The organism is Hydrogenophaga defluvii (assembly GCF_042665235.1).
Classification (GTDB): Bacteria; Pseudomonadota; Gammaproteobacteria; order Burkholderiales; family Burkholderiaceae_C; genus Hydrogenophaga; species Hydrogenophaga defluvii_A.
This window is the reverse complement of the sequence record NZ_JBHTBZ010000016.1, coordinates 57672-168165: the sequence shown is the minus strand read 5'-3', so window position 1 is coordinate 168165 and position 110494 is coordinate 57672. Positions and strand designations below refer to the sequence as shown.

Annotated in this window: 114 protein-coding genes and 1 pseudogene (2 of these 115 only partly in view); 58 read left to right on the top strand and 57 right to left on the bottom strand. The window is 66.0% G+C overall.

What is annotated here, in order from left to right:
• The 11 genes from ACFQU0_RS08005 to ACFQU0_RS07955 form a co-directional block, all read left to right on the top strand.
• Positions 1–150: the final stretch of an SDR family oxidoreductase gene (locus tag ACFQU0_RS08005; RefSeq protein WP_382199646.1), read on the top strand. It extends 597 nt beyond the left edge of the window; only the last 150 of its 747 coding nucleotides appear in the window; the start codon falls outside the window, past its left edge; its stop codon occupies positions 148–150.
• A gap of 122 nt (positions 151–272) precedes the next feature.
• Positions 273–770, top strand: coding sequence for a cupin domain-containing protein (locus ACFQU0_RS08000; RefSeq protein WP_382199665.1), 498 nt, complete (start codon positions 273–275; stop codon positions 768–770).
• Between the two features lie 29 nt (positions 771–799).
• Entirely contained in the window at positions 800–1630 is an 831-nt protein-coding gene (locus ACFQU0_RS07995; protein ID WP_382199645.1) for an alpha/beta fold hydrolase, read from the top strand.
• Between the two features lie 25 nt (positions 1631–1655).
• Entirely contained in the window at positions 1656–2507 is an 852-nt protein-coding gene (locus ACFQU0_RS07990; RefSeq protein ID WP_382199644.1) for an IclR family transcriptional regulator, read from the top strand.
• An 8-nt stretch (positions 2508–2515) separates the two neighbouring features.
• Entirely contained in the window at positions 2516–4195 is a 1680-nt protein-coding gene (locus tag ACFQU0_RS07985) for a thiamine pyrophosphate-binding protein (RefSeq protein ID WP_382199643.1), read from the top strand.
• Between the two features lie 2 nt (positions 4196–4197).
• The gene (locus tag ACFQU0_RS07980) at positions 4198–4983 is read left to right on the top strand and encodes an aspartate dehydrogenase (RefSeq protein WP_382199642.1); all 786 of its coding nucleotides are present in this window, start codon (positions 4198–4200) and stop codon (positions 4981–4983) included.
• Positions 4984–5118: 135 nt separating this feature from the next.
• Positions 5119–6591, top strand: coding sequence for an aldehyde dehydrogenase (locus tag ACFQU0_RS07975; RefSeq protein WP_382199641.1), 1473 nt, complete (start codon positions 5119–5121; stop codon positions 6589–6591).
• 11 nt (positions 6592–6602) lie between these two features.
• Entirely contained in the window at positions 6603–7583 is a 981-nt protein-coding gene (locus ACFQU0_RS07970; protein ID WP_382199640.1) for a tripartite tricarboxylate transporter substrate binding protein, read from the top strand.
• Between the two features lie 4 nt (positions 7584–7587).
• Complete coding sequence (locus ACFQU0_RS07965) at positions 7588–8367, top strand: SDR family oxidoreductase (protein ID WP_382199639.1); 780 nt, start codon at positions 7588–7590, stop codon at positions 8365–8367.
• A gap of 55 nt (positions 8368–8422) precedes the next feature.
• Positions 8423–9406, top strand: a complete 984-nt coding sequence (locus ACFQU0_RS07960) for a Bug family tripartite tricarboxylate transporter substrate binding protein (protein ID WP_382199638.1) — start codon at positions 8423–8425, stop codon at positions 9404–9406.
• A 128-nt stretch (positions 9407–9534) separates the two neighbouring features.
• Entirely contained in the window at positions 9535–10425 is an 891-nt protein-coding gene (locus ACFQU0_RS07955) for an alpha/beta hydrolase (RefSeq protein ID WP_382199637.1), read from the top strand.
• 3 nt (positions 10426–10428) lie between these two features.
• Here the strand turns inward: ACFQU0_RS07955 and ACFQU0_RS07950 are convergent, their stop codons facing one another.
• Positions 10429–11415 (bottom strand): AraC family transcriptional regulator, encoded by a 987-nt coding sequence (locus tag ACFQU0_RS07950; protein WP_382199636.1) that lies wholly within the window; start codon positions 11413–11415, stop codon positions 10429–10431.
• Positions 11416–11540: 125 nt separating this feature from the next.
• Between ACFQU0_RS07950 and ACFQU0_RS07945 the strand changes: the two genes are divergently transcribed.
• The 4 genes from ACFQU0_RS07945 (at position 11541) to ACFQU0_RS07930 (ending at position 16322) form a co-directional block, all read left to right on the top strand.
• Positions 11541–12671: an FAD-dependent monooxygenase gene (locus ACFQU0_RS07945; protein WP_382199635.1), complete on the top strand. Its 1131-nt coding sequence runs from the start codon at positions 11541–11543 to the stop codon at positions 12669–12671.
• Between the two features lie 38 nt (positions 12672–12709).
• The gene (locus tag ACFQU0_RS07940) at positions 12710–13690 is read left to right on the top strand and encodes a Bug family tripartite tricarboxylate transporter substrate binding protein (protein WP_382199634.1); all 981 of its coding nucleotides are present in this window, start codon (positions 12710–12712) and stop codon (positions 13688–13690) included.
• A gap of 97 nt (positions 13691–13787) precedes the next feature.
• Positions 13788–14183 carry a porin gene (locus ACFQU0_RS07935; protein ID WP_382199633.1) on the top strand — a complete coding sequence of 132 codons (396 nt, stop codon included), beginning with the start codon at positions 13788–13790 and terminating at the stop codon, positions 14181–14183.
• Positions 14184–14336: 153 nt separating this feature from the next.
• On the top strand, positions 14337–16322 hold the full coding sequence (locus ACFQU0_RS07930; RefSeq protein WP_382199632.1) for an EAL domain-containing protein: 1986 nt from the start codon (positions 14337–14339) through the stop codon (positions 16320–16322).
• Here ACFQU0_RS07930 and ACFQU0_RS07925 read toward each other — a convergent pair.
• From ACFQU0_RS07925 to ACFQU0_RS07890, 8 genes are all read right to left on the bottom strand, one after another.
• A complete protein-coding gene (locus tag ACFQU0_RS07925; protein WP_382199631.1) occupies positions 16295–17338 on the bottom strand; it encodes a Rieske 2Fe-2S domain-containing protein in 1044 nt (347 codons plus the stop codon). The two genes, ACFQU0_RS07930 and ACFQU0_RS07925, sit on opposite strands and share 28 nt — an antisense overlap.
• 16 nt (positions 17339–17354) lie before the next feature.
• On the bottom strand, positions 17355–17573 hold the full coding sequence (locus tag ACFQU0_RS07920) for a recombinase-like helix-turn-helix domain-containing protein (RefSeq protein ID WP_382199630.1): 219 nt from the start codon (positions 17571–17573) through the stop codon (positions 17355–17357).
• A gap of 11 nt (positions 17574–17584) precedes the next feature.
• Positions 17585–18097 (bottom strand): cupin domain-containing protein, encoded by a 513-nt coding sequence (locus tag ACFQU0_RS07915; RefSeq protein WP_382199629.1) that lies wholly within the window; start codon positions 18095–18097, stop codon positions 17585–17587.
• 379 nt (positions 18098–18476) lie between these two features.
• The gene (locus tag ACFQU0_RS07910) at positions 18477–19229 is read right to left on the bottom strand and encodes a CoxG family protein (RefSeq protein ID WP_382199628.1); all 753 of its coding nucleotides are present in this window, start codon (positions 19227–19229) and stop codon (positions 18477–18479) included.
• A complete protein-coding gene (locus ACFQU0_RS07905; protein ID WP_382199627.1) occupies positions 19219–19695 on the bottom strand; it encodes a (2Fe-2S)-binding protein in 477 nt (158 codons plus the stop codon). The genes ACFQU0_RS07910 and ACFQU0_RS07905 overlap by 11 nt, the downstream gene beginning before the upstream one ends.
• On the bottom strand, positions 19692–20564 hold the full coding sequence (locus tag ACFQU0_RS07900) for an FAD binding domain-containing protein (RefSeq protein ID WP_382199626.1): 873 nt from the start codon (positions 20562–20564) through the stop codon (positions 19692–19694). The genes ACFQU0_RS07905 and ACFQU0_RS07900 overlap by 4 nt, the downstream gene beginning before the upstream one ends.
• Entirely contained in the window at positions 20557–22860 is a 2304-nt protein-coding gene (locus ACFQU0_RS07895; RefSeq protein ID WP_382199625.1) for a xanthine dehydrogenase family protein molybdopterin-binding subunit, read from the bottom strand. The genes ACFQU0_RS07900 and ACFQU0_RS07895 overlap by 8 nt, the downstream gene beginning before the upstream one ends.
• Positions 22857–23837 carry a Bug family tripartite tricarboxylate transporter substrate binding protein gene (locus ACFQU0_RS07890; protein WP_382199624.1) on the bottom strand — a complete coding sequence of 327 codons (981 nt, stop codon included), beginning with the start codon at positions 23835–23837 and terminating at the stop codon, positions 22857–22859. Before ACFQU0_RS07890 ends, ACFQU0_RS07895 begins: the two co-directional genes overlap by 4 nt.
• 175 nt (positions 23838–24012) lie before the next feature.
• Here ACFQU0_RS07890 and ACFQU0_RS07885 point away from each other — a divergent pair, with 175 nt between their 5' ends.
• Positions 24013–24549 (top strand): MarR family winged helix-turn-helix transcriptional regulator, encoded by a 537-nt coding sequence (locus ACFQU0_RS07885; protein ID WP_382199623.1) that lies wholly within the window; start codon positions 24013–24015, stop codon positions 24547–24549.
• Positions 24550–24576: 27 nt separating this feature from the next.
• On the opposite strand, the gene ACFQU0_RS07880 is transcribed toward ACFQU0_RS07885, so the two are convergent.
• The 6 genes from ACFQU0_RS07880 to recA form a co-directional block, all read right to left on the bottom strand.
• Positions 24577–25536 (bottom strand): PDR/VanB family oxidoreductase, encoded by a 960-nt coding sequence (locus tag ACFQU0_RS07880; RefSeq protein WP_382199622.1) that lies wholly within the window; start codon positions 25534–25536, stop codon positions 24577–24579.
• Between the two features lie 10 nt (positions 25537–25546).
• Positions 25547–26584, bottom strand: a complete 1038-nt coding sequence (locus ACFQU0_RS07875) for a Rieske 2Fe-2S domain-containing protein (protein ID WP_382199621.1) — start codon at positions 26582–26584, stop codon at positions 25547–25549.
• 17 nt (positions 26585–26601) lie between these two features.
• A complete protein-coding gene (locus tag ACFQU0_RS07870) occupies positions 26602–26826 on the bottom strand; it encodes a recombinase-like helix-turn-helix domain-containing protein (protein WP_382199620.1) in 225 nt (74 codons plus the stop codon).
• 11 nt (positions 26827–26837) lie between these two features.
• Positions 26838–27803 (bottom strand): VOC family protein, encoded by a 966-nt coding sequence (locus ACFQU0_RS07865; RefSeq protein WP_382199619.1) that lies wholly within the window; start codon positions 27801–27803, stop codon positions 26838–26840.
• Between the two features lie 157 nt (positions 27804–27960).
• Positions 27961–28425: a recombination regulator RecX gene (recX, locus tag ACFQU0_RS07860; RefSeq protein WP_382199618.1), complete on the bottom strand. Its 465-nt coding sequence runs from the start codon at positions 28423–28425 to the stop codon at positions 27961–27963.
• Between the two features lie 2 nt (positions 28426–28427).
• On the bottom strand, positions 28428–29498 hold the full coding sequence (gene recA / locus ACFQU0_RS07855; protein ID WP_382199617.1) for a recombinase RecA: 1071 nt from the start codon (positions 29496–29498) through the stop codon (positions 28428–28430).
• Between the two features lie 140 nt (positions 29499–29638).
• On the opposite strand from recA, the gene ACFQU0_RS07850 reads away from it, so the two are divergent.
• From ACFQU0_RS07850 to ACFQU0_RS07840, 3 genes are all read left to right on the top strand, one after another.
• Positions 29639–30127 carry a MarR family transcriptional regulator gene (locus ACFQU0_RS07850; RefSeq protein ID WP_382199616.1) on the top strand — a complete coding sequence of 163 codons (489 nt, stop codon included), beginning with the start codon at positions 29639–29641 and terminating at the stop codon, positions 30125–30127.
• Between the two features lie 63 nt (positions 30128–30190).
• Positions 30191–30865 carry a response regulator gene (locus tag ACFQU0_RS07845; RefSeq protein WP_382199615.1) on the top strand — a complete coding sequence of 225 codons (675 nt, stop codon included), beginning with the start codon at positions 30191–30193 and terminating at the stop codon, positions 30863–30865.
• A 91-nt stretch (positions 30866–30956) separates the two neighbouring features.
• A complete protein-coding gene (locus ACFQU0_RS07840) occupies positions 30957–32336 on the top strand; it encodes a sensor histidine kinase (protein WP_382199664.1) in 1380 nt (459 codons plus the stop codon).
• A gap of 126 nt (positions 32337–32462) precedes the next feature.
• On the opposite strand, the gene ACFQU0_RS07835 is transcribed toward ACFQU0_RS07840, so the two are convergent.
• A complete protein-coding gene (locus ACFQU0_RS07835; protein WP_382199614.1) occupies positions 32463–35378 on the bottom strand; it encodes a DNA topoisomerase III in 2916 nt (971 codons plus the stop codon).
• A gap of 98 nt (positions 35379–35476) precedes the next feature.
• Here ACFQU0_RS07835 and ACFQU0_RS07830 point away from each other — a divergent pair, with 98 nt between their 5' ends.
• Genes ACFQU0_RS07830 through ACFQU0_RS07820 form a run of 3 tightly spaced genes read left to right on the top strand, consistent with a single transcriptional unit; the run spans position 35477 to position 37447 of the window.
• Entirely contained in the window at positions 35477–35971 is a 495-nt protein-coding gene (locus ACFQU0_RS07830) for an SET domain-containing protein (protein WP_382199613.1), read from the top strand.
• A gap of 10 nt (positions 35972–35981) precedes the next feature.
• Complete coding sequence (locus ACFQU0_RS07825) at positions 35982–36779, top strand: biotin--[acetyl-CoA-carboxylase] ligase (protein ID WP_382199612.1); 798 nt, start codon at positions 35982–35984, stop codon at positions 36777–36779.
• Positions 36773–37447 (top strand): SPOR domain-containing protein, encoded by a 675-nt coding sequence (locus ACFQU0_RS07820; RefSeq protein ID WP_382199611.1) that lies wholly within the window; start codon positions 36773–36775, stop codon positions 37445–37447. The genes ACFQU0_RS07825 and ACFQU0_RS07820 overlap by 7 nt, the downstream gene beginning before the upstream one ends.
• A 78-nt stretch (positions 37448–37525) precedes the next feature.
• Here ACFQU0_RS07820 and gap read toward each other — a convergent pair whose 3' ends face one another.
• Entirely contained in the window at positions 37526–38524 is a 999-nt protein-coding gene (gap, locus tag ACFQU0_RS07815; protein ID WP_382199610.1) for a type I glyceraldehyde-3-phosphate dehydrogenase, read from the bottom strand.
• A gap of 30 nt (positions 38525–38554) precedes the next feature.
• Complete coding sequence (tkt, locus tag ACFQU0_RS07810) at positions 38555–40612, bottom strand: transketolase (RefSeq protein ID WP_382199609.1); 2058 nt, start codon at positions 40610–40612, stop codon at positions 38555–38557.
• A 134-nt stretch (positions 40613–40746) separates the two neighbouring features.
• Here tkt and ACFQU0_RS07805 point away from each other — a divergent pair, with 134 nt between their 5' ends.
• From ACFQU0_RS07805 to ACFQU0_RS07780, 6 genes are all read left to right on the top strand, one after another.
• Complete coding sequence (locus tag ACFQU0_RS07805) at positions 40747–41514, top strand: nucleotidyltransferase family protein (RefSeq protein ID WP_382199608.1); 768 nt, start codon at positions 40747–40749, stop codon at positions 41512–41514.
• 9 nt (positions 41515–41523) lie between these two features.
• Positions 41524–42690 (top strand): ATP-binding protein, encoded by a 1167-nt coding sequence (locus ACFQU0_RS07800; RefSeq protein ID WP_382199607.1) that lies wholly within the window; start codon positions 41524–41526, stop codon positions 42688–42690.
• A 4-nt stretch (positions 42691–42694) separates the two neighbouring features.
• Positions 42695–44080: an aminopeptidase P N-terminal domain-containing protein gene (locus tag ACFQU0_RS07795; protein WP_382199606.1), complete on the top strand. Its 1386-nt coding sequence runs from the start codon at positions 42695–42697 to the stop codon at positions 44078–44080.
• 82 nt (positions 44081–44162) lie between these two features.
• On the top strand, positions 44163–45218 hold the full coding sequence (locus ACFQU0_RS07790) for an extracellular solute-binding protein (RefSeq protein WP_382199605.1): 1056 nt from the start codon (positions 44163–44165) through the stop codon (positions 45216–45218).
• Positions 45215–46939 carry a sensor domain-containing diguanylate cyclase gene (locus tag ACFQU0_RS07785; protein WP_382199604.1) on the top strand — a complete coding sequence of 575 codons (1725 nt, stop codon included), beginning with the start codon at positions 45215–45217 and terminating at the stop codon, positions 46937–46939. The genes ACFQU0_RS07790 and ACFQU0_RS07785 overlap by 4 nt, the downstream gene beginning before the upstream one ends.
• Positions 46940–47002: 63 nt before the next feature.
• Positions 47003–48079, top strand: a complete 1077-nt coding sequence (locus ACFQU0_RS07780) for a hypothetical protein (protein WP_382199603.1) — start codon at positions 47003–47005, stop codon at positions 48077–48079.
• 2 nt (positions 48080–48081) lie between these two features.
• Here the strand turns inward: ACFQU0_RS07780 and ACFQU0_RS07775 are convergent, their stop codons facing one another.
• Genes ACFQU0_RS07775 through ACFQU0_RS07765 form a run of 3 tightly spaced genes read right to left on the bottom strand, consistent with a single transcriptional unit; the run spans position 48082 to position 50230 of the window.
• Positions 48082–48360 (bottom strand): type II toxin-antitoxin system RelE/ParE family toxin, encoded by a 279-nt coding sequence (locus ACFQU0_RS07775; RefSeq protein ID WP_382199602.1) that lies wholly within the window; start codon positions 48358–48360, stop codon positions 48082–48084.
• Positions 48338–48550, bottom strand: coding sequence for a type II toxin-antitoxin system RelB family antitoxin (gene relB, locus ACFQU0_RS07770; RefSeq protein ID WP_382199601.1), 213 nt, complete (start codon positions 48548–48550; stop codon positions 48338–48340). Before relB ends, ACFQU0_RS07775 begins: the two co-directional genes overlap by 23 nt.
• Positions 48551–48601: 51 nt before the next feature.
• A complete protein-coding gene (locus ACFQU0_RS07765) occupies positions 48602–50230 on the bottom strand; it encodes an FMN-binding glutamate synthase family protein (protein WP_382199663.1) in 1629 nt (542 codons plus the stop codon).
• An 84-nt stretch (positions 50231–50314) separates the two neighbouring features.
• On the opposite strand from ACFQU0_RS07765, the gene ACFQU0_RS07760 reads away from it, so the two are divergent.
• The 4 genes from ACFQU0_RS07760 to ACFQU0_RS07745 all read left to right on the top strand — a co-directional run bounded on the left by ACFQU0_RS07760 (position 50315) and on the right by ACFQU0_RS07745 (position 54376).
• Entirely contained in the window at positions 50315–51127 is an 813-nt protein-coding gene (locus ACFQU0_RS07760; RefSeq protein WP_382199600.1) for a UPF0149 family protein, read from the top strand.
• A 56-nt stretch (positions 51128–51183) separates the two neighbouring features.
• Positions 51184–51858 (top strand): Crp/Fnr family transcriptional regulator, encoded by a 675-nt coding sequence (locus ACFQU0_RS07755; RefSeq protein WP_382199599.1) that lies wholly within the window; start codon positions 51184–51186, stop codon positions 51856–51858.
• 65 nt (positions 51859–51923) lie between these two features.
• The gene (locus tag ACFQU0_RS07750) at positions 51924–53372 is read left to right on the top strand and encodes a sulfatase-like hydrolase/transferase (RefSeq protein WP_382199598.1); all 1449 of its coding nucleotides are present in this window, start codon (positions 51924–51926) and stop codon (positions 53370–53372) included.
• A gap of 32 nt (positions 53373–53404) precedes the next feature.
• Positions 53405–54376: a tripartite tricarboxylate transporter substrate-binding protein gene (locus ACFQU0_RS07745; protein WP_382199597.1), complete on the top strand. Its 972-nt coding sequence runs from the start codon at positions 53405–53407 to the stop codon at positions 54374–54376.
• Between the two features lie 15 nt (positions 54377–54391).
• Here the strand turns inward: ACFQU0_RS07745 and ACFQU0_RS07740 are convergent, their stop codons facing one another.
• The 4 genes and pseudogenes from ACFQU0_RS07740 to ACFQU0_RS07725 all read right to left on the bottom strand — a co-directional run bounded on the left by ACFQU0_RS07740 (position 54392) and on the right by ACFQU0_RS07725 (position 57417).
• Positions 54392–55303, bottom strand: coding sequence for a bifunctional GNAT family N-acetyltransferase/nucleoside diphosphate kinase regulator (locus ACFQU0_RS07740; protein WP_382199596.1), 912 nt, complete (start codon positions 55301–55303; stop codon positions 54392–54394).
• Positions 55304–55423: 120 nt separating this feature from the next.
• Positions 55424–56584 carry a HipA domain-containing protein gene (locus tag ACFQU0_RS07735; protein WP_382199595.1) on the bottom strand — a complete coding sequence of 387 codons (1161 nt, stop codon included), beginning with the start codon at positions 56582–56584 and terminating at the stop codon, positions 55424–55426.
• A gap of 439 nt (positions 56585–57023) precedes the next feature.
• Positions 57024–57194: pseudogene (locus tag ACFQU0_RS07730) on the bottom strand (tyrosine-type recombinase/integrase); the annotation flags it as partial.
• Positions 57195–57219: 25 nt separating this feature from the next.
• Positions 57220–57417, bottom strand: a complete 198-nt coding sequence (locus ACFQU0_RS07725) for a phage integrase N-terminal SAM-like domain-containing protein (RefSeq protein WP_465262188.1) — start codon at positions 57415–57417, stop codon at positions 57220–57222.
• A 194-nt stretch (positions 57418–57611) separates the two neighbouring features.
• Between ACFQU0_RS07725 and ACFQU0_RS07720 the strand changes: the two genes are divergently transcribed.
• Together ACFQU0_RS07720 and ACFQU0_RS07715 are read left to right on the top strand one after the other, a co-directional pair.
• Positions 57612–58598: a hypothetical protein gene (locus ACFQU0_RS07720; protein WP_382199594.1), complete on the top strand. Its 987-nt coding sequence runs from the start codon at positions 57612–57614 to the stop codon at positions 58596–58598.
• A 139-nt stretch (positions 58599–58737) separates the two neighbouring features.
• On the top strand, positions 58738–59280 hold the full coding sequence (locus tag ACFQU0_RS07715) for a hypothetical protein (protein ID WP_382199593.1): 543 nt from the start codon (positions 58738–58740) through the stop codon (positions 59278–59280).
• 280 nt (positions 59281–59560) lie between these two features.
• Here ACFQU0_RS07715 and ACFQU0_RS07710 read toward each other — a convergent pair whose 3' ends face one another.
• The 3 genes from ACFQU0_RS07710 to ACFQU0_RS07700 all read right to left on the bottom strand — a co-directional run bounded on the left by ACFQU0_RS07710 (position 59561) and on the right by ACFQU0_RS07700 (position 61924).
• Positions 59561–59845, bottom strand: a complete 285-nt coding sequence (locus ACFQU0_RS07710; protein ID WP_417451745.1) for a hypothetical protein — start codon at positions 59843–59845, stop codon at positions 59561–59563.
• 33 nt (positions 59846–59878) lie between these two features.
• Positions 59879–61378, bottom strand: coding sequence for an IS5 family transposase (locus ACFQU0_RS07705; protein WP_382199592.1), 1500 nt, complete (start codon positions 61376–61378; stop codon positions 59879–59881).
• 81 nt (positions 61379–61459) lie between these two features.
• Positions 61460–61924 (bottom strand): transposase, encoded by a 465-nt coding sequence (locus ACFQU0_RS07700; protein WP_382199591.1) that lies wholly within the window; start codon positions 61922–61924, stop codon positions 61460–61462.
• 95 nt (positions 61925–62019) lie between these two features.
• Here ACFQU0_RS07700 and ACFQU0_RS07695 point away from each other — a divergent pair, with 95 nt between their 5' ends.
• Complete coding sequence (locus ACFQU0_RS07695) at positions 62020–62331, top strand: type II toxin-antitoxin system RelE/ParE family toxin (protein WP_382199590.1); 312 nt, start codon at positions 62020–62022, stop codon at positions 62329–62331.
• Positions 62332–62410: 79 nt separating this feature from the next.
• Positions 62411–62629 carry a helix-turn-helix domain-containing protein gene (locus ACFQU0_RS07690; RefSeq protein WP_382199662.1) on the top strand — a complete coding sequence of 73 codons (219 nt, stop codon included), beginning with the start codon at positions 62411–62413 and terminating at the stop codon, positions 62627–62629.
• 136 nt (positions 62630–62765) lie between these two features.
• Here the strand turns inward: ACFQU0_RS07690 and ACFQU0_RS07685 are convergent, their stop codons facing one another.
• Genes ACFQU0_RS07685 through ACFQU0_RS07665 form a run of 5 tightly spaced genes read right to left on the bottom strand, consistent with a single transcriptional unit; the run spans position 62766 to position 65888 of the window.
• A complete protein-coding gene (locus ACFQU0_RS07685; RefSeq protein WP_382199589.1) occupies positions 62766–63437 on the bottom strand; it encodes a glutathione S-transferase family protein in 672 nt (223 codons plus the stop codon).
• Entirely contained in the window at positions 63434–64351 is a 918-nt protein-coding gene (locus ACFQU0_RS07680) for an alpha/beta fold hydrolase (RefSeq protein ID WP_382199588.1), read from the bottom strand. Before ACFQU0_RS07680 ends, ACFQU0_RS07685 begins: the two co-directional genes overlap by 4 nt.
• 2 nt (positions 64352–64353) lie before the next feature.
• Entirely contained in the window at positions 64354–64842 is a 489-nt protein-coding gene (locus tag ACFQU0_RS07675) for a nuclear transport factor 2 family protein (protein ID WP_382199587.1), read from the bottom strand.
• 22 nt (positions 64843–64864) lie between these two features.
• Entirely contained in the window at positions 64865–65344 is a 480-nt protein-coding gene (locus tag ACFQU0_RS07670) for a CinA family protein (protein ID WP_382199586.1), read from the bottom strand.
• Positions 65345–65369: 25 nt separating this feature from the next.
• A complete protein-coding gene (locus ACFQU0_RS07665) occupies positions 65370–65888 on the bottom strand; it encodes a phosphatidylglycerophosphatase A family protein (RefSeq protein WP_382199585.1) in 519 nt (172 codons plus the stop codon).
• A 149-nt stretch (positions 65889–66037) separates the two neighbouring features.
• On the opposite strand from ACFQU0_RS07665, the gene dctP reads away from it, so the two are divergent.
• Genes dctP through ACFQU0_RS07640 form a run of 5 tightly spaced genes read left to right on the top strand, consistent with a single transcriptional unit; the run spans position 66038 to position 70182 of the window.
• Entirely contained in the window at positions 66038–67183 is a 1146-nt protein-coding gene (gene dctP / locus ACFQU0_RS07660) for a TRAP transporter substrate-binding protein DctP (protein WP_382199584.1), read from the top strand.
• A 13-nt stretch (positions 67184–67196) separates the two neighbouring features.
• A complete protein-coding gene (locus ACFQU0_RS07655) occupies positions 67197–67655 on the top strand; it encodes a TRAP transporter small permease (protein WP_382199583.1) in 459 nt (152 codons plus the stop codon).
• Complete coding sequence (locus ACFQU0_RS07650; RefSeq protein ID WP_382199582.1) at positions 67655–68959, top strand: TRAP transporter large permease; 1305 nt, start codon at positions 67655–67657, stop codon at positions 68957–68959. The genes ACFQU0_RS07655 and ACFQU0_RS07650 overlap by 1 nt, the downstream gene beginning before the upstream one ends.
• Before the next feature lie 60 nt (positions 68960–69019).
• Positions 69020–69697 (top strand): transglutaminase-like domain-containing protein, encoded by a 678-nt coding sequence (locus tag ACFQU0_RS07645; protein WP_382199581.1) that lies wholly within the window; start codon positions 69020–69022, stop codon positions 69695–69697.
• A complete protein-coding gene (locus ACFQU0_RS07640; RefSeq protein WP_382199580.1) occupies positions 69694–70182 on the top strand; it encodes a PaaI family thioesterase in 489 nt (162 codons plus the stop codon). The genes ACFQU0_RS07645 and ACFQU0_RS07640 overlap by 4 nt, the downstream gene beginning before the upstream one ends.
• Here the strand turns inward: ACFQU0_RS07640 and rpe are convergent.
• Complete coding sequence (rpe, locus tag ACFQU0_RS07635) at positions 70148–70825, bottom strand: ribulose-phosphate 3-epimerase (protein ID WP_382199579.1); 678 nt, start codon at positions 70823–70825, stop codon at positions 70148–70150. The genes ACFQU0_RS07640 and rpe overlap by 35 nt on opposite strands.
• A gap of 91 nt (positions 70826–70916) precedes the next feature.
• Between rpe and apaG the strand changes: the two genes are divergently transcribed.
• From apaG to ACFQU0_RS07600, 7 genes are all read left to right on the top strand, one after another.
• On the top strand, positions 70917–71309 hold the full coding sequence (apaG, locus tag ACFQU0_RS07630; RefSeq protein WP_382199578.1) for a Co2+/Mg2+ efflux protein ApaG: 393 nt from the start codon (positions 70917–70919) through the stop codon (positions 71307–71309).
• 94 nt (positions 71310–71403) lie between these two features.
• Positions 71404–73410, top strand: coding sequence for a site-specific recombinase (locus tag ACFQU0_RS07625; protein ID WP_382199577.1), 2007 nt, complete (start codon positions 71404–71406; stop codon positions 73408–73410).
• Positions 73403–74368 (top strand): thiamine-phosphate kinase, encoded by a 966-nt coding sequence (gene thiL, locus ACFQU0_RS07620; RefSeq protein WP_382199576.1) that lies wholly within the window; start codon positions 73403–73405, stop codon positions 74366–74368. Before ACFQU0_RS07625 ends, thiL begins: the two co-directional genes overlap by 8 nt.
• An 85-nt stretch (positions 74369–74453) precedes the next feature.
• Entirely contained in the window at positions 74454–75707 is a 1254-nt protein-coding gene (locus ACFQU0_RS07615; protein WP_382199575.1) for a YbfB/YjiJ family MFS transporter, read from the top strand.
• The gene (locus ACFQU0_RS07610) at positions 75676–76776 is read left to right on the top strand and encodes an NAD(P)H-dependent flavin oxidoreductase (RefSeq protein WP_382199574.1); all 1101 of its coding nucleotides are present in this window, start codon (positions 75676–75678) and stop codon (positions 76774–76776) included. The genes ACFQU0_RS07615 and ACFQU0_RS07610 overlap by 32 nt, the downstream gene beginning before the upstream one ends.
• Before the next feature lie 4 nt (positions 76777–76780).
• Positions 76781–77257, top strand: coding sequence for a MarR family winged helix-turn-helix transcriptional regulator (locus tag ACFQU0_RS07605; RefSeq protein ID WP_382199573.1), 477 nt, complete (start codon positions 76781–76783; stop codon positions 77255–77257).
• Between the two features lie 5 nt (positions 77258–77262).
• Positions 77263–78258 carry a LysR family transcriptional regulator gene (locus ACFQU0_RS07600; protein WP_382199572.1) on the top strand — a complete coding sequence of 332 codons (996 nt, stop codon included), beginning with the start codon at positions 77263–77265 and terminating at the stop codon, positions 78256–78258.
• Here ACFQU0_RS07600 and ACFQU0_RS07595 read toward each other — a convergent pair.
• From ACFQU0_RS07595 to ACFQU0_RS07535, 13 genes are all read right to left on the bottom strand, one after another.
• A complete protein-coding gene (locus tag ACFQU0_RS07595; RefSeq protein WP_382199571.1) occupies positions 78221–79090 on the bottom strand; it encodes an alpha/beta hydrolase in 870 nt (289 codons plus the stop codon). The two genes, ACFQU0_RS07600 and ACFQU0_RS07595, sit on opposite strands and share 38 nt — an antisense overlap.
• Before the next feature lies 1 nt (position 79091).
• Positions 79092–79802 (bottom strand): ABC transporter ATP-binding protein, encoded by a 711-nt coding sequence (locus ACFQU0_RS07590; RefSeq protein WP_382199661.1) that lies wholly within the window; start codon positions 79800–79802, stop codon positions 79092–79094.
• A 1-nt stretch (position 79803) separates the two neighbouring features.
• Positions 79804–80562: an ABC transporter ATP-binding protein gene (locus ACFQU0_RS07585; protein WP_382199570.1), complete on the bottom strand. Its 759-nt coding sequence runs from the start codon at positions 80560–80562 to the stop codon at positions 79804–79806.
• Positions 80559–81536 carry a branched-chain amino acid ABC transporter permease gene (locus ACFQU0_RS07580; protein ID WP_382199569.1) on the bottom strand — a complete coding sequence of 326 codons (978 nt, stop codon included), beginning with the start codon at positions 81534–81536 and terminating at the stop codon, positions 80559–80561. Before ACFQU0_RS07580 ends, ACFQU0_RS07585 begins: the two co-directional genes overlap by 4 nt.
• Positions 81533–82453, bottom strand: coding sequence for a branched-chain amino acid ABC transporter permease (locus tag ACFQU0_RS07575; protein WP_382199568.1), 921 nt, complete (start codon positions 82451–82453; stop codon positions 81533–81535). The genes ACFQU0_RS07580 and ACFQU0_RS07575 overlap by 4 nt, the downstream gene beginning before the upstream one ends.
• Positions 82454–82561: 108 nt before the next feature.
• Positions 82562–83728 carry an ABC transporter substrate-binding protein gene (locus ACFQU0_RS07570; protein WP_382199567.1) on the bottom strand — a complete coding sequence of 389 codons (1167 nt, stop codon included), beginning with the start codon at positions 83726–83728 and terminating at the stop codon, positions 82562–82564.
• 93 nt (positions 83729–83821) lie between these two features.
• Positions 83822–84382, bottom strand: coding sequence for a 3-hydroxyanthranilate 3,4-dioxygenase (locus ACFQU0_RS07565; protein WP_382199566.1), 561 nt, complete (start codon positions 84380–84382; stop codon positions 83822–83824).
• 27 nt (positions 84383–84409) lie between these two features.
• Entirely contained in the window at positions 84410–85237 is an 828-nt protein-coding gene (locus ACFQU0_RS07560; protein WP_382199565.1) for an aspartate dehydrogenase, read from the bottom strand.
• Positions 85237–85818, bottom strand: coding sequence for a CoxG family protein (locus tag ACFQU0_RS07555; protein WP_382199564.1), 582 nt, complete (start codon positions 85816–85818; stop codon positions 85237–85239). The genes ACFQU0_RS07560 and ACFQU0_RS07555 overlap by 1 nt, the downstream gene beginning before the upstream one ends.
• Positions 85815–86621: an FAD binding domain-containing protein gene (locus tag ACFQU0_RS07550; protein WP_382199563.1), complete on the bottom strand. Its 807-nt coding sequence runs from the start codon at positions 86619–86621 to the stop codon at positions 85815–85817. Before ACFQU0_RS07550 ends, ACFQU0_RS07555 begins: the two co-directional genes overlap by 4 nt.
• Positions 86618–87094: a (2Fe-2S)-binding protein gene (locus ACFQU0_RS07545; RefSeq protein WP_382199562.1), complete on the bottom strand. Its 477-nt coding sequence runs from the start codon at positions 87092–87094 to the stop codon at positions 86618–86620. The genes ACFQU0_RS07550 and ACFQU0_RS07545 overlap by 4 nt, the downstream gene beginning before the upstream one ends.
• A gap of 3 nt (positions 87095–87097) precedes the next feature.
• Positions 87098–88060, bottom strand: coding sequence for a dihydrodipicolinate synthase family protein (locus ACFQU0_RS07540; protein WP_382199561.1), 963 nt, complete (start codon positions 88058–88060; stop codon positions 87098–87100).
• A complete protein-coding gene (locus ACFQU0_RS07535; protein WP_382199560.1) occupies positions 88057–90201 on the bottom strand; it encodes a xanthine dehydrogenase family protein molybdopterin-binding subunit in 2145 nt (714 codons plus the stop codon). Before ACFQU0_RS07535 ends, ACFQU0_RS07540 begins: the two co-directional genes overlap by 4 nt.
• Before the next feature lie 88 nt (positions 90202–90289).
• Here ACFQU0_RS07535 and gph point away from each other — a divergent pair, with 88 nt between their 5' ends.
• Both gph and ACFQU0_RS07525 read left to right on the top strand, forming a co-directional pair.
• On the top strand, positions 90290–90994 hold the full coding sequence (gene gph, locus ACFQU0_RS07530; RefSeq protein ID WP_382199559.1) for a phosphoglycolate phosphatase: 705 nt from the start codon (positions 90290–90292) through the stop codon (positions 90992–90994).
• A gap of 112 nt (positions 90995–91106) precedes the next feature.
• Positions 91107–92297 (top strand): MFS transporter, encoded by a 1191-nt coding sequence (locus ACFQU0_RS07525; RefSeq protein WP_382199660.1) that lies wholly within the window; start codon positions 91107–91109, stop codon positions 92295–92297.
• Here the strand turns inward: ACFQU0_RS07525 and ACFQU0_RS07520 are convergent.
• Positions 92280–93653 carry a chloride channel protein gene (locus ACFQU0_RS07520; protein ID WP_382199558.1) on the bottom strand — a complete coding sequence of 458 codons (1374 nt, stop codon included), beginning with the start codon at positions 93651–93653 and terminating at the stop codon, positions 92280–92282. The genes ACFQU0_RS07525 and ACFQU0_RS07520 overlap by 18 nt on opposite strands.
• An 86-nt stretch (positions 93654–93739) precedes the next feature.
• On the opposite strand from ACFQU0_RS07520, the gene ACFQU0_RS07515 reads away from it, so the two are divergent.
• The 4 genes from ACFQU0_RS07515 to ACFQU0_RS07500 all read left to right on the top strand — a co-directional run bounded on the left by ACFQU0_RS07515 (position 93740) and on the right by ACFQU0_RS07500 (position 96160).
• Positions 93740–94054: a FitA-like ribbon-helix-helix domain-containing protein gene (locus ACFQU0_RS07515; protein ID WP_382199557.1), complete on the top strand. Its 315-nt coding sequence runs from the start codon at positions 93740–93742 to the stop codon at positions 94052–94054.
• Entirely contained in the window at positions 94051–94485 is a 435-nt protein-coding gene (locus ACFQU0_RS07510; RefSeq protein WP_382199556.1) for a type II toxin-antitoxin system VapC family toxin, read from the top strand. The genes ACFQU0_RS07515 and ACFQU0_RS07510 overlap by 4 nt, the downstream gene beginning before the upstream one ends.
• A gap of 68 nt (positions 94486–94553) precedes the next feature.
• Entirely contained in the window at positions 94554–95057 is a 504-nt protein-coding gene (gene ssb / locus ACFQU0_RS07505; RefSeq protein WP_382199555.1) for a single-stranded DNA-binding protein, read from the top strand.
• An 80-nt stretch (positions 95058–95137) separates the two neighbouring features.
• A complete protein-coding gene (locus ACFQU0_RS07500; RefSeq protein ID WP_382199554.1) occupies positions 95138–96160 on the top strand; it encodes a GGDEF domain-containing protein in 1023 nt (340 codons plus the stop codon).
• Between the two features lie 12 nt (positions 96161–96172).
• Here ACFQU0_RS07500 and mnmA read toward each other — a convergent pair whose 3' ends face one another.
• The 4 genes from mnmA to ACFQU0_RS07480 form a co-directional block, all read right to left on the bottom strand.
• Positions 96173–97291 (bottom strand): tRNA 2-thiouridine(34) synthase MnmA, encoded by a 1119-nt coding sequence (gene mnmA, locus ACFQU0_RS07495; RefSeq protein WP_382199553.1) that lies wholly within the window; start codon positions 97289–97291, stop codon positions 96173–96175.
• Between the two features lie 301 nt (positions 97292–97592).
• The gene (locus ACFQU0_RS07490; RefSeq protein WP_382199552.1) at positions 97593–98306 is read right to left on the bottom strand and encodes a Crp/Fnr family transcriptional regulator; all 714 of its coding nucleotides are present in this window, start codon (positions 98304–98306) and stop codon (positions 97593–97595) included.
• A 6-nt stretch (positions 98307–98312) separates the two neighbouring features.
• Positions 98313–99023: a Crp/Fnr family transcriptional regulator gene (locus tag ACFQU0_RS07485; RefSeq protein WP_382199551.1), complete on the bottom strand. Its 711-nt coding sequence runs from the start codon at positions 99021–99023 to the stop codon at positions 98313–98315.
• Between the two features lie 667 nt (positions 99024–99690).
• Positions 99691–100971, bottom strand: a complete 1281-nt coding sequence (locus ACFQU0_RS07480) for a glutamate-5-semialdehyde dehydrogenase (protein WP_382199550.1) — start codon at positions 100969–100971, stop codon at positions 99691–99693.
• A 161-nt stretch (positions 100972–101132) separates the two neighbouring features.
• Between ACFQU0_RS07480 and ACFQU0_RS07475 the strand changes: the two genes are divergently transcribed.
• Complete coding sequence (locus tag ACFQU0_RS07475) at positions 101133–101795, top strand: Asp/Glu/hydantoin racemase (protein WP_382199549.1); 663 nt, start codon at positions 101133–101135, stop codon at positions 101793–101795.
• 18 nt (positions 101796–101813) lie between these two features.
• Positions 101814–102743, top strand: a complete 930-nt coding sequence (locus ACFQU0_RS07470; protein WP_382199548.1) for an alpha/beta hydrolase — start codon at positions 101814–101816, stop codon at positions 102741–102743.
• On the opposite strand, the gene holA is transcribed toward ACFQU0_RS07470, so the two are convergent.
• From holA to ACFQU0_RS07455, 3 genes are all read right to left on the bottom strand, one after another.
• Positions 102740–103792, bottom strand: a complete 1053-nt coding sequence (holA, locus tag ACFQU0_RS07465; protein ID WP_382199547.1) for a DNA polymerase III subunit delta — start codon at positions 103790–103792, stop codon at positions 102740–102742. The two genes, ACFQU0_RS07470 and holA, sit on opposite strands and share 4 nt — an antisense overlap.
• Positions 103793–103854: 62 nt before the next feature.
• Positions 103855–104574, bottom strand: a complete 720-nt coding sequence (locus ACFQU0_RS07460; protein WP_382199546.1) for a response regulator — start codon at positions 104572–104574, stop codon at positions 103855–103857.
• A complete protein-coding gene (locus ACFQU0_RS07455) occupies positions 104571–106067 on the bottom strand; it encodes a DUF4118 domain-containing protein (RefSeq protein WP_382199545.1) in 1497 nt (498 codons plus the stop codon). Before ACFQU0_RS07455 ends, ACFQU0_RS07460 begins: the two co-directional genes overlap by 4 nt.
• Positions 106068–106271: 204 nt before the next feature.
• On the opposite strand from ACFQU0_RS07455, the gene ACFQU0_RS07450 reads away from it, so the two are divergent.
• A complete protein-coding gene (locus tag ACFQU0_RS07450) occupies positions 106272–107606 on the top strand; it encodes a TrkH family potassium uptake protein (RefSeq protein ID WP_382199544.1) in 1335 nt (444 codons plus the stop codon).
• A complete protein-coding gene (locus tag ACFQU0_RS07445; protein ID WP_382199543.1) occupies positions 107596–108288 on the top strand; it encodes a potassium channel family protein in 693 nt (230 codons plus the stop codon). Before ACFQU0_RS07450 ends, ACFQU0_RS07445 begins: the two co-directional genes overlap by 11 nt.
• A gap of 2 nt (positions 108289–108290) precedes the next feature.
• On the opposite strand, the gene ACFQU0_RS07440 is transcribed toward ACFQU0_RS07445, so the two are convergent.
• Together ACFQU0_RS07440 and ACFQU0_RS07435 are read right to left on the bottom strand one after the other, a co-directional pair.
• Positions 108291–109994: an ABC1 kinase family protein gene (locus ACFQU0_RS07440; protein ID WP_382199542.1), complete on the bottom strand. Its 1704-nt coding sequence runs from the start codon at positions 109992–109994 to the stop codon at positions 108291–108293.
• Positions 109995–110129: 135 nt separating this feature from the next.
• On the bottom strand, positions 110130–110494 hold the final stretch of the coding sequence (locus ACFQU0_RS07435) for a GspE/PulE family protein (protein ID WP_382199541.1). The gene runs 1522 nt beyond the window's last position; 365 of the gene's 1887 nt are visible here — the last part of the coding sequence; its start codon lies off the right edge, out of view — the gene reads right to left on this strand; its stop codon occupies positions 110130–110132.

Genomic DNA, 110494 nt, shown 5'->3' with positions numbered 1-110494 from the left:
CGCCATGAGTACTACGCCCAGGGCCGCGCCATCAGCCGCGCGCAGGTGCCTGACGACCTGAACGCCACAGCCTTGTTTCTGCTCTCGCGCGGGGCAGGCTACATCACCGGCCAACTGCTGCCCGTCAACGGCGGCTTTGTCATGAACTGAAGGAGAAACCCACCATGAACGCACCCATCAAGAACGACGTGTTGGCCGCCAACGCGCCCCAATTCAACGAACGTGGCCTGCTGGACGCCAACATCCCGCCGGAAGCCGAAATCCAGGCCGGCATGATGCAGAAGAGCGGCCAGAGCTTTGAGCAGTGGATGGAAAGCCGCGTGGCCCGCCGCGCCAGCCGCCGCTACGACTGGGACGCCTTGAAGTTCCAGGCCGACTACGACCCCAAGTACCGCCGCGCCCAGATGCGCTACGTGGGCACCGGTGGCACCGGCGTCAACAGCGACGTCAACACCGTGCCCGCCGGCCACTTCACGTTCTCCACCATGGTCATCCCGGCCGGCAACATCGGCCCTTCGCACATCCACCACGACGTGGAAGAAATCTTCTTCGTGTTGCGCGGCCAGATGAAGGTCATCTGCGAAAAGGACGGCCAGAAGTGGGAAGCCACCCTGGGCGAACGTGACCTGATCTCGGTGCCGCCCGGCGTGTACCGCGAAGAGCACAACACCGGCGAGGAAGACGCGCTGATGTGCGTGATGCTGGGCTCGCCCAAGCCCATCACCCCGGTCTACCCGCCCGATTCGCCCCTGGCCAAGATCAAGCGCTGAGCCACTGCACCCGTCGCACGAGACCGACCATGGCCCATCTGTCGCCCCACGCCGCGCTGCAGCACTTCCCCACCGCCCTGGCGCTGCGCCCAGACGAGGTGGTGCAGTACCGCCAGGCGGGGCGCGCCGCCCGCGTGACCCACCTGCTGCTGCACGGCATCGGCTCCGGCTCGGGCAGCTGGGTGCGCCAGTTGCAGGCCGCCGAACCCCGCACCGATGTGCGGGTGCTGGCCTGGGACGCGCCCGGTTATGGCCGCAGCGCACCGCTCTCGGCCATCCACCCCCACGCAACCGACTACGCACGCCGCCTGTGGCAATGGATGGACGCGATGGACCAGCACCAACCCATCACCCTGGTGGGCCATTCGCTGGGCGCGCTGATGGCCGCCGCCGCCGCCGTGCAACAGCCACAGCGTGTGGCCGAGCTGGTGCTGCTGGCGCCCGCACGCGGCTACGGCGATGCCGATGAGGTCGAACGCGAAGCCAAGCTCAGCGGTCGCCTGGCCACGCTGCAGAAGCTGGGTCCACAAGGCATGGCCAACGCGCGTGCCGCTGCCATGCTCTCGCCCGACGCCACACCCGAGATGGTGGACCTGGTGCGCGACACCATGGCCCAGATCGACCCGGCCGGCTACACCCAGGCTTCGCGCATGTTGTCCACCGGCCGGCTCGACGCCGACCTGGCCCGCGTGTCGGTGCCCCTCATCGTGGCCAGCGGCAGTGCCGACACCATCACCCCGCCCGCCGCCTGCGCCGACGTGGCGCACCGCAAGAACCTGGCCTGGGTTGACCTCGGGCCGGTGGGCCATGTGTGTGCCCTGGAAGCGGCCGAGCGCGTGAACCAGTTGCTGGGCCTTTGAACGCCAACGCCGCAGGAGACACCCCATGAGCGACCCCAAAAACGAAGACACCACCGACGGCAAGGGCGAAGACCGCTACACCGTGCCCGCGCTGGCACGTGGCCTGCAGTTGCTGATGAGCTTCAACCGCGACGAGCGCGAACTCACGGGCGCCGAACTCTCGCGCCGGCTCGACCTGCCCCGCGCCTCGGTGTTCCGCATGCTGCAAACCCTGGAGCAGGGCGGCTTTGTGGAGCGTGTGGGCGACGGCGCCAGCTACAAGCTGGGCCTGTCGGTGCTGCGCCTGGGTTTTGAATACCTCGCCTCGATGGAGCTGACCGAACACGGCCGACCCGTCATCGAAGACCTGCGCGACCTGTGCGGCTACTCGGCCCACGTGGTGGTGCGCGACAACCGCGACGTGGTGTTCGTGGCCAAGGCCGCCGGCCGCAGCGCGATGTTCCACTCGATCCAGGTCGGCGCGCGCCTGCCCGCCCACGCCACGGTGCTGGGCCGCCTGCTGCTGTCCGATCTCGACCTCAACAGCCTGCGCCACCTCTACCCCGAGGAGCCGCTGCCCGCCTACACCGCCCGCACGCCCACCACGCTGGCCCAGCTCAAGGGCTTGATCGACGAAGACCGCGCGCGCGGCTACGCCGTCAGCCAGGGTGGGTTTGAAACCGGGATTTCCACCATCGCCGCGCCTGTGTTCAACGACCGCAATGAAGTGGTCGCCTGCGTCAGCATTACCGTGCCGGCACAACGCGTGCAGGAAGGCGAACTGGATGTGCTGATCAACCAGGTCCGCGACGCCGCCGCCCAACTCACCGAACGCATCAGCCACACCCCGCACCGCGGCCAGTGGCTGAACAAACCCCACGACAAAAAAGCCGCCTGAGCCCGAGCATGAGCCCCACCACCCAAACCACCGCCACCACCCGCATCACCGTGGGTGAACTCGCCGTCCGCTTCCTGGAGCAATGTGGCGTGCGCGCCGCCTTCGGCGTGATCTCCATCCACAACATGCCCATCCTGGACGCGTTCCACGTGCGCCAAAAGATCCGCTTCGTGTCGGCGCGGGGCGAAGCCGGCGCCTGCAACATGGCCGACAGCTACGCCCGCGTCAGCGGCACGCTGGGCGTGTGCGTGACCAGCACCGGCACCGGCTGTGGCAACGCCGCTGGCGCCATGGTCGAGGCGATCACCGCCGGCACCCCCATGCTGCACCTGACGGGCCAGATCGAGTCGCCCTTCTTGGACCGCGACCTGGGCTACATCCACGAGCACCCGGCGCAGCTGGCCATGCTCAAGGCCGTCGGCAAGGACGCCTTCCGCATCCGCAACCCCGAGACCGCCCTGGCCACGCTGCGCGAAGCCGTGCGCCTGGCACAAACGCCCCCTTGTGGCCCGGTCAGCATCGAGATCCCCATCGACGTGCAAAAGATGACGCTGGACTTGCCGGCCGACATCTCGCCCGTCGCCGTGGCGCCCGTTCAGCCCAACCTGGCGGCGGTGGACCTGCTGGCCGAGCGCCTGGCCCAGGCCAAGCGCCCGCTGCTGTGGCTGGGCGGTGGCGCACGCGGCGCCACCGAAGCCGTGGCCCGTTTCGTGAAGCTGGGTTTTGCGGTGGTGACCTCGGTGCAAGGCCGTGGCATCGTGAATGAGGACCACCCGCAGACCCTGGGCAGCTACAACCTGCAAAAGCCGGCCGAGCAGTTCTACGAAACGGTGGATGCCATGCTGGCCGTGGGCACCCGCCTGCGCAGCAACGAGACGCTGAACTACAAGCTCAAGCTGCCCACGCGCCGTTTCCGCATCGACGCCAACACCTTGGTGGAAAACCGGGGCTACGAGACCGAGCTGTTCGTGCATGGCGACGCCACGCTGACCCTGAACGCGCTGGCAGATCGCCTGGAAGGCCGTATGTCCATCGACCCCCAGCTCGCCGCCGACGTGCAAGCCGCACGCCAAGCCGCAGCCGCCTTGGTGGACAGCACGCTGGGCGCCTACGTCAAGCTCAAGAACACCATCGGCGAAGTGGCCGGCCAGAACATCTGGTGGGTGCGCGACATCACGCTCTCGAACAGCATGTGGGGCAACCGCGCGCCGGTGCTCAACCACCCCCGCGCCGGCGTGCACGCCCTGGGCGGTGGCATCGGCCAGGGCCTGGCCATGGGCGTGGGCGTGGCGGTGGCGAACGCCGAACACCAGCTGGGCCGCAAGACGCTGTCGCTGTGTGGCGACGGTGGCTTCATGCTCAACGTGGGTGAACTCGCCTGCGCCGCACAAGAGAAGGCCGACGTGTTGTTCATCGTCATGAACGACAGCCGCTACGGTGTGATCAAGAACATCCAGGACGACATCTACGGCAGCCGCCACGCCTACGTGGAGCTGCACACGCCCAACTTCGCCCAGTTCTGCGCCAGCCTGCAGGTGCCGCACTTCAAGGTGAGCGATCCGGCCAACACCGCTGACACGCTGCGCGAGGCCCTGGCCATCAAGGGCCCGGCCGTGCTGGAAATCGACATGGACGCGTGGGGCCCGTTTGCCGTGAAGTTTGCCGGCCCGCCCAAGAAGAAAGACTGACCATGCAGAACGTCACCCTGATCGGCTTCGGTGCCATCGGCCGCACGCTGTTCCAGCGGATGGCCGGTGTGCCAGGCCTGCGCATCACCCACATCGTGGTGCCCCCCGAACACGCGGCCGCCGCACGCGAACACGCGGGCGACGCCCAGGTGGTCTCGGCCGTGCCTGTGGACACCGACCTCGTCGTGGAATGCGCGGGCCACCAGGCCCTGACCGAACACGTGCTGCCGGCCCTGGCCCGTGGCACCGAATGCGCGGTGTTGTCCATCGGCGCTTTGAGCGAACCCGGCCTGCCCGAGCAACTGGCCGAAGCGGCGGCGCAAGGGAGCACGCAGGTGCACCTGCTGTCGGGCGCCATCGGCGGTGTGGACGCCATCGCGGCCGCCCGCATCGCCGGCCTGGACAGCGTCACCTACACCGGCCGCAAGCCGCCCACTGGCTGGCGTGGCACGCCGGCTGAAGACGTCGTGAACCTCGACACCCTCAGCGAGCCCACGGTGATCCTGGAAAACACGGCGCGCGAAGCTGCTCGCCTGTACCCCAAAAACGCCAACGTGGCCGCCACCGTGTCGCTGGCCGGCCTGGGCCTGGACCACACCCAGGTGCGACTGATCGCCGACCCGACCGTGACCGAAAACATCCACCACATCGATGTGCGCGGCGCCTTTGGCGAAATGCAGATCACCATGCGTGGCAAGCCCCTGCCCGACAACCCCAAGACCTCGGCGCTCACCGTTCTGTCGGCGCTGCGTTTCCTGCACAACCGCGTGGGCGCGGTGACGATATGAAGCCCACCCCTGCGCCGCTTCGCGTCACCCCCTCAAGGGGGCGGCACTGGCAGACCGGCAAAGCCGGATCTGCGGTGCCCCCGGCTATGACATTGGCGCACGGCCGTGTCTCCATCTGAGAAAGGCACCCTCTCCATGACCGAACAACTCAAAAGCTTCATCGCCGGCCAGTGGCGCGACGCCTCTGGCCCCGAGTACACCACCGAATACCCACACGACGGCAGCACCGTCGCGCGCCTGAACGCCGCCAACGCCGCCGATGTGGACGAGGCCGTTCAAGCCGCTGAAAAGGCACGCCACCAACCGGCCTGGGCCAAGCTCAAGCACCACGAACGCGCTGGCATCCTCTACCGCATCGCCACCGGCATCCGCGAGCGCGCCGAAGAACTGGCGCAACTGCAGCGCCTGGACAACGGCAAACCCATCAAGGAATGCCGTGCCTTGGTGGCCAGCGCCGCCGGCACTTTCCAGTTCTTCGGCGCCGCCGCCGAAACTTGGGAAGACACCATCACGCCCTCGCGCGGTGACTTCGTGAGCATGAGCATCAACGAGCCGCTGGGCGTCGTCGGTGCCATCACGCCCTGGAACAGCCCCATCGCCAGCGAAGCGCAGAAACTTGCCCCTGCCCTGGCCGCCGGCTGCGCCATGGTGTTCAAGCCGGCCGAGATCACGCCGCGCATGGCGCTGGAACTGGCCAAGATCTGCCAGCAGGCCGGCGTGCCCGACGGCATCGTCAGCGTGTTGCCCGGCAAGGGCTCCATCGTCGGTGACGCGCTGGTCAAACACCCGCTGATCAAACGCATCGCTTTCACCGGCGGCACCACCGTGGGCATGGGCATCCAGCGCCTGGCGGCCGAGAAGCTGATGCCGACCTCGCTGGAGTTGGGCGGCAAGTCGCCCACCATCGTGATGCCCGATGCCGACCTCGACCACGCCGTGGCCGGTGTGTTGTACGGCATCTTCAGCTCCTCGGGCGAATCGTGCATCGCCGGCTCGCGCGCCTTTGTGCACGAAAGCCTGTACGACGAGTTCAAGCGCCGCCTGCTCGAAGGCGTGAAGAAGCTGCGCGTGGGCGACCCCTCGCGCGAAGACACACAAATGGGCCCGCTGGTCAACCTGGGCCACCGCGCCTCGGTCGAGAAGTACGTGCAACTGGGCCGCGACGAAGGCGGCACCGTGTTGTGTGGCGGCGAGCGACCCACCGGCGGCTACTTCGATGGCGGCAGCTACTACCTGCCCACCATTTTTGAAGGCCTGCCCAACAGCGCCCGCATGTGCCAGGAAGAGATTTTTGGCCCGGTGCTGGCCCTGCTGCCCTGGAAGGACGAGGACGACCTGATCGCCCAGTGCAACGACAACATGTTCGGCTTGGCCTCGGGCATCTGGACACGCGACTTCAAGAACGCCTGGCGCATCGGCCGCGCGCTGCAGACCGGCACCGTGTGGGTCAACACCTACAAGGTGTTCTCCATCAGCACACCCTTCAGCGGCGTGAAGATGAGCGGCTACGGCCAGGAGAAGGGCCGACTGGGCATTCTGGAATACACCAGCCAGAAGAGCTTTTACTTCGGCCTCAACGAGCAGCCCAATCCCTGGGCATTTTCCTGAGGACCTGAACCATGCAACGCCGTCATTTGCTGACCCTGGCCGCGACACTGGCCCTGAGCGCACCCGCGTTCGCACAGACCGCCGCCGAAAAAGCCCTGGCCGCCGACAAGTTCACCCTGGTCGCGCCCTTCCCGCCCGGTGGCCCCATCGACACGCTGGCGCGCATCCTGGCCGATGGCCTGGGCAAACGTTACGCCCAGGTGGCGCTGGTGGACAACGCACCGGGTGCGGCCGGCAACATCGGCATGGACAAGGTGAAAAAGGCCAAGCCCGATGGCCACACCCTGCTGGTCATCCCCGCCGGCAACCTGACCATCAACCCCACGCTGATGCCAAAGTTCCCGTTCAACGTGGACAAGGACTTTGTGCCGGTGGCCATGCTGGCCAAGACGCCCAACGTGCTGGTGACACACCCCGGCACCGGCCTCAAGACCGTGGCCGATCTGATCAAGGCGGCCAAGGCGAAGCCCGACAGCCTGTCCTACGCGTCGCCCGGTATCGGCAGTGGCCTGCACCTCGCGGGCGAACTGTTCAAGGACCAGGCCAAGGTCGAGATGCTGCACGTGGCCTACAAGGGCACACCGCCCGCGCTCAACGACGTGTTGGGTGGCACGGTGCCGCTGATGTTCAGCAACCTGCCCACCGTGTTGCCCCACCTCAAGAGCGGCAAGCTGGTGGCGCTGGCCGTGACCGACAGCACACGCACGCCCAGCGCACCCGACATCCCCACCATGGCCGAGGCCGGTGTGCCCGGCATCGTTGTGCCCTCGTGGTACGGGCTGCTGGCACCGGCCGGCACACCCGCCGACGTGGCCGAGCAACTCGCCCGCGACGCGCAGGACATCCTGGCGCAGCCCGCCGTGCGCGAGCAGTTCAAGGCCCAGGGCATGGCTGAGTGGAACCTGCAAACCGGCGCTTTTGGTGCCCACATCCGCGACGAGACCGCGCGCTGGGCCAAGGTCATCAAGGCCCGCAACATCACGATGGAATAACGCAATGGATCTCGGCATTCAAGGCAAAAGAGCCCTGGTCTGCGGCGCCAGCGCCGGGCTGGGTTTCGCATGCGCCCAGGCGCTGGTGCAGGCGGGTGCGCACGTGGTCATCGTGGCGCGCACGGAAGGGCCCTTGGTGGACGCGGCGGAACGCCTCAACGCCACCGGCCCAGGCCGCGCAGACTGGGTAACCGCCGATGTGACCACCGACGTCGGCCGTGCGCGCATTTTCACGCAGCACCCGGACTTCGACATCGTCGTCACCAACGCCGGCGGCCCACCGCCGGGCGATTTCCGCCAATGGAACCGCGACACCTGGCATGCCGCCATCGACGCCAACATGCTCGCGCCCATCGAACTCATCAAAGCCACCGTGGACGGCATGATGGCGCGCGGCTGGGGCCGCATCGTCAACATCACCTCCAGCGCGGTCAAGTCGCCGGTCGATGGCCTGGGCCTGTCCACCGGCGCGCGCAGCGGCCTGACCGGTTTTGTCTCGGGCCTGGCGCGCACCACAGTGGCCAAGGGCGTGACCATCAACAACATCCTGCCCGGCACCTTCGACACCGCGCGCCTGGCCGGCAACTTTGTGGCCCAGGCCCAGCGCGAAGGCAAAAGTGTGGAAGACGTCAAGGCCGCGCGCCTGGCCAAACACCCGGCCCACCGTTTTGGTCAACCCAGCGAGCTGGGCCACACCTGCGCCTTTTTGTGCAGCGCCCACGCCGGCTACATCAACGGGCAGAACCTGCTGCTCGACGGTGGCTCGTTCACCGGCGTTTTCTGAAGCCAGAACGCCCCATTTTTTTCACCCCGCCCTCAACCCTTCGTAGGAGCTTTCCATGAACGTCCGTCGCAAACTGCTCGTGGCTGCCGCCGCAGCCACCACCCTGGCCCTGGGTTCGGGGGCCGCGCTGGCCCAGGCCTACCCCAGCAAGCCCATCAGCATCATCGTGTCCTTCCCGCCAGGCGGCGACACCGACGCCCTGGCCCGCGTGTTTGCCGAGAAGCTCTCGACCCGCGTCGGCCAGCCCGTGGTGGTGGAAAACAAAACCGGCGCCAGCGGCACCATCGGCAACGCCTTTGTGGCCAAGGCCAACCCCGATGGCTACACCTTGCTGTTCACGCCCAACACCATGGCGACCGCACCCCTGGTGCTCAAGCCGGGCACCGGCGCCGTGTACGACCCGGTCAACGACTTCACCCCCATCATCCTGGCCGGCACGCAGTCGCTGTTCCTGGTGGTCAATTCGAGCACCGGTCTCACCAACCTGAAGGACTTTGTGGCCGCGGCCAAGTCGGGCAAGGTGCAGGCCTACGCCAGCCCCGGCAGCGGTTCGCCCATGCACATCCTGGGCGAAATGTTCAACAAGGCCGCAGGCGTGAAGCTGCAACAGATTCCCTACCGTGGCAGCGGCCCGGCCGTGATCGACCTGGTGTCGGGTCAGGTGCCGGCCTTCTACACCACGCTGGGTCCGGTGCAGCAGTACATCAGCAACGGCCGCCTGACCAACATCGGTGTGGCCGACCCCAAGCGCTCGCCGCTGCAACCCAACGTGCCCACCTTTGCCGAAGGTGGCGTGAAAGACGCCGAAGTGGGTGCCTGGCAAGGTTTTGTCGGCCCCAAAGGTCTGCCCGCCGACATCGTGCGCACCCTCAACGGCCACTTCAATGAAATCCTGAAGATGCCCGATGTGCTGGACCGCATGAAGACCCTGGCCCTGATCCCGGCCGGTGGCGCACCCGATGCGCTGGCCAAGGTGGTGGTGGAGCACAACACCCGCTATGGCAAGGTCATCAAGGAAACGGGGATCATGGCGGATTGACGGGCCCACCCCCGTTTCTCGCTCACTTCGTGTAACTCGAATCCCCCCTCGAGGGGGCGCACCCAGTGGACCGGCAGAGCCGGCTCCACGGGTGCACTGGGATCAGACACCTCGCTTGTTGCGCCTCCATGACTGAACTCACGCTATCGCTCGCGGACGATCCCGATTCGCAGATGCCTTTGCCGTTTCCGGCGGCGGTGGACTACGCACGCACCGTGATGGCGTGGTCGCGCGAGCCGCTGCCGGCAAGGGTGGTGGCCACGCTGGACCAGGCCTATGGGTCACACCGTCTGCAGCGTTTTGACGTGTACGCACCTGCCGGTGCACAGGCCGCACCGGTGCTGGTGTTCTGGCACGGCGGTGGCTGGACCAACGGCTACCGCGATTGGGTGCGTTTCATGGCGCCCCATGTGACGGCGCTGGGGCTGGTGCTGGTGGCACCGAGCTACCGCCTGGTCACCGAATGCCCTTTCCCCGCCGCACCTGACGACGCCCTGGCCCTGTTGCCCCACCTGCAACACACGCTGCCCACCTGGGGCGGTGCCCCGCGCCGGCTGCTGTTGGGTGGCCACTCAGCGGGCGGACACCTCGCGGCGCTCACCGCATTGCGCCACACGCTTTGGCCGCGCTGGGGCATCGCACCCGATCTGGTGGGTGGCTGCCTGCCCATCAGCGGCATCATGGACCTGCACGACCCACAACCCGCGCCTGGCAGCCTGGAAGAGCGGGTCTACACCACCGTGCTGCGTGGGCTGGACCCGCAGCAGGATGGCGTCTTCAGCCCCCTGTGCTGGGGCAGCGGCAACCGCGTGTCGTTTGACCTGGGCTTTGGCCAACACGACAGCCCCCGGGTGCAGCGTGGCAACCGCCGCATCTTGCCCCTGTTGCAAACCCAGGCGGCACCGGCCTCCTTAACCGAGTGGCCCGGCCTGGACCACTTTCAAACCCACACGCAACTGCGCGACCCGGACAACGCCTGGTACGGCCGCCTGCGGCAGATGGCTGATCGCCTGGCCTGAGCCTCAGGCGTCGGCTGGCACGGAGGTCGGGTTCCCCATGGCCGCGCGCCGCGCCAGCTCGCGTTTGGCATAGGCCGTGGGCGACAGGCCGGCCCAGCGCCGGAAAGCACGCGCGAACACCTTGTCGGAATCGTAACCCGCGTCCTGCACCACCTGCGCCAGCGGCAGGCGCCCAGCCTCCAGCTGTTCGGCCGCCAGCGCCATGCGGTGCGCCCCCAGGTAGCCCATGGGGGTGTCACCCACCAGGGCCTTGAAACGCTCGCTGAACCGCGAGCGCGACATGGCTGCCTCGCGCGCAAGTGCCTCCACCGTCCAGGCGCGCGCGGGGTCACGGTGCATGTGGGTGATGGCGCGTGCGATGGCGGGGTCGGACAGCGCACGCCACCAGCCGGCATCGCTGGAACCCACGGCGCGCAGCAGGTGCTCGCGCAGGATGTTGACCAGCAGCAGCTCGCCCATTCGGCTGGCCGATAGCCGCCAGCCCGGGCGCTGGGCCAGGGTTTCGGTGACCAGCGCCTCCATGGTGCCGGCCAGGCTGCCGGCCATGGGCAACTCGCTGGCGCGCACATGGATGAGCGGGGGCAGGATGCGCAGCACCGAATGCCGGCAGTAGGCGGAGAACCACAACAGTGCACTGAACATCTCGCAGGCTTCGCCACCACCGCCGTGGCGCAGGGTGAGCGGCGCCTCGTCGCGGGCGCCGGGTGTGCGCTGCGCCAGCAGTTCCGCAAATGGCACGGCCGGCACGTCGGGGGCCGAACCCATGCGGTGCGGCGCGCCCAGCGGCAGCATCACCAGGTCACCCGGTGCCACACACACAGGCGCCCGGCCTGCCACCTCTATCCACCAAGGCGCACCACGGGCCATGCGAATGATGGCGCTGCCCGCCACACCGTCGGAGCGCAGGCCCCAGGGCGCGAACAAATGGAAGCGCGCCGTCACCGCGCGTTCGGCGCGGCAGATGGCCAGGATTTCGCTCAAAACATCCATTCAGGAATCGGGCGTCTAGTGGGTGAAACGGGCTGGACGAATCGTGCCCAATCACGGCGTTGCGGCGGTTGAGCGCAGCGGGCCACGCTTGAACAATCACCCCCATCGTAAAGCCAGGAGGCCACATGGGCACATTGAAAATCGGAATCGCCGGAGGCGGTGTGGGTGGATTGGCCGCCGCCATCGCGCTGCGCCAGCAAGGCCACGACGTCACCGTCTTTGAGCAAGCCAAGGGCTTCTCGAAGGTGGGGGCCGACATCAACCTCACGCCCAACGTGGTGCGCGCCATCGACGGCCTGGGCGCCGGGGCTGCCATCCGCGAGCGCGGTGCCCGCCCCACCTTCCGCATCAGCCGCGACTGGGACACGGGCCGGGAAACCTCGCGCCTGGGCATGAGCGACGTGGCCGAGCAGCAGTACGGCGCGCCGCAGGTCACCATCCACCGTTCGGACATCATCAACGCGCTGGCCGAGCAGTTTCCGATGGCCCAGATCCAATTCGGCAAGCGCATCCGCAGCCTGACGCACAACAGCGATGGCGTGACACTGCAATTCGAAGACGGCGACCAGGCCAGCTTCGATGTGGTGGTGGGCGCCGACGGCATCCACTCCCGTGTGCGCACCGCGCTGTTTGGCGAAGAACACCCACGCTTCACCGGCGTGGTGTCCTTCCGCTCGGTGGTGCCCACCGAACGCGTCAAACAAGTGCCGGAAATCGAGGCCTTCACCAAGTGGTGGGGGCCCAACCCACAGAGCCAGATCGTCACCTTCCCGCTCAACCAGGGCAAAGACACCTTCATCTTCGCCACCACCGGCCAGGAGAGCTGGACCGAGGAATCGTGGACCAGCGAAGGCGACGTGAACGAGCTGCGCGGTTTCTACAAAAACTTCCACCCCGATGCGCGCGCCTTGCTCGACGCCTGCGACAGCACGCTCAAGAGCGCGCTGTACGAACGCGAGCCACTGCCGCAGTGGTCGGTGGGCACGGTCACGCTGCTCGGCGATGCCTGCCACCCCATGCTGCCCTTCATGGCGCAGGGTGCGGGCATGGCGATTGAGGACGCCGTGGTGCTGGGCAGGGCGCTGGCCGGCGTGGCGACCCGCGCCGAGGCCCAGCAAGCGCTGCAACGCTACGAGAGCGCGCGCAAGGAGCGGACCGCCAAGATCCAGATCGGCTCGCGCGGCAACCAGTGGATGAAAGGCCCCGGCAACGCCGACTGGGTCTACGGCTACGACGCCTGGCGCACACCCTTGTGAGCACACCACACCCCACATCAACAACCTTTGGAGACCCAATGAAACACCCCCACAAACGCGCGCTGATCGCGGCCACGCTGGCCGCCTGTGTCTGGCCCACCCTGGGCATGGCCCAGAGTTTTCCCAGCAAAACGCTCACCATCGTCGTGCCCTTCCCGGCCGGTGGTGGCCCCGATGTGGCGGCGCGCGTGCTGGCCGAAAAGCTGGCCCCCAAACTCGGTCAGGCCGTGGTGGTGGAGAACAAGCCCGGTGCTGGCGCGCTGTTGGGTGCCGGCACGGTGGCGCGCGCCACCCCCGATGGCCACACCCTGCTGCTCACGCCCAACACGCTGGCCATTTCACCCCACGTGTTGGCGGCGAGTGCGGTCGGCAACCTCGATGTGCAGAAAGACCTGGTGCCCGTGGTCGCGCCGGCCACCACCCCGCTTGCACTGGTTGCGCACCCGACACTGAGCGTCAAGAACCTGGCCGAACTCAGCGCCCTGGCCCGCACGAAGGTGGACATGACCTACGGCAGCCCAGGCAACGGTTCGCCCATGCACTTTGCGGGCGAGATGTTCAAGAAGTCGACCAGCCTGAACCTGCTGCACGTGCCCTACCGTGGTGTGGCGCCGTCGTTGAACGCGGCGCTGGCCGGCGAGGTGCAACTGCTGTTCGTGGCCCTGGGCGGCGCATTGCCCCACATCAAGGCCGGCAAGCTGGTGCCGCTGGCGGTGGTGGAAGACGAACGCTCCGCCCTGCTGCCCCAGGTGCCCACCGCCACCGAACAAGGCGTCAAGGGCGTGGAAGTGGCCGCCTGGTACGGCGTGTTCGCGCCCGCTGGCACACCCGCTGCGGCCATCACCCGCCTGAACATGGAAATCAACGAAGCCCTCAAGCTGCCCGACGTGCGCGAGCGCTTCACCGGCGCCGGCCTCGAAGTGCTGGGCGGCACGCCCGCACGCCTGGCCGACTTCGTGAAGGCTGACCACCAGCGCTACGGTAGCCTGGCCCGCGAACTCAAGATCCGCGCGGACTGAATTCCCCCAACCACTGGAGACTCCCCGCCACGAAACCACAACTGATCGCCTGTGCCGCCGCGCTGCCCTGCAACCAAGCGGCCCTGGCGCAAGAACTTTGGCAACGGCTTTCAGGCGGGGCGCCACCTACAGCTTCGGGCGCGACAGCGTGAACGCCGGCCCCAGCCCGACCGGCACCAACTGCCCCGGACAAACCACCCCCGACAGCGACCTGTGGCACCTGGGTGCGTCCATGCCGGTGTCGCCCACGCTGACGCTGTCGGGCCAGGTGGTCACGCTGCGCTACAAAAACGCCAGCGACTACAACGCCACCCTGATGGCCTTGCGCGCCACCTACGCCTTCTCCAAGCGCACCAACGTGTTTGCGCAAGTGGGCCACATCAAGAACAACAAGGCCTCGGCCGTGGCGCTCAGCGGTGGTTCACCGGGCAGCAGCCCCGTGGCCGGTGCGTCACAAACCGGCCTGAACATCGGCTTCCAGACCGCGTTCTGATCCCGTTTCTCCAAGGTCATTGCCCCGGGCTCGCGTCCGGGGCTTTTTTTGTTTCACGGGTGAAAGTCAATTTCGCGGCAAATTGATATCACAATAATCACTTTAAAATGATTCACAGAAACCGGCCATCCTGCGCCAGTCAAGGGGGAAGATGTGTGGACACTGTGGGTCAATGCCGGCGCCAAAGAGCTGGCCAATATGCCGTTGGTGCTGCTGCAGTACACGGCCATTCTGGGTATCGTCGGCTTGGTGCTTATTGCCTACCGCGCTGCGCCCGCCCCGGCCCAGCGCACCCAGTACGTGTACGGCGCGGTCCTGGGCGTCGCCGGCTACCTGCTCACCCTGCTGGTGGCTGAGTTCATCCAGTCGCCTTCCAAACCCTACATCCGCAACGACCTGTTGTTTCTGGCCTGCCTGCTGGGGGGCTGGCGCGGTGGTGGCATCGCGTTTGTGCCGTTGGTGCTGGCGCGGTGGCAATTTGGTGGCAGCGCCCAGATGCCCGCCGCGACCCTGGACCTGACGCTGTTTTTTGCCAGTGGCCTGATGGCCCACTGGGTGGTGCGAAACCGTTCGGTGCTGGAACTCCGATGGCACCATCTGCTGCTGGTGTGGCTGGTGCGTGTGGCCACGGGCTTGTTGTCGGTGGGGGTCATTGCCCTGCTGGGCTGGCTGCCCACGTCGCTCGTCTACCAGGTAACCGCGCTGCGCGTGTTCGGTGCCTTGCCTGCGTTGGCGTTGCTTGCCGGGCTCTACACCCTGTTCCGGCTTGATGCCCAGCACCACATACTGTTGCAACGCGAGCGCGACCGAGGCCAATTGCACCCGCTCACCGGCCTGCCCAACCGCCGCGCCATGCTCGACCACCTGCAAGCGCTGTTTGCCGAAACACCCGCACGGCCCCACACCCTGGTGCTGCTGGAGTCGGCCAACTACGTGGAGATGCTGCTCGCGCAGGGCCACAGTTGGGCCGACAGCATGTGGCGCGAGGTGGCCGCCCACATGAACGGCGCCGCGTTGCCACACACCTTGTCGACCTGCCGGCCCCGGGTGTTCCAGTTCACCGACACCGCGCTGGCCGTGGTGTTGCATGGCGTGTCCAGCCAGGAGGTGGAGCACAAGGAGCTGGCCCAGGCGCTGCACCACAACCTGCATCTGATCTGGCGCGGGGCGGGCAACCAGCCGCACCAGCCGCAGCTGCGGCTGACCGTGACGCCGCTGCACAGCACCGACCACACCACCGCCGCCGAAGCCATGCGCGACGCCAGTCTGCTGCTGCAACAGCGCATCGACCTGGGCGAGCCGGTGCACTTTTTCCACCGGGGTTTTGCGCAGCAGGCGGCGCTGGATTCGGTGGTGCTGTCACAGGTGCTGCAATGGATAGACACCGGCCAGCCGCCCATGGCCTACCAACCCAAATGCCACCTCGCCACGCTGCAGGTCAAAGGCGCCGAAGCCTTGTTGCGCCCTGCGCCGATTGACGGCACCCCCATCTCGCCCTCGCACGTGCTGGCCGTGGCGGCCCGCCATCGCCTGTTGCCCGCGCTGGAGTGGAGCACCGTGGTGGCCGTGGTGCGCGATGCCCAGCGTTGCTGGCAGGAATCACCCGGGCTGAGCCTGTCGGTCAACATCTCGGGCGCGTCCTTGTCCACCCCGGGTTTTGCCGAGCGGGTGCAGGCCCTGCTGCACGACGCGCACCTGCCGCCCAGCACACTCACCATGGAGCTGACCGAATCGAGCCCGCTGCCCGATGTGGCGTCGGTCAAAACCAACCTGCGCACCCTCCACGCCTGTGGCATCGCCATGTCGCTGGACGATTTTGGATCGGGCTACTCGGGCCTGAGCGTGTTGGCCCACCACCCGTTTGCCGAGGTCAAGATCGACCAGCACATGGTGGCCATGATCGACGTGCCGCGCATGAAGTCGGCCATACAGATCGCGCTGGACACCGCCCGCCACTACGACGCCCGTTTTGTGGCCGAAGGCGTGGAAACCGAAGCACAGCGCGACACCCTGGCCGGCATGGGGGTGGACACCGGCCAGGGTTATCTGTTTGCCGCGGCCCTGCCCATCCAGGACTTTCTGGCGTTCGTTCGGCAGTCGCTGTTGCCCCGTCAGAGCGCTTTGCCGCTGCCGGCCTGAAGCTGCGCCTGGGCCAGGCTTTTGAGCCGGCGGCGCAGGCGCACGATGCCGGTGTCGTGCGCGTACAGGAACTCGCGGTGGTTGGCGTCGGGCTCCATGGCCTCCACGGCCACGCGGTCCTGCTCCAGCACGTTCCAATGGCGTTGCTCCAGCCGGTTTTTGTAGAGGAAACGCCAGGTGTCGCGCTGCCAGCCCTGCACCTTGCGGCAGCGCCAGAAGAAGACCTCGCTCACGTTTTTCTCAGCCGGGGCAAAGGCGCCCACGATGGCGAAGTTGCCGCCCGGGCCACCTGTCTTGGGGTAGGGAATTTCCAGGTGCATGGTGTGGATGTGGCCACTCTCGCGCCACTCGGTCCAGTCGAAGTTGACGTCGCGCTGGCCCTTCTTCTCGAAGATGAAACCCGTGGGCACATCGCGCACCTGGAACTCGGCGCTGATCTCGCCCTCGCTCATGGTGTGCGACTGCTTGTGCAGGTAAGCCCCGTGCATGGGGTCCATCACGTTGTCGATGACGTAGCGGTAGTCGCAACCCCATTCCACGTAGCACAGGAAACTGGACCACTCCGGCGACGTCAGTTCTTCCGGCAACACCAGCGGCGGTGGCGAGGGCAGGTGCGGGTCGGTGGCGTTGAACAGGAAGATGGCACCGTTGGACTCGGTGACGTGGAAACGCCGCGTGGCCTTGGAGCCTTCCAGCTTGCAGCCGGGGCTGCCCGGCACGCGGGTGACGGTGCCGTCTTCGCGAACCTCCACACCGTGGTAGGGGCAGGCAATGCGGTCGCCCAGGATGACGCCCATGGACAGCGGCGCACCCCGGTGTGGGCAGTGGTCTTCCAGCGCGTGCAGTGTGCCGGCCTGGTCGCGCCACAGGGCGATTTTGTAGCCCAGGCGGCGGATGGACACGGGGTTCTCTTTCACGTGCGCTGAAGGCAGCACCGGGAACCACAGGTCTTTCAAGCCCCGCTCCAAGGCATGGTCCACAGGGTCGAGTTGGGCGTTGATGGCGATGGTGTTCATGTGTGTGTCTCCCGGTTCAGGCGCCCAGACGGGCCATTTCATCGCAGTAGGTCGCGGCCGTCCACGGTTGACCGTTGGGGCCGGACGGGCCGCCTTCGTTCAGGAAGGCCACCAGGCGTTCGAGGTCGTGGATACCTGCGGCGAAGGCGCGTTCGATGCTGTCGCCCAGCAGGCTCTCATAGGCCGTGGGCGGTGCGCTGCGGTTCTGGAAGGTTTCGTTGGACAAGGTGCGCATGGGTGCCTCCATCAGCGTTTGATCTGGGCCAGCGGGTGGCTGGGCGGGTAGGTGGGGGTGACCGGTTTGGCGTTGCCCACGATCACACACATCAGCGCTTCTTCGTCGCCGATGTTGATGACACCCCGGTACACGCCCACCGGCCAGGAGATGAGGTCGCGTTCACCGGCCTCCATTTCCCAGGTTTCGCCATTGAGCTCGGCGATCAGCTTGACGCGGCCGCGCAGCACGAAGAACACCTCTTCCACGTCGGTGTGGATGTGCAGCGGGCCTTCGGCGCCGGCCGGCAGGATCATGGTGGAGAAGGTGAAGTGCTCGGCCGGCACGGTGTTCTCGTCGCTGGCCACACCGGTGGCGCCGGTGCCCACATAGCGCATCTGGGCGCGGCGGTATTTCGGGTCGAGGTCGGCCTGGAACTTCAGGGCGTCCCAGTCGTAGCGCCGGGTGGCGCGGGTGGCCACGCGGCTTGTCATCCATTGCGAGAGGTTCATGCCGGCGGGCGGCTGGTAGGTGGCGGTGCTCATCAACAACTCCTGGTGTGGCGGTTTACTCGTTCCACAAAAGAAACAACAACTCTTTTGTGAAACGTGCTGCCATTACATCGCCAGCAACTCCAGACAACAAGCGCCAAAGCACACACTTTTGAGCCGAAGTGCTGGCAAGTTGATCTGCATCAAACCGCTTTTTCACACCCAAAACAGCCGGTTTACCGGTGTGCTTTTCACCCTAGGGATTACCCGTCCCGCGCGTGCACTGATGGCCTGAATCAAAAACACTGATTGGTCAGTTGCAGCATTTCAGCCTACGCTGTGACCACAACATCTGCAACAACAGACCGCACACCTTTCCTCGCGCCCGATCCCGTTCGCTGGCTTCGGCGCCCCGGACGGTGGAACGCTTGCCTTAAACCAGGCTGCGCAGCCACGCCGCGCATTCGGGCGCCGCCTGCACCGGCCAGCTCACCACGATGCGGGTGTCGCCACGCTGCACTTCCACGCGGATGTCTTGACGGGCACCGAACAGGCGGGCCCAGAAGCCGGGCGCGGGCACCTGCCTGGCCCCTGCGGGCACGGCCAGCGGTGCGACCTGTGCCACAACAGACACAGCAGCAGGAGCGGTGGCGGGCACGGGGGCCGAAGCCGTTGCAACCGCTGGTGCCACGACCGGCGCCTTGTCGAATGCAGTGCGCGCGGACACCACAGACCCCTCGCCCGTTGCCAGACGCGCGGCGGCATTCACGCCGAACTCGTCCCACAGCCGATCGGCCTTGGTTTTCATCACGCCCAGGCCGAAAGTGCCCATGCGCCCCAGCACATCGACCTTGACCTTCATGCGCAGCTCGGTGCCGCCACCGTCGCGCTCGGCCAGCCACATCTCGCTGACCTGCTTGAGCGAGCTGGCCACCGAGGTGTCCTCACCGGTGCCTTCGGCGCGCAGGTAGCGTGGCTCGTCGCGTTCGACGATGCGGGTCTTGAGCTTGAAGCGCGCGCTGATGAAGGAGATCTTCACCTTCATCACGGCCACGTACTCGCTGTCGCTGATGACCTCGATGGATTCCATGCCGGGCACACAGGCGCCCATGGCGTTGGGGTCGAGCAGCAGGGCCCACACGCGCGCGGGTGGCGCGTCCAGGGACAGGGTCTTTTCAATTTCCATGCATCTTCTCCGAAGCGTCGAGAACGGACTCGACGATCTGCGCGTAACCGGTGCAGCGGCACAGGTTGCCGTTGAGGCCGTGGCGTACCTCGTCCACCGTGGGCCGGGGGTTGTCTTTCAACATCGAGCAGGTGGCCATCACCATGCCCGGCGTGCAGTAGCCGCACTGCAGGCCGCCGCAGCGCATGAAACTTTCCTGTATCGGGTGCAAGCTGTCGCCCTGCGACAGGCCTTCGATGGTGGTGATGGCCTTGCCCTTGGCCTGCACCGCCAGACTCAGGCAGGACTTCACCACCTTGCCGTCCACCAGCACCGAGCAGGCACCGCAAATGCCGGTTTCGCAACCGCGCTTGGTGCCGGGCAGGGCCAGGTCGTCGCGCAGGAAATCGCTCAGCAGGCGGCGGGCGGGCACGGTGGCTTGCACGGCCTCGCCGTTGACGGTGAGGGATATCGTGTGTTGGCTCATGGCTGCTCCTGGGTCAGGCCAAACAGTTGGGCGAGGCTGCGACGTGCAACCACACCCATGATGTGGCGGCGGTAGTCGGCGCTGCCGCGCGCGTCGTCCACCGGCGTGATGTCGGCGGCCACGATGGCAGCGGCTTCGGCGATCAGGTCGGCGGTGATGGTCTGGCCGACCAGGCAGGCTTCGGCACTCGCCACACGGGTGGGGACGGGGGTAGATGCGCCAACCGCAATGCGCACCTCCGTGCACACGCTGCCTTGCCGCCGTGCGAGCAGCGCCACACTGGCCAGCGGCCGGTGTTCGGCGGCGGTGCGCAGGTGGCGGGTGTAAAGGCCGGTGGCATCGGGCGCGAGCGGAGGCACGCGGATCTCGGTCAGCAGCTCGTCCGGCTCCAGTGCGGTGGTGTAGTAGTCCACCAGGAAGTCGGCCATGGGCAACACACGGTCGCCACGAGCGCTGCTCAGCACCACCTGCGCATCGAGCGCCAGCAGGCAGCCGGGCGGATCGGTGGCGGGGTCGGCATAGCAGAGGTTGCCACCGAGGGTGCCCTGGTGGCGCACCTGTGGGTTGGCCACGCGCGAGGCCATGCTGGCCAGCATGGGCCACTGCGCGCGGATCAACGACGAAGCGGCCACCTCGGCGTGGGTGCACAAGGCACCAATGCGCAGCCAACCGCTGCCATCGGCGCTGATGCCACGCAGCGGCTGCAGGTGGCCCACCGATACCAGGTGGCTGGGTGTGAGCATGCGCTGGCGCATCGCCAGCATCAGCGCTGTGCCGCCAGCGATGACGCGGCAGTCTTCGCCCAGGTCGGCCACCATTTGGCTGGCCTCGGCCACGCTGGTGGGTTCGAGGAAATCAAAATCAAGCATGCTGGCTCTCCGGACGTTGGGCGCGCAACGCGGCCAGCACCTTCTCGGGTGTGATGGGCAGATCGGTGATGCGCACGCCCACGGCGTCAAACACCGCGTTGGCGATGGCAGGTGCGCCCGGCAGGATGGCGGTTTCGCTTGCGCCCTTGGCGCCCAGCGGGCCATTGGGGTCGTTGGATTCCACCAGCCCGCCGCGCAGCAGCGGAATGGCGTCGGCGGTGGGCATGTTGTAGTCGGCAAAGTTGCCGTTGGCGATGCGCCCGCCTTCCACCTGCAGCTGTTCGTACAACGCCCAGCCGAAAGCCTGGGCCGTGGCACCGTTGCTCTGGCCGTGGATGGCCAGCGGGTTGAAGGCCTTGCCGCAGTCGTCGGAGACAAAGCTGTCCACCACACTCACCTGGCCGGTTTCCGTGTCCACCTCCACTTCCACCACCTGCGCGGCAAACGAGTAGGCGGCGGCAATGTTGCCCATCAGCGTGGCGGGATCGAACATCTGGGTTTGTGGGTCCCAGCTGCCGCTGACTTGCAGGCCTTCGCCGCCATGACGCCAGATGTGCTGACGCACCACGTCGCCCAGCGGCTTGGCGCGTGTGGGTTCGCCAATCACGCGCACCTGGCAGTCGGCGATTTCGAGTTGCTCGGCTTCACAGCCGAGCAGGCCGGCGGCCACGTCGAACAGCTGCGCCTTGGCTTTGCGTCCGGCCACCAGGGCGGCGTTGCCGCCTGACATGGTGACGCGCGACGCCAGTGTGCCGATGGCGAACGGCGAGGTGTCGGTGTCCGGTGGCGCCACGTGCACGTGGGCCAGCGGGATGTTCAGTTCGTGCGCCACCACCTGTGCCAGCATGGTGGCCGCTCCCTGGCCCATGTCGCATTCACCGCTGAGCACCACCGCGCGGCCGTCTTCGTTGAGACGCAGCACCACGGTCGAGCCGTCCCAGTTGCCCATGGTGCGGTTGCCGCTCACGTGCATGGCGGCGGCCACGCCGACGCCACGGCGTTTGACGCCGGTCTGGCCGGCGGCACTGCGGGCACGCCGTGTGTGCCAGTCCATGGCTTTGGTGCACTGGTCCAGGCATTCGCGCAGCCCCGTGCTGCCGATCTTCCAGCCGTGCACCGAGGTGTCGCCAGCCTGCATCGCGTTGAGCTTGTGCACGGCCACCGGGTCCAGCCCCAGCTCGCGTGCCATGGTGTCGATGTGGCTGTTGAGAGCAAACAGCATCTGCGTGCCACCAAAACCCCGGAACGCGCCGTGAGGCGGCGTGTGGGTGTAGACCAGGGTAGCGTGCGAGCGCACGTGCTGCAGGCGGTGCATGTTGTCGCTGCGCATGGCGCTCACGTGCATCACCTCGGGCGACAGGCCCGCGTAGGCGCCGCACTCGGCCACGATGCGCACGTCTTTGGCCACGATGCGGCCATCACGTTTCATGCCCAGCTTGAGGGTGATGCGCTCCGGCACGCTGCTGGGCGTGGCGAGAAAGTCTTCCAGCCGGTTGTTCACCAGCCTCACGGGCTTGCCCGTCTTGAGCGCGAGCAGGCCACACACCAGCTGGTTGTCGTCTTCGACGATCTTGCCGCCGAAGCCGCCACCCGTCATGGCCTGCATCACCCGCACGCGCGAGACCGGCAGGCCCAACACGGTGGCGATGCGGCCGCGCGCGAGGAACACCGACTGCGTTGAGGTCCAGACCTGCAAGCGGCCGTCGCCATCCAACGCGGCCACGGTGGCCATGGGCTCCAGGTAGCCGGGGTACTGCGCGTGGGTGGAATAGGTCGCCTCATGGATCAGGTCGGCCTCGGCAAAGCCTGCTTCCACACTGCCGCGTTCGAAACGGATTTCGTGCGCGATGTTGTTGCGGCCCGGGTGCACGCCCGGCGCTTCCTCGTCCAGCGCCTCGTCGGGCGTGAAGATGGCGGGCAGCTCTTCGTACTCGATCTGGATGAGATCCAGCGCGTCGCGTGCAATCTCGTCGGACGTGGCGGCCACAGCGGCGACCTCCTCGCCCGCAAAGCGCACCACGCCTTTGGCCAGCACAGCGCGTTCCTTTTTGTGCACGCCCCACAAGGTGTCGGGCGCGTCGTCGCCGGTCAATACGGCCTTCACGCCCGGCAGCGCGCGCGCCGCCGAGGTGTCGATGGAGACGATGCGCGCGTGCGGGTAGGGGCTGCGCAGCACCTTGCCGTGCAACATGCCCGGCAGCTTGACGTCGCCCGCGTACACCGCGCGGCCCGACACCTTGGCACGGGCGGAGAGTTGGGGCACCTCCGTGCCCAGGGTCGAGGCGCTCATGGTCATTCGGCGGTGACGCCCAGTTCCTTGATGAGCTTGCCCATCTGCTCGTGCTCGGTGGCATTGGTCTTGCCGAGCACGTCGGGAGCGCCACCGGCGGGCAGGGCGCCGAATGTGGCCATCTTCTCCACCACGTCGGGCATCTTCACGATCTCGTTGAGGTGGGTGTTGAGCAACTTGATCACGTCCGCCGGCGTGCCCTTGGGCGCAAAGAAGCCGTTCCACGCGCCCACCACCACGTCCTTGTGGCCCTGTTCGGCCAGCGTGGGGATGTTGGGTGCCAACGGCGAACGCTTGGCATCGGCAATGGCCAGAGGGACCAGCTTGCCAGTGGCCACGTACTGGGTGATGGGACCGAGCGTGACCCAAGCCGTGGCCACATGGCCGCCAACCACGTCATTGACCGACGGACCCACACCCCGGTACGGCACGTGCGCGATCTTCACGCCCGCGCTGCGGTTGAGCCATTCGGCGACGACGTGCATGGGCGAGCCCGCCCCCGGGCTGGCGTAGCTGAACGGCTTACCGGCCTTCACGGCGGCGACCATGTCCGGCACGGTTTTCACGCCAGCGCTGGGGTGAGCCACCAACACCAGCGGCTGTGTCGCCATCTTGATCACCGGCTCGAAGCCATGGAGCACGTCGTACTGGTTGCCCGCCGACAGCTTCATCACAAAAGGCGCGGTGGTGAAGGGGTTGGGCGTGAACAACAGGGTGTAGCCGTCGGCCTTGGCTTTGCCCACAAAACTGTTGCCCACCGTGCCACCGGCCCCGGGCTTGTTCTCCACGATGACCGGCTGCTTGAGGCGCTGCGAGAGCTTGTCGGCAAACAGGCGCGCCATGGCGTCGGTGTCGCCGCCCGGCGGGTAACCCACCACCACGCTGATGGGTTTTTCGGGGTAGCTCTGCGCATTCGCGGCACCGGCGACCACGGCGCCGACGGCCATGACAACGGCCAAACACTGACGACGATCCAGTTTCATCTTTCACTCCTGAGAGGCGAGGCACATGGGGGAGGTCCAGCCGACGGCAGGCCGGCGTGGCACGGTGTGCGCACAAACGTGGGACACGCTTTCGACGCGTCGCCATCGTAGGCGTATTTTGTTGTTTCGTCAACATTTGTTGATTGATCTACGATGTGCGGCGTAAGATCGGGCCATGAGCCGACCACGTTCTCCCGCACGACCACCCGAGCCCCAGGCCGCTCCGCCTTGCCCCTGGGACGATCTTTCGCCAGAAGGCACGGGCCTGGACGTGCACAACTTCCTGACCACGCTGTTCAGCCACACCAGCAACGGCTTGCGGCGCAGCATCACGCTGCCCTATGCGGAACGATTTGATTTGTCGGTCTCGGAGTGGCGCCTGCTGTCGGTGCTCGCGGCGGCCGGAACGCTGCCTTTCCCGGAGCTGGTGGCGGAATCGGCGGCCGACAAGGCGCAGGTCAGCCGCACGCTGCAGCTGATGGCCAAGCGAGGCTTGGTGGATGTGGTGACACCACCGGCCGGGCGCAAAGGCATGGTGGTGGCCATGACGCCAGCGGGCCAGGCGCTGTACGAGCGCATCATGCCGGAGGCGCAACGCAGTCAGGCTGCCATGATCCTGACGCTGTCACCCCACGAACGCCGCACGCTGTATGAGGTGCTGCGCCGCCTGCGCGCGCAGTGCGGCGAGGCAGCGGGGAAAGACGAGGAATGAGGTGTGCGGCGCGGCCGCACACGGGGCTCAGAGGTCGAGCACCAGACGGGCCGATTTGCAGCCCGAAACGCAGACCATCATCATCTTGTTGCTGGCGTGCTCGGAGGCGCTGAGCACGGAGTCTCGGTGGTCGGGTTCACCTTCCAGCACGCGGGTTTCGCAGGCGCCACAAATGCCTTCCTCGCAACTGTGGTCCACGTCGATCTTGTGGTCCAGCAAGGTGTGCAGCAAGGACTTCGCGGGCGTGATCTCGATGACCTTGCCCGAGCGCTTGAGCTCCACCGTGTAGCTTTGTTTGGCATCGGCCGAGGCCGCCACTTCCACGGCGGCAAAACGCTCGATGTGGGCGTTGGTGTGACCCAGCGCCTCGCAGGTGGCGACAAAGTTGTCGAGCATCACTGAAGGACCGCAGGCGTAGAAATGGGTGTTGGCCACCGCACCGCGCGAGCCCAGCAGGGCCTTCAGGTCCGGCGGCCCGCCTTTTTCGACGTCGAAGTGCCAGTGCACCGGCACGCCCAGGGCTTCGATCTCGGCGGTCAGAGCCGCACTCTGGCGCGAGCGCGCAAAGTACAACACCTCGAAGGACTTGCCCAGCTGCTGCAGGCGGCGGCCCATGCACAGGATGGGCGTGACACCGATGCCACCGGCCACCAGCACGGTGTGGCCGGCGTCTTCGTGCAGCGGGAAGTTGTTGCGCGGTGCGTCGATGGTGAGCTTCAGGCCCACACGCAGTTGGTCGTGCACACAACGCGAGCCACCCCGGCTGGCCTTGTCCTTGAGCACCGCCACCACGTAGCGGTGGGTTTCGCCCGGCGCATTCAGCAGCGAGTAGCTGCGCACCAAACCGTTGGGCAGGTGCAGATCGATGTGGGCGCCCGCCGTGAAGGCAGGAAAGGCGCCGCCGTCGACCGGTCGCAACTCGATGCCGAGGATGTCGTCGGCTTCAAAACGCAGGGTGTGGACAAAGGCTTGCAGGGTTTGGCTCATGGGAACACTTTCAGGCGGAGGCGGCTTGACGTTCCAATTGTGCCTGCGCCAGTTTCTTCATGTGGCGGCGCAGGCGCACGATGCCCATGTCGTGTGCGTACAGGTGCTCGTGCTGGTTGGCGTCGGGCTCCATGTTTTCCATGGCAATGCGGTCTTGCTCCAGCACGTCCCAGTGGCGTTTTTCCAGGCGGTTCTTGTAGAGGAAACGCCAGGTGTCGCGCTGCCAGCCCTGCACCTTGCGGCAACGCCAGAAGAACACCGCCGTCACGTTTTTCTCGGCGGGCGAGAACGCGCCAATGATGGTGAAGTTGCCGCCGGGGCCACCCGTCTTGGGGTAAGGAATTTCCAGGCGCATGGTGTGGATGCCGGTGTCGGTCCACTCGGTCCAGTCGAAGTTGACGTCGCGCTGGCCTTTTTTCTCGAAGATGAAGCCGTTGGGCACGTCGCGGATCTGGAACTCGGCCGTGTTTTCGCCTTCGGCCATGGTGTGCGACTGCTTGTGCAGGTACACGCCGTGCATGGGGTCCATCACGTTGTCGATGACGTAGCGGTAGTCGCCCGCCCACTCCACGTAGCACAGGAAGTTGGACCACTCGGGCGAGGTCAGCTGCTCGGGCAGGCGCAGCGGCGGCGCTTCGGGCAGGAAGGGATCGGTGGCGTTGAACAAGAAGATGGCGCCAGCGGCTTCCACCGCGTGGAAGCGGCGAGTGGCCTGGCTGCCTTCGAGCTTGCAGCCCGGACTGCCCGGCACGCGCACGGCCACACCATCGGTGCACACCTCGACACCGTGGTATGGGCAAGCAATGCGGTCACCCAGGATCACGCCCAGCGACAGCGGCGCGCCGCGGTGCGGGCAGCGGTCTTCGAGCGCGTGCACCTTGCCGGTGTTGTCACGCCACAGCGCGATCTTGTAGCCCAGGCGGCGCAACGAGATCGGGCTTTCCTTGAGGAAGTTCGACGGGCAGACGGGGTACCACAGGTCCTTGAGGCCCACTTCCAGCGCCTGGTCAACCGGGTCCAGCATCACGTTGATGGTTTGCGTGTTCATGTCGTGCTCCTTGTGCTTCAGGCGCCCAGGCGGGCCATTTCCTGCTGGTAGCTGGCGGTCGTCCAGGGCTGGCCGTTGGGGCCAGCGGGGCCCCCTTCGTTCAGGAAGGCCACCAGGCCTTCGAGGTCGTGGATGCCGGCGGCAAAAGCGCGCTCGATGCTGTCGCCCAACAGGCCTTCGTAAGCGGTGGGCGCCGCCGTGCGGTTCTGGTGGGTCTCGTTGTAAAGGGTGCGGTTCAGCATGGATGCCTCCTTCAGGCCTTGGGTTTGTCGGTCATGAACTTGCCGCTGGGCGCTTCGGCGTTTTTCTGGCGGCGGGTGTTGCCGTCGATGCCCCCCTTGATGGCCCATTCGGCGAACACGGTGGGGCCGGGTGTGAATTCGCGCGGCTGCCAGTCGGCGGTCAGCTCGTCCTCGTCGGTGTAGTACTCCCACAGCGCGCCGGCCGGGCTTTCGTAGTACCAGAACATGGCCGACGAAATGGGGTGGCGGCCCGGGCCCAGTTCGGTGTGCCAGCCCTGGCGCGACATGTTCAGCCCACCACCAATGACCTCGTGCAGGTCGCGCACGGTGAAGGCGACGTGGTTCAAGCCCACGCGTTTGTCCGGTGTTTCCAGCAGGAACAGGTCGTGGTGGCCACCGTTGGGCGCGCAGCGCATGAAATGGCCCCGGTTGGGGTAACGGTCGGAGACGACAAAACCCAGGCACTGCTCGTAGAAAGCCGTCATGGCCGCCAGGTCCTTGACGAAAAAGACCACGTGGCCCACCTCGACGGGCGTGGCGCGGTCGTAGGCCGGAGCCGGCTGGTTGACGCGCACGCGGTCGGTCCAGGTGTTGGTTTTGGCGGCGGTCAGTGCCACCGGGCGTTTGCGGCTGACCTGAACCCGCACGGCCAGGCCGTTGGGATCGGTGCAGCCCACGCGGTCGCCGCTGTCCACGAAGCCGGGTTGCGATTTGAATTTTTCGCGGATGGCGTCCAGATCGGCTTGCGTCTGCACGCCCCAAACCACCTCGCGCAAAGTCGGGTCCGGCTCGATGCCTGGCGGCAGACCGGGCGTGTCGGACGCGGCCGCGATCACGCGGCAGCCGTTGAGCGATTCGTACACCAGCTTCTGCGCCGACGCGCTGACCTGGGTGAGGCCCCAGTCGCCAAAGAAACGCTGGCAGGCCGCCAGGTCCAAGGCCCCAAAGCTGACTTCGTCGATACCTTCCACGCTCATGGCTGCCATCCTTGTGTGTGATGAAGCCCGACCGTCGGGTGGTTCATCTATAAAACATAGTTTCTTTATTGAAACGCTGCACAAATTATAGGAGCGAGCCTTGGGCTGTGGCAAAGGGTTAACCCTTGCTTTTGGTCGGATTTGGCGCGGCGCGGCTTCAGTCGTCGTCCCCGGCGCCGGTGACCACCCGCCGAATGGCATCGGCAGAAAAGCCCCGCGCGGCCAGGAAACGCATCTGCCGGGCGCGTTCGTGCGCGTCGGCGGCGGGTTGGCCAAACTTGCGCCGCCAGACCTCGCGCGCACGGGCCTCTTCGGTGGCACGCAACTCATCCACCGCCTCCGCCACCAGCTCGGTCGGCAGGCCCTTGGCGTTCAACTCGGCGCGCACGCGCTGGGTGCCCAGGCGTTCGGCACGGCGGTGCACCACGCTTTGCACCACACGGGCCTCGTTGATGAAGCCCTTGGCCTGCAACTCATCCAGCGCCTGGGCCAGCTCGCCGGGCGCGGTTTCGTGGGCCTGCAGCTTGCGTTCCAGTTCGGCCCGCGAATGTTCCCGGCTGGCCAGCAGGCGCAGGGCGCGCCCCTTGAGGGAAGGCGCCCCGAAGCCCAAGCGCTCACCCATGCTTATTCAGCGTCCTCGGCTGCCACCACCGGCACACTGGCCGGATCGAACGCCGGCAGCAGGGGCACGCCCACGGCTTCGCGCACCTTGTTCTCGATCTCGTGGCGCAGGGCGGGGTTTTCGCACAGAAATTCGCGCGCGTTGTCGCGGCCCTGGCCAATCTTCTCGCCCTGGTAGGCGTACCAGGCACCGGATTTGTCGATGATCTTGTTGGTCACGCCCATGTCGATGATCTCGCCTTCGCGGCTGATGCCCTCACCGAACAGGATGTCGAACTCGGCCGTCTTGAACGGTGGCGAGACCTTGTTCTTCACCACCTTGACCTTGGTTTCGTTGCCGATGGCGTCGTCGCCCTTCTTGATGGTGCCGGTGCGGCGGATGTCCAGACGCACCGAGGCGTAGAACTTGAGCGCATTGCCGCCGGTGGTGGTTTCGGGGCTGCCGAACATCACGCCAATCTTCATGCGGATCTGGTTGATGAAGATGACCATGCAGTTGGTCTTTTTGATGGTGGCGGTCAGCTTGCGCAGTGCCTGGCTCATCAGGCGGGCCTGCAGGCCGGGCAGGCTGTCGCCCATGTCGCCCTCGATTTCGGCCTTGGGCGTGAGCGCGGCCACGGAGTCCACCACGATCAGGTCCACCGCGCCGGAGCGCACCAGGCTGTCCACAATTTCGAGCGCCTGCTCGCCGGTGTCGGGCTGGCTGATCAGCAGGTCTTGCAGGTTCACGCCCAGCTTCTGGGCGTACTGCACGTCCAGCGCGTGTTCCGCATCCACAAAGGCGCAGGTGCCGGCCAGTTTCTGCATCTCGGCGATCACCTGCAGGGTCAGCGTGGTCTTGCCCGAGGATTCCGGGCCATAAATTTCGACCACCCGGCCGCGCGGCAGCCCCCCCACGCCCAAGGCGATGTCCAGACCCAGCGAGCCGGTGGAGACGACCTGGATGTCCTCGATCACCTCGCCTTCGCCCAGCCGCATGATGGTGCCCTTGCCAAACTGCTTTTCGATCTGGGCCAAGGCCGCCTGCAAGGCCTTGGCTTTTTCGGTGTTCAGGGCTTTGGTGGGTGCATCCATGACTTTTCCTTCTTTAATGTAGAGCAATGTGAACTTTTTACCTGCATTCAGAGCCGGTTTGGCGCTGCGTTGAAGCGAAGTTTATCTGTTAATACATTTTTATAACCACGTTTTTTAGTCAGTTTGCATTACCATTTGCCATGTCCGAAAACCCACCCACCACCGTGTTGGACGACCGCTGGCGCCAGGCCCACCTGGGCCGTCTGCTGGGCCACGCCATGCGCCGTTTTGACGAGCGCGTGCTGGCGCTCATGACCCACGACGCCGAGGTGCCATTGGCGCTGTCGAACCTGGCGGCGCGTGGCCAGGTGGGCGCCGCCCACATCCACATCACGCGGCACCTGGCCCTGGGCGGCTCGCGCCTGACCGACCTGGCGGCCAGTGCCGGCATGAGCAAACAGGCCATGGGCGACCTGGTGGACCAATGTGTGGCCTGGGACCTGGTGAAGCGTGAACCCGACCCACTGGACGCGCGCGCGCGTCGCATCGTCTTCACCGCCACCGGGCTGCTGTGGCTGGCCGCCTTTCGCGCGGCGGTGGCTCAGGCCGAGGCCGAGTTCCGCGCCCAAGTGGGCCAGGATGTGGCCACCGTGGTGGCGCTCGGGCTGGAGGCTTATGCGCTGGCTTGATACGGCGTCAGCTTGGGTCAAGGTCACACACCCTAGAATGAAATCCCCATCGAGGAGACCCCCATGCGCATCCTGATAGCCGAAGACGACCAGGTGCTTGCCGATGGCCTGTTGCGCACCCTGCGAGCGGCCGGCGCCGCCGTGGACCATGTGGCCAGCGGCAGCGAGGCCGACGCCGCGCTGATGACCAACCACGAGTTCGACCTGCTCATCCTGGACCTGGGCTTGCCGCGCATGCACGGGCTGGACGTGCTCAAACGCCTGCGCGCGCGCGGCTCCGCCTTGCCGGTGCTCATCCTCACCGCCGCCGACAGCGTGGAAGAGCGCGTCAAAGGCCTGGACTACGGCGCCGACGACTACATGGCCAAGCCTTTTGCGCTGCAGGAGCTGGAAGCCCGGGTGCGGGCACTGAGTCGGCGTGGCATGGGTGGCGCCAGCTCCACCATCAAACACGGGCCGCTGGTGTACGACCAGGCCGGCCGCGTGGCCACCATCGACGGCAAGATGGTCGAACTGTCGGCGCGCGAGCTGGGCCTGCTGGAGGTGCTGCTGCAGCGCGCCGGGCGCCTGGTCAGCAAGGACCAGCTGGTGGAGCGCCTGTGCGAATGGGGCGAAGAGGTGAGCAACAACGCCATCGAGGTGTACATCCACCGCCTGCGCAAGAAGATCGAGAAGGGGCCGATCCGCATCGCCACCGTGCGTGGCCTGGGCTACTGCCTTGAAAAAATCCCCAGCTGACGGCAGCGCGGCGCCGACCGAGAGCGGTCGCTTCTCCTTCGGGCTGTTCCAGCCCGAACAACGCAGCCTGTTCGGCGAAATCCTCGACTGGATGCTCACGCCGCTGCTGCTGCTGTGGCCCTTGTCGCTGGCCCTCACCTGGCTGGTGGCCCAGGGCATTGCCAACAAACCGTTTGACCGCGCGCTCGAATTCAACCTGCAGGCCCTGAGCCAGTTTGTGGTGACGGACGGCACGCGGGTGCAGTTCATCCTGAACCGACAGGCGCGCGAGCTGCTGCGCGCCGACGACACCGACCTCATGTACTACCAGGTGCGCAACGCCAAAGGCGACCTGGTCAGTGGCGAGCCCGACTTCCCAGCGCCCAACGACGAGGCCCCGCCCACCGCCGGCCAGATACGCCTGCGCAGCGATGTGGTGCGTGGCGACGAGGTGCGTGTGGCCTACACCTGGGTGGAACACGGTGAAAAACGCGAGCTGGTGCTGATGCAGGTGGCCGAGACCTTGGGCAAACGCTCCACCCTGGCCACCGAAATCATCAAGGGCGTGATGGTGCCGCAGTTCGTCATCCTGCCGCTGGCGGTGCTGCTGGTGTGGTTGGCGCTGGTGCGTGGCATCCGCCCGCTCAACGAGTTGGAGCGCCGCATCCGCGCCCGCAAGCCGGACGACCTGAGTCCCATCGAAGTGTCGGTGGTGCCACAAGAGGTGGCGCCGCTGGTGGCGTCCATCAACGACCTGCTGACGCGCCTGAAAGCCTCGCTGACGACCCAGCGCCGTTTTCTGGCCGACGCGGCGCACCAGCTCAAAACGCCGCTGGCGGGCCTGCGCATGCAAGCCGACCTGGCCTTGCGCGAAACCGACCCGGCCGGCGTGCGCAGCTCCCTGCATCAAATCTCCAGTGCCAGCGTGCGCGCCACCCACACCGTCAACCAACTGCTGGCGCTGGCGCGCGCGGAGACCACCGGCCGCACCCTGCCCACCGCGCCCGTGGACCTGGCGCGGCTGGTGACCGCCGTGGTGCAGGACTCGGTGCCCCGCGCCCTGGACAAACAGATCGACCTGGGCTATGAGGGCCCGGAAGACGTGCCCGAGGAATGCATCATCCAGGGCAACCCCACGCTCCTGCAGGAGCTGGTGCGCAACCTGGTGGACAACGCGCTCAACTACACGCCGTCGGGGGGCGTGGTCACCGCGCGGGTGCTGATCGATCGCTTCAGCGGCGTGCTGGTGGTGCAGGTGGAAGACAACGGCCCAGGCGTGCCGGAAAACGAACGCGAGTTTGTGGTCCAGCCCTTCTACCGCGCGCTGGGCACCAACGTCGAGGGCTCGGGCCTGGGCCTGGCCATTGTGCACGAAATCGCCCAGCAACACGGTGCCACCCTGAGCATGGAAGACAGCTTCCCGCACCGCCCCCAGAAGGGCCTGCGCGTGTCGCTGCGCTTCACCGCACACCGACCGGGCGAAACCGAATAAGCAGCCGCGCTCCCTCAGAAGCTCGGCCCAGGGACACCGCCGGGCCGGCTCTGCCGGACGGCTGGTGTCGCCCCCTCGAGGGGGATGCGGCCACGCGCAGCGGGCAAGCGACGGGGGTGGACTTGATTACGTCAGGTGTTTGCCAACGATGCCCGCCAGCTCGAACATGGTGATCTGCGGCTTGCCGAACACCGCGAGCAGTTTGGCATCGGCGTTGATGGCGCGTTTGTTGGTCACGTCCTGCAAGCCGTTGGCCTTGATGTAGTCCCACAGCTTTTTGACCACCTGCGGGCGCGCCACCGGCTCGGCACCAATCACCGCCGCCAGCTCGGCACTGGGCGTGGCACCACCGGTGCTCGCGGTTTTTCGCGGCGCGGCTTTTTTGGCGGTGGCGGCCTTCTTGGCCGGGGCCTTCTTGGCTGCTGCCGCCTTGGCGGGTGCGCCCGCCGTCTTGCGCGGCGGGAATTTGCTGGCGCGCGGCTCGAACTCGAACAAAACCTTGCCTTCCTCAGCACTCCAGCTCAGGAAGGCCTTGAAGTTGCGGCGGGTGCGGTTGGAGACGAACTTGTCCAGCAGGTCGGTCTTGCCGGTTTCCAGCAGCTTGGTGATCTGCTCGGCGTCCACCGGCTGCTGCAGGATGATCTTGCCGCTCTTGAAGTCGCAACTGGGTGTGGGCTGGGCCGACGTGGGCACGGCCTTTTCACAGACGTAGTTGCTGCCATGCTCGCGCACCGGCGCCCCACACTTGGGGCACTTGCCCAGCGAGGGCTGGTCGCCGAAGTCCACCAGCTCGCCGGTTTCTTCGGCGTTTTTGTCGTCACCGAAGTCGAACTCCAGCTTCCAGTTCTTGTCGTCTTCGCTGAAGACCAGCTTCATCTCGGCCGTGAAGGGCCAGCCGGCCTTGGAGCGGAAACCCTCCAGCGGGCCGATCTGTTTGTCGCGCAGGAAGGCGTCGGCCTCGGCCACCTCGAAGGTGCGCCCGCCAGGCGATTTGCCGAAGGAGAAGCCGCAGCCGTCGGACTGCCCATCGGCACCGGTGCAGGCGTAACGGCGGTAGTTTTCCTTCACCACACCGCCGCAGTTGGGGCAGGGCGATGACAGGGTGGCGTAGTCGCCGGGCACGGTGTCGCGGTCGTACTCTTTGGCCTTCTTGACGATGTGCTCCGTCATGGCCGCGATCTCGCGCATGAAGGCGTCGCGGCTGAGTTTGCCTTGCTCCATCTGGGCGAGTTTGTGTTCCCACTCGCCGGTGAGCTCGGGCTTGGAGAGTTCCTCCACCCCCAGGCCACGCAAGAGCGTCATGAGCTGGAAGGCCTTGGCGGTGGGCACCAGGTCGCGGCCATCGCGCAGCATGTACTTTTCGTTCAGCAGTCCTTCGATGATGGCCGCGCGTGTGGCAGGTGTGCCCAGGCCCTTTTCCTGCATGGCTTCGCGCAGCTCGTCGTCGTCCACCAGCTTGCCCGCGCCTTCCATGGCACCCAGCAGCGTGGCTTCGTTGTAGCGCGCAGGCGGCTTGGTCTTGAGGCCCTTGGCGGCGACCTCGGTGTTGCGCACCACCTCGCCAGCGGCCACGGCGATGAGGTTCTGACCCTTCTCGCCGTCTTTGGCGCCTTCCACTTCGTCGGCCGCTTCCTTGCCATACACGGCCATCCAACCCGGCTTCACGAGGACTTTGCCTTCTGTTTTAAAGCGGTGTGCGGCGGCGGCTGCCTGGACGGTCGTTATGCGGGTGGTGACCTGGAATTCGGCGCTGGGGAAGAACACCGAAATGAAGCGGCGCACCACCAAGTCGTACAGCTTCTGCTCAGCCTCGCTCAGGCCGCTGGGCGCCTGCAGCGTGGGGATGATGGCAAAGTGGTCGCTCACCTTGCTGTTGTCGAACACCCGCTTGGTGGGCTTGATGTAACCGTTGTTGAGCGCGGTCAACGCATGCGGGGCCAGGTGGCGCATGCCGCTGTCGGCCAGCATCTCGAAGGTCTGCTTGACGGTGCCCAGGTAGTCCTCGGGCAGGGCGCGCGAGTCGGTACGCGGGTAGGTCAGCGCCTTGTGGCGCTCGTACAGGCTTTGCGCCAGCTGCAGCGTGGTTTTGGCCGAGAAACCGAAGCGGCCGTTGGCCTCGCGCTGCAGGCTGGTCAGGTCGTACAGCAGGCCGCTCGCTTGCGTGGTGGGCTTGCTTTCTTCGGTGACGGTGGCGGGCTGACCGCGCACCGCCTCGACGATGGCCAGCGCGCTGCGCTCGTCCCACAGGCGGTCGGCCTTGGCTTCCGCGTCGGCAAAATCCCCGGTGGGTTTTTTCCAGTCGGCATCGAACCACTTGGCCGGGTACTCGCCGGCCTGGGCCGCGAAAGCGGCGTGGATTTCCCAGTAGTCACGCGCGCGGTGGGCGCGGATTTTTTCTTCGCGCTCCACCACCACCGCCAGCGTGGGTGTCTGCACCCGGCCCACGGTGGTGAGGAAGAAGCCGCCGTCGCGCGAGTTGAAGGCGGTCAGCGCGCGCGTGCCGTTGATGCCCACCAGCCAGTCGGCCTCGGAGCGGCTGCGGGCCGCGTCGGCCAGCGGGCGCATCTGGGCGTCGCTGCGCAGCGAGGCAAACCCGTCGCGGATGGCGGCCGGCGTCATGCTCTGCAGCCACAAGCGCTGCACCGGCTTGCCCAGTGGCTTGGCGCCACCCGCGTACTGCTCGATCAGGCGAAAGATCAACTCGCCCTCGCGCCCCGCGTCGCAGGCGTTCACCAGGGCGCCCACGTCCTTGCGTTTACACAACCTGACCACGGCAGTGAGTCGCGACTTGGTCTTGTCGATGGGCTTCAGGTCGAAGTGCGGCGGGATCACCGGCAGGTGGGCAAAACTCCACTTGCCCCGTTTGACGTCGTACGCCTCCGGTGCGGCGATCTCCACCAGGTGGCCCACGGCGGAGCTGACCACGTACTGGTCGTTCTCGAAGTGGTCCTCGTGTTTCTCGAACTTGCCTGCTGTGGGCGTGAGCGCGCGCACGATGTCCTGCGCCACCGACGGCTTCTCGGCAATCACCAAGGTTTTCATCTCTACAATCCGTTGTCCTACGCGTGCGCACGCGAGCGCACACGCGCTCACACACGTGCGCACACGTGCATGAATTGACCTTACCAAAAATTTCTGACGTGTCGAAATCGCCCGCTCCCCAGCCCCGCGCGCCCCGTCAGCGCATCCAGGCGCGCCGCTCCGGCGTGCATGGCAAAGGTGTGTTCGCTTTGGTCGATCTGGCCGAAGGCGAAACACTCATCGAGTACACGGGCGAAATCATCGACTGGGACGAGGCGCTGGAACGCCACCCACACGACCCGAAAGACCCGCACCACACCTTTTATTTCCACATCGACGGTGGGCGGGTGATCGACGCCAAGTACGGCGGCAACTCCTCGCGCTGGATCAACCACAGCTGCGACCCCAACTGTGTGGCCGACGAGGAAAACGGCCGCGTCTTCATTCGTGCGCTGCGCAACATCCCCGCCGGCTCGGAGCTGTTCTACGACTACGGCCTCACCATCGACGAGCCCTACACCAAGAAGCTCAAGGCCCAGTTTCCTTGCTGGTGTGGCAGCGCCAACTGCCGGGGCACGCTGTTGGCGCCCAAAGAACGCAAGCGCAAGGCTTGAAGGTCGCGTCATGGACACACTGCGCGCTTCGCTCAACCACCACGCCGAACGCGTGTGGGAGGCGGTGGCGCCCGGCCTGCCCGCTTTTTCGGTCGAGGTGCTGACCGAGATCGACTCCACCAACACCGAACTCATGCGCCGCGCCCGCGCCGGCACGCTGTCGCCGACGCTGCTGGTGGCGCTGTCGCAAACCGCCGGGCGCGGGCGGCAGGGCAAGGCCTGGGTCAGCGCCCCGGGCGATTCGCTCACCTTCTCGCTGGGCCTGCCCATGGCGCCGGTCGACTGGAGTGGCCTGTCGCTGGCCGTGGGCGTGAGCCTGGCCGACAGCCTACACCCCGAGGTGCGCCTGAAATGGCCCAACGACCTGTGGTGGCACGGCCGCAAGCTGGGCGGCATCCTGGTGGAGACCGCGAACCCGGGGGCCACCCAGGGCACTGGCCGCTGCGCCGTGGTGGGCGTGGGCCTGAACCTGGCCACACCAGTGCTGCCCGAGATGCCTGCGGCCGAGATGCCCGCCATGCCGCCGGCCGGCCTGCGCGAATGCCTGCCTGGGCTGGACGCCGGTGCCCTGCTGCTGCGCGTGTTACTGACCCTGGTACGCGATCTGCAAGCCTTCGAGGCCCTGGGCTTTGAGGCCTTTGCCCAACGTTTTGCGCAACGCGACGCCTTGCTGGGCCAACCCGTGCGCACCTCGGATGGCCTGACCGGCGAGGCCTGCGGGGTGGGGCCCGATGGCTGCCTGCGTGTGCTCACGCCCGAGGGCATGCGCGACGTCAGCAGCGCCGAAGTGAGCGTGCGCCCGTGCTGAGGCTGTTTGCCCTGGTGATGCTGCTGGCCAACGCCGGCTACTTCGCCTGGAGTCAGGGCCACCTGCGCACGCTGGGCTGGGGCCCGGTGGAGCAGCGCGAGCCCGAACGGCTGGCGCAGCAAATGGGTGCCGACAAGCTGCGACTGGAGGGCACAGCGCCCACACCTGCCCCCAGCCCTGCGCCCACAACGCCCGCGGCGGCGGCGACGGAAGCCACCACCTGCCAGGCCGTGGCCGGCCTGAGCCCTGCCCAGGCCACGGCCGTCACCACGGCCTTGGTCGGCGCCGGCCTGGACGACAAACAATGGGCCCTGGACGAGTCCGTGTTGCCCGAGCGCTGGATCGTCTACGTGGGCAAATTCCCCAGCGCCGACCTGCTCAACCGCAAGAAGACCGAGCTGCGCAGCTTGCGGGTGGAGTTCCGGGACGTCAACGCGCCCGCGCTGCAACCGGGCCTGGCCTTGGGCACCTACTCCACCGAAGCGGCGGCCCAGACCGCGCTGCAGGAACTGGGCCGCTCTGGCGTGCGATCGGCCAAGGTGACCAAGGAGCGCGAAGAACAGCGCAGCGTGTCCGTGCGCCTGCCCGCGCTCACCGAGGCCGAGCGTGCGCGCGTCGAGCCCCTGGTGCAGCAGGCCGCCGGCAAACCCTTGGCGGCCTGCCCATAAAAAAGCCCCCAACAGATGGGGGCTTGTTCTTGACAGGGGCCACCGCAACGGCCCCTGTTTGTGTTGCGCAGCAGCGGTTTATTTGCTCACCACACGCACCATCTCCAGGCACTTGTTCGAGTAGCCCCACTCGTTGTCGTACCAGCTCACGACCTTCACGAAGGTGCCATCCAGCGCGATGCCGGCGTCGGCGTCGAAGATGGAGGTGCGGGTGTCGCCACGGAAATCGGTGGCCACCACCTTGTCTTCGGTGTAGCCCAGCACGCCCTTCAAAGCGCCTTCGGACTGGGCCTTCATTTCGGCCTTGATCTCGTCGTAGGTAGCAGCCTTGTCCAGCTCCACGGTCAGGTCAACCACCGACACGTCGGAAGTGGGCACGCGGAAGGACATGCCGGTCAGCTTCTTGTTGAGCGAAGGAATCACCACGCCCACGGCCTTGGCCGCACCCGTGCTGCTGGGGATGATGTTTTCCAGGATGCCACGGCCACCGCGCCAGTCTTTGTTCGAGGGGCCGTCCACGGTTTTTTGGGTGGCGGTGGCGGCGTGCACCGTGGTCATCAGCCCGCGCTTGATGCCCCACTTGTCGTGCAGCACCTTGGCCACGGGTGCCAGGCAGTTGGTGGTGCACGAAGCGTTGGAGATGATGGCTTCGCCCTTGTAGGTGTTGTGGTTCACGCCGAACACGAACATGGGGGTGTCGTCCTTGGATGGGGCCGACAGGATGACCTTCTTGGCGCCGGCGTCCAGGTGTTTCTGGGCGGTGACCTTGTCCAGGAACAGGCCGGTGGACTCGATGACGACGTCAGCGCCAACCTCGTTCCACTTGAGGTTGGCGGGGTCGCGCTCCTGGGTCAGGCGGATCTTCTTGCCGTTGACGATCAGGGTGTTGCCTTCAACGCTCACGGTGCCCTTGAAGCGGCCGTGCACGCTGTCGTACTGCAGCATGTAGGCCAGGTAGTCGGGCTCCAGCAGGTCGTTGATGGCCACGATCTCGATGTCCGAGAAATTCTGGATGGCGCTGCGCAACACGTTGCGGCCGATGCGGCCGAAGCCGTTGATACCCACTTTGATCGTCATGAGAGAACTCCTGATGTTGAAACGAAAACCTTACTTGCTCAAAACCTTGCGCACCGTGTCGGTCACGTTCTCTGGCGTGAAACCGAAGTGCTTGAACAGCACCGGCGCGGGGGCCGATTCGCCGTAGGTGTCGATGCCGACCACAGCGGCCACGCCGTATTTCCACCAACCATCGGTCGAGCCCATTTCCACCGCGATGCGGGGCAGGCCGGCCGGCAGCACCGAGGTCTTGTACTCGGTGGTCTGGCGGTCGAAGGTGGTGGTGCTGGGCATAGAGACCACACGCACGGCGATCTTGTGTTCCTTGGCCAGCAGCTCCTGCGCCTTGAGGGCCAGTTGCACCTCGGAACCGGTGGCGATGATGACGGCCTGCGCCTTTTTCTTCAGGCCCACTTCGGCGGGCTCGGCCAGCACGTAGGCACCACGGCTGATGTCGCCCAGCTCGTGTTTGGGCGCATACGGCAGGTTCTGGCGGCTCAGCAGCAGAGCGGTGGGCTTGTGGCGGTTTTCCAGGGCCACGGCCCAGGCCACGGCGGTCTCGGCGGTGTCGGCGGGGCGCCAAACGTCCAGGCCAGGGATCAGGCGCAGGCTGGCCGCATGTTCGATGGACTGGTGGGTGGGGCCGTCTTCGCCCAGACCGATGGAGTCGTGGGTGAAGACGTGGATCACGCGCTGCTTCATCAGCGCGGCCATGCGGATGGCGTTGCGCGAGTAGTCGCTGAAGGTCAGGAAGGTGCCGGCGTAGGGGATGAAACCACCGTGCAGGGCGATGCCGTTCATGATGGCTGCCATGCCAAACTCGCGCACGCCGTAGTTGATGTGGCGGCCACCCACACCGGCCTCGTTCTTCACCACGGCACCGGTGGCGTCAAAGCGCAGGTTGGACGTGGCCTTGGTGTTGGTGAGGTTGGAGCCGGTCAGGTCGGCGCTGCCGCCCAGCATTTCAGGCAGCGCGGCGGTGAAGGCTTCGAGCGCGATCTGGCTGGCCTTGCGGCTGGCCACGGTTTCGGCCTTGGTGTGGGCGCCGATGGTGGCGTCCACCGCCACTTGGGCGAAGGCCTTGGGCAGATCGCCCTTCATGCGGCGCACGAACTCTTTGGCCAATTCGGGGAAAGCGGCCTTGTAGGCGGCGAACTTGTCGTTCCAGGCGGCCTCAGCGGCTTTGCCCTGCGCCTTGGCGTCCCAAGCAGCGTACAGATCCTTGGGAATGACAAAGGGCTCGTGGGTCCAGCCCAGGGCTTCGCGGGTGAGCTTGATTTCCTCGGCGCCCAGTGGCTCGCCGTGGGCCTTGGCGGTGTTGGCGCGGTTGGGGCTGCCCTTGCCAATGCTGGTCTTGCAGCAAATGAGCGTGGGCTTGTCAGCGCTCTGCTTGGCGGCAGCGATCGCCGCGTCCACAGCGTCGGCGTTGTGGCCGTCCACGTCGCGGATCACGTTCCAGCCACAGGCCTCAAAACGCTGCGGCGTGTTGTCGATGAACCAGGGCGCGACCTGGCCGTCGATGGAGATGCCGTTGTCGTCGTACAGGGCCACCAGCTTGTTCAGCTTCCAGGCGCCGGCCAGGGCCACGGCCTCGTGGCTGATGCCTTCCATCAGGCAGCCGTCGCCCAGAAACACATAGGTGTGGTGGTCCACGATGGCGTGGCCGTCACGGTTGAATTCGCTCGCCAGCAGCTTCTCGGCCAGCGCCATGCCCACCGCGTTGGTGATGCCCTGGCCCAGCGGGCCGGTGGTGGTTTCCACACCGGGGGTGATGCCCACTTCGGGGTGGCCGGCGGTCTTGCTGTGCAGTTGGCGGAAGTTCTTCAGCTCGTCGATGGGCAGCTTGTAGCCGGTGAGGTGCAGCAGCGCGTAGATCAGCATGGAGCCGTGGCCATTGGACAGCACGAAGCGGTCGCGGTTGGCCCAGGCGGGGTTGCTCGGGTTGTGCTGCAGGTGGCGGCCCCACAAGGCCACCGCCATGTCGGCCATGCCCATGGGCGCGCCGGGGTGGCCAGAATTGGCCTGCTGCACGGCGTCCATGGCCAATGCGCGGATGGCGTTGGCCATGGTTTGGGACGAAACGGTGGTGGCGACGGCGGTGTCGGTCATGAAAACCTCGGGAGGAATGGGTCCAGGCCAACAACCGGTGCGCAGACGCACGGCCTGGGACAAACCCGAGATTTTACCGGCTGGCGCCCAAGCGCCACCCAAGCAGCGCACCACAGACGGTAAGCTTGTTGGCCATGCAAGAAGACATCCCTCCGCCCGCCCAAGCCCTCATACTCGCTGCGGGTCGTGGCGAGCGCATGCGTCCGCTGACCGACACCTGCCCCAAACCCCTGTTGTCCGTGCGCGGCCAAGCGCTCATGCAATACCCGCTGGACGCGTTGGCTCAAGCCGGCTTCACACCGGTGATGACCAACACCGCCTGGTTGGGCGAGCAGATCGAGGCCGCGTTCGGCGAACGCTTGATCTATTCACACGAAGGGCGCGACTTTGGCGGTGCGCTGGAAACGGCTGGCGGCATCGCGCGTGCGCTGCCACAACTCGACGAGGTGTTCTGGGTGGTGGCCGGCGATGTGTTTGCGCCCGACTTTGTGTTTGAGTCCGAAGCCCTGCTGCGCTTTCGCGCCAGCGATGCACTCGCCCACTTGTGGCTGGTGCCCAACCCCGCACACAACCCCAAAGGTGACTTTGGCCTGGCCGCCGATGGCCATGCCGTCAATGGCGACGGGCCCGACGGCACCCGCCTGACCTACAGCACCATCGGCCTGTACCGCCGGGCGCTTTTCCAGGCCCCATGGTGCGACATCCCACCAAGCAACCCGCAAGGCGTCAAGCTGGCTTTGGCACCGATCCTGCGCCGCGCCATGGACGCCGGCCACGTGACCGCCAGCGTGTACACCGGCACCTGGGCCGACGTGGGCACGCCCGAGCGCCTTCAAGCACTCAACACAGGGCTTGATCACCTTGAAAATCGAAAGCATCCTTTTCGATTTTCAAGGTCATAAAATGCCCCCATGATTGACCGAAGCGATCTCTACAAGGCCTTGCAGGACCGGCTTGGCGAAGTGCCTGCGGTGGCACTGTTAGGAGCGCGTCAAGTCGGCAAGACCACCCTGGCGCAAACCTACGCCACCCGATTCGAGTGCGCCTACTTCGACCTGGAAGACCCCCAATCGCTGGCCAGCCTGGACCAGCCACAGGCCGTGCTGCAGTCGCTGCTGGCACAGGGCAAAACCATCGTCATGGACGAAGTGCAGCGCCGGCCCGACCTTTTCCCTCTGCTGCGAACCCTCATCGACCGGCATCAGCGCAACGGCCAGTTTTTCCTGCTGGGCAGCGCGTCGCAGGCCCTGATGCAGCAGTCCGGCGAGTCACTGGCCGGGCGCCTGGGGCTCATTCACATGGGTGGCCTGGCCTTGTCTGAAGCGTCCACCACCCCAGTTGAAACGCTGTGGCTGCGCGGTGGCTACCCGCGTGCCCTGCTGGCCGGCAGCAACCGCGCCGCCATGCGCTGGCTGCGCGATTACCTGGCTCTGGTGATCGAGCGCGATCTGCCCCAGTTGGGCTTGCATGTGCCCGCCCCGGTGTTGCAGCGTTTTTGGCGGTTGTTGGCCCACTACCACGGGCAAACCTGGAACGCCGCTGAACCGGCCCGCAGTTTGGGGGTGAGCGAGCCCACCATCCGCCGCTACCTCGAGTTCATGACCGGCCTGCAAGTGGTGCGCCAACTGCCCCCGTGGCACGAAAACCTGGGCAAGCGCCAGGTCAAGGCGCCGAAAATTTACATCCGCGACAGCGGGCTGCTGCACCACCTGTGGGGCACCGCCGATTTGGAAGCGCTGTGGCAACACCCAAAAAGCGGCGCCAGCTGGGAAGGCTTTGCGCTGGAGCAGGTGCTGCACGTGGCACAACCCGACGAGGCCTATTTCTGGGCCACCCATGCAGGAGCCGAATTGGACTTGCTGATGTTCAAACACGGCTTGCGTGTGGGCGTGGAGTTCAAGCGCATGGACGCGCCGCGAATGACCCCTTCCATGCACACCGCGCTGAACGATCTCAAACTCGACGCCCTGTACGTCGTCTATTCTGGCGAGCGCCGTTACAGCCTGAACACCACAGGCCCGGCGGTGCAAGCCATTCCTTTAAAAGACCTCTCGCACCTGCATGCCGACTGGAACTGACCCCATGACCACCACCCCCTACGCCCAGCGCCGCGCCCGTGTGGCCCAGGCCATTGGCCCCGATGGCATCGCCCTCATCCCCACCGCGCCGGAATACCCGCGCAACCGCGACAACGACCACCTCTACCGGCACGACAGCTACTTCTATTACCTCACCGGTTTCACCGAGCCCAACGCATTTCTGGTGATCACGGGCGACGGCCGCAGCACGCTGTTCTGCCAGCCCAAAGACCTGGAACGCGAGATCTGGGACGGCATCCGCCTGGGCCCCGAGGCCGCGCCGGCCGCGCTGGGTGTGAGCGCCGCCCACGCTATCGGAGAGCTGGATGCGCAATTGCCCAAGCTGACGGAGAACCGCGATGCCGTCTGGTACCCCTTCGCCATCCACGCCGGGCTGGAGGCGCGGGTGGGCAAATGGCTGGAACGGGTGCGCGCCCGCGTGCGCTTCGGCGCCCTGTGCCCCGAGCAGCAACGCGACCTGTGTGGCGTGCTCGACGAGATGCGGCTGATCAAGGACGCCCACGAGCAAGACATCATGCGCCGGGCCGCGCAGATCAGCGCCCGCGCCCACGTGCGCGCCATGCAGCGTAGCGCCGCCATGCTGCGTGCCGGCCAGGAGGTGCGCGAGTACCACCTCGACGCCGAACTGCTGCACGAATTCCGCCAGCACGGCTCACAGTACCCGGCCTACGGCAGCATCGTGGCCGCCGGCGCCAACGCCTGCGTGCTGCATTACCGCGCCGATGCCGCACCGGTGCGCGATGGTGAGCTGGTGCTGATCGACGCCGGCTGCGAGCTGGACGGCTACGCCAGCGACATCACCCGCACCTTCCCGGCCAATGGCCGTTTCACCGGCCCGCAACGTGCGCTGTACGACCTGGTGCTGGCCTCGCAAGAGGCGGCCGTGGCGGCCACAAAAGCAGGCGCCCGCTTCAACGACCCCCACGAGGCCACCGTCAAGGTGCTGGCGCAAGGCATGCTCGACCTCGGCCTGCTGGACAAGAACAAAGTTGGTACGGTGGCGGACGTGATTGAAAAGCGCGCCTACTTCCCGTTCTACATGCACCGCACCGGCCACTGGCTGGGCATGGACGTGCACGACTGCGGCAGCTACGTGGAGCCGACCGAAGTGGGACAGACCAGCGAGCGCCGCGACCCGCTCAGCGGAGAAACCATCACCAACCGCCCGAGCCGCATCCTGCGCCCCGGCATGGTGCTGACCATCGAGCCCGGCCTCTACGTGCGCCCAACCGAAGGCGTGCCCGAAGCCTTCCACAACATCGGCATACGCATCGAGGATGACGCCATCGTGACGGACACCGGCTGTGAACTCATCACCCGCGACGTGCCGGTGGCGGCCAACGAGATCGAAGCGCTGATGCGCGGCTGAGCCCCGTCGGTCACCATTTGTTTCATGTTTGGGCGATCCAAGGTCGCCCTTTTTTTTCGCCATCTGTGAAAAAATGTGACACATGAAACAACATGCCGGTGTCAGCAGGCGCATGCTGCTGGGCGCTACGGCGGCACTGCCGCTGGCTGCCCGGTCGGCCCATGCGCACACGCTGCGCGTGCTGACCTGGCCCGGCTACGCCGACCCGGACGTGGTGGCCACCTTCGAACGGCGCGAAGGCGTGAAGGTCGAAGTCAGCGTGGTCGACTCGGACGAGACCCTGTGGGAACGCATGAACACCCGCCAAGGCGGGGACTTCGACGTTTTTGCGGTCAACACGGCCGAACTGCAACGCTACATCGCCGCCAACCTCGTGGCCACGCTGGACCCCCAACGCCTGCCCCACCGCGCCGATCAGCTGCCACGCTTTCGCGACTTGGACAAAGTGCCCGGCCTGGTGCACCAGGGCAAGACCTACGCCATTCCCTACACCTACGCGGAGATGGGTCTGATCCACGACCGTCGCCAAATGCCCCAGGCCCCCGATTCGGTGGCCGCGTTGTGGGACCCGCGCTGGCGCGGCAAAGTGCTGGCCTACAACGGGGGCACCCACAATTTTTCGCTGGCCGCCATCGCGTTGGGGCTGAGCACCCCGTTCCATCTGGGCGCCAGCGAATGGCCCCGGGTGGTCGATCACCTCATCGCGCTGCGGCGCAACGTGCTGAGCTTCTACACCGAACCCGAGGAATCGGTCCGTTTGTTCACCTCGCGCGGCGCCGCCCTGATGTTTGCCAACTACGGCTCACAACAGGTCAAGCTGCTCCAAGCGGCGGGCGTGGACGTGGGCTATACGGTTCCGCGCGAAGGGGCCCTGGCATGGCTGGACTGCTGGGCCATGAGCCGCAGCGCCCACGATCCGGAGCTGGCCACGCGCTGGATCGACTACCTGCTTGAAGCCGGACCAGGCGAGGTGCTGGTGCAGCGCCAGGGTCTGGCCAACACCACCTCACCTTCGCCATTTCACCGCCCGGATGCCCGCTTGCGCTGGCTGGAACCGGTGGAAGACACCCAAAAGCGCACCCGCATGTGGGACCGCATCGTGTCAGGCGATCGCGCGGCCAAAGTGCTGGCCGCATGAAATTCGGCATCGCGCTCAAGCTCAGCCTGCTGCTGGCCTTGGCCGGCGCGCTGGCGGCGGGCCTCACTGGCTATTACGCCTTTGAAGCCAGCCGCACCCTGCTGGTGAACGCGGCCAAAGACCGGCTGCTGACCTCGACCCTTGTGCTGGCACGCCGTGTGGCGTTGGCGCGCGAGGAAATCGAGCGCGACCTGGTGCTGGTGGCGGAACACCCCGCCGCACGCGCCCTGCTGCAAGGCCCTGGCACGCCATCGCAACAGCAAACCTTGCAGGACCTGATGGTCCTGATGCTGCAATCACAACCGTCCTACTTTCAGGTGCGGCTGATTGCCGCCGACCAGCACGGCATGGAACGTGTGCGGGTGGACCGCGCCCCACGAGGCCCGATGGTGGTAGCAGACGACGACTTGCAGGAAAAGGGGCACTTCGATTACGTCTCGCAGGCGCTGCGGCTCGGGCCCGACCAGACCTACATGTCGCGGGTGGCCATCAACCACGAGCGCGGATCACACCTGGGCGTGGACAAGCCCTCGCTGCAACTGGCCCGCCCGGTGAGGGACGCACAGGGTCGCGCCCTGGGGGTGGCGGTCATCAACATCGACTTGAACGGCACCTTCGAGTTGCTGGCCAAGGACATGCCGGAGAGCATCCAGCTGTACTTTGCCAACCACGAGGGCGACATCCTCATCCACCCCGAGCCTGCCAAGACCTTTGGCTTCGACCGCGGCCGGCGCATCTTCATCCAGGACGAATTCGCTGCCACGGGGCCTGTGGTGCGCGGCGACAACAACGTCGCGGTGTTCGAGTCCCACGAGGGCGCCCACGCCAACCAACCCGTGGTGGCCGCCTTCATGAGCCAACCGCTGAAGGTGAGCTCGCCCGAAACACGGCTGACCTTGGGACTGACCCAGCCCCTTCAGGCGGTGCTGGCCGAATCCAACCGGCTGGGCCAGACCGTGCTGCAAATCGTGCTCGCCCTGTGCGCACTCAGCCTGCTGCTGGCCCTGTGGATGGGCCGGGCACTGACGCGCCCCATCAATGCCATCAGCCACGCCGCCCGCATGGTCGCCAGCGGTCTGCCGGCGGGCGCCTTGCCGGTGGAGCGGCGCGATGAGATCGGCGATCTGGCGCGCGCCTTCCGTGACATGCGCCTGCAAATCGGCGAGCAGATCAGCGAACTGCGCGACAACCAGGACGAGCTGGAGCACCTCGCCCAACACGACCCCCTGACCGGACTGGCCAACCGGCGCAAGTTCCAGGAACGCCTGGACCACGCACTGGCCCAGGCGCGGCGTGTGCCCCAGACGGTGAGTGTGCTGTTCATCGACCTGGACCGCTTCAAGCCGATCAACGACCACCACGGCCACGACGTGGGTGACGTGGTGCTGCAGACCGTGGCACGCCGGTTGAAAGGTGTGCTGCGCGAGGTGGACACCGTGGCCCGCATCGGCGGCGATGAGTTTGTGGCCTTGCTGGGCGCACCCGCCACCCAGGAACAGCTCGAAGCCATCGCCCGCAAACTGCTGACGCTGGTGAGCGAGCCCATGGTGGTGGACAAGCTGCAACTCGACCTGGGCTGCAGCATAGGCATTGCCAGTTACCCAGACCACGCCAGCACCGCCACCGACTTGCTGGCCGCCGCCGATCACGCCATGTACCAAGCCAAAACGGCCGGCCGCAACACGTTCCGCTTTTTTGACGCAACGCCGCCCGCGACCTGACCCCACCACCGCCTGTCGGAACACCCTCAAGCCGCGGCAGTCGGCGCCGATTTCGACAGAACCATGAAGATCGAAACCGCCAGCGTGGCCATGGCCAGCCAGCACAGCGAGGTGTCGCACCACCGCGTGCAAGAGCAGCTGCGCCTGTGGAACGGCAACCACCGCCTGGAGCTGAACCGCGACAGCAGCCGCACCAGCGCCTCTTCGATGGTGACCCACCTCTCAGCACGGGCGCAGGCGATGCCACGCAACCTGCCTGCGGCAGCGCCGGCCACCATGGCGCAGACCGCACCCGCCAGTCAAGCCGCCTCCAACGCCGATGCCGAATCGGTGGACCCCAAGCTGGAACCACTGATCCGGCTGGTCGAACTCATCACGGGCCGCAAGGTGCGCCTCTTCCGCGCCGAGGACTTGACCGGCAAAGCCCCATCACAAAGCACCCCCAACCCCAACCCCGCCGCACAACGCGCGGGCTGGGGCCTGAGCTACGACCGAACGGAAACCCGCTACGAGGCCCAGCACACCCAGGTGCAGGTGGAAGGCACGGTCAAGACCAGCGACGGCCGTGAGATCAACTTCGCCCTGTCGCTGGAGATGCGGCGAGAGTACTTGGAGACCAGCAGCGTCTCCCTGCGCGCCGGCGACGCGCTGCTCAAAGACCCGCTGGTCATCCACTTTGATGGTCCTGCCGGCGAGCTGTCCGACCTGCGCTTCGACTTCGACCTGGACGCCGATGGCAACCTCGACAACATGGCCTTTGTGGGCGCCGGCAGCGGCTTTCTGGTGCTCGACAAAAACGGCAACGGCAGCGTGGACGATGGCCGCGAGCTGTTTGGCGCTTTGAGTGGCGACGGCTTTGCCGATCTGGCCGCACTGGACGACGACGGCAACGGCTGGATAGACGAAAACGACCGCGCGTTCGACCAGCTGCAGGTGTGGCAGAAAGACGCTGAAGGCCAGGACCGCCTGCGCAGCCTGCGCGAGGCCAACGTGGGCGCGCTCTACCTGGGCCGCGTGGCCAGCCCGTTCTCGTTGCGCGACGCCACCAACCAGACCTTGGGCGAGGTGCGCAGCACCGGTGTGTACCTGCGTGAAGACGGCGGCGCCGGGGCGCTGCAGCAGATCGATCTGGCGGTGTAGGCCTACCTCGGGTACTGCTGCCTGGCGTGGAGCACGCTCAAAATTTCGATGCAATCCACCGTGTACCGGTACACCAGTATGTAGTTGGGATGCGATACCAGCTCATGGGTACCGGCCACCCGCCCTCGCCGGTACTGGGCAGGCAGAACGGCCAGCGCATCGGCATCGTCGATCAAACGCGCCACCAGCCGACGTGCTGCCCGCACATCGCGTTCGGCGATGAACTCGGCAATGGTGCTCAGGTCTTCGAGCGCGGACTCAAGCCACAGAACCTTGAGCATGTCCTGCTTCGGCTGCGTGAATCACCGCGTCCATGCGTCGCATGACTTCGTCTGTGCTGAACCGGGGCGTCTCTGGATCGTCAGCGCGGCGCAGTGCCGCCTCGACCCGGGCGCGAAACCACTGGTCGTGCGCGTCCGCCTCTTGTTGAGTGGAAAACTCGGACACGATGGGATCAAGCGCGACGTTCATGCGAAAAGGTTAGCACAGGCCACTCGCGCACGCACACATTTCTGTCGTCACCTACCCCGCCCCCATCCCAAACCGGTCCGCCCGCGCCGGTGCCCAGAACTCGGTGAACACGCGGTGCAAACCTTCGGTGCTGTCTTGCAGCAAGGCGCCTGGGCGCACCTGGGGCAGCAGGTTGGAGAGCAGGCGCACGTCGTTCTCGTTCACGCGGCGCACGATGTGGTGGGCGGTGATGCCGCTGGGGTGTGGCAGGCCGGCGGCCTGCACCAGCTCCTGCAAGGCCTTGAGCGTGTTCTGGTGGAAGTTGAACACCCGCGTGGTCTTGTTGTTCACGTCCAGCGCCTGCTGGCGCAGCGGGTCTTGGGTGGTCACGCCGGTGGGGCAGTGGCCGGTGTGGCAGGCCTGGGCCTGTATGCAACCCAGTGCAAACATGAAGCCACGCGCGCTGTTGCACCAGTCGGCGCCCATGGCCATGGCGCGGGCAATGTCGAAGGCGCTGACCACCTTGCCGGCGCAGCCGATCTTGATGCGGTCGCGCAGGTTCACGCCCACCAAGGTGTTGTGCACCAGCAGCAGGCCTTCCTGCAGCGGCGCGCCCACGTGGTCGGTGAACTCCAGCGGCGCGGCGCCGGTGCCGCCCTCCGCGCCATCGACCACGACGAAGTCGGGTGTGATGCCACTTTGTTGCATGGCCTTGACCAGCCCAAACCACTCCCACGGGTGGCCCACACAGAACTTGAAGCCCACCGGCTTGCCTTCGCTCAAAGCGCGCAGGCGGGCGATGAAGTCCATCAGCTCCAGCGGCGTTGAGAAGGCGCTGTGCGAAGCGGGCGACACGCAGTCCTGTCCTTGCGGAACACCCCGCGCAGCGGCGATTTCGGCTGTCACCTTGGCGCCCGGCAACACGCCGCCGTGGCCGGGTTTGGCGCCCTGGCTGAGCTTGATCTCGATCATGCGCACCTGCGGGTCAAGCGCGTTGGCGCGGAACTTGTCGGCGTTGAATGTGCCGTCGTCGTTGCGGCAGCCAAAGTAGCCCGAGCCGATCTCCCAGATCAGGTCGCCGCCGTGCACACGATGCCAGGCAGAGATCGAGCCTTCGCCCGTGTCGTGCGCGAAACGGCCCTTTTTGGCGCCCGCGTTGAGCGACTGGATGGCGTTGGCGCTGAGCGCCCCAAAACTCATGGCCGAGATGTTGAAGATGCTGGCGTCGTAAGGCTGGGTGCAGGCCGGCCCGCCGATGGTGAGGCGAAAGTCGTGGCTGTCGATCACGCTGGGCACCATGGCGTGGTTCAGCCACTCGTGGCCGTCACGTTTCACATCCACCTGCGTGCCAAAAGGGCGCTTGTCGGTTTCACCTTTGGCGCGGGCGTACACCAGGCTGCGCTGCGAGCGCGAAAAAGGCGTCGCTTCGGTGTCGTTCTCGATGAAGTACTGTCGCATCTCGGGCCGGATCTTCTCCAGCATGAAACGCAGGTTGCCAATGACCGGGTAGTTGCGCCGCACCGCGCTGTACCCTTGCCGCAGATCGCGCACGCCCACCACGCTCAGGCCGCCAAACACCAGCAAGGCCAGCAGCCCCTTGCCAAAGGCGATCAGCGTGAACAAGCTCAACAGCGCGGCCACCACACACACGCCCAGGGCGGTGTAGCGCACCGGGTAAAGGTGGTTGAGTTTGTCCAGCATGCGGCGCTCCTGCGGTCGGTTGGCGGCCATCATAAGCCGCTATCGCCGTACACTTGGCGCCCCGTTACCGACCGACACGCCGCGATGAACACCGATACCACTGCGCCCAGCAACGCCCCTTCCACAGCGATGTCGCCCGACGACTTCGACGCCCTGGACAGCATCCTGGACGGCCTGCGCGAACGCCACGACGAAATCCCGCAGTGGGAGTTCTGCGAAGGTTTCATCGCCGCGCTGGTCTGCTGCCGCCGGGTCATCCTGCCCAGCGAATATTTCCCTGTGCTGTTTGGTGACGGCGACAACGGAGGCATCGCCACCAGCAGCCTGTTCCAAGACGAAGCCCAGTTCACCCAGTTCATGACGCTGTGGACACGCCGCTGGAACGAGGTGGCGCAAGCCCTGGGCACGCCGGTGGAGTCGCTTGACGACGAGCGCGCCTACTCGCCCGAGGTGGTGGACATCCGGGGCGCCGTGGCCTGCCTGAGCGACGAAGAGCGTGCCGACATGGGCGACGACCCCCTGCCGAGTTTTGGCCAGGTGTGGGCGCTGGGCTTCATGTTCGCGGTGGAAAACTGGCCCGAAGAATGGGCGCCCCCGCGCGACCGCGACGCCGCCAAGTGGCTGGACGAATCGCTGGAAACCATCGTCGCCCTGAGCGAAGACGACACCGGCGAACCCACGGTGTCCATGTACAAGGAAGACGGCCCGCCCAGCGTGAGCGAGGACCGCATCAACCTGTTCGGTGAAGGCATCTGGGCGGTGTACGACCTGGCCGAAATCTGGCGCAACATCGGCCCCCGCGTGGAGACCGTGCGCAAGCAAGCCGAACCCGGCCGCAACGACCCGTGCCCGTGTGGCAGCGGCAAGAAGTACAAGAAGTGCCACGGGGCAACCTGAGCTTGGAACCGCAACCGGCGCCCTGACCGCTGGGCACAGCACGAAGCCATCCGCCAATGCCAAAACCCACCAGCAGCCTGGCCCTTTCGCACGAGCTCGCCGCTACGGTGTGGACCCAGCTGGACACGGCGCGATTTCCTGTGCAGCGACTCAACAAAGGGTGGTGGCTGAACCTGTCGGATCATCGGCTTCAGGCCTTACCCTTCGTCGTTCAGGGCAGGCTGGATGCCGTGCTTGCCTTGGGTGAAGAGGGCACCCGGGTCATACCGGTGTCGTTCGGGCCGGGTGAGATCGCCTTGCTCTCCGCGCTGTTTGCCGACGAACCCGTCCATGGCCAGTTGCTGGCCGCCGAAACGGCGCAGGTGCGCTGGCTGCCCAAGGCCGAACTGGAATCGTTGCTCCAGCAGCACCCACCCCTGCTCCTGCTGCTGGTACGCTTTTTAGCGCAACGCCTGCGCGAGGTCCGCGCCCGGGAACGCGGCTGGCTTGAGCGGAGCGTGCACGAACGGGTCCGTGCCGGCCTGGCGCGCGTGGCGCTGGCCACGGCGCCCGCGCATGCCGGCCAGCCGTGGTACGTGGTGGTCACCCACGAGCAACTGGCGCAACGCTGCGGCGTGAGCAGGCCCAAGCTCTCGCTGGCGCTGAAGCAACTGGAATGCGACGGCGTGGTGAGGTTGGGCCGGGGGCGCATCGAGGTGCTCCAGCATGGCGCGCTGACCGCCGGCACCTGAGACCGCGCCAGCGCTTTGTTCCAGCAGGAACAGACAGCCACGATGCGGCCTTGAACAATGCGGCCATGACACCGCTGCCCCCCAAGAACCTGCTGCTCATCGTTTCGGACGAACACAACCCTCACGTGATGGGCTGCGCCGGCCACCCGGAGATACACACGCCCCACCTGGACCGCTTGGCTGCCAGCGGCACGCGATTTACCCACGCGAGTTGCGCCAGCCCCATCTGCGTGCCCGCACGCGCGGCCTTGGCCACCGGTCGCCAACTCTTCGAACTGGGTCATTGGGACAACGTGGACGCCTACGACGGTCGCACGCCCAGCTGGCACCACGTACTGCGCGCCGCCGGTCATGAGGTGGTGTCCATCGGCAAGCTGCACTACCGCGGGTGGGAAGGTGACGACTACGGTTTCACCGAGAGCCTGCTGCCGATGCACATCCACGGCGGCCGGGGCGAAGTCAAGATGCTGCTGCGCAACCCGCCAACCACCATCGGCGATGGTGCCAACATGCTGGCATCGGCCAAAGCAGGCGAGTCGGACTACACGCGCTACGACGCACAGATCACCCAACGCGCCATCGAATGGCTGCACGCGCACAGCGAGCGCACCAGCGACAAGCCGTGGGTGCTCATGGTCTCGTTGGTGGCCCCCCATTTTCCACTGACCGCACCGCCCGCCTTCTTTGACCGGTATGCCAACCAACCGCTTCAAATGCCCAAGGCGTACCACTTTGGCGTGAACCCGCAGGCCCACCCCTTTGTGCGTCAGTACGCGCTGGAAAGTGGCTACAACCAGCACTTCAAGACCGAGGCCGACGTGCGGCGCGCGCTGAGTGGCTACTACGGGCTGGTGTCCTACCTCGATGCGAACGTAGGCGCGCTGCTGGAGGCATTGGCCGAGGCCGGGCTGTGCGATGACACCCGGGTGATGTACACCAGCGACCACGGCGACAACACCGGTGCGCGCGGCCTGTGGGGCAAAAGCACGATGTACGCGGAGTCCGTGGGCGTGCCCATGATCCTGAGCGGCCCGGACGTAGCGCCGGGGCGCGTCGAAACAGCGGCCGTGAGCCACGTCGACGTCTACAACACGGTGCTGGAGGCGGTGGGTGTGCCGCTGGCGCAGAGCACCGCCAGCGCGCGCTCGCAATCGCTGTTGTCGCCGCTGCCTGGCGATCGCGTGGCGTTGTCCGAGTACCACACCATCGGTTCCCGTTCGGCCGTGTTCATGCTGCAGGACGCCCACACCAAATACGTCCACCACTGCGATCTGGCACCCGAGCTGTTCGATCTGGATCAAGACCCCGAAGAGCTGGAGAACCTGTCGGACCAACCGGCGCGGCAGGCCCTCTGCAAAGAATGGGAAATGCGGCTGCGCTCGCTGTGCGACCCAGACGAAGTGGACCAACGCGCCAAACGTCGTCAGCAAGCCCTGATCGACTTCTATGGCGGCGACGAGGCCATCCGATCCGGGCGGGGCATTGGCGGCTACACCCCGTCTCCTGTCGCCTGATCCACACAAATCACAACCACCAGAGGAGACACATGAACCACTTTGGAACCTTCGCGCGACTGGCCGCCGCCGCACTGCTGGCAATGGCAAACGCCGCACACGCTCAAACCCCACCCGCAACCGTGAAAATCCTGGTCGGATTTCCTGCTGGCGGCGCGCCCGACGCGGTGGCGCGCGCCCTGGCCGAAGAACTGCGACAGACCGCCAACGTCACCGTGGTGGTAGAAAACAAACCCGGTGCCAGCGGCAAAATCGCGATCGACAGTCTGCTGTCAGCCCCGGGCGATGGCGACACCGTGGCGGTGATACCCGCCAGCGTTTTGGCGCTGGTGCCCCAAACCGTCAAGGCCGCCAAATACGACTCGGTACGGGACTTCTCCACCTTGGGCAGCGTGGCGGAGTACGGGTTCGGCGTGGCGGCAGGCCCCGCATCCAAAGCCACCACACTGGCCGCATACAAAACCTGGGCGCAAGCGAATGCGCCCCAAAGCGCGTTTGCAACGCCTGGCAACGGCACACCTCAACATTTTTTGGGTGCCCAACTTGAGAAGGCCCTGGGCATCGCCTTGACACACGTGCCCTACCGGGGCGGGGCAGCGGCGGTGGGCGATGTCATCGGCGGCCAGGTGCCGCTCCTGATCACCACCGAGCAGCTGCTGGTGCCACATGAAGGGCAGGGCAAACTCAAGACCCTGTTCATCACGTCCAAAGAACGCAATCCCAAATTGCCCAACGTGCCCACCGCACGCGAGCTGGGCATGCCGCAACTGGAATCGGTGGACTGGTTTGGCGTGTTCGGGAAAGCGGGCATGACCCCCGCCAAGGTCACCCAATGGCGCGCGCAACTGGACAAGGTCTTGGCGTCCACCCGCTACCAGGACGCCATGAAACACATGGGCTACACCGTGCCCAGCAAACAGCCAGACGACTTCCCAAAACTGCTCGCCAGCGAACGTGCCGCATGGGCTGAGCGGGTCAAGCTGTCGGGCTTTTCGGCTGAGTGAGCGGCTGGGCGGCGCTCACAGGTGAAAGTGGCCAGCCGCTTCCGGCTGGTACAGCACCTTCTCAATCTGCACGTGGCGAGTGCGGTGGGTCATGCGCCAGTCAAACGCATCGCCCTCCTTGTAGCCCAGGATGGCGGTGCCCACGTCGGAGCACACCGAGAACTTGCCGGCGCTGTCGTCCGCCTCTTCGGGGTAGACCAGCGCCACCTCCACCGCCTCGCCGTCCAGACGCACCACGGCACGCGAGTTCATCGTGACCACGTCTTGTGGCACCTGGTGCGGCTCCACCACGGTGGCCCGCTCAACCTCATGCTCCAGCTCAAACACCGCCGACGGGTGCGCCAGCGCCAGCAGGTTTCTCAGCCGCGCCTGGTCGATTTCGGTGATGTGGATGCCGGTGGCCTCATCTGCAGTGCCTTCGCGCAACAGCCGCAGGTAACGCTCTGAGTGCATGGCCAGCGACTTCAACGCGGGCGTGTCACTTTGAAGCAAAAAGCCACAACGCTCGAACGCCTTGAGCGAGCGCGCGTTGTCCGCGTGGATCTTGGCAATCAGGCGCTCCGCCCGCATCTCCAAAAACGCCAGCTTCATGCCTTCGCGGATCGCACTGGCACCCAGCTTGCGCCCCCAGTTGTCGCGGTCACCAATGACCAGGACCATCTCGCAGTCCGCCTCGTTCTTGACCAAACGCACAAATCCCACCGGCACGTCGTGCCGGTCGCAGGCCATGAAAAAGCGGCCGCCCTGGTTGAAGAGATGGGTGAGGATGGGCAACTGAACCCGCCCGACCACTTGTTCGATGAACCGGGAGACGTGGCGCGAATCGCTCAGGTAGCGCGTCACCTGCTCGTCTTCCAACCAGTCCATGAGGTGGAACGCATCGGCCCGAGTGATCTCGGGGCACAGAGAAATGAAAGGCTTGGTCATATCTTCACCACACTTGGCTGCAAGAATGAAAGCCTTCCATGGCTGCGGCCATGACGGTTCTTTCGGTACGGGGGGGGATTTTAGGACAGGGTGGGTGCGGCAGGGCGGCGGGGCCTTGCTTCACGGGAGCAAGGGGGCCACAAACGTTTGAGCGGCGGCGAGGTTGCGATGGGCCAGCTCGCGGAACTCGGCTGACACCGGAAACCCCACCGCATCCTGTTGCACGGACTGCCAGAAAAGGTGTGCTGCCTGGGCTGCACGCTGCCACACAGCTGGCTTGGCGCCGATGGTGCCTACACGGGGCGTGATTGGATGGAGCGCAGGATCAACGCCGCCACCGATCGAGGCGTAGCGCATGGGCAAGATGTCATAGGCAGGGGCCAGTCCGGCAAAGTCGCCGTTTTCCGCCAGCAGCATCGAAATGTTTTCGAAGTGCCTGTCGGTGTTGCCAATCAATTCGCTGAAGGCGGCCAGCACGTTGAGATGGTGGGCCTCATCGCGCGTCAGGTAGCCCGCCTTTTCGCAACGCGCCGCGAACTCGGACCAGGTATCGCGGCTGCCGAAGTACTCGTCATCGATGGCCCCGCAAGAGAGCATGCCCACCCGACCATGCCGGCCCAAGCGGTCGAACCGCTGAACTTCAAGAAACACATGGTCGCCAGCGCTGAAGACCTGGGTCTTTGCCGCCGGCACACCGATGTGCTCCAAGGTTCGCAGTGCAACGTGTTCCAGCGGCAGCAGGGACGCCATGCGGCTGCCTGCCTTCGCAAATTTCACGATCACGTGACCACTGTCTTCGACCAGTGAAAGGAACTTGGGTTGTTCCCCGCCCGCGCTGCTGCCATAGGTGGCGTCCCGCAGTTCGGTGGCCATCGCCACGTAATGCTGGCGCTTCTCGGCGCTCGAGACTGACGGGGCGTTGCGGAAGTCCATTTCTCGCTGCAGCGAGGCTTCGCCATAGATCAAATTGCCCGACAGATTGACGCCTCTCGAGAAGAGATAGGCAATCCGGTGGTCGTCGCTCCAGTCTTGCAGGCTTTCTGGAAGGTGGAGTGCGGCGGCGGCATTCCGTGCAACCTGGCGTCCCAGAAAGCCCGTTGGCGACGAGAACACCATGTAGGGCGGCAGACCGTCGTACCGCACCGTCTCGCGCGTTGTGCGTTCCAGCGTGCCGCCACCAGCGAGGAATTCAATTTCAGCGAAAGGCTCTATGGCCCCATTGCTCAAGATCCGATACACCGTTTGGCGAGGCCGCAGTGTCGGATGGGGCGTACGCAGCAAGGCGTACTGCGGCGTGCGAACCCCTGAAATCCGAAAACTCGTCAACCCATCGGGGTGAGACTGAATAGTTCGCGAGAGCGTGGGTTGGCTGATCGCCAAAGCATCTGCCAGCTCTTTGGCCGAGCGTGGTCCCGCCCTCAACAATGAGGCCAGAGCAGTCCATCGAGGGTCAACACCAGAGGAGCCAGAAGTTGCCATGTCGAACAGTTGATGAATAGTTCAATGAAATATACATGAATAACTAAAAATCAAGTCTGGGGTGCCGGCGACCGAGATAGCAGCGCGCGTCAAGGTAGTTGTCGCCTTATTCATGCAGCCAACGGCTGTTTATCGGTGCAGCCCGAATGCGTCTTGATGACCGAGTCGCGTTCGGGGTTGAGCGGCACGGCGCCGATGGGCTGACGCAGGCGCCGCCCAGGATCACGCTGTGTCTCGGAAGTCAGCCGCCAAAGGCCAATGAATCCAGCGGGCTGGCCGTGCCGCCAGCTGCCACCTTCAGCACACGGGTGTAAATCATGGTGGTGGACACATCGCTGTGCCCCAGCAGTTCCTGAACCGTGTGGATGTCGGTGCCAGATTGCAGCAAGTGCGTGGCAAAACTGTGGCGCAAACCCTGCGCTCATTAGCCAGCATGTTCAGAAACGCCTCCACCTCTGCCGCGCCATGTCGCGCGGATGCCGCATTTCGCCATTGCGGCCATGCCACCGAACGAAAAACCGCACCCAATGCAGGTAAGCCTTCTCGGTGTTGAGGCTATAGTGAAGGTAGCGAATCCGCTCCCGCAACTGGTCAAGAAGCCGCGTGGAGCGCAAACCAGGCGGGCCGGGTTTCATGGTTTGTTTATGCCTGTGTTTTTGAACAGTGTATCGACCCCAAACCCAGGCGGCAAGCCATTCTCAGGAGGAAGCCCTGATCAGAATATCCTGCATCGTCCGTTTTATCCCGCAGGTTATGCGGGATGCGACAGTTAGCCACCAGAACACGACCATTCCGCTTCGCCACTCACATTCATAGACGGACACTGCCCATGCACCAAGAGTTGTACGCTCAAACCAATAGGCCGCTGCACCGCAGTGTCCTTGTACGAATCGGCGCACAAGTCGTCACGATCGCGCTGGCAATCGCGCTACTGGAACCGGCGCTAGCTCAAGATGCGAAGAAGCCACCTCCGACGAAGCCTACGAAGTCAGCCTCAGTACCGAAACCAGAGCCTGCACGCCCGCAACCAGTCAAATACGACTTCCTAGAAGCTCAGGAATACATCACCAAGATAAATGCCATTGCTGAGCCACAACCGCGGGGAGAATTTGAAAGCAGAGAAGCATATGAGGCAAGGCAGCCGAAGCTGGCGGATGCCGCATCGACCTTGCTTCGTATCGAGCGTGGCTATAAAGACTACTCGTATGATATCGACAAGAAAGTACTCACAATTCGGGTGCCCGTCGCAAAGATTAAGCCACGCAAGAGCCTAAACGGATTGCCATTACAAGCCGCGTACAGCATTGACAAGAAAGAGGAATACACTGGGTCAAATTCCTACGGCGCGAAGGTTACCGTGGAAAAGACTTGGTCTACCAGCTACCTGCTATTCGTCCCTCCTGAGCAGGTTAATTCGATGCTGAAGGAGACAGAGAACCCCATATTGGCAACTCTTCCAGAAAGCATGCGCGCCAGAATGGCCGATTCATTCAAAGAGAGGACCATTTCTGTCGACATTTCTGCGGAACCAAGAGATGCCGAAAGAATATCGAAGAACTATGTCGTACTATTCCGAGTTCGTCCTAAGGGGCTTCAGTTCTCTGTATTCGAGGCTACACAATCAACGAAACCTACGATTTCTGAGCCCAAGGATTCAACGCTGTTTACACGAGCCATTGAAGTAGATTTACTCGAAATTGTCGTCCGCGACGGACCAATGGGACCAGAATTGCTTAGACAGCCAATTGGCGTACCGTTGCCGTCCCCTGCATCCGATCCTGCATCAAGCGTCACGACTGACTCCCCGCCGAAATAGGATGCCGTTTCGCGCCAGCACACAGATCAATCACCGCTCAAATAACAATATTATTTTAATGGACGCTTTCAAATCACATTTTCTAGATTCTTATCTTGCGAACGGTCTCGGATCGCTCTCGAAGCGAGACATTGAGGTCTTGCTCATCTACCTCCTCGACGAATATGGCTTGGTAGACGGAAAGCCGCTGAAGGCGCTCTCCAATCAATCAGTGAGCATCCTACTAAAGGCGCCAAACTCAAGGATAAAGGCACTACGGTATGAAGCGACACTAAAGTACACACCCAACAACGAAGACCTAGCGAAATCTAGGCTGCTTGAGGTAATTGCAAAATCGCAACTTGATTCTGATAAGAGGAGGATCGGATTAATTATTGAGGACTCCTTCACCAGAAACTGGCTGCAAGGCCACATGAAGGATCACGGGCTAGTATTTGACGGCTCTTTTAATTCTGAAGTCGTAAGGGCCGATGCCGATCAGATATGTAATGTACTGCTGTCGATCTATGACGAGCAATCCGTCAATACCTTCAGAGAGAAGATTGCACAACTTCGCCAATCGGAGTCAAAACTGAGTTTCCCCGATGTCAAGAAAGATTTCTTGAAAGGTGCAATCGGCGGCCTAGGGAAGGCAGCAGTAGGAATAACAGTTAAAGGTTTAGTATCGTTGGCTGGTGGCTAACCCTTCGTATATGGACTCCCCCTCAACGGCAAGGGACTGACCGATTGGGACCCAGTGGGTAAAGCACCTGCAGTCGTATATCCGGCATCTGTGGTGGGATCGTCAATGTCCCGTGCCGACATGGAATCTGCGTCACCGCGTCGCCACACGTTGCAAGCGGCAGGCAAGCTGCCGGAAGAGTTATCGGCGTTGTGCGGTGTGGGAGGAACCCTATTGGCCATGATGGTCGATCAAACCCGTCGCAACGGTGAGATGGGGTGAGTTAAAAGGCCCGGAGGGATCAGGTCGGCATGACGAAACTCTGCCGGTTCTGTTTCTTGGTCAGCCGTGTCGCTTCATCAAACGGCGCATGGTCGCGCAGCGTGGCAAAGCAGATGCGCGCGAGCTTGTTGGCCAGCGCACAGGTGGCCTTGTTGTGATTTGATCGCCCCTGCACATCCAGCGCCCATCGGCGGATGCCGCAGATATCCTTGCCCGCGCCATCGGCCACCTTGGCCGCTCGCAGCACGCTGCGTGCGCCGTGGGTGAGCAGCATGCGCACGTAGCGGTCTCCCTTCTTGGAGATGCGTCCCAGGTAGTCGGCCCTGAAATATTCATTTCACACCCCGACTGCGCGTGATTCTGGCCAGCGCGGTGTGCCCGCCAGCCAAGTGCGCAGTGTCAGCCACCAGCTCGGCTGTCCGCCGGCCATCGTGCACAGACGCAAATACAGCCGCTGCAAGAAGGGCACCCCCTTCTTGGCGATCATGCGCAGCAGCCAGCGGATGTTGTACCCCGCCGCACACAGCACCGCATGCAGTCGGTCGCCCTGCTCACCTTTGAGGTGGCAGCGGCCCATGCGGTGGTCGGCTTTGAGGTGCCCGATGATGGGTTCAATCGCCTGGCGCCGCCTGAGCAGCTTTCTCTCCTGCTCGCTGATGCGTTTGCTCTTGCCCCGGTGCCAGATGTGCACATCTGGGTTCTGTGCATCCACGCCGCGATAGCCCAAGTCCACAAACGCTGTCGTCGGCTTTGCCTTGCTGTCCTGCATCAGGATGGCCGCCTGCTCCAGTTGTTCGTTCAAGGTGTGGCCGTCATACGGGTTGCCGTGAAACGCCCGGGCGCCAACGATCAGGTTGCCCTTGAGCGTGCTGGCAATGCCCACCTTCACCCCGAACTCGTAAGGTGTTCTGGCCTTGCCCTTGGAGATGCAGTCCACCTCGGGCGCATGCCAGGCGTAGAGCTTGCGTTGTCCGTCGGTGGCTTTGCGCTGGCCGCTCTGGGTCACGATGCGCTGGACCTTGTTCAAGGTGTCGGCGAGCGCTTGCTGCACCGCTACCCCGATGACGCTGGCCTTGCGCTGGACCTCGCGCTGCAGCCGACCCACGATGGTGCGCTGGCGTTTGATGGCACTGCGCATGCGCTTGAACTGGCGGGCGTGGGCGTAACGCCCGGCCTTGCGACTGAGGTTCTTGCCCTCTTTGGCAATGGTCTGCTTCAAATCGATGCCTGCGTCCTTGGCTGCCTCGACCAGCTTGACCCGGGCGGTCTCCAACAGGCGGCTGTCAGTGGGGTGGGCAATCGCCTTGTGCTGCACGGTGCTGTCCACGATCACGCGGGCAAGCTCCTGCGGCTTGATCAGTTTGAGCTCGACGGCCACGTTGATGGTCTGCGCCAGCAGTTCTTCCACGCCTTCGTCGCCCACCAATTGCCGGAACTTGACCAAGGTGGTGGCGTCGCAGGGTCGGTGGTGTTCGAAGTACGCCTGCCCTGAGAAGAACTGCCAAGTTGGCGTTTCGCCCCAGCGCTCAACGACGCCTTCGTCGGACTCGTTGAAGGCGTGCTTGAGGTACAGCAGCGCGATCATGGTGCGTAGCGGCACGCGGGGGCGCCCGGCGTTGCTGCTCACTTGTGCTCGCTGCACCTGTTCGCCAAAAAGATCCAGGTCGGGCATGGCCACACCGGCGCGGCCTTTGCGAGAGAACACCTGGGCCACCCGCGCTTCGATCTCCTGCCAGGGCATGCGCGAGGACAGCACGGCCAGGGGATGGCGCAGGTCGATCATGTGGTCGATGCGCGAGTGAAAGAAATCGTCGGTGGCGGGGCAGGCAAACAGCACGGCAGAACTCCCAGAAAACAGCCCCTATTGGATATCAAACTGGGAGTTCCTCGCCCCCGATATCACCCCAGACAACAGTGTTCATGCGGCTTCCGGGGATTTTTCAGGGACGACCAGGTATCGGCTGGAGCCGGAGCTGAACTCACGCGGTGTCAGGCCGAACCAGCTGGCGAAGTGGCGCGCATCCTGGAAGTGCGTGACATCGCCCGAGGTGGCGGCCACCAGCGCGGTGGCGCTCAGCAGCCCGATGCCGGGCACCGACAGCAGCAGCGTGCAGGCCGGGCTCTGGCGGGCCACGCTGGCGAGTTCGCGCTCGACCTGGGCGATGCGAGCTTCGAGCAGGCGAATTTCTTCGAGCAGCATGCCAGCCGTGTGTCGGATCAAGTCAGGGACAGCCGAACGCGGATCGGCCAGCACGCGGGCGATGGCTTCGACACCGGTACGGGCGCCCTGTGGAATGGTGATGCCGAACTCGCGGCAAAAGCCGCGCAGGGCGTTGATGCGAGAGGTGCGCGTGCCCATCCACAGCGAGCGGATGCGGTGCACTCGAACGGACTGCCACCGGCAGGGCGCTCAGCTCAAACGTTCGACATCGGAGCAGGCCCTTTGACCCCCATGCGCCTTAGGCGTATAGTTGCAGGATGTTGACCGTTGTCGAGAGCCCCATCTTCCAGCGTCTGTGGCCTCGATATTGGGATGAGGATGAACGTGCAGAGTTCGCCTCATTCATCGCGGTCAACCCGGATGCCGGCTCTGTCATACGTGGGTCCGGCGGTGTTCGCAAAGTCCGATGGTCAAGGGAAGGTACTGGCAAGTCAGGCGGGGTGCGGATCGTCTACCTCATTAGGAACGAAGCCGGCGAGGTCTACCTTCTCACCCTGTACGCAAAGTCGAAGTCAGAGAACATCTCTCTCGACACTCTCAAGGAGATACGTCGTGCCCTCGAAGTCTAGAAAGCTCAGTTCTGCCGAAATAGCCGCGTTCGAGGCGACGCGTGACGTAGGGGCAGAGATACTCCAATCCATCCGTGACATGAAGGCGGGCAAAGGCAAAGCTGTCGCCTCGTCTGCCAGCGAAGCGCGTGAGGCAACAGGGTTGTCCCAATCTCAGTTCGCCAGCCTACTTGGCGTTTCCGTCCGCACTCTGCAGGGCTGGGAGCAAGGACGCAAGCAACCGAGTGGTGCAGCACGCACACTACTAGCCATTGCTCGTGAGAATCCCAAGGCTATTCTTGCGGTCTCAGCTCGATGACGTATTGCTGTGACGTCATGCAGCGATGCCGAACAGGCCGCTGCATCCGACCGCCTTCGGCATCGGCTGTGCGACGGCGTTAGGGCTCGTGAACGTCACCGCGCTACGAACGGCAGGACTCTGATAGAACTGCCCCTCACCCCAAAATCTCAAACGGCCCGCCCTGTTCCAGCGCCCTGTGGTAAGCCGGCCTGGCATGGACGCGCTGCAGCCAATCCATCAGGCGGGGGCGGCTGTTGTTGAGGCCGGCGCGGGCGGCGGCGGCTTCGAGGGGGAAGCTCATCTGCACGTCGGCGGCGCTGAAGTCGCGGCCGGCAAACCAGTCGGCGTGTTGCAGTTCGCCTTCCAGGTAGTCGAGGTGGCGTTCGATGTTGGGACTGACGAAGGCGCCTTTGACCTTGGCGGCGATGGCCTTGGCGATGGGTTTGGCGAAGAAGGGCATGGGCGCTTTTTCGACCTGGTCGAACACCAGCTTCATCAGCAGGGGCGACATCAGCGAGCCCTCGGCGTAGTGCATCCAGTAGCGGTAGCGCAGGTGTTCGGGTGTGCCCACCTGCGGCACGAAGCGGCCTTCGCCGTAGCGCTCCACGAGGTATTCGAGGATGGCGCCGGACTCGGCCACGGTGAGCTTGCCGTCGGTGATGACGGGCGACTTGCCCAGCGGGTGCACCTTTTGCAGCGCGGGCGGTGCGAGCATGGTTTTGGGGTCGCGCTCGTGGCGTTCGATGCGGTAGGGCATACCCAGCTCTTCAAGCAGCCACAACACGCGCTGCGAGCGCGAGTGGTTGAGGTGGTGGACAACGATCATGGGGCGGTCTTTCCAAAAAAAACGTGCAGTTCGGCGGCGGTGGCTTGGGGCTGTTCTTCGGGGATGAAGTGGCCGGCGTCCATGGCGTGACCACTCACCGTGGCGGCGCACTGTGCCTGCCACAGGGCCAATGGATCGAACAGGCGGTGCACCACGCCTTTGGCGCCCCAGAGCACCAGGGTGTCGCACGCGATTTTGTCGCCCCGCTCGCGGCTGATGCGGTCGTGTTCGAGGTCGATGCCGGCGCTGGCGCGGTAGTCCTCGCAGGCGCTGTGGATGGCCTCGGGTCGGCAGAAGGTGCGCTCGTATTCGGCCAGGGCACCGGGCTCGATGTGGGCCAGGCCGCCGGCGCCCCAGCCGCCCAGCTTGGCGCTCAGGTAGGCGCGGGCGTCGCCGCCGATCATGGTCTCTGGCAAAGGCGCGGGCTGGATGAGGTGGAACCAGTGGTAGTACGCGCGGGCAAAGGCCATGTCGGTGGCGGCATACATGTCGAAGGTAGGGGCGATGTCGATCACGCACAGCCGCTCCAGGCGGTCGGGGTGGTCGAGCGCGAGGCGGTGCGCCACGCGGCCACCCCGGTCGTGGCCACACATCGCAAAGCGGTTCACCTGCAGCGTGTCCATCAGCGCCACGAGGTCGGCCGCCATGGCGCGTTTGCTGGCCTGGGCGTGGTCGTCCTGGCCCACCAGCTTGGTCGAGTCGCCGTAGCCGCGCAGATCGGGCAGCACCAGCCGGTAGTGCGGTTGGAGCGCCTGCGCCACGCGCCGCCACATCACATGCGTTTGCGGAAAGCCGTGTTGCAGCAGCAGCACGGGGCGCGTGTTGTCCCAGTCGGCGCTCACGCGTGCGTGGAGGGTGATGCCGTTCACGGCAAAGTCGCGCGCCTCAAAACCGCGCCAATCGAAGGTGTGCATGCTCAGCCCTGCGAAGCGAGGAATTTGTTCAGGTTACCCATGGCCTGGGCGCGCACCTTCTGGCGGAACCAGGGCATCCAGCCCAGCAGCCAACCCGGCATGCCCAGCGCCTGCCGAGCCCAAAGCCAGAAGTCGAAGCGGTCGCGGTGGCGGGTGATGAGGCCTTGTTCGTTGAACTCGAACCGTGCATCGATGCGGTTAAGCACCAGGCGGTTGGTGGCGCTGAATCGGTAGTGGGCATCCCAGTGGGCCTGGCCGGTGCGGGCATCGGCCGCCACACCGCTGAAATCCAGGCGCCAATCGTCGCGCCCCTTGGTGCGGGTGGCGGCGCACAACATGCGCCACATGCCCCCCACCTCGCGCTGGCCGTTGAGCTGGAAGACCTCGTCTTCAAACACCACGTCGGGTGCGTAACACGCGGCCATGGCGTCGGCATCGAGCCGGGCAAACGCCTGGTAGAAACGCAAGAGCGTCTGTTGGTTGGGGTGCATGGCTCGCTCCTGAAAAGTTGAACTACAAACGCGCCAGCACACCCGCCAGCGCGTGCCGCACGGTGGAGGCACGCACGGCGGCGCGGTCGCCATCAAAACGTTGGCATTCGCTGTGGGTGCTCCCGTTCACGCACCAGCCAAACCACACCGTGCCCACGGGCTTGTCGGCGCTGCCGCCGGTGGGGCCGGCCACGCCGGTCACAGCCACCGCCAACTGCGCATGCGAATGCGCCACCGCGCCTTCGGCCATGGCACGGGCCACCGGTTCGCTCACTGCGCCGTGGGTGTCGATCAGCGCGGCGGGCACGCCCAGCAGCTCGGTTTTTGCCGCGTTGGAGTAGGTGACAAAGCCCCGTTCAAACCAGTCGCTCGATCCGCTCAGGTCGGTGCAGGCACCGGCGATCAGGCCACCGGTGCAGCTCTCGGCCGTGGCCAACATGAGGCCATGCGCGCGCAGCGTGTCGGCGAGTTGGATGCAGAGGTGAAGGGTGTCGTCGTCCATCAGAAGCGCCTGTCAAAACCACTCGTCAAAACCGCCAAACGGCAATCACCAGCAGCGTGCAAAAAGCCGCCACCAGATCGTCGAACATGATGCCCCAGGCGCCGCGCGCGCCAAAGCCTTTGAACAGCCGGTCGGCCCAGCGCACGGGCTGCGGCTTGGCGGCGTCGAAAAAGCGGAACAGGGCAAAGGCCGCCGCCTGGCCCCAGAAGCCCATGGGCATGGCCAACCACAGCACCAGCCAGATGGCCACAATTTCGTCGATGACGATGTGGCCGGGGTCGGCAATGCCCATGTGCAGCGCGGTCACCTCGGCCGCCCACCAGCCGCCCAGCACCATCAGGCCCAGGGTGGCCGCCCACTGGATGTCGGTGGGCTGCCACAGGGTTTGCAACAACAAGAAGGCGGCCCAGCCCCACAAAGTGCCCACCGTGCCGGGCGCCTTGCGGCTCAGGCCTGAGCCCGCACCCAGGGCGATGAAGTGCGCCGGGTGCGCCAGCAGAAAGCGCAGGTCAGGGCGCACGATGGGAGGGAAGGCGGGCGTCATGGGGCTGGATTATCGGCGCCCCATCTGCGACGTCACAAACCGCGTCAACATGGTTATATGCAACCCACAAATATGTATTTCAAGCTTCAAGCAGCATGGGTGAAAATCGTCTGCTTTCCCTCACGCCCGTCCCCATTGGAGAATCCCAGATGAAGCCCACCCTGTCCCGCCTGACTGGCGCCCTGGCCCTGAGCCTGGCCTTGAGCACCTGGGCGCACGCCTACACCACCGAAGACTGGTTCGCCGGCAAGGTGCCCGCAGCCCAGCCCAAAGTCACCTACGACGGTGCACCCGTAAAGCTGCGTTTTTCATCGCCCAACCCGGCCGCCTCCTTGGTGCCCACGGTGTGGCACCGGGGTTTCGAGTGGCTGGGCAAGGCCACCAATGGCAAGCTGGTGATCGAAGAATTTCACGGTGGCACCCTGCACGCAGCGGCCGATGGCTGGCGCGCGGTGCGCAATGGTGTGACCGAACACGCCACCTGCTACACATCGTATGAAGCCAGCGGATTTCCACTGCACAAGGCCATCGAGGTGCCCTTTGTCACGCCTGAAAACCCGGTGGTAGCCACCCGGGTGATTCAGGAGCTGGCGCCCAAGTACTTCACCAAGGAATGGCAGGCGCGCGGCGTGTTGTACGGTTACACGGCCGTCGCCGGTGTGTCCGACATCATGAGCAAAAAGCCAATTCGCAAGCCCGAAGACCTCAAGGGTCTGCGTGTCATCGCCCAGGGGTTTTCGCCCGAGGCCGCCGCCGCGCTGGGCATGGTCACGCTCAACATCCCCTTCCCCGAGATCTACACCGCCATGCAGCAAGGCGTGGCCGATGCGGTGATTTGGGTGGACCCCGGTTTTGTTCCTTTCAAGATTTATGAACTGGCCAAGTACCACACCACCCTGGGCCTGACCGCACAACACGTTGACACCTGCATCAACCGCAACGCCTACCAAAACCTGCCTGCCGCGCTCAAGCCGGCCTTTGCTCACTTTCAACAACTGATGGGGCACGCCGTGAGCCAAGGCATAGGCGTGGACTTCCGCACCAAGGCCAAGGAGATCTACCGTCAGAACGGCGTCACGCTGATCACCCTGACGCCCGAGGAAAAAGCCGCTTGGGTGGCCACACTCAAACCCGTGCAAGACAAGTGGGTGGCCGACCAGAAGGCCGCCGGCGTGCCGGCCGACGCATTGTTGGCCGACATCCGCCGCCTGGAAGCCAAGTACCGCAATGCCACGCCCGACGAGTTGTTCAAGCTGACCGTGGAACAACCGGTCGCTGGTCTGCTGCCCCAATAAGCGCACCGATTCCATGCACAAATTGATCGCCTTCTGGGAGGGCTGGGCAGCCTATGTGCTGCTGCCGGCTCTCGCCCTGCTGGTCACGGTCGACGTGAGCCTGCGCTATGTGTTCAACGCACCACTGGCCTGGGGCACCGACGTGAAAGAGCTGCTGCTGCTGCTGGTCATGACCGTCGGCCTGGCTGGCACCAGTTGGGCCGACGAACACATCCGCGTGACTTTGGTCGAGGAACGCCTGTCGCCCTCGCTGCAACGCGGCTTCACCATGCTGCGCCGCCTGCTCACCGCCACACTGCTGGCACTGTTGGCCTGGGCCATGGCGGTGCTGGCACTGGACATGCGCGAGTTTGGCGAACGGGCCGAGTTTGTTGCGATTCCCTTCTGGCCGCTGGCCGCATTGGCCGCCACATCGGCGCTGCTGGCAGCGGTGGTGGAAGTGGTGCGGCTGACGCAGAAAGGCGGTCGCTGATGGAGCCGCTGACACTGGGTGCGCTGGTGATGGTGGGCATGCTGGTGCTGGTGATCGCCGGCCTGCCCGTGGGGCTGACGCTGATGGGCGCGGGCGCGCTGGGATACACATTGCTGTCCGGGCCAACGCAGGCGCTCACACAAGTGGGCCTGGTGCTCTGGGACAACGGCACCAACTTCGTGCTGGTGGCTGTGCCCCTTTTCATCTTGATGGGTCAGCTCATCTTTCGCACCGGGCTGGCCGATCATCTGTTCACCCTGGCCCAGCGTTTGGTGGGCGGCCTGCCGGGTGGCCTGGGGGTGTCCACCGTGATGGCCTCCAGCGCTTTTGGCGCCGTCACCGGCTCGAGCGTCGCTGCAGTGGCCACCATGGGCAACATTGCGGTGCCCGAAATGGTCAAACGCGGCTACAGCGAATCGCTGGCCACCGGCACAGTGGCCAGCGCAGCCACCCTGGCCATCCTCATCCCACCCAGCATTCCGCTGGTGATCTATGGCGTCTGGAGCGAGACATCCATTGGCGCGTTGTTCATGGCAGGCATAGTGCCTGGCCTGTTGCTCGCACTGTTTTTTGCCGTGACCGTCATGCTGCAGCGGCGTCATTACCCGGCACGTGGTGCAACACGGGCGGTCGCGAAGCCGTCCTCATCGCTGCGTGACGAATTGCACGGTGCGCTGGCGGTGGCTTTGCTGTTCGTGGTGGTCATCGGTGGTATCTACATTGGTGCCTTCACACCCACCGAAGCCTCGGGCGTGGGGGTGGTTGGCGTGGTATTGATCGCCGTGGGCACAGGGCGTTTCCAGTGGCAGGGCCTCCGCCTGGCGTTACAAGAAACAGTTCGCACCTCGGCATCGATTTTTCTGGTGCTGATGGGCGGCGTGGTGTTCTCGCGTTTCCTGGTGCAAACCCGACTGACCGAACACATGGTGGGCTGGGTGTCGGGGCTGGCGGTCTCACCCATGATGATCATGCTGGCACTGGTGCTGCTCTATTTGGTGCTGGGCGCCATCATGGACACCTTCGGCATGCTGATACTCACGCTGCCCCTGGTGCTACCCATCACCAAAGGCCTGGGCTACGACCCGGTGTGGACCGGCATCTTCCTGACCGTGCTGATGGAAATCGCCATGATCACACCGCCCATCGGTCTCAACGTATTTGTGCTTGAGCGGGCCAGTGGCATACCGTCGCAACGTATTTTTGGCGGAGTTCTGCCGTTTGTGATCGCCGCACTGGTGCTGCTGGTGCTGTTGATCTGGGTGCCCGACCTTGCGCTTTGGCTGCCGCAAACCATGCAACGTTGAACGACGCCGAGGTGACAAGCCCACAGCCGGCTTTTGGCCACACTGGCACAGGAGACTTTGATGACCACACCCCCCACCCCCGCCAGCCTGGCCGCCACCGCCCTCATCGACAGCGACCACCCCGGCGTGATCGCCTTCGCCCAACAACACGCCCAAGGCGCGGATGAACGCGAACGCGCGGTGGCGCTGTATCTGGCGGTGCGCGACGGCTTCCGCTACGACCCCTACCGCATCGACCTGGCGCCCGAACACATGCGCGCCAGCAGCGTGCTGGAAAAGGGCTACGGCTGGTGTGTGCCCAAGGCCGCGCTGCTGGCGGCCGCCTGCCGCGCGGTGGGCATCCCGGCGCGTGTGGGCTACGCCGACGTGCGCAACCACATGAGCACCGAACGCATGCGCCAGACCATGGACACCGACATGTTCATCTGGCACGGCTACACCGACATCTGGTTAGACGGCCAGTGGGTCAAGGCCACGCCGGCCTTCAACATCGAGCTGTGCGAACGCTTCGGCCTGCTGCCGCTGGATTTCGATGGCCGCCACGATTCGATCTACCACCCCTTCGACAAGGCCGGCAACCGCCACATGGAGTACGTGAACCAGCGCGGCGCCTTCGACGACATGCCCCTGGCCCAGATCGTGGCCGACTTCCAGGTGGTCTACCCGACCATGATGCGCGAGCAGGCGCAGATGCACGCGGCCAGCTTCCAGCAGGACGTGGAACGCGAAACGCGATGAGCGTCAAGCCGCCCATCCCTGCCGGCTTCGCCCCTTTGGCCATGGGTGGCAACTTCATGCGGCACAACGGGCCGCTGTACCTGATGCACCAGGGCGATGTGGTGAAGCTGGGTTTTCGTGTGCTGGAACAACACACCAACCCCATGGGCAACCTGCACGGCGGCATGATGGCCAGCTTCTGCGACATGCTGCTGCCCGCCACGGCGTTGCGCACCACGCCCGAAATCGGCCCGCGCTTTCTGCCCACCATCAGCCTGCAGATCGACTACCTCGCGCCCGCACCGTTGGGCTGCTGGGTCGAAGGCGAGGCGCAAACCCTGCGCGCCACACGCTCACTGGTCTTCGTTCAGGGCCTGGTGCGCGCCGATGGCACGCCGTGTGCACGCGTGAGCGGCGTGTTCAAGATCGGCCCGCCTTACTCACCCGAGACCGAAAACAGCGTGGGCAACGTCAGGCCTTCAGGGCCGAGCGCATCTGGTCAATGACGGCCTTGTAGTCCGGCTTGCCAAAAATGGCGCTGCCGGCCACAAAGGTGTCGGCGCCGGCATCGGCCACGCGGCGGATGTTGTCGACCTTGATGCCCCCGTCCACCTCCAGCCGGATGTCCTTGCCCGAAGCCTCGATGCGTTTGCGCGCGGCCTCGATCTTGCGCAAGGCGGAATCGATGAAGCTCTGGCCGCCAAAGCCGGGGTTCACGCTCATGATGAGGATGAGGTCGATGTCGTCAATCAGGTAGTCCAACACGTCCAGCGGCTGCGCGGGGTTGAAGGTGAGGCCCGCCTTGGCGCCTTTGGCCTTGATGGCCTGCACGCTGCGGTGCACGTGGGCGCTGGCGTCGGGGTGGAAGCTCACCAGGTCGGCACCGGCGTCGATGAAGGCGCCGGCCAGCGCGTCCACCGGCTGGATCATCAGGTGCACGTCGATGGGCACCGGCGTGCCGTCGGCCTGCTTGGCGTGCGGCTTGAGCGCCTGGCAAATCATGGGCCCGAAGGTGAGGTTGGGCACGTAGTGGTTGTCCATCACGTCGAAGTGGATCCAGTCGGCGCCGGCGGCGATGACGTTTTTCACTTCCTCGCCCAGGCGGGCAAAGTCGGCGGAGAGGATGGACGGTGCGATGCGGTAGGTCATGGCGGGTGGGTGGTGGGCGGGTCGGAGAACGAGACGGTGGCAGCATTTTCGCAGGCCGGCAAAGGACTTGGCGCGCAGGTAACATCCGCCCATGCCCAAGTACCAGTTCCACTGCGAGGTCGCACCGCAGTACCTGCCCGAGCAGTCCGACCCCGAACGGGGCGTGCACGCGTTCGCCTACACCATCACCATTTCCAACACCGGTGAGGTGGCGGCGCAGCTGATTGCGCGCCACTGGCACATCGTGGACGCCATGGGCCACACCGAAGAGGTCAAGGGCCTGGGGGTGGTGGGGCACCAGCCGCTGCTCAAACCGGGCGAAAGTTTCCAGTACACCAGCGGCGCGCGCCTGCGCACGGCCACCGGCACCATGCGCGGCAGCTACTTCTGCGTGGCCGAAGACGGTGAACGCTTTGAGACCGAGATCCCGCTGTTTGTGCTCGACGCCAGCGGCGCTGGCGGCACCGCCCGGACGCTGCACTGATGCCCCCACGCTACGCACTCCGTGTCTTCGCTGCCCCCCGAGGGGGCGCGGCCTTGCTTGGGGCGGCCCGGCGCGGCGGCCCTCTGAACTGACCATGCAACGCTCCCCCGACGCCCACGCACTGCTGGACCGACTGGACCCCGACGCGCCGCTGGCGCAACGCCACCTCTGGCTGATGGCCGTGCTCGACTGGGTGCGCGGTGACCGCAGCGACGCCTTGGCCTGCACACGCCGCGTGACCCAGTTGCTGGACGCGGCCGAGCAGCGCCCCGAATGGTTGCCGCGCTGGCAACGCTGGTGGTCCACCTTTCACCACACCGTGGACGTGACGCCGCTGCTGGCCGACCACGGTTTCGCCCCCCGCACCGCTTTCCTGAGCGAGCTGGGTCACCGCCTGCGCCGCAAGCTGTTGCCCACCACGCCTGAAACCACCGACATCGGGCCCCTGTTCGACCTGCTGTTTCCCTACCCTTTTGACGTGACCTGGCTGCGCGCGCTCGATGACGACACGCTGGCGCGCATCGGCCGGCTGTTGAGCCAGTCGCCAGGCACACCCGAAAGCGGCGTGGCGTTGAGCACCTGGCAACAAAGCTTGCTCGACGCCACGGTGTTTGCCGTCAGCCAGGTCAGTGCCACCGGCTTTGCCGCCGAAATCCGTGTGCGCATGTCCGACGACGCGCGCCAGGCGCGGCATTTCCATGCGCTGCCTCAGGTGCTGGAGGCCTTCCGCGCCAGCGTGTCGCAGCTGGGCCCACACAGCCCACAAGCGCAAGACGCCGCCAACGCCCTGCGCCAGCAGCTCGACAACTGCCGCCACGCCGCCTACACCGTGTACGGCCACCTGGAGGCACATGGCATTTCGGTCGGCATCGTGTTCCGCCTGCGCCAGTTGCGCGAACGCGTGTTGCGCACCAAAGGCCTGATCGACTGCCTGCTGGCCGAGCAGGGTGAACGCGCCAGCGCCACGCTGCTGGCCGATCTGGTGCGGGTGGGGCAGGAAAGCCGCAGCGTGCGCCAGCTGATCGCGTCCAGCTCGCACCTCACCGCCGCGCGTGTGGCCGAGCGCAGCGCCGAAAGTGGCGAGCACTACATCACCCGCAACCGGGCCGAGTACCGCGCCATGCTGGCCAAGGCGGCCGGCGGTGGTGCCGTCATCGGGCTCACCACCTGGGCCAAGTTCGCGCTGTACGCCTTGGGCCTGTCGGCGTTCTGGATGGGTTTTGCCGCCGGGTTGAACTACGCCGTGTCCTTCGTGTTGGTGCAACTGCTGCACCTCACCGTGGCCACCAAACAACCCGCTGTGACCGCGCCGGCCATGGTGGCCAAGTTGCGCGACCTCAAGTCCAACGAAGCGGTGCGCAGCTTTGTGGACGAAGTGGCCCACCTGTTCCGCTCGCAGGTGGCCGCCATCATGGGCAACGTGGGCCTGGTGGTGCCGGTGGTGGTGCTCATCAGTGGCCTGCTGGCGCACTTTGCGGGTGCCCACATGATCAACGCCGAACAGGCCCGCCACGTGCTGCACGACCTGAACGTGATCGGCCCCACCGCGCTGTTTGCGGCCTTCACCGGTGTGCTGCTGTTTGCCTCCAGCATCATCGCCGGCTGGGTGGAAAACTGGTTTGTGCTGCACCGGCTCGACTCGGCCATGACCCACCACCCCCATTTCACGCGCACCTTGGGCGTGGCCAGGGCGGCACGCTGGGCCGGCTTCATGCGGCGCCACATCTCGGGTTTTGCCTCCAACATCTCGCTGGGGTTCATGCTCGGGCTCATCCCGGCCTTTGCCGCGTTTTTTGGCCTGGGGCTGGAAGTGCGCCACGTCACGCTGTCGGCCGGCCAGGTGGCGGCGGCGGCGGCCACGCTGGGCCTGCAGGTCTTGGCAGAGCCGGCCCTCTGGTGGGCGGTGGCCGGCGTGGTGGTGGTGGGCCCCATCAACCTGGCGGTGAGCTTTTACCTTGCCTTCCGGCTGGCGCTCAAGGCGCAGAACATCAACCAGGTGAACCGCCAGCGCATACGGGCCGAAATCCGCTCGCGCATCCGCAGCGCACCGCTGTCTTTCTTGTGGCCGCCACGCGACGAAGCCAACGCCAGCCATGGGTGAGTTCGAACTGATCCGGCGCCACTTCCAGCGCCAGCGGCCGGCCCGCGCCGATGTGCCGCTGGGCATTGGCGACGACTGCGCCCTGCTCGCGCCCGCGCCGGGGCAACAGCTGGCGGTGTCCACCGACATGCTGGTCGAAGGCCGGCACTTCCTCTCCACGGTGGACCCCGCCGCGCTGGGCCACAAGGCGCTGGCCGTCAACCTCAGCGACCTGGCGGCCATGGGCGCCGAGCCCCTGGGCTTCACCCTCGCACTGGCACTGCCGCAGGTCGACGACGCCTGGCTGGCCAGCTTTGCGCAGGGCCTGTTCGCGCTGGCCGACACCCACGGCTGCGAGTTGGTGGGTGGCGACACCACCCGAGGCCCGCTCAACCTGTGCCTCACGGTGATGGGTCAGGTGCCGCCCGGGCTGGCATTGCGGCGCGCAGCCGCGTTGGCGGGCGACGACATTTACGTGAGCGGCACGCTGGGCGACGCGCGGTTGGCACTGGAGGTGTTTCGTGGTGGAGTTGCGCTGGACGCCGCCGCCTTCACCCGCGTGCGCGAACGCATGGAACGCCCCACACCCCGGCTGGCACTGGGCCTGGCCTTGCGCGGCGTGGCCCACGCGGCGGCCGACATCAGCGACGGTTTGAGCGGCGACCTGGCCCACATCCTCGCGGCCAGCGGCGTGGGCGCCACGCTGCATGCGCCCGCCGTGCTGCAAGCCACCAGCGCCGACCTGCGTGGCACCGGCAACCCGCGCGCACTCGAATACGCCTTGACCGGCGGCGACGACTACGAATTGGTGTTCACCGCGCCCAGCGCCCGGCGCGACGCCGTGGCCCAGGCCGCCATCCAAGCTGGCGTGGACGTCACCCGCATTGGCCAGATCGACGCCGCCCCCGGCCTGCGTCTGCTGGACGCGCAAGGCCGCGAACAGGCCTTGCCCGGCCGCGCTTTCGACCACTTTGCATGAGCGCCGCGCCGGGCCGCCCCAAGCCAGCTCGTACCCCCTTGGGGGGCAGCGCACCACGCGCAGCGGGAAGCGTGGGGGCGTTCGCATGAGCGCATCGCCAGCTCGGCCCATCACCGTGGCCCTGGCTGGCCTCTGCGCACTGGCCGTGGCCATGGGCATCGGGCGCTTCGCCTTCACACCGCTGCTGCCCATGATGCTGCACGACGGTGTGGTCAACCTCGCCACCGCGAGCTGGCTGGCCACGGCCAACTACATCGGCTACCTGGTGGGGGCAGTGTTGTGTGCGCTGCTGCCGTGGCTGGTATCGCGATGGCCGGGCGGCGCGGCCACACCGGCACCGGCGCGGCTGGTCAAGCTGGGGCTGGCGGCCACGGTGTTGCTCACCTTGGGCATGGCCGCGCCCTGGGCCGCGGGTTGGCCCACGTTGCGGTTTCTGGCCGGCGTGGCCAGCGCGTTTGTGTTTGTACAGACCTCGGGCTGGTGCCTGGCGCGCCTGGCCGCGCTGGGCAAACCCACCTGGGGCGGGCTGATCTACATGGGGCCGGGTCTGGGCATTGCCCTGAGCGGCCTGGCGGCCAGCGCCATGGTGGTGAACGGCTGGGCCGCTGCCAGCGGCTGGGCGGTGTTCGGCGTGCTGGCGCTGCTGCTCACGGCGGGCATCTGGCGCATCTTCAACGGGCCGGCGGTGACGGCCGCCACACAGGCCAACACCGTCCCACCTGCCACCACACACGGGGCGGCGGAATGTGGCTTCTTTGCACTGGCGTACGGCCTGTCGGGCCTGGGCTACATCGTTACCGCCACCTTTTTGCCGGTGATCGCGCGCCAGGCGCTGCCCGGCTCGGTCTGGCTCGATCTGTTCTGGCCCTTGCTGGGATTGGGCGTGGCGCTGGGCGCGTTTCTGAGCACGCGCCTGCCGCACCACATCGACCGGCGGCGCCTGCTGGTGGGCTGCTACACCATGCAGGCGCTGGGCGTGCTGCTGAGCGTGTGGTGGCCCAGCCTGCCCGGTTTTGCGCTGGGCAGCCTGCTGGTGGGCCTGCCCTTCACGGCCATCAGCTTCTTCGGCATGCAGGAGGCCCGGCGCCTGCGGCCCGCGCAGGCGCCCGCTTTCATGGGCCAGCTCACCGCCGTCTATGGCCTGGGCCAGATCATCGGCCCGCCCATGGTGGCGCTGCTGCTGCAACACAGCGCCAACGTGGGCCAGGGGTTTGCGCGTGGGCTGGAAAGTGCCGCCGGCGCCCTGGTGCTGGGCGCGGCGCTGTTGGCCTGGCTGACCCGCCGTTACCCTTTGTTGGAGACCCCCCATGCCCCACTGGCCCGATCGCCGCGCGCTTGACCTGTTGCGCATCTCGCAGCCCATCTTGCAAGCGCCCATGGCAGGCGCACAGGCGGTGGAGCTGGCCATCGCCGTGTCGCGCGCAGGGGGCCTGGGCGCCTTGCCCTGCGCCATGCTCACGCCGACCCAGGCGGCAGAGCAGGTGTCGGCCTTCCGCGCCGCGAGCAGTGGGCCGCTCAACCTCAACTTCTTCTGCCACCAGCCACCCACACCCGACGCTGCCCGCGATCAGGCCTGGCGCGAACGCCTGGCGCCCTTCTACCGCGAACTGGGCCTGGGGCCCGACACGCCCATCCCGGTGTCCAACCGCGCCCCCTTCGACGACGCCTTCTGCAAGGTGGTGGAGGCGCTGCGGCCCGAGGTGGTGAGCTTTCACTTCGGCCTGCCCGCGCCCGATCTGCTGGCCCGGGTGAAGGCCAGCGGCGCGGTGGTGCTCTCCTCGGCCACCACGGTGGCCGAGGCGCGCTGGCTGGCGGCCAACGGCTGCGACGCCGTCATCGCCCAGGGGGTGGAGGCCGGCGGGCACCGGGGCCTGTTCCTGAACGACGAGGTGTGCGCCCAACCCGGGCTGATGGCGCTGCTGCCCCAAGTGGTGCGGGCGGTGGACGTGCCGGTGATCGCCGCCGGCGCCATCGCCGATGGCCGGGGCATGGCCGCCGCGCTGCACCTGGGTGCTGCGGCCGTTCAGGTAGGTACGGCCTACCTGTTTTGCGCGGAGGCGCGCATCTCGGCACCCCACCGCGCCGCCCTCATGGCGGCGGAGGACAACACCGCGCTCACCAACGTGTTCACTGGCCGACCCGCACGTGGCATCCTCAACCGGGCCATGCGCGAACTGGGGCCGATCAGCCCGCTGGCACCCGCATTTCCGCTGGCAGGCGGCGCGCTGGCGCCCCTGCGCGCCGCCGCCGAGGCGCAAGGCAGTGGCGATTTTTCTCCGCTGTGGGCGGGTCAGGGGGTGGCCTTGGCGCGCGCGACCGCACACGGCCTGGATGCCAGTACGCTCACGCAGCGCTTGGCCGACGACGCACACACCTGGCTGCGCGCGCAACCAGCTGGCGTACAGTAAACGCATGACCACGCCGCCTGCCCACTACGCGCTCGACCGCACCTTCACCCACCGGCTGCACACCCTCAACAAACTCACCGACCGGGTCAGCCAGACCGCCTACCTGCAGGGCGCAGGGCTGCCGCTGAGCGAGGGGCGCTGCCTGTCGGCCATCGGGGCGTTCACGCCGCTGTCGGTGAACGACCTGGCCCACCGCGCCAACCTCAACAAAGGCCAGGCCAGCCGCGCGGCGCAAGCCCTGGTGGAACAAGGCCTGGTGCGCAAGGCACCCAGCCCCACCGACGGCCGGGGCGTGGTGTTGACACTGAGCCCCAAGGGGGAACGGGTCTACCAAAAAATTGTCGGCGTCGTCTTGCAACGCAACACCGACATCCTGGCCTGCTTGACTGCGGCCGAGCAGCGCCAGCTCGACGCCCTGCTGGAGCGTCTGGTGAACCACGCCCGTGCGGCCCTGGCGCCGGGCGAAGACACCGACGACTGAGTGCCATGGCCACACCACCGCCCACTTCATCCCCCTCACCGCCGTCTCGGCCCAGTGCCGCCACGCTGCGGCAGCTGCGCGCCTTTGCCGCCGTGGCGCAGGATGGCAGCATCACCCGCGCCGCACAGCGCCTGCACCTCACGCCCTCTGCCTTGTCCATGCTGGTCAGCGGTCTGGAAGGCGAACTGGGGGTGCGGCTGTTTGAACGCACCACACGCCGCCTGACCCTCACCGATCCCGGGTGCGAGCTGTTGCCCACCGTGGCGGCGGTGTTTGCCCAGCTCGACACCGCCTTCGATGGCCTGCGCCAGTGGAGCCAGCGGCGCGACACCCGGCTGGCCGTGGCCGCATCGCCCTTGCTGGCGGCCACCTTGGTGCCGTCGGTGATGGCGGGCTTCCGCAGCCAGTGGCCGGATGTGGCGCTGACGCTGCGCGACCCGCCGGTGCACGAAATCGCGGCACTGGTGCGCAGCGGCGAGGTGGACCTGGGCGTGTGCACCGCCGACGCGCAGGCCACCGACCTCAGCGCCACGCTGCTGTACCGCGACCGACTGATGTTGGCCTGCCAGGCCAGCCACCCGCTGGCGGCCTTGCCCGAGGTGGCCTGGGCCGATCTGCTGGGCGAGCCCCTGGCGCTGGTGCAGCGCGGCAGTGGCCTGCGGCCTCTGGTGGAGCAAGGGTTCGCCGAGCTGGCCGGGCGGCTGTCACCGGCCTACGAGGTGGCACAGGTCGGCACCGCCATCGGACTGGTGGAAGCGGGCCTGGCGGTGTCGGTGCTGCCCTGGTACGCGCTGGCCAGCGCACGCGCCGTGGGCGTGTGTGGCGTGCCGCTGGCCGCGCCCGTGATCGAACGCAACATCGTGGCGCTGACAGCACCCGAGCGGCCCCTGACCGAGGCCGGTCAGGCGTTTTTGGCCCATTTCCGCCAGCACATGGCCAGCCTGGCCACGCAACCGGCGGCGGCTACGCCGCGTCGAACAAGGGCCAGGTCGCGCGGCTGAGGGCGCTGTCGGGGTCCATCCAGTCGAGGATGACGTCGAAGTGGTTGCGCCCCGGCACGTCCAGCCGAACCACCGGGTTGCCCTGCGCGGCGCACGCATCGGCGTACAACCACGACTGGCGCTTGAACTCGTCGGTATCGATGCCGGCCACGGCCACACACAGCGGGGTGGTGGGGTCGGGCAGGTGGTGCAGGGGGCTCAACGCCCGCGCGGTGGCCACGTCCAGCGCCAACCAGTCGTTGGGGCGGGTGGCCTGCACCGGCTCCATGTCGAACAGGCCGCTGACCAACACCGCCCCACGCACCGCGCCGGCCGGCACGCCGTGGGCGCGCTGGGCCGACGGCGACAACATCATGGCGGCCAGGTGCCCCCCCGCCGAGCTGCCGGCCAGCACCATGTGCCCGCCGTTGATGCCATGGGCACCCGCATGGGTGTGCAACCAGCCCAAGGCCCGCTGGCATTGCGCCACGATCTCGCCGAGCGGTGCGCCGGGCGATAGGGCGTAGTTGAGCGACGCCACGGCGATGCCACGCTGCGTGAAGCAGCGCGCCATGAACACCGAATCTTCTTTGCTCAAGGCACGCCAGTAGCCACCATGCACAAACACAAACAGCGGCGCGTTGCTGCGCCCGGGCACAGGAAACAGGTCCAGCCGCTCATCGGGGTGGGGGCCGTAGGCGATGTCGCGCACGCAGGGCAGCGCGTACATGGGCGCGGACTGTTCGCGGTAGTCGCGCAGCAGGGCGTCCACGTCGGGCACGGTGGCACGGGCGTTGTAGCCGCGCTCCAGTTCTTCTGCGCTGAACTGGCGCCAGCTCTCGGTGTCCATCATTTCAAACTCCCAGGGTTTCGTGCAGCATGGCCGGGTTGGCGCGCAGGCTGTCGGTGCTGCCTTGCCAGACGGTGCGGCCTTTTTCAAGGATGACGTGGCTGTCCGCCAGGCGCATCAGCGGACCGATGTTTTTGTCGATGACCAGCACCGATATGCCTGTGCTGCGCAGCGATTCGAGGCAGTGCCAGATCTCGGCGCGCACCAGCGGCGCCAGGCCCTCGGTGGCCTCGTCGAGGATGAGCAGGCGTGGGTTGGTCATGAGCGCCCGGCCGATGGCCAGCATCTGCTGTTCGCCGCCCGAGAGGTTGGAGCCCAGGTTGCTGGCACGCTCCTTGAGGCGCGGAAACAGGCCGTACACGCGTTCCAGCGTCCACGGGTGTTTGCTGCCCAGGCGGTTGTGGGCGGTGGCCACCAGGTTTTCGTAGACCGTGAGGTTGGGGAACACCTGGCGCTGCTCGGGCACCAGGCCAATGCCCATGCGCGCGATCTTGTAGGAGGGCAAGCCGGTCACGTCTTGCCCGGCAAAGGTGATGCGCCCAGCACGCGGGCCGCGCATGCCGGTGGCCGCGCCCACGGTGGTGGTCTTGCCCATGCCGTTGCGGCCCAGCAAGGTGGTGAACTCGCCTTCGGCCAGTTCCAGCGACACGCCAAACAGGGCCTGGGCGTCGCCGTAGTTGACCTCGATGTCGTCGATCTTGAGCAGGGCGTTCATCTTAGGCATCCAGGGTTTCATCGCCGAGGTAGGCGGTGCGGACGTCGGGGTTGTCGCGGATCTCGTCGGGGGTGCCGGTGGCGATGATGCGGCCGTACACCAGCACCGAGATGCGGTCGGCCAGCGCAAACACCGCGTCCATGTCGTGCTCCACCAGCAGGATGGTGTAGCGGCCCTTGAGGGCGCGCAGCATGTCCACCACCTTGCCCGACTCCTGGTGGCTCATGCCGGCCATGGGTTCGTCGAGCAGCAGCAACTTGGGGTCGGCCACCAGCACCATGGCCAGTTCCAACTGGCGGCGCTCGCCGTGCGCCAACTCGGACACGCGGGTGTTCGCACGGTGCGCCAGCCCCGCCTGTGCGATGGTGCGCAGCGCCGGCTCCACCAATTCGGGCTGTTGGAGCACCGGCGTCCAGCAGCCCAGGCTGTGGCCGCAGTGCGCCTGCCGCGCCAGGACCACGTTTTCAAGCACGGTGAATTCGGGGAACACCGAGGTGATCTGGTACGAGCGGGCCAGGCCACGCAGCGCACGTGGTGCGGGTGTGAGGGCGGTGATGTCTTCGCCGTCGAACTCGATGCGACCGCTGTTGGGAAACACCTCCCCGCCCAGTTGGCCGATGAGCGTGCTTTTGCCTGCGCCGTTGGGCCCAATGATGGCGTGCAGCTCGCCCGGTTGCAGGGCCAGCGAAAGGTGGTCGGTGGCGAGCAGGCCGCCGTAGCGTTTGACGAGGTCGCTGACCTTCAGCAGTGGGGCGCTCATGGTTTGTCTCCTGCGGCCAGCGCGCGACGTTCGCGGCGCTCGTCATAGTCCAGCATGTAGCCGTAGATGCCACGTTTGGCGGTCAGCACCACCAACACGATCAGCGGGCCCAGGATGAGCATCCAGTGTTCGGTGATGGCTTTGAGGATTTCCTCGGTGACCAGCAAGGTGAGGGCGCCCACCACCGGCCCCAGCACGGTGCCCATGCCACCCAGCACCACCATCACAATGATTTCGCCCGACACCGTCCAGGCCAGGTAGGCGGGCGCCGCAAACCCGGTGAGGTTGCCGTACAGCAGGCCGGCCAGACCACACAACACACACGACACCACATAGGCCAGCAATTTGTAGCGGGTGGTGGCAAAACCCATGGCCTTCATGCGGCGCTCGTTGACGCGTGCGCCCTGCAACACCATGCCAAACCGTGCATGCACCAGCCGGTGCGACAGCAGCAACGCGAGCAGGAGCAGGACCAGCGCGGTGTAATACAGCGCCAGCGGCGAGCCCAGGTCCAACGGGCCAAACTGGCTGCGTGTGGGGATGGACAAACCGTCGTCGCCACCGTACTGCTTGAGGCTGACGAACAGGAAATAGAACATCTGCGCAAACGCCAGCGTGATCATGATGAACGCCACGCCGACGGTGCGCAACGACACCAGGCCAGTGAGTGCGCCGATGGCGGCGCTCAGGCCCACGGTGATGAGCAGTTGCAGCCAGCCGTTGTCGCTGCCGTGGTGCGCGGCAATGCCCACCACGTAAGCCCCCAGGCCCAGGTAAAGCGCGTGGCCGAAGCTGACCATGCCGCCAAACCCCAGGATGAGGTTAAGGCTGATGGCCGCAATACCAAACACCAGCACACGGCTCACAAAAGTGATGGCAAAGGGTTCGGCCGCCACCTGCGCATACAGCGGCACCAGCAGCAAGGCCAGCACCAAGAGCGCGGTGAACCAGAAGGAGATGCGCTTCGTGTTCATGCGTTTTTCACCGGAAAGAGGCCTTGCGGCTTGAAGGCCAGCACCAGGGCCATGAAGATGGAGATCAGCATGGAGGCCAGTGCGGGGCCGGCGGCCATGGCGGTGCTGCGGTCCAGGAACTCGCGCAGCAACATGGGCAGGAAGGCGCGACCGATGGTGTCGATCAGGCCCACAATCAGCGCCGAATAGAAGGCCCCGCGCACCGAACCGATGCCACCGATGACGATCACGATCATGGCCATGATGAGGATGGGTTCACCCATGCCCGGCTGCACCGACAGAATGGGGCCGCTCATGAGACCGGCCAGCCCCGCCAGGGTGGCGCCCAGCGCAAACACCAGCGCATTGAGCAACTGGATGTTGACGCCCAGCGCGGCCACGATGGTCGGGTTGCTGGAGCCCGCGCGGATCAACATGCCCACGCGCGTTTTGCTGATGAGCAGGTAGCAGCCCAGCGCCACCAGCAAACCCACCACGATGATGACGAAGCGGTAGGCGGGGTACATGATGCCGCCCAGATCGATGGCACCCGACAGCCACTCCGGCATGTTCATGTAGACCGGTGACGGGCCCCAGATCATGCGCACCAGCTCGTTGAAGAACAGGATGAGGCCGAAGGTGGCCAACACCTGATCGAGGTGGTCGCGGGTGTAGAGGCGCGAAGCGACCACCTTCTCCATCAACATGCCCAGCAAGGCCGAACCCACCAGGGCGGCCACCGCCGCCAGCAAAAACGATTCGGTGTGGCCGTAGGCAAACGCGGCAAAGTAGGCGCCCATCATGTACAGGCTGCCGTGCGCGAGGTTGACGAAGTTCATGATGCCGAACACCAGCGTGAGACCGGCGGACAACATGAAAAGAAGCACCCCGAGCTGCAGCCCGTTGAGCATCTGTATGACAAACAGGGATAGGGTCATGGCGCACCTGTGGATGTGTGACGGCGTGCGTCACCCCCCGGGTGCACGCCTCCCAACAAGAAGCCCCCCCGCGCTGCGGGGTGGGCCGGGTTCTCTGCCCGCTTCAGATCACTTCAGAGGGCACTCTTTGTGGTAGGCGTCGGCGTGGTCCTTGAGTGCCACGCCCTTGTTCACAAAAGCGGCTTGACCCGAGGCGTCCTTGGCCACATCCACGCGGTAAAAGTTGCGGATGGGGAACTGGTTGTTGTTGAACTTGAAAGGGCCGGTCACCGATTTGAAATCGGCCGCCTTCAGCGCGGTGCGCAAGGCTTCCTTGTTGTCGGTCTTGCCGCCGGTTTTGGTCAGGGCCGAGTTCAGCAGCATGGCGGCGTCGTAGCTCTGCGCCGCGTACAGCGAGGGCATGCGCTTGTACTTGGCCTGGAAGTCGGCCACAAACTTCTTGTTCTGTGGGTTGTCGAGGTCGGGGCTGTAAGGCGAGCCGGTGACCGCACCCAGCGCGAGGTCCTTGAGGGCGGGCAAGGTGGTGCCATCGACCGTGGAGGTGGACAACATCGGGATCTTGCCCAGCAGGCCGGCCTGGCGGTACTGTTTGACGAAGTTCACGCCCATGCCACCAGGGTAGAACACGTAGATGGCGTCGGGCGCGGCGGCCTGCAGTTGGGCAATTTCGGCCGAGTAGTCGGGCTGGTTGACCTGGGTGTAGACCTCGTCGATCACCGTGCCTTTGTAGAAGCGCTTGAAGCCCGAGAGTGCGTCTTTGCCGGCCTGGTAGTTGGGCGCCAGCAGGTAGACCTTTTTGTAGCCGGCATCGGTGGCATGCTGGCCCATGGACTCGTGCAGCGAGTCGTTGTTCCACGAGGTGCTGAAGTACATCGGGCTGCAGCCCTTGCCCGTGATGGGTGTGGGGCCGGCGTTGGAGCCCAGCAGCAGCACACCGGCGTCGGTGATGGGCTTGTGCACCGCCATCATGACGTTGGAGAAGGTCACGCCGGTGATGATGTTGACCTTGTCGCGCTCGATGAGTTTTTGCGCCAGTTGCACGCCCAGATCGGGTTTGAGCTGGTCGTCTTCGCGAATGACCTGCACCGCCTGGCCACCCAGTTTGCCGCCCGCGTGTTCGATGCCCAGCATGAAGGCGTCGTACTGGTCCTGACCCAGCGCGCCGGCCGGACCGGACAGGGTGCCCAGGAAACCGATCTTGACCTGCGCTTGGGCCACACCGCCCCAAGCCATCACACCCACTGCCAACACCAGACCACTCAGTTTGAACTTCATGAGGACACTCCTTGGGGACAAAAAAACGGCCACCACCGACCGCGTTGAAATTAGTTTAGACCTAAATTAACTAAGCCTAATCAGTACAAACCCTCACCCACCGGTGCCAGCGCGCACGCGGGTGGCGTGCCAGGCCTGCCAGTCGCTGCCCGGGTGCACCTCGCCACATGCCGCACACGTGCGCTCGGCCACCGACGAGGCGTAAAACCGCTGGTAGACCACCGGCAAGTCTTCGACGATGCTGGCCAACTGAACCTCGGCCCGGTAGACGCGCTGACCACAGGCGGCGCAATACCACTCGAAAGCATCTTTCGTGCCCAAGGGGCGGGGCATTTCGATCACGGTGCACAGGCTGCCCGCTTCAGGGCGCTGGGGCGAATGGCGCACATGGGCGGGCAACAGAAAGATGTCGCCCTCGCGCAAATCCACCCGTTCAAACTTGCCCCGGTCCGCGATGAGCAGGTGGGCATTGCCTTTGAACTGGTGGAAGTACTCTTCGAAGGGATCGTCGTGGAAGTCGGAGCGCTGGTTGGGCCCACCGACCACGGTGACGATCATGTCCGAGTCTGTCCAGATCTGCTGGTTGCCCACCGGGGGCTTGAGCAAGTGCTGGTGCTCTTGTGTCCAGCGCGCAAAGTTGATGGGGGCTCGCATGGGTTCTCCTCGGTGTGATGGGAATCTTCAAAGCGACACAGCGGCGCCACGCCGCACCAGGGCGTGCAAGACACTGTGTGCGGTGATGTGTGACGTGCGCGGGTTCAGCGGGTCGGGCCGGTTGGCCAGGCGCAGCGTGAGACGCCCAGCGGCGCCCGAGGCCTCGACCTCGTGCACGTTGTCGGCGACTTCGGGGTCGGCCCACAGCTCCACCCGCGTGTGTTCCAGGCCCAGCGTGGCCAGGGCGACGGTGGCCGCCACGTTGGCGTTGCGCGGGAAACGCAGTGCGGCCTCGCCCGCGCTGCCACGGAACACACAGGTGGCGCTGCGGAGTTGGGCCAGGTCGTGCGTGTCGGCAGCGGCGGTGCCCAGCCAAGCACGTGTGGGTTTGTGGCCTCGGTAGGTCACCTCGTCGAGCCCGGCGCTGTGGGCCGCGCCCAACCAGTCGAGACCGCCGATGGCACCCGACACCAGCCGCAGCTGGGCATCACCGGTGCGCGCAGCGGCCTCCAGCCGCGCCAGGCGAGCCCCGTCGGCCAACGCGCCCACCGACACCAGCACCAGATCGGTGCCGCTGCCCAACACGGTTTCCGCGTGCGCGTCCACCGCCTGGTGGCCAGCGCATTCGGCCACCACGTCGGGGCGGGTGTTCAGCAGCGCGTGTGTGTCCGCCACCAACAGGTGCGCGAGTGAGGGCCACTCGCTGGCGGCACGGGCGGTGTCACGCACCAGCACGGCCACCAGCTCAAAGGCCTCGGGCCGCGCCAGCAGCAACGTCACCAAACGCTGGCCGATGGCACCCAGCCCCATCAGCGCAACACGCTGGGGGGCGAGGGCGCGGCGAGGGGCAAGCATCAGGCCAACCACCACAGCAACACGGCGGCCCCCACCAACAAGGTGGCCACCCACACACTGTCGGGCACGGCCTGCGGTGGGGTGGGCAATGTGGGCGGGGACACCGACGCCGTATCGCCAGGCGCCACATCGGACGGCGCCGCTGCGAGCAGCGCGGCGAACCGCTGGAAAAAGTCCTCGCTCATCTTGCGCACCGTGCCATCGATCAGGCGCGCACCCAGCTGCGCGATCTTGCCGCCCACCTGGGCGTCGGCCGTCCAGTCGAGCCGCGTTTCGGTGGCCGACACAGCGGTCAGCGCCACCTTGGCCTCGCCTTTGCCAAAACCAGCCACCCCACCCTGCCCGGCGAAGCGCAGGGTACAGGCGCTGGGGGGCGTCATTTCCAGCAAGGTCATGGTGCTGGCAAAACGCGCCGACACGGGACCGATGCTGACCTTGACGCTGCTGACGTATTCGGTGTCGCTGGTGCGTTCGAACTTGTCGCACCCCGCCACACATTGCTGCAGCACGACGGGGTCGAGCAGGGCGTCCCACACACGCTGCAGCGGTTGGTTCAGGGTTTGTGAGCCTTGGAAATTCATGGTGCGCTGGTGAGGTGTTGTTGGACGGCACGGCGGGTGAGCACACCTGCCAGGTGGGCGCGGTACTCGGCGCTGGCATGCAGATCGCTGCCGGCCCACGCCGCGTCCACCACCAGGCCGTTCAAGGCCTGGGCATCAAAACGGCGGGCCAGCGCGGCCTCCGCCTCGGGCCAGCGGCACACGCCATGCCCCAGGCCAGTGAGGGCCACACGCACGCCGTCGGCCGTGCGTGCCACGGCCACGCCGGTGAGCGCAAACCGCGAGGCGGGCTGCTCGAACTTGAGGTAGTGCAGGCGCGGCGCGAGGGGAAACCGCACACCCACCAGCACCTCGTCAGCTTCCAGCGCGGTGCTGAACAAGCCCTGGAAAAAGTCGTCGGCGGTGATCTCGCGCCGGTCGGTCACCACCGTTCCGCCCAGGGCCAGCACACCCGCAGGCCAGCAGGCCGCCGGGTCGGCGTTGGCGATGGAGCCGCCCAGCGTGCCCCGGTTGCGCACCTGCTGGTCGGCGATGCCGGCGGCCAGCCGCGCCAGGCCGGGCAGGCGCTGGCGCACCAGGGGCGAGGCGGCCACTTGCGCGTGGGAACACATGGCGCCCACCCACAGCTGCCCCGCGTCTTCGCGCAGGCCTTTCAGCTCGGGCAGGGCCTGCAGGTCGATGAGCAGCGTGGGCGCGGCCAGGCGCAGGCGCATGGCGGCCAGCAAAGTTTGGCCACCGGCCAGCAGCTTGGCGTCGGGGTCTTCGCGCAGCCAGGCCACCGCATCGGCCATCCGGGTCGCGGTGCGAAAGTCCAACACACTCATGGCGCCGCCCGCATCTGGCGCAGCCCTTGGCACACCGCCGTGACGATGCCGCTGTAGCCGGTGCAACGGCACAGGTTGCCTGCCAGCGCATGGCGCACCGCATCGGGTTCGGCCGGCACCTCTTCGGTCGCCATGGCCACGGCGCGCATCACCATGCCGGGGGTGCAGTAGCCACACTGCAGCGCGTGGTGTTGGCCAAAGGCCTGCTGCATGGGGTGCAGGGTGCCGTCGGGCGCGGCCAGGGCCTCGATGCTCTGCACCTCCGCGCCGGGCAACTGGCGCACCAGCACGTTGCACGACTTGACGGCCAGCCCATCGACGAGCACGGTGCAGGCACCACACTGGGCGGTGTCGCAGCCGGCGTGGGTGCCGGTCAGGCCCAACTGTTCGCGCAGCAGCTCGATCAGGGTTTGCGACGCGTCTTCACCGCCCAGCACCTGCTGGCCGTTGACCTTGAGGGACACACCACCCATGGCTCAGGCCAGCTTCAGGCCGCTGCGGGCCAAGGCCTCGCGGGTGGCGGCTTTTTCGGCGTCGGTCAGGTTGAGCAATGGCCGGCGCACCGGGCCGCCCACCTGGCCCAACAGCTCCATCCAGTATTTGGTGTAGGCCTGCGGCGTGCCGCTGGGCCGCGCCGACTTGAAGGCCTGACGTGCGGGGGCGAGGCTGTCGCGCACGGCACGCGCTTCGGCGTGTTTGCCTTCAAAGGCCAGGCGGGTGTAGTCGTTGATGCGCTGGTCCACCGCCGTTTGCAGCAGAAAGGGCGGGGTCGAGCACAGGTAGAGCTGCCAGCCCAGTTCGATGATGTTGTCCAGCCACTCCTCTTCAGAGGCGGTGCTGACCAGGATTTTGTCGCCCGCGAGTTCGGTGAGCTTTTTGTAGAGCGGGCGGTCCACGCTGTACTTGATGGCCACGATGTTGGGCAGCTCGGCAATGCGCGCGCACAGCTCGGGGCTCATGATGTAGCCGCAGTCGGGGTGGTTCCACAAGGCGATGCCGATGTCGAGTTGCTCGCTGAGGTGGCGGTAGTACTCGTACACCGTGGCCTCGGCGTCGTGGTGGAAGTGCAGCACGGGGCTGTGCACCACGATGTAGTCGGCGCCGATGTCTTGCGAGTGGCGGGCCAGCTCCAGCACCACGTCGAGGTTGGTGTCGGAGCACGAGGTCACGATGCCGCAGTGGCCCGCGGCTTCTTCCACCGCCAGTTCAAAGGTGCGCTTGCGCTCGGCCACCGACATGGAGAAAAACTCGCCCTGTTTGCCACTCACGAACAGGCCACCGAGTTTGAGCGTGTGAATCCAGTGCTGGAGGTTGCGGCGAAAGCCCGCTTCGTCCAGCGACAGGTCGGCGTTGAAGGGCGTGGCGGTGGCCGCCCAGACGCCACGGAAATGCTGGCGGGCGTAGGCCTTGGCGTCTTGTTTGGCGTACTTGGTGCTCATGGGGCAACTTTCGAAAAGGGGGATTGGGTGGCGCGCCAGAGGCGCTCGGCGGTGAGAGGAAAGTCCAGGTCCACTTCGCCCACGGGCGAGAGCGCGTCGGCGGCGGCGTTGAGCAGGGCGGCCGGCACACCAATGCAGCCGGCCTCGCCCACACCTTTGGCGCCCAGCGCGTTGGCCTGGGTGGGCTGGTGCAGGCCCACCAGTTCAACGGCGTCCAGGGGCGGCATGTCGACGGCGCGGGGCACGGCGTAATCCATCAGCGAGCCGGTGACGAGCTGGCCTTCGGCGTCGTACACCAGGCGCTCGAACAAGGCCTGGCCAATGCCTTGCGCCAAACCGCCGAGCAACTGGCCCTGGGCCAGTTGTGGCGAGACGATGTGGCCCGCGTCGTCGGCCCAGACGAGGCGCTCGATGGTGGGCTGGCCGGTGTCGCGGTCAATGTGCAGACGGGCGATCACGCAGCCGTAGCTCCAGGCTTCGGCCGGCGCGGTGTAGATGTGTTCGGTCGCCAGCGGCAAGGCCTCGCCAGCATCGCGGCGGCGCGCGGCGTCCTGCGCGGCCAGCAGCACCGCGCTGCCACCAATCGCCATGCTGCGACTGGCCAACGCGCCAATGCCCTCGGGGCAGGTGGCGGTGTCGCCATGTGCCACCTCGATGCGTTCGGGCGCCACGCCCAGGGCCTGCGCGGCGATGGCCGCGTAACTGGTTTCATGGCCCTGACCCTGGGCGGAAGACCCGCTGGCCACCCGCACCGAGCCATCGGCACGCAAGGTGACACGCGCACTCTCCCAGCCCTGGCCACAGGGTTCGATGTAGAGGGCGGTGCCGATGCCCACCCACTCGCCCGCGGCGCGGCGTTCGGCCTGGCGGGCACGTTCGGCGGCATAGCCAAAGGCCTCGCAGGCGTGGTCCAGCGCGGCGCGGTAGTCACCGGCGTCCAGCGTCTCGCCGGTGAGCGTGGCAAACGGCATGTCTTTCGCGGTGATCAGGTTGCGGCGGCGCAGTTCGATCGGGTCCATCCTGAGCGCCCGTGCGGCGCGCTCCACCAGGCGCTCCATCAGCAGCGCGGCCTCGGGCCGGCCAGCGCCGCGGTAGATGTTGACCGCCGCCGCATTCGACGTTTCTGCGCTGGAGGTGATATCAACGCCGGCCACGCGGTAGGGGCCGGGCAGGATGCGTGCCGCGTTGCGCGAAGGCACCACCGCGCTGAACGGCAGCCACGCGCCCACGGGGAAACGCAACGCCGCCTGCAAGTGTTCAAAACAGCCGTCGGCGCCCAGCGCCAAGCTGCCCTGCAGTTGTGCCCCTCGGCCGTGCACACCCGACGTAAATTCTTCGGAGCGCGAGGCGGTCCACTTGACACAGGCCTTGAGCTCGCGCGCCAGCCAGGCCACCACCAGTTCTTCGGGCGTGAGCGAAGACTTGGCGCCAAACGCGCCGCCCACATCGGGCGCGATCACACGCACCTGGGCCACCGGCAGGTTCAGCACCGAAGCGATGTCGCCGCGCGCCCGCGACGGCGTCTGGGTGCCCAGCCACACACACAGCGACTGCGCCGCCTCATCCCACTCGGCCACCACGGCACGGGGCTCCATGGCAAACGCCAGCACACGCGGCTGGGTGTGGGCGACGGTCACACACACTGCAGCGGTGTCCGCCGATGGGGCGCCGGCTCGGCAGACCAGTTCGCTCACGACCGTGCCCTGCGCGCCCAGGTCGGGCTGTGCGGGCAAAGCCTCGCCATCGGCCCACACCACCTCGGCGGCCAGCGCGGCCGCTCGCGCGCTGCGCGCCACCACCACGGCCAAGGGCTGACCCACGCTGGTGGCTGTGTCGGTGGGCAACAACGGCGCACGGTGCCCATCGCTCACCGGCCACAGCGGGTTGGCGCCGGGCAGGCGCAGGCCCGCCAGCGCCGCACCGTCGAACACCGCCACCACGCCTTCTGAGGCACGCGCCGCCTCCAGGTCCAGCGCCTGGATAGACGCATGGGCGTGCATGCTGCGCACAAACGCGGCGAACAACATGCCGGGGCGCACCACGTCGTGCACGTAACGCCCCTGACCGGTCAGCAAACGCCGGTCTTCGACACGCGCCAAAGGTGCGGAGGGGGGCGTGGCAGGGTGGGACAAGGCGTTCATGGCGGCTGTTGCAGTGAGGCGTGTATTTCAGGCCAAAGTCCGCGCGCGGACAATCGCATTTTTCTGAACGATTCATCAGCCCAGCCACATGAAACCCACTTTGCGCAACACCAGCCAACTGCAGGCCGCCATCATCGATCTCGACGGCACCCTGGTGGACACACTGGGCGATTTTGTCGAAGCCCTCAACCGCACACTGGCCGAGCTGCACCTGCCGGCCCTGGGCCGCGCGCAAGTTGAACGCATGATCGGCAAGGGCTCGGAGAACCTGCTGCTGTCGGCCATGGCGCACTTGGGCGAACCCGACCCCGCCGCGCGCCTGCCCGCCGCCTGGGCCGCCTACCAGCGGCACTACCTCCATGTGAACGGACGTTTCAGTCAGGTGTTCGACGGCGCGCTGGCCGGCCTGCAAGCCCTGCGCGACGCCGGCCTGCCCCTGGCCTGCGTCACCAACAAGCCCCTGGCCTTCGCGCAAACCCTGCTGCACGACAAAGGTCTGGCTGGCTTTTTTTCGCATGTGTTCGGCGGCGACAGCTTTGAGCGCAAAAAGCCCGACCCGCTGCCCCTGCTGAAAACCTGCGAAGCCCTGGGCACGGCGCCCGCACGCACCCTGATGGTGGGCGATTCGCAAAACGACGGCCTGGCCGCTCGCGCCGCCGGTTGCCCGGTGGTGCTGGTCACCTACGGCTACAACCACGGCGAGCCGATCGCCGAGGCGCCACACGACGCGCTGCTGGATTCGCTCGCCCAGCTGAGCCAATGGCCGGGGCTGGCAAACGTGCAACGGGCTTGAGGGACAATAGCCGCTTCATTTCTGGCGCGCCGGCCCGGCCCAGCGCGCTCTTTGCCCCCCGTACCGTCTCCTGTACCGCGTGTCCGCCTCCGTTCCCGACAACCCCCACCGCATGACCCCGCTGGAGCGGCGCGCCAGCGCCTCGCTGGCGGCCATCTTTGCGCTGCGCATGCTGGGCCTGTTCCTGGTGCTGCCGGTCTTTGCGCTGGAAGCCCAGCGCCTGCCCGGTGGCGACGACCCGGCCCTGGTGGGTCTGGCCATGGGCCTGTACGGCCTCACCCAGGCCGTGTTGCAGATGCCGCTGGGCATGGCCTCTGACCGCTGGGGCCGCAAGCCGGTCATCCTGGCGGGCCTGGCGGTGTTTGCGCTGGGCAGCGCCCTGGCGGCCTGGGCGCCTTCGGTGCACTGGCTGGCGGCGGCCCGCGCGCTGCAGGGCGCGGGCGCCATCTCGGCGGCCGTCACCGCGTTCCTGGCCGACGTCACCCGCGACGAGGTCCGCACCAAGGCCATGGCCATGGTGGGCGCCAGCATCGCCCTGATGTTTGCGCTGTCGTTGGTGCTGGCGCCCTGGCTGGCCGCACGCATCGGATTGGGCGGGCTGTTTGGTCTGACGGCTGCGCTCGCGTTGGGCGGCATGGCCCTGGTGGCCTGGGTGGTGCCGCCCGAGCCACCTCAACACAAGGACGCAGGGCGCGGTGGCCTGCGCGAGGTGCTGGCCCACGGTGGCCTGTTGCGGCTGAACCTGGGCGTGTTTGTGCTGCACGCGGTGCAACTGGCCATGTGGATGGTGGTGCCGGCCCTGCTGGTGGGCGCGGGCCTGCCGGCCGCCGACCACTGGCAGGTCTATCTGCCGGCCATGGTGGTGTCGCTGCTCATCATGGGCGGCGGGCTGTTCCGGCTGGAGCGCAAAGGTTACCTGCGCGCGGTGTTTCTGCTGGCCATTGGCCTCATTGTGCTGGCGCAAGTGGGCTTTTTGCTGAGCGAGCAGGCGCCTTCGGTGCCGCTGCTCGCCGCGCTGTTGTGTGTGTTTTTTGTCGGCTTCAACACGTTGGAGGCCAGCCAACCCAGCCTGGCGTCCCGGCTGGCACCCGCCGCCCACCGAGGCACGGCGCTGGGGGTTTACAACACGCTGCAGTCACTGGGCTTTTTTGCCGGTGGCGCGGCCGGCGGCTGGTTGCTGCGCCAGCACGGCGGCCAAGCCGTTTTTGCCGCCGCCGTCGCGCTCACGGTGTTGTGGCTGGCGGTGGCCTGGGGCATGGCACCACAAGCGCCCCGCAACGCGGCCTCAGTCCCGGCGCACTGAAGCGCCAGACGCCTCGGGTGCGGCAGGCGCCGGGCTGTCCACCACACCCCGCAGCATGAGCTGGGACAAGGTGCTGTAGAGCGGCCGGCTGATCATGCGCGACACCAGGCTGGCCAGCAGGGCGGCGGCCATCAGGCTGAGCACCATGCCATGGCCATCGGTCATTTCCATCACGATGATCATGGCGGTGATGGGCGTCTGCGTGACCGCCGCGAGAAACGCGGCCATGCCCAGCGCAATCAAGGCCTGCAGGTGGGGCGAGCCGGTCAACCAGGCCACGTCGGCGCCCACGCCCGCACCCAGCGACAGGCTCGGGCCAAAAATGCCGCCCGGCACGCCGGCCCAGGCCGACAGCCACGAGGCCACAAACTTGAGCCAGGTGAACAGCACAGGCGTGTGTTCTTGTGCCGACGGCAGCGCCAACAACTCGCGCGTGTGGTCATGCCCACCGCCCAGCGCAGCCCCCTGGCTCACCACCCCAATCACGGCCACCACAAAACCACAGGCGGCGGCAAAACGCACCGGGTAACGGCGCCGGAAGGCGCAGAAGCGGTCGGGCAGACCCGTGAAGGAGGCGATCATCAACCGAGCGAGCAAACCGCCCAGCAGGCCACTGAGCACCGCCACCAGCAAGCCCGGCCCCATCAAGCCCCACCACGACACCGCCTCCGCCCGCACCCGGCCAAAGTAGGACAGGTTGCCGAACGCCGACACCGCCACCAGACCTGAGACCACGATGGCCGCCAACATCAGGCCACTGCTGCGCTGCTCCAGCCGACGGCTCAACTCTTCGATGGCAAACACGATGCCGCCCAGCGGCGTGTTGAAGGCCGCCGCGATGCCGGCGGCCCCACCGGCCACCAGCAATTCGCGTTCGGAGATGGCGGTTTTGGGAGACAGGTAGCGGCGCGCGTGGTGCATGACACCCGCGGCCACCTGCACCGACGGCCCCTGCCGGCCGATGGACAGGCCGGCCAGCAAACCACCCGAAACCCCCAGCACCTTGGCCGCGCTGATGCGCAGCGACACAAACCGCCCGCGCGAGGTGGCCGGCACCTCGGGCGCCAACGCACACATCACCTGTGGCACGCCCGAGCCCGCCGCCGCCGGGGCCCAGCGCCGCACGGCCCACACGACCAGCGCGGTGACAGCGGGCGTCCACAGCAACGGCGCCCACCAGGCGGCGCTTCGCAAGGCGTCAAACCACTCAAATGCGGCATCGGCCAACAGGGTAAAGCCCACCACCGCCAGCCCGGCCAGCACCGCAAAGGTGATCACAACGGCGCGGTCCAGCCACTGGCGGCCATCGCCCATCTCGTTGCGCAGGTTTTGCAGGAAATCGGGCTCGCCTTTCATCGGCTGCAGTGTAGTTCCCAGCCTGCGGCGCTTGAATATGCGCCACAACGAATTCAAAATGAAACCACATCTGAAATGGCTTCAAAATGCCTCATCTTTCCATCAAAGACGTGCCCGACGACTGGGCCAACGCCCTGCGCCAACGGGCTGCGCGCAACCACCGCTCGCTCCAAGGCGAACTGATGGCCTTGCTGGAGCAGGCGGTGCACGAGGTCGGCGTGCGCCCCACCTCGGGCGCCGTGTTGCGCCGTACAACCCCGGCAGGTGGCCTGGGCACGGTGCGCCGGGGCTGGAAAACCATTGAACAGGTGAGCGCGGAACTGCGGGCCCGCCACCCGCAGCCCATCGCCGAGCAGGCCTCCAGCCTGGCCCTCATCCGCGAAGACCGCGACAGCCGATGACCGCGCTCGCCCCGCTGTTTGTGGCCGAGCCGCCGCCGAGCTACCTGGAGCGCCCACCGCTGGTGGTGGACTGCAGCGCCGTGGCTGGCCTGGTGTTCCGCGAACCCTGGTTTGAAGCGGCGCAGGGCCGGTTTGACGGCCGCAATCTGCACGCACCCCATTTGCTGAGCAGCGAAATCGCCAGTGTGGCCCTCAAAAAACACCGGCGCGGCGAGACCCACGCGCTCACCGGCCTGACCATCGCCGCCGAGCTGGACATCGAACTGCACGCCACGGACCCGGTGCAAGTGGTCGATCTGGCCAAGCGCTACGGCCTGAGCGCCTACGACGCCGCCTACCTGTGGCTGGCCGCCGAGCTGCGCTGCCCCTTGGCCACCTTCGACGAGGCGCTGGCGCGCGCCGCCACCAATCACTTGGCCCACCTCGGCTGACCAGCCATCAGCGCCAGGCCAAGCCACTTGCGGCACAATCTCGGTACTCACATCAGGGCATTCCACTCATGGCATCCGTCAACAAAGTCATCCTCGTCGGCAACTGCGGCCGCGACCCCGAAATTCGCTACCTGCCCTCGGGCCAGGCCGTGGCCAACGTGAGTGTGGCCACCTCCAGCCGCCGCAAGGACCGCAACACCGGCGAAACGGTGGAAGACACGCAGTGGCACCGCGTCACGTTCTACGACCGCCTGGCCGAGATCGCCGGCGAATACGTCAAAAAGGGCCGCCCCATTTACGTTGAAGGCCGGCTCAAATACGGCACCTACGTGGACAAGGCCACCGGCGTGGAGAAGAACACGGTGGACATCATCGCCACCGAAATGCAGTTGCTGGGCGGCCGTGAAGGCATGGGTGGCCCCGGTGACGAGGGCGGTGGTGGTGGTGGCTACAGCCGCCCGACGGCTGTACCGCGTGCGGCCGCGCCCACTGCCGCACCCCGCCAACCCGCTGCCCGGCCGGCACCGGCCAGCAGCGGTTTTGAAGACATGGACGACGACATCCCGTTCTGACGGGTGACCCGCCTCGGCGGGTTTTTTTTCGCCTGTTGTTCGTTTTGTTTGCCTTTTGACCCACCTGGTTTGCCCGAGACATGCTCTACACCGAATCCAAGGAAAAAAGCGCCGAACTGCTGCGTGCCGTGCTGGCACTGATGAACCAGCACAGCGCCGCTTTCAACCCGGTCACCTACGCCGTGTGTTACGAATACGTCGCTGGCATCAACGGCCGCCTGAACCAGGCCTTTGACCACTTCACCCGCACCGAAGCGCGCCTGAGCGACAACACCATGGTGCGCCTGTACCGCGAACACATCGCCGGCATCGACGACAAGACCATGGAGCGCATCAGTGGCGACATGCAGCGGGTGATGACGGGCATGTCGGAGAGCGCGGCGCGCACCGGCAACGAGGCGGGCGACTTCACACAACACCTGGCCGGCCTGTCGCAGGCGCTGCAATCCAGCGGCACCGAGCGCCTGGGCCTGCACCTGGGCCAGGCGCTGCAGCAGACCGAGGCGATGCGCAGCTCGGCGGCCGCGCTGCAGGCGCAGGTCGCCGCCAGTCAGCGCGAGATCGAGCAGTTGCGCACCGACCTGCAGCGCGCCCGGGAAGACGTGTTTATGGACGCGCTCACCCGCGTGCTCAACCGCAAAGGGCTGGACCACAAGATGGGCCAGTTGCTGCGCACCCCGCCCAACGCCGGCACCCAACACGCGCTGGTAATGCTGGACATCGATCACTTCAAGGCCATCAACGACGGCCACGGCCACCTGATGGGCGACCGCGTGCTCAGCGCCCTGGGCGAATTGCTCAGGCTGTCGGTGGGCGAGGCCGGCAGCACGGTGGCACGGTATGGTGGCGAGGAGTTCGCCATTTTGTTGCCACACGCCACACCGGCACTGGCGAAGGAAGTGGCCGAGCGCGTGCGCCTGCGCACCAAGGCACTCAAAATTCGCCACAAGCAGACCAACGAGGTGGTGCTCACGCTCACGCTGTCGGCCGGTGTGGCCACACAGCAGCACGGCGAAGACGCGACCGCCTGGATCGCCCGTGCCGACAAGGCGCTGTACCAAGCCAAGGAAAGTGGCCGCGACCGGGTGAGCCTGGCGGCTTGAGCGGCTGAGCCGTCAAGCGAAGTCGGCCGCCTCGGTGTCGATGACACCACCGCCCAAACACACCTCGCCGTCGTACAACACGGCCGACTGGCCCGGTGTGACCGCCCATTGGGCCTCGCTGAAATCCAGCCGAAAACCCCGCTCGCCCTCGGGCGCAAATCGGCACGGCGCATCGCTCTGCCGGTAACGCGTTTTGGCGGCGATATTGCCAGCCGCTGGCGGCACGCCCGCCACCCAACTCGCGTCCTGCGCCCGCAGGGTGGGCGACAACAGCCACGGGTGGTCGTGGCCTTGCACCACCCACAGCGTGTTCTTGGCCACGTCTTTGCGCGCCACAAACCAGGGCGCGTGTTCACCACCGCCACGCTGTGCGCCTTTCTCCTTCACGCCACCAATGCCCAAGCCCTGGCGCTGGCCCAGGGTGTAGAAGCTCAGGCCCTGGTGCTGACCGATGGTGCGGCCCTTGTCGTCCTTGATGGGGCCGGGCTCTTTGGCGATGTAGCGGTTGAGGAAGTCGCGAAAGGGCCGCTCGCCGATGAAACAAATGCCGGTGCTGTCCTTCTTCTTGGCGTTGGGCAGGCCAATCTCGGCCGCGATGCGGCGCACCTCGGTCTTGTGCAGTTCACCCACGGGAAACAGGGTCTTGCTCAGCTGCGCTTGGTTGAGGCGGTGCAGAAAATAGCTCTGGTCCTTGGAAGGATCGAGGCCCTTGAGCAACTGAAAAGCGCCCCCGTGCTCGCGCACGCGTGCGTAGTGGCCCGTGGCGATTTTCTCGGCACCCAGGCGCATGGCGTGGTCGAGAAAGGCCTTGAACTTGATCTCGGCGTTGCACAGGATGTCGGGGTTGGGTGTGCGGCCAGCCGAATATTCGCGCAGGAACTCGGCGAACACGCGGTCCTTGTATTCGGCCGCGAAGTTGACGTGCTCGATCTCGATGCCAATCACGTCGGCCACGCTGGCGGCGTCCACAAAGTCGATGTTGGACGAGCAGTACTCGCCATCGTCATCGTCTTCCCAGTTCTTCATGAAGATGCCGATGACCTCATGGCCTTGCTGCTTGAGCAAATGGGCGCTCACGGCCGAATCCACGCCGCCGGACAGGCCGACGACCACACGCTGCTTGGGGTTCATGGGGCAGGATTATCCCGCCAGCGTCCTCAGCGGATGCTTGACGGTGCGAAAACCCCGTCTGAACCCAAGCTGACGGTATCTGACGGAAATGTCACGGTTGTGGATTTCTTTCGTGACATTCCCCGGCACAGTACGGACTCAGCAGGGAGCAATAACAAAAAGTCAGCAGAAGAACAGAGGGAGCGAAAAAGGGAGAGGCGCCACAGAGCGACGACGAGAAGACAGGAAGGCGGGTGTGTGTTGCGGGATCGAGAGATCCGGGGAGGCGCAACACACCCCGCCTGAACTGCTTTTGGGGGCCTCAGTCGGGAGCAGCGGGCGAATCGAGGTGTTCAAAAAACCGCGGGTACAGGATCACCTTGCGGTACGCCAGCTCAATGTCGCCGCTCTGACGCAAGTGCTTCAACTCTTCGTGCACACGCTGCCTGGAGGCACCCACACCCGTGGCCAAATCACCTTGCCCCACCCACAGCTCCACACTGCCATCGCGCGCAGGGATGCCGTGGTGGGTGCTCCACCAACGCAACACCGACCGCAACTTGCCGGCCAGGGTGCGCTGGCCCACCACCTCGATGATGTCGAACTGCTGACGCAGCCGTTTGCTCAAGCCCACGGCCACGCCCACGCCGGCCTCGGGCAGGGTCATGACCATCTCGCGCAAAACCTCCAGCGGAAAATGCAGCACCTCGCAGTCGGGTGTGTCAACGCGGATGGTCATGCGTGAACTGCGGTTCAACATCAAGTTGTTGATGCCAAAAATCTCTTGCGCCATGATCCAGCCGCCGTGCAATTCGGCCCCGTCGGGATGCGCCGCCATGCAGTGCAAACGCCCGCTCAACAGCCATGAGGCATGCGCCGGCACCACCCCGCGGCGCTGCACCTCCTCACCCCGGCGGTAACGCCGCCTTGTGCCACGCGTCTGCAGCAGGTGGCGTGCCTCGGGCGGCAGGTCGTGCACGGTGAAGCCCACCGTTTTGATGCCGAAGGGAGAAAAAGCGCCACTCGGGTCGTTCATCGTCAATCAGCCCTGGGTCGCCTGAAGTTGCTCAAAAAAACGCGGTCGCAAAACGATCTTGCGGTACGCCACGTCCAGCTCGCCTCGGTCGCGCATGGCCTTCAGTTCCATCTGCACGCGCTGGCGGGAGGCACCCACGCCATTGGCCAAGTCGTTTTGTGTGACCCACAGCTCCACGCTGCCGTCGCGTGCGGGCACAGAATAGTGGCTCGACCACCACACCAGCAAGGCGCGAAGTTTGTCTTCCAGCAAGCCCGGACCGGTGACGTCGATGAAGTCGTACATCTGCTCGATGCGCCGGCTCAGCGCCACCGACACCCCCCACCGGGCGTCGGGGAAGCGGTGCATCATGTCAAGCAGGAGGTCACGCGAAAAATGCAGGACGTGCGCCTCGTCCGTGTCCACCACCAGGTGGTTGAGCGCGGGGCAATCGGGCAGCAGTATATTGAAGAGGCCAAACAGCTCCTCGGTCATGACCCACCCTCGGGCATGCTCCGAACCGTCGGGCTGGTACACAACGGTGCGCAAGCGGCCTTTTTGCAGCCAGGCCGCCGCGGTCAGCGGCACCCGGGTGCGCTGCACCGTTTCGCCCCGCTGGTACACCCGCATCTGACCGTTGTCGCGCAGAAACGCACGCGCCTCCTCGGGGAAGTCGTGGATGGTGGGACCGTTGGTCCTCACGCCAAAAGGCGACAAGGCGGCATCGTTGGGGTTCATGGTGCTGAAGGCTTTTGACGGGTGCTCGGCCAGTCCGCCGTGTGTCAACCCGATCTCACCCCCATTCTGACCGAAAAGTCACCTTAGTTACAAATTCCGCATTTTTTATCTAAGGAATGGCCCTCTCCCCATTTCTCCGAGCATCTTGTATGCACTTTTTGACTACAGTTGGGCCCGCAACAAGGTGACAAGGCATCGGTAAAAAACTTTCCAGCATCTGACACAAATGTCACAAGAGCGGAAGTTTGTTTTTACCTTTGAGGCCACACTTCATCTCACCGGGACACACATCGCCACCACGAAGCGATGGACCGGTACAGGGGGAGAAACAAGTCGGTCAGCGTCACAGGGAGGCGCCACACGGCGAGACAAGAAGAAGACAGGGGACGGGTGACTGTTGCGGGATCGGTGCCATGCATCCGATCCGGGGAGGCGCAACACCACCCGTCCAAACTGCCAGGGAGCCCAAGCGTCAGAGAACGCAGCGATCAGGGAGCGAACAACCAACACGGCGCCACAGAGCAGCCGACGGTTCAGGCCCCACAGAGGGTCAGCAGAACATTCAGGGAAAACGGGCGGGCTGCCATGGACACAGCCGGGACACACCCGGTGGCGTCGGGAAGGCATGGCAGCCCGTTTCGCCCACCACCGGGCTGGCCACAGCGCCTCAGCCTCGCACTTCGCCTTCGCCCAGCACCACGTACTTCAGCGAGGTCAGGCCTTCGATGCCCACCGGCCCACGCGCGTGGAATTTGTCGGTGCTGATGCCAATTTCCGCACCCAAACCGTACTCAAAACCATCGGCAAAACGCGTGCTGGCGTTGACCATGACGCTGGCCGAATCCACCTCGCGCAAAAAGCGCTGGGCGTGCATGTGGTCGGTGGTCAGGATGGCGTCGGTGTGGTGGCTGCTGTAGCGGTTGATGTGGGCAATGGCCTCGTCCACGCCGGCCACCACCTTGATGCTGATGATGGGCGCCAGGTACTCCTCAAACCAGTCCTGCTCGGTCGCATCTTTCACCTGCGCGCCGGGCACAGCCACCAGCAGCGCCTTGGCCTCGGGACAGCAACGCATTTCCACGCCTTTTTGTGCGTAGATGGCACCAATGCGCGGCAGAAAATCGGCCGCCACACCACGCGCCACCAACAGACCTTCGCTGGCGTTGCAGGGGCTGTACTTGTTCGTTTTGGCGTTGTCGGCCACCTTCACCGCCATGGCGATGTCGCAAGGGTCGTCTACGTAGGTGTGGCAATTGCCATCCAGGTGCTTGATCACGGGCACCTTGGCCTCGGCGCTGATGCGCTCGATCAGGCCCTTGCCACCACGCGGGATGATCACGTCCACATAGGCAGGCATGGTGATGAGCTGGCCCACGGCAGCGCGGTCGGTGGTGGGCACCAGCTGCACCGCGTCCACCGGCAGGCCGGCCTCGGTCAGGGCCTGTTGCACCAGCTTGGCCAGGGCGCGGTTGCTGTCGATGGCCTCAGAGCCACCGCGCAGAATGCAGGCGTTGCCGCTCTTGATGGACAGGCTGGCGGCCTCGATAGTGACGTTGGGCCGGCTCTCGTAAATCATGCCGAAGACCCCGATGGGCACACGCATCTGGCCCACGCGGATGCCGCTGGGCTGCTGCTTCATGCCGATGATTTCGCCAATGATGTCGGCCATGGCGGCGAGCTGCTCGCAGCCTTCGGCGCAGGTTTCCAGCACCTTGGGCGTGAGTTTCAGGCGGTCCACCATGGGCTCGCTCAGGCCGTTGGCACGGGCACGTTCCAGATCCTTGGCGTTGTCCACCTGCAGGGCGTCCACGTTGGCGCGCAGCAGGCGGGCCAAGGCCAGCAACGCATCGCGCTTGCGCGCGGCCGGGGCACGTGCCATCTCGAAAGCGGCGCGGCGGGCCTGCACGCCCAGGGTCTGCATCAGTTCGGGGACATTCATCGCGTTCATGACGACATTTTCGCACCGCCCACTGGGTCATGCCCATGACACGTTCAAGCACTGACCAAATCTACGCTCTGCAGACCCAGGGTGCCTATACACGCTCCACGCACCGACAATGATTGCACTGCGATAAGCCTTCAACGTACACCGCCTCCAACTGCTCAACCATGACACCGCCCAACAACCTGGCCTTTCTGCACACCTCTCCGTCACATGTGCCCACGTTCGAAGCGTTGGTACAAAGGGTCGCACCAGGTGTGCGTGTGGCGCATCACGTGCGAGAAGACCTGCTGGACTATGCCCGGGTTTACGGTCCGGATGATCCAGCGTTGGTGCAGCAAGTGCAAGAAGCGATGCGCAGCGCAGCGACGTCGGGCGCCCAGGTCGTTGTGTGCACCTGTTCCAGCATTGGCGCTGCCGCTGAGACCACCGTGACGGGAGGACAGTTTCTGGCACAGCGCGTGGACCGCGCGATGGCGGACCACGCCGCGCGCAGCGGCACCCGACTGTGGTTGGTGGCTGCATTACCAAGCACGGTGGCGCCCACACGGGCGCTGATTGAAGACTCTGCTCAACGGATAGGCATGCCCGTGGCACTCGAATCGCTGGTGGTCGATTCAGCTTGGCCTCACTTCTTGAGAGACGATCAAAGTGCCTACATCGACGCCATTGTGGAAGCCGTTCGAGGTGTTGCCTCGGTTTCGGACACGGTGGTGCTGGCCCAGGCGTCCATGGCAGCAGCCGCCATCAGGTTGGCTGACATGGGCGTTCAAGCACTCAGCAGCCCCGAGCCAGGCGTTCGGCGTGCGCTCGACAGCCTGATGTTTTGAACCATTCCTGGAGGCCCCATGCTGCACCCCCAAGCCCGCGCCCTGCTCGACCTCATCATCGAACGTGGCGTGCCGCCCACCCACACCTTGAGCGTGGACGAGGCCCGCCGCTTCTACCGCGAACGTCGCCACATCACCCAGCCCGAGCCACCCCCCATCGACACCGTGCAGGCGCTGGTGGCCGACGGCCCTCACGGCCCCATTGCGCTGCGCTTGTACCGCCACGGCAACGGCGCGGGCCTGCGCCCGGCCTTGGTGTACTTCCACGGCGGCGGCTGGGTGATTGGCGACCTGGACACCCACGATACCCTGTGCCGGCAGCTGGCCATCGCCTCGGGTTGTGTGGTGGTGTCGGTGGACTACCGGATGGGCCCGGAACACCCTTTCCCGGCCGCCGTGGATGACGCCTGCGCCGCCACGCGCTGGGCGGCGGCCCAAGCCGCTGCGCTGGGGCTGGACGCCACCCGCCTGGCGGTAGGCGGCGACAGCGCGGGCGGCAACCTGGCGGCGGTGGTGGCATTGACGCTGCGTGGCGAGGTGCCACTGGCCTTTCAACTGCTGATTTACCCGGCCACCGACCAACACCGCACGCACGACTCGCACCGGCGCAACGCACAGGGCTACCTGCTGACGGCCGACACCATGACATGGTTCCACGACCACTACATCGCCGACCCGGCGCAGGACAACGACTGGCGCGCCTCGCCGCTGCGCCACCCCGACCTGGCGGGACTGCCACCCGCGCTGGTACTCACCGCCGGCTACGACCCCTTGCGCGACGAAGGCATCGCCTACGCGCAGCGGCTCAGCGAGTCAGGCGTCCGTGCGACGCTGTTGAGCTTTGAGCGGCAAATCCACGGTTTCATGCCCATGGGCCGGGTGATCGACGAGGCCAACGAAGCCGTGGCCTTGTGCGCCGACGCGCTCAGACGGGCGTTGCACCCTTAACGCGTTGCGCAAGCCCGGCACACGCCCATGGCCAGGCGGTGCAAGGCCTGCCACGGGTCGCTGGGCCAGTCGGCCTGCCTGAGGCCTTTGACGATGCCGTCCACCCGGTGGGCGTCCACCACAAACGCCGCCGCCTGCGCGGGCGTGATGCGCGGCAGGGCGCGCTCCATGAGTTTTTCCTTCGCGCCCCAGACACGGCTTTCGCGCAAGGCCAGCGGCAAAGGTTTGCCCTCGGCCATGGCCAACTTGACGCGGTGCAGCGTGCGCACGTCGTCGGCCAGGGCCCAGTGCACCAGCACCGGCGCTTCGCCCTCGGCCTGCAAGCCGTCGAGCATGCGCTGGGCACGGCCCAACTGCCCGCCCAGCACCGCCTCGGCCAATTTGAAAGCGTCGTAACGGGCCACGTTGAGCACCGCGCTTTCCACCTGCTCAAACGACAACTCGCCTTGCGGAAACAGCAGGCCCAGTTTCTGGATTTCCTGGTGCGCCGCGAGCAGGTTGCCCTCCACGCGGTCGGCAAAAAACTGCAGCGTGCGCTGCCCGGCCTCGCTGGCCTGCACACGCTGGCCTTGGGCTTGCAGGCGCTGCGCAATCCACTGCGGCAAGGCCTGACGTTCGATGGGGTCGGTGCGCACGGTGATGCCGTTGGCGTCCAGCGCACCAAACCACGCGCCTTTCTGGGTGGCGCTGTCCAGGCGCGGCAAAAACACCAGCGTCAGCACGCTGTCGTTGCCACGCGCGGCCTCGGCCAGTTGCTGCAAGGCCTGCGACCCGTCCTTGCCCGGTTTGCCCGATGGGATGCGGATCTCCACGATCTGCTTGTCGGCGAACAGGCTGAGCGAGCCACCAGCGGCCAAAACCTCGCTCCAGTCGAAATGGGCACCGGCCACGGTGAACACACTGCGGTCGGTGTAGCCCGCCGCCCGTGCCGCGCTGCGCACGGCATCGGCGCACTCTTGTTGCTGCAGGGGTTCGTCGCCGTACAGCGTGTACAGGCTCTTGAGGCCACGCTGAAGGTGTGGGGCGATCTGGGCCGAGGGGACTTGCATGGCGGCATTATCACCACCCATTCGAGCGTGATCGGCCACTTCGGGGCCACCTCGGTGCCAACTCAGGTCCCGGCGCTGACAAACCGGTAGCCGACACCGGTTTCGGTCAGCAACCAGCGGGGCCGCGATGGATCGACCTCGATTTTTTTACGCAGATTGCCCATGTGCACCCGCACGTAGTGCGCGTGTGCCACGTGGCTGGGCCCCCACAACTCCTGCAGCAAATGCCGGTGGGTGATGACCCGGTCGGGGTGTGAAGTGAGCGCGAGCAGCAAGCCATATTCCATGGGCGTGAGGTGCACCACGGCACCTGCGCGTGTCACCCGCCGCTGTGCGCGGTCCATGACGACGTCGCCAAACTGCAGCACGGCCTCGTCACCCCCAGCGTGCCGCCGACGCCGGCGCAGGTGCGCCCGTGCGCGCGCCAGCAGCTCGGCCGCACCAAAGGGTTTGACCAGGTAGTCGTCGGCACCGGCGTCGAGCGCGCGAACTTTGTCGGCCTCTGCAGAGCGGGCCGACAACACGAGCACCGGCGATGACGACCAAGTGCGAAACGCCGTGATAAACCGCACACCATCGCCGTCCGGCAAACCCAGGTCCAGGACCACCAGATCGGGGCGATGCAGCCCCGCTTCGATCAACGCGCGCTCCACGTTGCTGGCTTCAATCACCTCGTGGCCTTGCATCACCAAGGCCAGGCGAACAAAACGCCTGATGTCGGCTTCGTCCTCCACCACCAGCACGCGCGCACCCTCGGGTGATTCGGCAAGCGCCTGGCTCATGGGTTCTCCGTTGCCCGGCTGAGGGCGGGTTCGGGGGGCAGGTCGGGCGGGTGGGTGCGAGGGAACACCAGCTCGAAGCGCACGCCCGCCTTGGGCAGGTTGGCGACGTTCAACTGACCACCATGGGCCCGCACGATGGCCCCGCACAACGCCAGCCCCAGGCCCACGCCGGGCGTGGCGCTCTCGCGCACACCCCGCTCGAACTTGCGCAACATGTCGGCCGGTCGCGCAGTGGGCAAACCCGGCCCGTTGTCGCTCACCGACACACTCAGGTGATCAGGCCCGGCACAGGCGGCCAGGGTAACGGTTGAACCCGCAGGCGTGTACTTGGCCGCGTTCTCCAGCAGGTTGACCAACACACGCTCCATCAGCACCGGGTCCAGGTGAAAAAGCGGCAGGTCATCGGGCACGTCCACCACCGTGTGGTGGTGGTCCAACATGCTGCCCGCCGCCGCCAGCGCGGCACCCATGACCTCCTCCATGGGCAGCCAGTCGCGGCTCAATCGCACGGTGCCCGACTCCATACGCGCCAGGTCCAGCAGGTTGTTGGCCATCGCTGCCGTGCGACGGGCCGACGCGGCGATGGCGCGTGCGATGTCGTCTTGCTGCGGCGTCATTGCCGGCCGCGTCAGCTGCAGCGACTCTGCCAGCCCAACCAAGGAAGCCAGTGGCGTGCGCAAGTCGTGCGAGATGGCAGACAGCAAGGCATTTCGCAGGCGCTCGCCCTCGAAATCCACCGCGTTCTCACGCGCCACGTCGATGTAGTGGATGCGCTCCAGGGCGCTGCCGATCAGGGCGGCGCACGCTGCCACCCATTGGCGCTCGTTGTCACCCCAGGCCATGGTTTGCGCACACTGCAGACCGAGCACTCCACGCAAGGCCATGGGGCCGTGCAAGGGAACGACGTGGGCCTCCCCCGCGCCCCATCGCTCCACCGGCTCACCCGCAGCGGGCTTCGTCGCCGCCAGGTGCAGCGCGCGCTGTGCCAGCCCTGCCGGCGCCGGCTCGGGCGACACCTGCCGCCACTCAGGGTGGCAAATCCAGAGCGTGGCACGCACGGCCATCTGGTCCCAAAAACTGCGCCGCGCAATGTCGTCCACCTGAGCAACCGACAGCGCGTGACCCAGCGCCCGCGATATCTCGTACAGGTTGCGGACCAGGTTCTCACTCGCCGCCGCCGCGCGGGCTTGGGCGCGCAACGAGGCGGTCAAATGGCCCACGATCAGGCCCACCAACCCCATCACGGCCAGCGTGAACAGCAGGCGCTCGTCGGCCACCTGCAACGAAAAGCGCGGTGGCACAAACACCACGTTGAACAGCAGCACCGAAGCCACCGCAGCCAGCACCGCAGGCCCGCGCCCCAGCCACGCACCGGCCAACACCACCGCCAGCATGAACACCAGCACCAGGCTGGCCATGTCCAGCACTTGCGCCAGGGGAAATGCCAACAGCACGGCCGCCAGGCAAATGCCGAGGGCGGCCGCGTAGGTCATGCCGACACGAAGTCGCGCGTCAATCGGTTTTGCAGACAGGGGGTGCAAATGAGGTGTCGCCACCAGGCAACTTTACGCGAACCTGCCCGGTGTCGGCAGGACAACACAGGGCCGCATCAAGAACCTATAAAGATTCGACCCAGTGGCTCGGCAACGTCGATAGTCCCACCCAAAATCCGGCACCACCTGCGTTTTTTTGTCTGCATGCGCCATCAACAACTGTCCCACCCCAGCCGCACGGTCGCCTTGCTGTTCCTGGCCCTGATCGCGGTGGGCACCGTGGCGCTGAAACTGCCGGCATCGAACGCCGAGGGCATCAGTGCACCGTGGTTGACCGCGTTGTTCACCGCTGTGTCGGCCGTGTGTGTCACCGGCCTGGCGGTGGTGGACACCGGCACCTATTGGTCACCGTTGGGTCAGGTGGTGGTGATGCTGCTGTTCCAGATGGGCGGGTTCGGGCTCATGACCGCCGCCGCCCTGCTGGGCCTGATGGTCAACCGATCGCTGCGCTTGCGCACCCGCTTGCTCACCCAAGCCGAAACCCACAGCGTAGGCTTGGGGGACGTGGTTGGCGTGGCACGTGTGGTGCTGGCTGTGACCGCCGTCTGTGAGGGCGCCTTGGCGGTGTGGCTGATGCTGCGCTTGCACCTGGGCCACGGCATGCCTTGGGGCGAGGCCGCATGGAGTGGGCTGTTCCATGCGGTGTCGGCCTTCAACAACGCCGGTTTTTCCTTGCACGGCGACAGCCTGACCCGCTACAACCGCGACACCCTGATCTTGCTGCCCGTCGCACTGGGCATCGTCATCGGTGGCATCGGATTTCCCGTCCTGCAAGATCTGCGCGCGCGGTGGCGCGACCCCCTGCACTGGTCCCTACACACCAAACTCACGCTCACTGGCAGCGCGCTGTTGTGGGTCGTGGGTGCTGGGTGCCTGCTGGTTTTTGAATGGAACAACCCGCAGACCCTGGGGCCGATGCCAGCGGCGGACAAGCTGCTCAATGCGGTGTTCGCGTCCGTGTCTGCACGCACGGCCGGCTTCAACGCGGTGGACATCGGTGCATTGACCCACGAAAGTTGGGCCTTGCACTTTTTGCTGATGTTCATCGGTGGTGGCAGCGCCGGCACCGCCGGCGGCGTCAAGATCAGCACCGCCGCCATCCTGTTGCTGCTGGTCGTGGCAGAGGTGCGCGGCCGGCCCGACTGCGAGGCCTTTGGCCGCCGCGTGTGTCTGCCTGCACAACGCCAGGCCATCACGGTGCTGGTGCTGGGCAGCGCCGTGGTGGCAGGCGCCACGATTGTTGTGCTCAGCACCACCCACTTGCCAACGGACAAGGTCATCTTCGAGGTGATCTCAGCGTTCGGCACGGTCGGCCTGTCCACCGGCATCACCGCAGACCTGCCAGCGCTGGCGCAATCGGTGTTGATTGTGTTGATGTACGCCGGCCGCGTGGGCCTGATCACGCTGGCCACGTCGCTCGCATTGGGTGAGCGGCGCATGCCCTGGCGCTATCCCGAGGAGCATCCAATTGTTGGGTAAGTTGTTCACAGAGCAGTTTTCGTTTTCCGCCAGCGACTCGGTGGTGGTCATCGGCCTGGGCCGCTTCGGCGGTGCGGTCGCGCAATCGCTGGTCAGCCTCGGCCACGATGTGATGGGCATCGACAGCGACGCCGAACCCGTGCAGCTGTGGGCTGACCGGCTGACCCATGTGGTTCAGGCCGACGCCACCAACGTGATGGTGATGCGCCAACTTGGCGTGGCGGACTTCAAGCACGCCATCATCGGCATCGGCGACAACCTGGCCGCCAGCCTGATGACCTTGATGACCTTGGCCGAGCTGGAGATTCCCGACATCTGGATCAAGGCCTTGACCGAAGACCACGGCCGCATCGCCCAGCGCATTGGCGCCCACCACGTGGTCTACCCCGAAGCCGACATGGGCGAACGCGTGGCACACCTGGTTTCAGGCCGCATGGTGGACTACATCGAATTCGACGACGGCTTTGCGATCGCCAAAATCCATGCACCGGCCACCACCCACGGCAAGCGCCTGAGCGAGTCGATGGTGCGCGAGCGTTTCGGCGTCACGGTGGTGGGGGTCAAACGCGCGCAGGAAGACTTTCAACACGCCACGCCACAGACATCGGTTCGAGCGGGTGACCTGCTGATCGTTTCAGGCCCCACACGCGACGTGGAGCGTTTTGCCGGCCACACCAAGTAGGCCTAACCGTCGCGGTCGCCATCGTCCCGCCCGCTGCGCGCCATGGCTCGCAGCAACCAGATGCCGAACACCACAGCACCCGCAAAACCCATCAGGCCAAAAGCCGGCAGGCCAAACAGCGTGGGGCCACCCTGCACCGTGAGCACGATGGACGAGCCGATGATGAGCGCGGCCACCACCAGCGCCATGCTCAGGCGGTTGGCCGCGCGGTCGATCTGGTCGCCCACACGCTTGAGGTGGGCCAGCTCGATGCCCACCTGCAATCGGCCGCGCCGCGCATTGCGCAGCAGACGCCCCAGGTCGTCGGGCATCTGCTCCAAAGCCCCCAGGCTGCGGCGCAACAGCGACCAGCCCCGCTTGGCCAGCGCCTTGGGCTGGTAGCGCGCACGCAGCACACGTTTGAGCAAGGGCAGGGCTTCGGTGGCCATGTGGAAGCCGGGGTCCAACCCACGGCCCATGCCTTCGAGCGTGATGAAGGACTTGATGAGCAGGGCCAGATCGGACGGCAAGCCCAGCTTGTGTTCGCGCAGGATGGTGGTGACATCGGCCAGCATCTGGCCCAGGCTGAGCTTGGCCAGCGACACGCCGTGGTACTGGTCCACAAAGGCCTCGATCTCGCTCTCCAACTGGGCGGTGTCGATGCCGTGGGTGTCGCCCGCCCAGTCCAGCAGCACGTCGGCCACGGCCTGGGCACGGTGCTCCACCAGGCCCAGCAGCAATTGCAGCAAGTCGTCGCGGCGGCGCTCGCTCAGGCGGCCAGCCATGCCGAAGTCGATGAAGGCAATGCGGTTGCCCGGCAGGTAGAACACGTTGCCGGGGTGCGGATCGGCGTGGAAAAAACCGTCCTCCACGATCATCTTGAGCACGGCGCCGGCACCGCGTCGCGCGAGCAGCTGGCGGTCAAATCCGGCCTCGGGCGTCAGGCGGTCCAGCTGGTGGCCGGGCACGCCATCGAGAAAATCCTGCACGTTCACGCAGGCACCGGTGTGGGCCCAGTGCACACGCGGAATGGCGATGTGCTCCAGCGCCGCCAGGTTGATGGCAATGCGCTCGGCGTTGCGGCATTCGTTGGCCAGGTCCAGCTCGCGCCGCAACGAACGGGCGAACTCGCGCACCAGCAACTGCGGCCGGTAGGGCTTGAGCGCGGGCAGCTCGGCCTCGGCCAATGCGGCCAGGCGCTCCAGCAGGCGCAGGTCGGCCTCGATGGTGTCGGTGATGCCAGGGCGGCGTATCTTGACCACCACCTCGGTGCCATCGTGCAGTTGCGCGCGGTGCACCTGGGCAATCGATGCGGCGGCCAGCGGCTCGGCGTCAAATCGCGCGAACACGGCCTCGGGCTCACCGCCGAGGTCGTCTCGCAGCTGCAGGCGCAGGCTGTCCAGCGGCAGCGCGGGCACCTGGCTGTGCAGCTTCTCGAATTCGGCGATCCACTCGGGCCCGAACAGGTCGGCGCGACCGGCCAGGATCTGGCCGAGCTTGACGAAGGTGGGCCCCAGCTCCTCCAGCGCCAGCCGCACCTGCACGGGGGGCGGCAGCCGGGCCAGGTCGGCGGCGTGTTCCCACCGCAGGGCGTGACCGGCTTTTTCCAGCGCGTCGGCCAAACCCAGGCGGCGCACCGTGTCGCCAAAACCATGGCGGATCAACACGCCCAGGATGTCCTGCAGGCGACCCAGGTCGCGCGCGGTGGTGAGGGCCTGGAGCAGCATGTCAGTGGCCCACTGCGCGAGCGCGGCGCAAGCGGCGGTCAAACCGGGAGACACCGCCGGGCCGGCTCTGCCGGACGGCTGGTGTCGCCCCTTGAGGGGGATGCGGCCACGCGCAGCGGGCAAGCAACGGGGTGGTCATAAGTTCGTCGCGGCGATGACTTCGGGCAGATCGGTCAAGCCTTGAATGACCTTGTCGATGCCGTCTTGTCGCAGTGTTTTCATGCCGGCCTTGAGCGCGGTGTCGCGGATCTCGGTGGCCGAGGAACGGCGGCGGATGTGGTGGCGGATGTCTTCGTCGTTGAGCATCAGCTCGTAGATGCCCAGGCGGCCTTTGTGGCCGCGCCCTTCGCAGACGGTGCAACCCGCGCCGCCTTTCACGAAGCTGCGCAGGTAACGCCCGCCGTGGCCATCGTCCTGCCCATATTGTTCGGTCCAGCGCGCGATCTGCGCTGCCACGTCGCGCGCATCCACGTGCTGAACGCTCTCCAGGTACTGGGTCG

Excerpts from the sequence above, each read along its gene's own strand:
- ACFQU0_RS08000 (WP_382199665.1), top strand. The coding sequence starts at position 273 with ATGATGCAGAAGAGCGGCCAGAGCTTTGAGCAGTGGATGGAAAGCCGC.
- ACFQU0_RS07995 (WP_382199645.1), top strand. The coding sequence starts at position 800 with ATGGCCCATCTGTCGCCCCACGCCGCGCTGCAGCACTTCCCCACCGCC.
- ACFQU0_RS07990 (WP_382199644.1), top strand. The coding sequence starts at position 1,656 with ATGAGCGACCCCAAAAACGAAGACACCACCGACGGCAAGGGCGAAGAC.
- ACFQU0_RS07985 (WP_382199643.1), top strand. The coding sequence starts at position 2,516 with ATGAGCCCCACCACCCAAACCACCGCCACCACCCGCATCACCGTGGGT.
- ACFQU0_RS07980 (WP_382199642.1), top strand. The coding sequence starts at position 4,198 with ATGCAGAACGTCACCCTGATCGGCTTCGGTGCCATCGGCCGCACGCTG.
- ACFQU0_RS07975 (WP_382199641.1), top strand. The coding sequence starts at position 5,119 with ATGACCGAACAACTCAAAAGCTTCATCGCCGGCCAGTGGCGCGACGCC.
- ACFQU0_RS07970 (WP_382199640.1), top strand. The coding sequence starts at position 6,603 with ATGCAACGCCGTCATTTGCTGACCCTGGCCGCGACACTGGCCCTGAGC.
- ACFQU0_RS07965 (WP_382199639.1), top strand. The coding sequence starts at position 7,588 with ATGGATCTCGGCATTCAAGGCAAAAGAGCCCTGGTCTGCGGCGCCAGC.
- ACFQU0_RS07960 (WP_382199638.1), top strand. The coding sequence starts at position 8,423 with ATGAACGTCCGTCGCAAACTGCTCGTGGCTGCCGCCGCAGCCACCACC.
- ACFQU0_RS07955 (WP_382199637.1), top strand. The coding sequence starts at position 9,535 with ATGACTGAACTCACGCTATCGCTCGCGGACGATCCCGATTCGCAGATG.
- ACFQU0_RS07950 (WP_382199636.1), bottom strand. The coding sequence starts at position 11,415 with ATGGATGTTTTGAGCGAAATCCTGGCCATCTGCCGCGCCGAACGCGCG.
- ACFQU0_RS07945 (WP_382199635.1), top strand. The coding sequence starts at position 11,541 with ATGGGCACATTGAAAATCGGAATCGCCGGAGGCGGTGTGGGTGGATTG.
- ACFQU0_RS07940 (WP_382199634.1), top strand. The coding sequence starts at position 12,710 with ATGAAACACCCCCACAAACGCGCGCTGATCGCGGCCACGCTGGCCGCC.
- ACFQU0_RS07925 (WP_382199631.1), bottom strand. The coding sequence starts at position 17,338 with ATGAACACCATCGCCATCAACGCCCAACTCGACCCTGTGGACCATGCC.
- ACFQU0_RS07920 (WP_382199630.1), bottom strand. The coding sequence starts at position 17,573 with ATGCGCACCTTGTCCAACGAAACCTTCCAGAACCGCAGCGCACCGCCC.
- ACFQU0_RS07915 (WP_382199629.1), bottom strand. The coding sequence starts at position 18,097 with ATGAGCACCGCCACCTACCAGCCGCCCGCCGGCATGAACCTCTCGCAA.
- ACFQU0_RS07910 (WP_382199628.1), bottom strand. The coding sequence starts at position 19,229 with ATGGAAATTGAAAAGACCCTGTCCCTGGACGCGCCACCCGCGCGCGTG.
- ACFQU0_RS07905 (WP_382199627.1), bottom strand. The coding sequence starts at position 19,695 with ATGAGCCAACACACGATATCCCTCACCGTCAACGGCGAGGCCGTGCAA.
- ACFQU0_RS07900 (WP_382199626.1), bottom strand. The coding sequence starts at position 20,564 with ATGCTTGATTTTGATTTCCTCGAACCCACCAGCGTGGCCGAGGCCAGC.
- ACFQU0_RS07895 (WP_382199625.1), bottom strand. The coding sequence starts at position 22,860 with ATGACCATGAGCGCCTCGACCCTGGGCACGGAGGTGCCCCAACTCTCC.
- ACFQU0_RS07890 (WP_382199624.1), bottom strand. The coding sequence starts at position 23,837 with ATGAAACTGGATCGTCGTCAGTGTTTGGCCGTTGTCATGGCCGTCGGC.
- ACFQU0_RS07885 (WP_382199623.1), top strand. The coding sequence starts at position 24,013 with ATGAGCCGACCACGTTCTCCCGCACGACCACCCGAGCCCCAGGCCGCT.
- ACFQU0_RS07880 (WP_382199622.1), bottom strand. The coding sequence starts at position 25,536 with ATGAGCCAAACCCTGCAAGCCTTTGTCCACACCCTGCGTTTTGAAGCC.
- ACFQU0_RS07875 (WP_382199621.1), bottom strand. The coding sequence starts at position 26,584 with ATGAACACGCAAACCATCAACGTGATGCTGGACCCGGTTGACCAGGCG.
- ACFQU0_RS07870 (WP_382199620.1), bottom strand. The coding sequence starts at position 26,826 with ATGCTGAACCGCACCCTTTACAACGAGACCCACCAGAACCGCACGGCG.
- ACFQU0_RS07865 (WP_382199619.1), bottom strand. The coding sequence starts at position 27,803 with ATGAGCGTGGAAGGTATCGACGAAGTCAGCTTTGGGGCCTTGGACCTG.
- recX (WP_382199618.1), bottom strand. The coding sequence starts at position 28,425 with ATGGGTGAGCGCTTGGGCTTCGGGGCGCCTTCCCTCAAGGGGCGCGCC.
- recA (WP_382199617.1), bottom strand. The coding sequence starts at position 29,498 with ATGGATGCACCCACCAAAGCCCTGAACACCGAAAAAGCCAAGGCCTTG.
- ACFQU0_RS07850 (WP_382199616.1), top strand. The coding sequence starts at position 29,639 with ATGTCCGAAAACCCACCCACCACCGTGTTGGACGACCGCTGGCGCCAG.
- ACFQU0_RS07845 (WP_382199615.1), top strand. The coding sequence starts at position 30,191 with ATGCGCATCCTGATAGCCGAAGACGACCAGGTGCTTGCCGATGGCCTG.
- ACFQU0_RS07840 (WP_382199664.1), top strand. The coding sequence starts at position 30,957 with ATGCTCACGCCGCTGCTGCTGCTGTGGCCCTTGTCGCTGGCCCTCACC.
- ACFQU0_RS07835 (WP_382199614.1), bottom strand. The coding sequence starts at position 35,378 with ATGAAAACCTTGGTGATTGCCGAGAAGCCGTCGGTGGCGCAGGACATC.
- ACFQU0_RS07825 (WP_382199612.1), top strand. The coding sequence starts at position 35,982 with ATGGACACACTGCGCGCTTCGCTCAACCACCACGCCGAACGCGTGTGG.
- gap (WP_382199610.1), bottom strand. The coding sequence starts at position 38,524 with ATGACGATCAAAGTGGGTATCAACGGCTTCGGCCGCATCGGCCGCAAC.
- tkt (WP_382199609.1), bottom strand. The coding sequence starts at position 40,612 with ATGACCGACACCGCCGTCGCCACCACCGTTTCGTCCCAAACCATGGCC.
- ACFQU0_RS07805 (WP_382199608.1), top strand. The coding sequence starts at position 40,747 with ATGCAAGAAGACATCCCTCCGCCCGCCCAAGCCCTCATACTCGCTGCG.
- ACFQU0_RS07800 (WP_382199607.1), top strand. The coding sequence starts at position 41,524 with ATGATTGACCGAAGCGATCTCTACAAGGCCTTGCAGGACCGGCTTGGC.
- ACFQU0_RS07795 (WP_382199606.1), top strand. The coding sequence starts at position 42,695 with ATGACCACCACCCCCTACGCCCAGCGCCGCGCCCGTGTGGCCCAGGCC.
- ACFQU0_RS07790 (WP_382199605.1), top strand. The coding sequence starts at position 44,163 with ATGAAACAACATGCCGGTGTCAGCAGGCGCATGCTGCTGGGCGCTACG.
- ACFQU0_RS07785 (WP_382199604.1), top strand. The coding sequence starts at position 45,215 with ATGAAATTCGGCATCGCGCTCAAGCTCAGCCTGCTGCTGGCCTTGGCC.
- ACFQU0_RS07780 (WP_382199603.1), top strand. The coding sequence starts at position 47,003 with ATGAAGATCGAAACCGCCAGCGTGGCCATGGCCAGCCAGCACAGCGAG.
- ACFQU0_RS07775 (WP_382199602.1), bottom strand. The coding sequence starts at position 48,360 with ATGCTCAAGGTTCTGTGGCTTGAGTCCGCGCTCGAAGACCTGAGCACC.
- relB (WP_382199601.1), bottom strand. The coding sequence starts at position 48,550 with ATGAACGTCGCGCTTGATCCCATCGTGTCCGAGTTTTCCACTCAACAA.
- ACFQU0_RS07765 (WP_382199663.1), bottom strand. The coding sequence starts at position 50,230 with ATGCTGGACAAACTCAACCACCTTTACCCGGTGCGCTACACCGCCCTG.
- ACFQU0_RS07760 (WP_382199600.1), top strand. The coding sequence starts at position 50,315 with ATGAACACCGATACCACTGCGCCCAGCAACGCCCCTTCCACAGCGATG.
- ACFQU0_RS07755 (WP_382199599.1), top strand. The coding sequence starts at position 51,184 with ATGCCAAAACCCACCAGCAGCCTGGCCCTTTCGCACGAGCTCGCCGCT.
- ACFQU0_RS07750 (WP_382199598.1), top strand. The coding sequence starts at position 51,924 with ATGACACCGCTGCCCCCCAAGAACCTGCTGCTCATCGTTTCGGACGAA.
- ACFQU0_RS07745 (WP_382199597.1), top strand. The coding sequence starts at position 53,405 with ATGAACCACTTTGGAACCTTCGCGCGACTGGCCGCCGCCGCACTGCTG.
- ACFQU0_RS07740 (WP_382199596.1), bottom strand. The coding sequence starts at position 55,303 with ATGACCAAGCCTTTCATTTCTCTGTGCCCCGAGATCACTCGGGCCGAT.
- ACFQU0_RS07725 (WP_465262188.1), bottom strand. The coding sequence starts at position 57,417 with ATGAAACCCGGCCCGCCTGGTTTGCGCTCCACGCGGCTTCTTGACCAG.
- ACFQU0_RS07720 (WP_382199594.1), top strand. The coding sequence starts at position 57,612 with ATGCACCAAGAGTTGTACGCTCAAACCAATAGGCCGCTGCACCGCAGT.
- ACFQU0_RS07695 (WP_382199590.1), top strand. The coding sequence starts at position 62,020 with ATGTTGACCGTTGTCGAGAGCCCCATCTTCCAGCGTCTGTGGCCTCGA.
- ACFQU0_RS07690 (WP_382199662.1), top strand. The coding sequence starts at position 62,411 with ATGAAGGCGGGCAAAGGCAAAGCTGTCGCCTCGTCTGCCAGCGAAGCG.
- ACFQU0_RS07685 (WP_382199589.1), bottom strand. The coding sequence starts at position 63,437 with ATGATCGTTGTCCACCACCTCAACCACTCGCGCTCGCAGCGCGTGTTG.
- ACFQU0_RS07680 (WP_382199588.1), bottom strand. The coding sequence starts at position 64,351 with ATGCACACCTTCGATTGGCGCGGTTTTGAGGCGCGCGACTTTGCCGTG.
- ACFQU0_RS07675 (WP_382199587.1), bottom strand. The coding sequence starts at position 64,842 with ATGCACCCCAACCAACAGACGCTCTTGCGTTTCTACCAGGCGTTTGCC.
- ACFQU0_RS07670 (WP_382199586.1), bottom strand. The coding sequence starts at position 65,344 with ATGGACGACGACACCCTTCACCTCTGCATCCAACTCGCCGACACGCTG.
- ACFQU0_RS07665 (WP_382199585.1), bottom strand. The coding sequence starts at position 65,888 with ATGACGCCCGCCTTCCCTCCCATCGTGCGCCCTGACCTGCGCTTTCTG.
- dctP (WP_382199584.1), top strand. The coding sequence starts at position 66,038 with ATGAAGCCCACCCTGTCCCGCCTGACTGGCGCCCTGGCCCTGAGCCTG.
- ACFQU0_RS07655 (WP_382199583.1), top strand. The coding sequence starts at position 67,197 with ATGCACAAATTGATCGCCTTCTGGGAGGGCTGGGCAGCCTATGTGCTG.
- ACFQU0_RS07650 (WP_382199582.1), top strand. The coding sequence starts at position 67,655 with ATGGAGCCGCTGACACTGGGTGCGCTGGTGATGGTGGGCATGCTGGTG.
- ACFQU0_RS07645 (WP_382199581.1), top strand. The coding sequence starts at position 69,020 with ATGACCACACCCCCCACCCCCGCCAGCCTGGCCGCCACCGCCCTCATC.
- ACFQU0_RS07640 (WP_382199580.1), top strand. The coding sequence starts at position 69,694 with ATGAGCGTCAAGCCGCCCATCCCTGCCGGCTTCGCCCCTTTGGCCATG.
- rpe (WP_382199579.1), bottom strand. The coding sequence starts at position 70,825 with ATGACCTACCGCATCGCACCGTCCATCCTCTCCGCCGACTTTGCCCGC.
- apaG (WP_382199578.1), top strand. The coding sequence starts at position 70,917 with ATGCCCAAGTACCAGTTCCACTGCGAGGTCGCACCGCAGTACCTGCCC.
- ACFQU0_RS07625 (WP_382199577.1), top strand. The coding sequence starts at position 71,404 with ATGCAACGCTCCCCCGACGCCCACGCACTGCTGGACCGACTGGACCCC.
- thiL (WP_382199576.1), top strand. The coding sequence starts at position 73,403 with ATGGGTGAGTTCGAACTGATCCGGCGCCACTTCCAGCGCCAGCGGCCG.
- ACFQU0_RS07615 (WP_382199575.1), top strand. The coding sequence starts at position 74,454 with ATGAGCGCATCGCCAGCTCGGCCCATCACCGTGGCCCTGGCTGGCCTC.
- ACFQU0_RS07610 (WP_382199574.1), top strand. The coding sequence starts at position 75,676 with ATGCCCCACTGGCCCGATCGCCGCGCGCTTGACCTGTTGCGCATCTCG.
- ACFQU0_RS07605 (WP_382199573.1), top strand. The coding sequence starts at position 76,781 with ATGACCACGCCGCCTGCCCACTACGCGCTCGACCGCACCTTCACCCAC.
- ACFQU0_RS07600 (WP_382199572.1), top strand. The coding sequence starts at position 77,263 with ATGGCCACACCACCGCCCACTTCATCCCCCTCACCGCCGTCTCGGCCC.
- ACFQU0_RS07595 (WP_382199571.1), bottom strand. The coding sequence starts at position 79,090 with ATGATGGACACCGAGAGCTGGCGCCAGTTCAGCGCAGAAGAACTGGAG.
- ACFQU0_RS07590 (WP_382199661.1), bottom strand. The coding sequence starts at position 79,802 with ATGAACGCCCTGCTCAAGATCGACGACATCGAGGTCAACTACGGCGAC.
- ACFQU0_RS07585 (WP_382199570.1), bottom strand. The coding sequence starts at position 80,562 with ATGAGCGCCCCACTGCTGAAGGTCAGCGACCTCGTCAAACGCTACGGC.
- ACFQU0_RS07580 (WP_382199569.1), bottom strand. The coding sequence starts at position 81,536 with ATGAACACGAAGCGCATCTCCTTCTGGTTCACCGCGCTCTTGGTGCTG.
- ACFQU0_RS07575 (WP_382199568.1), bottom strand. The coding sequence starts at position 82,453 with ATGACCCTATCCCTGTTTGTCATACAGATGCTCAACGGGCTGCAGCTC.
- ACFQU0_RS07570 (WP_382199567.1), bottom strand. The coding sequence starts at position 83,728 with ATGAAGTTCAAACTGAGTGGTCTGGTGTTGGCAGTGGGTGTGATGGCT.
- ACFQU0_RS07565 (WP_382199566.1), bottom strand. The coding sequence starts at position 84,382 with ATGCGAGCCCCCATCAACTTTGCGCGCTGGACACAAGAGCACCAGCAC.
- ACFQU0_RS07560 (WP_382199565.1), bottom strand. The coding sequence starts at position 85,237 with ATGCTTGCCCCTCGCCGCGCCCTCGCCCCCCAGCGTGTTGCGCTGATG.
- ACFQU0_RS07555 (WP_382199564.1), bottom strand. The coding sequence starts at position 85,818 with ATGAATTTCCAAGGCTCACAAACCCTGAACCAACCGCTGCAGCGTGTG.
- ACFQU0_RS07550 (WP_382199563.1), bottom strand. The coding sequence starts at position 86,621 with ATGAGTGTGTTGGACTTTCGCACCGCGACCCGGATGGCCGATGCGGTG.
- ACFQU0_RS07545 (WP_382199562.1), bottom strand. The coding sequence starts at position 87,094 with ATGGGTGGTGTGTCCCTCAAGGTCAACGGCCAGCAGGTGCTGGGCGGT.
- ACFQU0_RS07540 (WP_382199561.1), bottom strand. The coding sequence starts at position 88,060 with ATGAGCACCAAGTACGCCAAACAAGACGCCAAGGCCTACGCCCGCCAG.
- ACFQU0_RS07535 (WP_382199560.1), bottom strand. The coding sequence starts at position 90,201 with ATGAACGCCTTGTCCCACCCTGCCACGCCCCCCTCCGCACCTTTGGCG.
- gph (WP_382199559.1), top strand. The coding sequence starts at position 90,290 with ATGAAACCCACTTTGCGCAACACCAGCCAACTGCAGGCCGCCATCATC.
- ACFQU0_RS07525 (WP_382199660.1), top strand. The coding sequence starts at position 91,107 with ATGACCCCGCTGGAGCGGCGCGCCAGCGCCTCGCTGGCGGCCATCTTT.
- ACFQU0_RS07520 (WP_382199558.1), bottom strand. The coding sequence starts at position 93,653 with ATGAAAGGCGAGCCCGATTTCCTGCAAAACCTGCGCAACGAGATGGGC.
- ACFQU0_RS07515 (WP_382199557.1), top strand. The coding sequence starts at position 93,740 with ATGCCTCATCTTTCCATCAAAGACGTGCCCGACGACTGGGCCAACGCC.
- ACFQU0_RS07510 (WP_382199556.1), top strand. The coding sequence starts at position 94,051 with ATGACCGCGCTCGCCCCGCTGTTTGTGGCCGAGCCGCCGCCGAGCTAC.
- ssb (WP_382199555.1), top strand. The coding sequence starts at position 94,554 with ATGGCATCCGTCAACAAAGTCATCCTCGTCGGCAACTGCGGCCGCGAC.
- ACFQU0_RS07500 (WP_382199554.1), top strand. The coding sequence starts at position 95,138 with ATGCTCTACACCGAATCCAAGGAAAAAAGCGCCGAACTGCTGCGTGCC.
- mnmA (WP_382199553.1), bottom strand. The coding sequence starts at position 97,291 with ATGAACCCCAAGCAGCGTGTGGTCGTCGGCCTGTCCGGCGGCGTGGAT.
- ACFQU0_RS07490 (WP_382199552.1), bottom strand. The coding sequence starts at position 98,306 with ATGAACGACCCGAGTGGCGCTTTTTCTCCCTTCGGCATCAAAACGGTG.
- ACFQU0_RS07485 (WP_382199551.1), bottom strand. The coding sequence starts at position 99,023 with ATGAACCCCAACGATGCCGCCTTGTCGCCTTTTGGCGTGAGGACCAAC.
- ACFQU0_RS07480 (WP_382199550.1), bottom strand. The coding sequence starts at position 100,971 with ATGAACGCGATGAATGTCCCCGAACTGATGCAGACCCTGGGCGTGCAG.
- ACFQU0_RS07475 (WP_382199549.1), top strand. The coding sequence starts at position 101,133 with ATGACACCGCCCAACAACCTGGCCTTTCTGCACACCTCTCCGTCACAT.
- ACFQU0_RS07470 (WP_382199548.1), top strand. The coding sequence starts at position 101,814 with ATGCTGCACCCCCAAGCCCGCGCCCTGCTCGACCTCATCATCGAACGT.
- holA (WP_382199547.1), bottom strand. The coding sequence starts at position 103,792 with ATGCAAGTCCCCTCGGCCCAGATCGCCCCACACCTTCAGCGTGGCCTC.
- ACFQU0_RS07460 (WP_382199546.1), bottom strand. The coding sequence starts at position 104,574 with ATGAGCCAGGCGCTTGCCGAATCACCCGAGGGTGCGCGCGTGCTGGTG.
- ACFQU0_RS07455 (WP_382199545.1), bottom strand. The coding sequence starts at position 106,067 with ATGACCTACGCGGCCGCCCTCGGCATTTGCCTGGCGGCCGTGCTGTTG.
- ACFQU0_RS07450 (WP_382199544.1), top strand. The coding sequence starts at position 106,272 with ATGCGCCATCAACAACTGTCCCACCCCAGCCGCACGGTCGCCTTGCTG.
- ACFQU0_RS07440 (WP_382199542.1), bottom strand. The coding sequence starts at position 109,994 with ATGCTGCTCCAGGCCCTCACCACCGCGCGCGACCTGGGTCGCCTGCAG.